The sequence below is a fragment of the Sphingomonas sp. genome, assembly GCF_965248875.1.
Taxonomy (GTDB): Bacteria; Pseudomonadota; Alphaproteobacteria; order Sphingomonadales; family Sphingomonadaceae; genus Sphingomonas.
The window spans coordinates 450,282-562,169 of the sequence record NZ_CBDFKR010000011.1 but is presented as its reverse complement, the minus strand read 5'-3'; the positions used below and the strand labels follow the sequence as shown (position 1 = coordinate 562,169).

General features: G+C 68.7%; 106 protein-coding genes and 1 tRNA gene (2 of these 107 running past the window's edge). 62 read left to right on the top strand and 45 right to left on the bottom strand.

Annotation, left to right across the window (positions count from 1 at the left end):
* From nuoF to ACP2AD_RS09545, 15 genes are all read left to right on the top strand, one after another.
* A protein-coding gene (nuoF, locus tag ACP2AD_RS09615; RefSeq protein WP_425229846.1) for an NADH-quinone oxidoreductase subunit NuoF crosses the window boundary here: on the top strand, positions 1–181 show its final stretch. It extends 1,133 nt beyond the left edge of the window; only the last 181 of its 1,314 coding nucleotides appear in the window; the start codon falls outside the window, past its left edge; it ends in the stop codon at positions 179–181.
* A 60-nt stretch (positions 182–241) separates the two neighbouring features.
* Complete coding sequence (locus tag ACP2AD_RS09610) at positions 242–892, top strand: hypothetical protein (protein ID WP_425229845.1); 651 nt, start codon at positions 242–244, stop codon at positions 890–892.
* 95 nt (positions 893–987) lie between these two features.
* Positions 988–2,982 carry an NADH-quinone oxidoreductase subunit NuoG gene (gene nuoG / locus ACP2AD_RS09605; protein ID WP_425229844.1) on the top strand — a complete coding sequence of 665 codons (1,995 nt, stop codon included), beginning with the start codon at positions 988–990 and terminating at the stop codon, positions 2,980–2,982.
* Positions 2,983–3,123: 141 nt separating this feature from the next.
* Entirely contained in the window at positions 3,124–4,143 is a 1,020-nt protein-coding gene (gene nuoH, locus ACP2AD_RS09600) for an NADH-quinone oxidoreductase subunit NuoH (RefSeq protein WP_425231143.1), read from the top strand.
* 5 nt (positions 4,144–4,148) lie between these two features.
* On the top strand, positions 4,149–4,961 hold the full coding sequence (locus ACP2AD_RS09595; RefSeq protein WP_425229843.1) for a hypothetical protein: 813 nt from the start codon (positions 4,149–4,151) through the stop codon (positions 4,959–4,961).
* On the top strand, positions 4,958–5,443 hold the full coding sequence (gene nuoI, locus ACP2AD_RS09590) for an NADH-quinone oxidoreductase subunit NuoI (RefSeq protein ID WP_425229842.1): 486 nt from the start codon (positions 4,958–4,960) through the stop codon (positions 5,441–5,443). Before ACP2AD_RS09595 ends, nuoI begins: the two co-directional genes overlap by 4 nt.
* Before the next feature lie 12 nt (positions 5,444–5,455).
* Positions 5,456–6,070, top strand: a complete 615-nt coding sequence (locus ACP2AD_RS09585) for an NADH-quinone oxidoreductase subunit J (protein ID WP_425229841.1) — start codon at positions 5,456–5,458, stop codon at positions 6,068–6,070.
* Positions 6,071–6,170: 100 nt separating this feature from the next.
* Positions 6,171–6,476, top strand: coding sequence for an NADH-quinone oxidoreductase subunit NuoK (gene nuoK / locus ACP2AD_RS09580; protein WP_425229840.1), 306 nt, complete (start codon positions 6,171–6,173; stop codon positions 6,474–6,476).
* 1 nt (position 6,477) lies between these two features.
* A complete protein-coding gene (nuoL, locus tag ACP2AD_RS09575) occupies positions 6,478–8,547 on the top strand; it encodes an NADH-quinone oxidoreductase subunit L (protein ID WP_425229839.1) in 2,070 nt (689 codons plus the stop codon).
* Positions 8,544–10,109: an NADH-quinone oxidoreductase subunit M gene (locus ACP2AD_RS09570; RefSeq protein WP_425229838.1), complete on the top strand. Its 1,566-nt coding sequence runs from the start codon at positions 8,544–8,546 to the stop codon at positions 10,107–10,109. Before nuoL ends, ACP2AD_RS09570 begins: the two co-directional genes overlap by 4 nt.
* A gap of 14 nt (positions 10,110–10,123) precedes the next feature.
* A complete protein-coding gene (gene nuoN / locus ACP2AD_RS09565; RefSeq protein WP_425231142.1) occupies positions 10,124–11,560 on the top strand; it encodes an NADH-quinone oxidoreductase subunit NuoN in 1,437 nt (478 codons plus the stop codon).
* A 19-nt stretch (positions 11,561–11,579) separates the two neighbouring features.
* Positions 11,580–12,275, top strand: a complete 696-nt coding sequence (locus ACP2AD_RS09560; protein ID WP_425231141.1) for a biotin--[acetyl-CoA-carboxylase] ligase — start codon at positions 11,580–11,582, stop codon at positions 12,273–12,275.
* 6 nt (positions 12,276–12,281) lie between these two features.
* Complete coding sequence (locus tag ACP2AD_RS09555; RefSeq protein WP_425229837.1) at positions 12,282–13,064, top strand: type III pantothenate kinase; 783 nt, start codon at positions 12,282–12,284, stop codon at positions 13,062–13,064.
* 60 nt (positions 13,065–13,124) lie between these two features.
* Entirely contained in the window at positions 13,125–14,774 is a 1,650-nt protein-coding gene (locus ACP2AD_RS09550; RefSeq protein WP_425229836.1) for a ribonuclease J, read from the top strand.
* A 13-nt stretch (positions 14,775–14,787) separates the two neighbouring features.
* Positions 14,788–15,066 (top strand): DUF1467 family protein, encoded by a 279-nt coding sequence (locus ACP2AD_RS09545; protein WP_425229835.1) that lies wholly within the window; start codon positions 14,788–14,790, stop codon positions 15,064–15,066.
* A 6-nt stretch (positions 15,067–15,072) separates the two neighbouring features.
* Here the strand turns inward: ACP2AD_RS09545 and ACP2AD_RS09540 are convergent, their stop codons facing one another.
* Positions 15,073–17,367: a hypothetical protein gene (locus tag ACP2AD_RS09540; protein ID WP_425229834.1), complete on the bottom strand. Its 2,295-nt coding sequence runs from the start codon at positions 17,365–17,367 to the stop codon at positions 15,073–15,075.
* 82 nt (positions 17,368–17,449) lie between these two features.
* On the opposite strand from ACP2AD_RS09540, the gene ACP2AD_RS09535 reads away from it, so the two are divergent.
* From ACP2AD_RS09535 to ACP2AD_RS09520, 4 genes are read left to right on the top strand one after another with little or no spacing between them, the layout of a single operon-like run.
* A complete protein-coding gene (locus ACP2AD_RS09535; RefSeq protein WP_425229833.1) occupies positions 17,450–17,743 on the top strand; it encodes an Hpt domain-containing protein in 294 nt (97 codons plus the stop codon).
* A 32-nt stretch (positions 17,744–17,775) separates the two neighbouring features.
* Complete coding sequence (locus ACP2AD_RS09530; protein ID WP_425229832.1) at positions 17,776–18,951, top strand: hypothetical protein; 1,176 nt, start codon at positions 17,776–17,778, stop codon at positions 18,949–18,951.
* 59 nt (positions 18,952–19,010) lie between these two features.
* Entirely contained in the window at positions 19,011–20,045 is a 1,035-nt protein-coding gene (locus ACP2AD_RS09525; protein WP_425229831.1) for a hypothetical protein, read from the top strand.
* A gap of 17 nt (positions 20,046–20,062) precedes the next feature.
* Positions 20,063–21,385 (top strand): sensor histidine kinase, encoded by a 1,323-nt coding sequence (locus ACP2AD_RS09520; RefSeq protein WP_425229830.1) that lies wholly within the window; start codon positions 20,063–20,065, stop codon positions 21,383–21,385.
* On the opposite strand, the gene ACP2AD_RS09515 is transcribed toward ACP2AD_RS09520, so the two are convergent.
* The 3 genes from ACP2AD_RS09515 to gltX are packed head-to-tail and all read right to left on the bottom strand — an operon-like array spanning position 21,374 to position 24,284.
* Positions 21,374–21,592 carry a hypothetical protein gene (locus ACP2AD_RS09515; protein WP_425229829.1) on the bottom strand — a complete coding sequence of 73 codons (219 nt, stop codon included), beginning with the start codon at positions 21,590–21,592 and terminating at the stop codon, positions 21,374–21,376. The two genes, ACP2AD_RS09520 and ACP2AD_RS09515, sit on opposite strands and share 12 nt — an antisense overlap.
* Complete coding sequence (locus ACP2AD_RS09510; protein ID WP_425229828.1) at positions 21,592–22,863, bottom strand: citrate synthase; 1,272 nt, start codon at positions 22,861–22,863, stop codon at positions 21,592–21,594. The genes ACP2AD_RS09515 and ACP2AD_RS09510 overlap by 1 nt, the downstream gene beginning before the upstream one ends.
* On the bottom strand, positions 22,860–24,284 hold the full coding sequence (gltX, locus tag ACP2AD_RS09505) for a glutamate--tRNA ligase (protein ID WP_425229827.1): 1,425 nt from the start codon (positions 24,282–24,284) through the stop codon (positions 22,860–22,862). Before gltX ends, ACP2AD_RS09510 begins: the two co-directional genes overlap by 4 nt.
* A 57-nt stretch (positions 24,285–24,341) precedes the next feature.
* Here gltX and ACP2AD_RS09500 point away from each other — a divergent pair, with 57 nt between their 5' ends.
* On the top strand, positions 24,342–26,558 hold the full coding sequence (locus tag ACP2AD_RS09500) for a ComEC/Rec2 family competence protein (RefSeq protein WP_425231140.1): 2,217 nt from the start codon (positions 24,342–24,344) through the stop codon (positions 26,556–26,558).
* Between the two features lie 63 nt (positions 26,559–26,621).
* Here the strand turns inward: ACP2AD_RS09500 and lexA are convergent, their stop codons facing one another.
* Positions 26,622–27,287: a transcriptional repressor LexA gene (gene lexA, locus ACP2AD_RS09495; protein WP_425229826.1), complete on the bottom strand. Its 666-nt coding sequence runs from the start codon at positions 27,285–27,287 to the stop codon at positions 26,622–26,624.
* A 70-nt stretch (positions 27,288–27,357) separates the two neighbouring features.
* A complete protein-coding gene (gene glp / locus ACP2AD_RS09490) occupies positions 27,358–28,566 on the bottom strand; it encodes a gephyrin-like molybdotransferase Glp (RefSeq protein WP_425231139.1) in 1,209 nt (402 codons plus the stop codon).
* Between the two features lie 86 nt (positions 28,567–28,652).
* On the opposite strand from glp, the gene ACP2AD_RS09485 reads away from it, so the two are divergent.
* Entirely contained in the window at positions 28,653–29,063 is a 411-nt protein-coding gene (locus tag ACP2AD_RS09485; protein ID WP_425229825.1) for a hypothetical protein, read from the top strand.
* On the opposite strand, the gene moaC is transcribed toward ACP2AD_RS09485, so the two are convergent.
* The 4 genes from moaC to ACP2AD_RS09465 are packed head-to-tail and all read right to left on the bottom strand — an operon-like array spanning position 29,060 to position 31,866.
* Positions 29,060–29,530 carry a cyclic pyranopterin monophosphate synthase MoaC gene (moaC, locus tag ACP2AD_RS09480; protein ID WP_425229824.1) on the bottom strand — a complete coding sequence of 157 codons (471 nt, stop codon included), beginning with the start codon at positions 29,528–29,530 and terminating at the stop codon, positions 29,060–29,062. The genes ACP2AD_RS09485 and moaC overlap by 4 nt on opposite strands.
* Positions 29,523–30,296, bottom strand: coding sequence for an indole-3-glycerol phosphate synthase TrpC (gene trpC, locus ACP2AD_RS09475; RefSeq protein WP_425229823.1), 774 nt, complete (start codon positions 30,294–30,296; stop codon positions 29,523–29,525). The genes moaC and trpC overlap by 8 nt, the downstream gene beginning before the upstream one ends.
* Positions 30,293–31,285, bottom strand: a complete 993-nt coding sequence (trpD, locus tag ACP2AD_RS09470) for an anthranilate phosphoribosyltransferase (protein ID WP_425229822.1) — start codon at positions 31,283–31,285, stop codon at positions 30,293–30,295. The genes trpC and trpD overlap by 4 nt, the downstream gene beginning before the upstream one ends.
* The gene (locus tag ACP2AD_RS09465; RefSeq protein WP_425229821.1) at positions 31,282–31,866 is read right to left on the bottom strand and encodes an anthranilate synthase component II; all 585 of its coding nucleotides are present in this window, start codon (positions 31,864–31,866) and stop codon (positions 31,282–31,284) included. The genes trpD and ACP2AD_RS09465 overlap by 4 nt, the downstream gene beginning before the upstream one ends.
* A gap of 68 nt (positions 31,867–31,934) precedes the next feature.
* Here ACP2AD_RS09465 and ACP2AD_RS09460 point away from each other — a divergent pair, with 68 nt between their 5' ends.
* Both ACP2AD_RS09460 and ACP2AD_RS09455 read left to right on the top strand, forming a co-directional pair.
* Complete coding sequence (locus tag ACP2AD_RS09460) at positions 31,935–32,408, top strand: vgr related protein (RefSeq protein WP_425229820.1); 474 nt, start codon at positions 31,935–31,937, stop codon at positions 32,406–32,408.
* Positions 32,409–32,463: 55 nt separating this feature from the next.
* Positions 32,464–32,868 (top strand): hypothetical protein, encoded by a 405-nt coding sequence (locus tag ACP2AD_RS09455; RefSeq protein ID WP_425229819.1) that lies wholly within the window; start codon positions 32,464–32,466, stop codon positions 32,866–32,868.
* Positions 32,869–32,893: 25 nt separating this feature from the next.
* Here the strand turns inward: ACP2AD_RS09455 and ACP2AD_RS09450 are convergent, their stop codons facing one another.
* Together ACP2AD_RS09450 and ACP2AD_RS09445 are read right to left on the bottom strand one after the other, a co-directional pair.
* Complete coding sequence (locus ACP2AD_RS09450; RefSeq protein ID WP_425229818.1) at positions 32,894–34,411, bottom strand: anthranilate synthase component I family protein; 1,518 nt, start codon at positions 34,409–34,411, stop codon at positions 32,894–32,896.
* 4 nt (positions 34,412–34,415) lie between these two features.
* Positions 34,416–36,380: a SurA N-terminal domain-containing protein gene (locus ACP2AD_RS09445; RefSeq protein WP_425229817.1), complete on the bottom strand. Its 1,965-nt coding sequence runs from the start codon at positions 36,378–36,380 to the stop codon at positions 34,416–34,418.
* A gap of 113 nt (positions 36,381–36,493) precedes the next feature.
* Between ACP2AD_RS09445 and tpiA the strand changes: the two genes are divergently transcribed.
* Positions 36,494–37,231 (top strand): triose-phosphate isomerase, encoded by a 738-nt coding sequence (gene tpiA, locus ACP2AD_RS09440; RefSeq protein ID WP_425229816.1) that lies wholly within the window; start codon positions 36,494–36,496, stop codon positions 37,229–37,231.
* A 22-nt stretch (positions 37,232–37,253) separates the two neighbouring features.
* Here tpiA and ACP2AD_RS09435 read toward each other — a convergent pair whose 3' ends face one another.
* The 5 genes from ACP2AD_RS09435 to ACP2AD_RS09415 form a co-directional block, all read right to left on the bottom strand.
* Entirely contained in the window at positions 37,254–38,426 is a 1,173-nt protein-coding gene (locus ACP2AD_RS09435; protein ID WP_425229815.1) for a hypothetical protein, read from the bottom strand.
* Between the two features lie 90 nt (positions 38,427–38,516).
* A complete protein-coding gene (locus ACP2AD_RS09430) occupies positions 38,517–39,899 on the bottom strand; it encodes a leucyl aminopeptidase family protein (RefSeq protein ID WP_425229814.1) in 1,383 nt (460 codons plus the stop codon).
* Positions 39,896–41,290: a serine hydrolase domain-containing protein gene (locus ACP2AD_RS09425; protein ID WP_425229813.1), complete on the bottom strand. Its 1,395-nt coding sequence runs from the start codon at positions 41,288–41,290 to the stop codon at positions 39,896–39,898. The genes ACP2AD_RS09430 and ACP2AD_RS09425 overlap by 4 nt, the downstream gene beginning before the upstream one ends.
* Positions 41,291–41,367: 77 nt before the next feature.
* Positions 41,368–42,711 carry a 30S ribosomal protein S12 methylthiotransferase RimO gene (rimO, locus tag ACP2AD_RS09420; RefSeq protein ID WP_425229812.1) on the bottom strand — a complete coding sequence of 448 codons (1,344 nt, stop codon included), beginning with the start codon at positions 42,709–42,711 and terminating at the stop codon, positions 41,368–41,370.
* 55 nt (positions 42,712–42,766) lie between these two features.
* Positions 42,767–43,726: a hypothetical protein gene (locus ACP2AD_RS09415; RefSeq protein WP_425229811.1), complete on the bottom strand. Its 960-nt coding sequence runs from the start codon at positions 43,724–43,726 to the stop codon at positions 42,767–42,769.
* A 143-nt stretch (positions 43,727–43,869) separates the two neighbouring features.
* Between ACP2AD_RS09415 and ACP2AD_RS09410 the strand changes: the two genes are divergently transcribed.
* Both ACP2AD_RS09410 and ACP2AD_RS09405 read left to right on the top strand, forming a co-directional pair.
* Entirely contained in the window at positions 43,870–44,397 is a 528-nt protein-coding gene (locus ACP2AD_RS09410) for a DOMON-like domain-containing protein (protein WP_425229810.1), read from the top strand.
* Complete coding sequence (locus tag ACP2AD_RS09405) at positions 44,394–45,590, top strand: exo-beta-N-acetylmuramidase NamZ family protein (RefSeq protein WP_425229809.1); 1,197 nt, start codon at positions 44,394–44,396, stop codon at positions 45,588–45,590. Before ACP2AD_RS09410 ends, ACP2AD_RS09405 begins: the two co-directional genes overlap by 4 nt.
* Positions 45,591–45,633: 43 nt before the next feature.
* Here ACP2AD_RS09405 and ACP2AD_RS09400 read toward each other — a convergent pair whose 3' ends face one another.
* Entirely contained in the window at positions 45,634–45,951 is a 318-nt protein-coding gene (locus tag ACP2AD_RS09400) for a hypothetical protein (protein WP_425229808.1), read from the bottom strand.
* A gap of 50 nt (positions 45,952–46,001) precedes the next feature.
* Positions 46,002–47,180 (bottom strand): vWA domain-containing protein, encoded by a 1,179-nt coding sequence (locus tag ACP2AD_RS09395; protein ID WP_425229807.1) that lies wholly within the window; start codon positions 47,178–47,180, stop codon positions 46,002–46,004.
* A 77-nt stretch (positions 47,181–47,257) separates the two neighbouring features.
* On the opposite strand from ACP2AD_RS09395, the gene ACP2AD_RS09390 reads away from it, so the two are divergent.
* Positions 47,258–48,646, top strand: coding sequence for a methyl-accepting chemotaxis protein (locus tag ACP2AD_RS09390; protein WP_425229806.1), 1,389 nt, complete (start codon positions 47,258–47,260; stop codon positions 48,644–48,646).
* 21 nt (positions 48,647–48,667) lie between these two features.
* Here the strand turns inward: ACP2AD_RS09390 and ACP2AD_RS09385 are convergent, their stop codons facing one another.
* Entirely contained in the window at positions 48,668–49,207 is a 540-nt protein-coding gene (locus ACP2AD_RS09385; protein ID WP_425229805.1) for a CHAP domain-containing protein, read from the bottom strand.
* A gap of 201 nt (positions 49,208–49,408) precedes the next feature.
* Between ACP2AD_RS09385 and ACP2AD_RS09380 the strand changes: the two genes are divergently transcribed.
* Entirely contained in the window at positions 49,409–49,768 is a 360-nt protein-coding gene (locus ACP2AD_RS09380; RefSeq protein ID WP_425229804.1) for a hypothetical protein, read from the top strand.
* A gap of 159 nt (positions 49,769–49,927) precedes the next feature.
* Positions 49,928–50,305 (top strand): hypothetical protein, encoded by a 378-nt coding sequence (locus ACP2AD_RS09375; RefSeq protein WP_425229803.1) that lies wholly within the window; start codon positions 49,928–49,930, stop codon positions 50,303–50,305.
* 24 nt (positions 50,306–50,329) lie between these two features.
* Here ACP2AD_RS09375 and ACP2AD_RS09370 read toward each other — a convergent pair whose 3' ends face one another.
* Both ACP2AD_RS09370 and ACP2AD_RS09365 read right to left on the bottom strand, forming a co-directional pair.
* Positions 50,330–51,184 carry an AAA family ATPase gene (locus ACP2AD_RS09370; protein ID WP_425229802.1) on the bottom strand — a complete coding sequence of 285 codons (855 nt, stop codon included), beginning with the start codon at positions 51,182–51,184 and terminating at the stop codon, positions 50,330–50,332.
* Positions 51,185–51,261: 77 nt separating this feature from the next.
* Positions 51,262–51,897: a DUF6975 family protein gene (locus ACP2AD_RS09365; protein ID WP_425229801.1), complete on the bottom strand. Its 636-nt coding sequence runs from the start codon at positions 51,895–51,897 to the stop codon at positions 51,262–51,264.
* A gap of 145 nt (positions 51,898–52,042) precedes the next feature.
* Between ACP2AD_RS09365 and ACP2AD_RS09360 the strand changes: the two genes are divergently transcribed.
* The 3 genes from ACP2AD_RS09360 to ACP2AD_RS09350 all read left to right on the top strand — a co-directional run bounded on the left by ACP2AD_RS09360 (position 52,043) and on the right by ACP2AD_RS09350 (position 55,900).
* On the top strand, positions 52,043–54,316 hold the full coding sequence (locus tag ACP2AD_RS09360) for a DPP IV N-terminal domain-containing protein (protein WP_425229800.1): 2,274 nt from the start codon (positions 52,043–52,045) through the stop codon (positions 54,314–54,316).
* Positions 54,316–55,344, top strand: coding sequence for an aspartate-semialdehyde dehydrogenase (locus tag ACP2AD_RS09355; protein ID WP_425229799.1), 1,029 nt, complete (start codon positions 54,316–54,318; stop codon positions 55,342–55,344). The genes ACP2AD_RS09360 and ACP2AD_RS09355 overlap by 1 nt, the downstream gene beginning before the upstream one ends.
* A gap of 109 nt (positions 55,345–55,453) precedes the next feature.
* Positions 55,454–55,900 carry a GFA family protein gene (locus ACP2AD_RS09350; RefSeq protein ID WP_425229798.1) on the top strand — a complete coding sequence of 149 codons (447 nt, stop codon included), beginning with the start codon at positions 55,454–55,456 and terminating at the stop codon, positions 55,898–55,900.
* On the opposite strand, the gene ACP2AD_RS09345 is transcribed toward ACP2AD_RS09350, so the two are convergent.
* From ACP2AD_RS09345 to ACP2AD_RS09335, 3 genes are read right to left on the bottom strand one after another with little or no spacing between them, the layout of a single operon-like run.
* The gene (locus ACP2AD_RS09345; protein ID WP_425229797.1) at positions 55,897–57,471 is read right to left on the bottom strand and encodes a DHA2 family efflux MFS transporter permease subunit; all 1,575 of its coding nucleotides are present in this window, start codon (positions 57,469–57,471) and stop codon (positions 55,897–55,899) included. The two genes, ACP2AD_RS09350 and ACP2AD_RS09345, sit on opposite strands and share 4 nt — an antisense overlap.
* Complete coding sequence (locus ACP2AD_RS09340; protein WP_425229796.1) at positions 57,458–58,525, bottom strand: HlyD family secretion protein; 1,068 nt, start codon at positions 58,523–58,525, stop codon at positions 57,458–57,460. The genes ACP2AD_RS09345 and ACP2AD_RS09340 overlap by 14 nt, the downstream gene beginning before the upstream one ends.
* Positions 58,518–58,964 (bottom strand): MarR family winged helix-turn-helix transcriptional regulator, encoded by a 447-nt coding sequence (locus tag ACP2AD_RS09335; protein WP_425229795.1) that lies wholly within the window; start codon positions 58,962–58,964, stop codon positions 58,518–58,520. Before ACP2AD_RS09335 ends, ACP2AD_RS09340 begins: the two co-directional genes overlap by 8 nt.
* Before the next feature lie 18 nt (positions 58,965–58,982).
* On the opposite strand from ACP2AD_RS09335, the gene ACP2AD_RS09330 reads away from it, so the two are divergent.
* From ACP2AD_RS09330 to ACP2AD_RS09310, 5 genes are all read left to right on the top strand, one after another.
* Positions 58,983–59,687 carry a 2-hydroxychromene-2-carboxylate isomerase gene (locus ACP2AD_RS09330; protein ID WP_425229794.1) on the top strand — a complete coding sequence of 235 codons (705 nt, stop codon included), beginning with the start codon at positions 58,983–58,985 and terminating at the stop codon, positions 59,685–59,687.
* Complete coding sequence (locus tag ACP2AD_RS09325; RefSeq protein WP_425229793.1) at positions 59,684–60,121, top strand: GFA family protein; 438 nt, start codon at positions 59,684–59,686, stop codon at positions 60,119–60,121. The genes ACP2AD_RS09330 and ACP2AD_RS09325 overlap by 4 nt, the downstream gene beginning before the upstream one ends.
* Complete coding sequence (locus ACP2AD_RS09320; RefSeq protein ID WP_425229792.1) at positions 60,102–60,863, top strand: alpha/beta fold hydrolase; 762 nt, start codon at positions 60,102–60,104, stop codon at positions 60,861–60,863. Before ACP2AD_RS09325 ends, ACP2AD_RS09320 begins: the two co-directional genes overlap by 20 nt.
* Before the next feature lie 55 nt (positions 60,864–60,918).
* The gene (locus tag ACP2AD_RS09315; protein WP_425229791.1) at positions 60,919–62,748 is read left to right on the top strand and encodes a M2 family metallopeptidase; all 1,830 of its coding nucleotides are present in this window, start codon (positions 60,919–60,921) and stop codon (positions 62,746–62,748) included.
* Between the two features lie 235 nt (positions 62,749–62,983).
* Positions 62,984–63,871, top strand: coding sequence for an SDR family NAD(P)-dependent oxidoreductase (locus ACP2AD_RS09310; RefSeq protein ID WP_425229790.1), 888 nt, complete (start codon positions 62,984–62,986; stop codon positions 63,869–63,871).
* Here ACP2AD_RS09310 and ACP2AD_RS09305 read toward each other — a convergent pair.
* The 3 genes from ACP2AD_RS09305 to ACP2AD_RS09295 all read right to left on the bottom strand — a co-directional run bounded on the left by ACP2AD_RS09305 (position 63,868) and on the right by ACP2AD_RS09295 (position 66,806).
* Complete coding sequence (locus tag ACP2AD_RS09305) at positions 63,868–64,563, bottom strand: hypothetical protein (RefSeq protein ID WP_425229789.1); 696 nt, start codon at positions 64,561–64,563, stop codon at positions 63,868–63,870. The genes ACP2AD_RS09310 and ACP2AD_RS09305 overlap by 4 nt on opposite strands.
* Before the next feature lie 64 nt (positions 64,564–64,627).
* Positions 64,628–66,091 carry an AMP nucleosidase gene (locus ACP2AD_RS09300; RefSeq protein WP_425229788.1) on the bottom strand — a complete coding sequence of 488 codons (1,464 nt, stop codon included), beginning with the start codon at positions 66,089–66,091 and terminating at the stop codon, positions 64,628–64,630.
* A 235-nt stretch (positions 66,092–66,326) separates the two neighbouring features.
* The gene (locus ACP2AD_RS09295) at positions 66,327–66,806 is read right to left on the bottom strand and encodes a peroxiredoxin (RefSeq protein ID WP_425229787.1); all 480 of its coding nucleotides are present in this window, start codon (positions 66,804–66,806) and stop codon (positions 66,327–66,329) included.
* A 91-nt stretch (positions 66,807–66,897) separates the two neighbouring features.
* Here ACP2AD_RS09295 and ACP2AD_RS09290 point away from each other — a divergent pair, with 91 nt between their 5' ends.
* From ACP2AD_RS09290 to trxA, 9 genes are all read left to right on the top strand, one after another.
* A complete protein-coding gene (locus ACP2AD_RS09290; RefSeq protein WP_425229786.1) occupies positions 66,898–67,458 on the top strand; it encodes a YqgE/AlgH family protein in 561 nt (186 codons plus the stop codon).
* A gap of 202 nt (positions 67,459–67,660) precedes the next feature.
* Entirely contained in the window at positions 67,661–69,097 is a 1,437-nt protein-coding gene (ahcY, locus tag ACP2AD_RS09285; protein WP_425229785.1) for an adenosylhomocysteinase, read from the top strand.
* 180 nt (positions 69,098–69,277) lie between these two features.
* Complete coding sequence (locus tag ACP2AD_RS09280) at positions 69,278–71,629, top strand: PAS-domain containing protein (RefSeq protein ID WP_425229784.1); 2,352 nt, start codon at positions 69,278–69,280, stop codon at positions 71,627–71,629.
* Positions 71,626–72,060: a tRNA (adenosine(37)-N6)-threonylcarbamoyltransferase complex ATPase subunit type 1 TsaE gene (tsaE, locus tag ACP2AD_RS09275; RefSeq protein WP_425229783.1), complete on the top strand. Its 435-nt coding sequence runs from the start codon at positions 71,626–71,628 to the stop codon at positions 72,058–72,060. The genes ACP2AD_RS09280 and tsaE overlap by 4 nt, the downstream gene beginning before the upstream one ends.
* A gap of 23 nt (positions 72,061–72,083) precedes the next feature.
* The gene (locus ACP2AD_RS09270) at positions 72,084–73,055 is read left to right on the top strand and encodes an aminoglycoside phosphotransferase family protein (protein ID WP_425231138.1); all 972 of its coding nucleotides are present in this window, start codon (positions 72,084–72,086) and stop codon (positions 73,053–73,055) included.
* Positions 73,056–73,073: 18 nt separating this feature from the next.
* On the top strand, positions 73,074–73,829 hold the full coding sequence (locus tag ACP2AD_RS09265) for a nucleotidyltransferase family protein (RefSeq protein ID WP_425229782.1): 756 nt from the start codon (positions 73,074–73,076) through the stop codon (positions 73,827–73,829).
* Entirely contained in the window at positions 73,822–76,803 is a 2,982-nt protein-coding gene (locus ACP2AD_RS09260) for a PD-(D/E)XK nuclease family protein (protein ID WP_425229781.1), read from the top strand. Before ACP2AD_RS09265 ends, ACP2AD_RS09260 begins: the two co-directional genes overlap by 8 nt.
* The gene (addA, locus tag ACP2AD_RS09255; protein WP_425229780.1) at positions 76,800–80,198 is read left to right on the top strand and encodes a double-strand break repair helicase AddA; all 3,399 of its coding nucleotides are present in this window, start codon (positions 76,800–76,802) and stop codon (positions 80,196–80,198) included. Before ACP2AD_RS09260 ends, addA begins: the two co-directional genes overlap by 4 nt.
* Before the next feature lie 59 nt (positions 80,199–80,257).
* A complete protein-coding gene (gene trxA, locus ACP2AD_RS09250; RefSeq protein WP_425229779.1) occupies positions 80,258–80,581 on the top strand; it encodes a thioredoxin in 324 nt (107 codons plus the stop codon).
* Here trxA and ACP2AD_RS09245 read toward each other — a convergent pair.
* Positions 80,550–80,759: an SEC-C metal-binding domain-containing protein gene (locus ACP2AD_RS09245; protein WP_425231137.1), complete on the bottom strand. Its 210-nt coding sequence runs from the start codon at positions 80,757–80,759 to the stop codon at positions 80,550–80,552. The two genes, trxA and ACP2AD_RS09245, sit on opposite strands and share 32 nt — an antisense overlap.
* Before the next feature lie 177 nt (positions 80,760–80,936).
* A complete protein-coding gene (gene argJ / locus ACP2AD_RS09240) occupies positions 80,937–82,163 on the bottom strand; it encodes a bifunctional glutamate N-acetyltransferase/amino-acid acetyltransferase ArgJ (protein ID WP_425229778.1) in 1,227 nt (408 codons plus the stop codon).
* A gap of 75 nt (positions 82,164–82,238) precedes the next feature.
* Between argJ and ACP2AD_RS09235 the strand changes: the two genes are divergently transcribed.
* The 5 genes from ACP2AD_RS09235 to secA all read left to right on the top strand — a co-directional run bounded on the left by ACP2AD_RS09235 (position 82,239) and on the right by secA (position 86,969).
* The gene (locus tag ACP2AD_RS09235) at positions 82,239–82,847 is read left to right on the top strand and encodes an energy transducer TonB (RefSeq protein ID WP_425229777.1); all 609 of its coding nucleotides are present in this window, start codon (positions 82,239–82,241) and stop codon (positions 82,845–82,847) included.
* Positions 82,844–83,299, top strand: a complete 456-nt coding sequence (locus ACP2AD_RS09230; RefSeq protein ID WP_425229776.1) for a hypothetical protein — start codon at positions 82,844–82,846, stop codon at positions 83,297–83,299. The genes ACP2AD_RS09235 and ACP2AD_RS09230 overlap by 4 nt, the downstream gene beginning before the upstream one ends.
* Positions 83,300–83,319: 20 nt before the next feature.
* Positions 83,320–83,814, top strand: a complete 495-nt coding sequence (locus ACP2AD_RS09225; protein WP_425229775.1) for a TonB family protein — start codon at positions 83,320–83,322, stop codon at positions 83,812–83,814.
* A gap of 69 nt (positions 83,815–83,883) precedes the next feature.
* Complete coding sequence (locus ACP2AD_RS09220) at positions 83,884–84,138, top strand: hypothetical protein (RefSeq protein ID WP_425229774.1); 255 nt, start codon at positions 83,884–83,886, stop codon at positions 84,136–84,138.
* 80 nt (positions 84,139–84,218) lie between these two features.
* Positions 84,219–86,969, top strand: a complete 2,751-nt coding sequence (gene secA, locus ACP2AD_RS09215) for a preprotein translocase subunit SecA (protein WP_425229773.1) — start codon at positions 84,219–84,221, stop codon at positions 86,967–86,969.
* Between the two features lie 265 nt (positions 86,970–87,234).
* Here the strand turns inward: secA and ACP2AD_RS09210 are convergent, their stop codons facing one another.
* The 6 genes from ACP2AD_RS09210 to moaA all read right to left on the bottom strand — a co-directional run bounded on the left by ACP2AD_RS09210 (position 87,235) and on the right by moaA (position 91,922).
* The gene (locus ACP2AD_RS09210) at positions 87,235–87,870 is read right to left on the bottom strand and encodes a CC0125/CC1285 family lipoprotein (protein WP_425229772.1); all 636 of its coding nucleotides are present in this window, start codon (positions 87,868–87,870) and stop codon (positions 87,235–87,237) included.
* Between the two features lie 108 nt (positions 87,871–87,978).
* The gene (locus ACP2AD_RS09205) at positions 87,979–89,403 is read right to left on the bottom strand and encodes an MFS transporter (RefSeq protein ID WP_425229771.1); all 1,425 of its coding nucleotides are present in this window, start codon (positions 89,401–89,403) and stop codon (positions 87,979–87,981) included.
* Positions 89,400–89,837, bottom strand: a complete 438-nt coding sequence (locus ACP2AD_RS09200) for a secondary thiamine-phosphate synthase enzyme YjbQ (RefSeq protein WP_425229770.1) — start codon at positions 89,835–89,837, stop codon at positions 89,400–89,402. The genes ACP2AD_RS09205 and ACP2AD_RS09200 overlap by 4 nt, the downstream gene beginning before the upstream one ends.
* A 19-nt stretch (positions 89,838–89,856) precedes the next feature.
* A tRNA-Asn gene (locus ACP2AD_RS09195) sits at positions 89,857–89,931 on the bottom strand.
* Positions 89,932–90,123: 192 nt separating this feature from the next.
* Entirely contained in the window at positions 90,124–90,903 is a 780-nt protein-coding gene (locus ACP2AD_RS09190; RefSeq protein ID WP_425229769.1) for an NAD kinase, read from the bottom strand.
* The gene (moaA, locus tag ACP2AD_RS09185; protein ID WP_425229768.1) at positions 90,900–91,922 is read right to left on the bottom strand and encodes a GTP 3',8-cyclase MoaA; all 1,023 of its coding nucleotides are present in this window, start codon (positions 91,920–91,922) and stop codon (positions 90,900–90,902) included. The genes ACP2AD_RS09190 and moaA overlap by 4 nt, the downstream gene beginning before the upstream one ends.
* An 82-nt stretch (positions 91,923–92,004) precedes the next feature.
* Between moaA and ACP2AD_RS09180 the strand changes: the two genes are divergently transcribed.
* On the top strand, positions 92,005–92,802 hold the full coding sequence (locus ACP2AD_RS09180) for an EAL domain-containing protein (protein WP_425229767.1): 798 nt from the start codon (positions 92,005–92,007) through the stop codon (positions 92,800–92,802).
* A gap of 3 nt (positions 92,803–92,805) precedes the next feature.
* On the opposite strand, the gene mfd is transcribed toward ACP2AD_RS09180, so the two are convergent.
* Together mfd and ACP2AD_RS09170 are read right to left on the bottom strand one after the other, a co-directional pair.
* On the bottom strand, positions 92,806–96,261 hold the full coding sequence (gene mfd / locus ACP2AD_RS09175) for a transcription-repair coupling factor (protein ID WP_425229766.1): 3,456 nt from the start codon (positions 96,259–96,261) through the stop codon (positions 92,806–92,808).
* A 110-nt stretch (positions 96,262–96,371) separates the two neighbouring features.
* A complete protein-coding gene (locus ACP2AD_RS09170) occupies positions 96,372–96,635 on the bottom strand; it encodes a succinate dehydrogenase assembly factor 2 (RefSeq protein WP_425229765.1) in 264 nt (87 codons plus the stop codon).
* A gap of 95 nt (positions 96,636–96,730) precedes the next feature.
* On the opposite strand from ACP2AD_RS09170, the gene recG reads away from it, so the two are divergent.
* The gene (gene recG, locus ACP2AD_RS09165) at positions 96,731–98,782 is read left to right on the top strand and encodes an ATP-dependent DNA helicase RecG (protein WP_425229764.1); all 2,052 of its coding nucleotides are present in this window, start codon (positions 96,731–96,733) and stop codon (positions 98,780–98,782) included.
* 248 nt (positions 98,783–99,030) lie between these two features.
* Here the strand turns inward: recG and ACP2AD_RS09160 are convergent, their stop codons facing one another.
* The 4 genes from ACP2AD_RS09160 to serS all read right to left on the bottom strand — a co-directional run bounded on the left by ACP2AD_RS09160 (position 99,031) and on the right by serS (position 103,178).
* Complete coding sequence (locus ACP2AD_RS09160) at positions 99,031–99,345, bottom strand: PilZ domain-containing protein (RefSeq protein ID WP_425229763.1); 315 nt, start codon at positions 99,343–99,345, stop codon at positions 99,031–99,033.
* Between the two features lie 80 nt (positions 99,346–99,425).
* The gene (gene tyrS / locus ACP2AD_RS09155; protein WP_425229762.1) at positions 99,426–100,655 is read right to left on the bottom strand and encodes a tyrosine--tRNA ligase; all 1,230 of its coding nucleotides are present in this window, start codon (positions 100,653–100,655) and stop codon (positions 99,426–99,428) included.
* Positions 100,656–100,695: 40 nt separating this feature from the next.
* Positions 100,696–101,823 carry a peptidoglycan DD-metalloendopeptidase family protein gene (locus ACP2AD_RS09150; RefSeq protein ID WP_425229761.1) on the bottom strand — a complete coding sequence of 376 codons (1,128 nt, stop codon included), beginning with the start codon at positions 101,821–101,823 and terminating at the stop codon, positions 100,696–100,698.
* 50 nt (positions 101,824–101,873) lie between these two features.
* Positions 101,874–103,178 (bottom strand): serine--tRNA ligase, encoded by a 1,305-nt coding sequence (gene serS / locus ACP2AD_RS09145; protein ID WP_425229760.1) that lies wholly within the window; start codon positions 103,176–103,178, stop codon positions 101,874–101,876.
* A 93-nt stretch (positions 103,179–103,271) separates the two neighbouring features.
* Between serS and ACP2AD_RS09140 the strand changes: the two genes are divergently transcribed.
* From ACP2AD_RS09140 to ACP2AD_RS09115, 6 genes are all read left to right on the top strand, one after another.
* Positions 103,272–103,730: a host attachment family protein gene (locus tag ACP2AD_RS09140; protein ID WP_425229759.1), complete on the top strand. Its 459-nt coding sequence runs from the start codon at positions 103,272–103,274 to the stop codon at positions 103,728–103,730.
* Between the two features lie 101 nt (positions 103,731–103,831).
* Positions 103,832–104,116 (top strand): hypothetical protein, encoded by a 285-nt coding sequence (locus ACP2AD_RS09135; RefSeq protein ID WP_425229758.1) that lies wholly within the window; start codon positions 103,832–103,834, stop codon positions 104,114–104,116.
* A gap of 105 nt (positions 104,117–104,221) precedes the next feature.
* Positions 104,222–104,698 (top strand): hypothetical protein, encoded by a 477-nt coding sequence (locus ACP2AD_RS09130; RefSeq protein WP_425229757.1) that lies wholly within the window; start codon positions 104,222–104,224, stop codon positions 104,696–104,698.
* Positions 104,698–104,934, top strand: coding sequence for a hypothetical protein (locus ACP2AD_RS09125; RefSeq protein ID WP_425229756.1), 237 nt, complete (start codon positions 104,698–104,700; stop codon positions 104,932–104,934). Before ACP2AD_RS09130 ends, ACP2AD_RS09125 begins: the two co-directional genes overlap by 1 nt.
* A 276-nt stretch (positions 104,935–105,210) precedes the next feature.
* Positions 105,211–105,672 carry an RNA polymerase-binding protein DksA gene (gene dksA / locus ACP2AD_RS09120; protein ID WP_425231136.1) on the top strand — a complete coding sequence of 154 codons (462 nt, stop codon included), beginning with the start codon at positions 105,211–105,213 and terminating at the stop codon, positions 105,670–105,672.
* 155 nt (positions 105,673–105,827) lie between these two features.
* Positions 105,828–106,223, top strand: a complete 396-nt coding sequence (locus ACP2AD_RS09115; RefSeq protein ID WP_425229755.1) for a PilZ domain-containing protein — start codon at positions 105,828–105,830, stop codon at positions 106,221–106,223.
* Between the two features lie 76 nt (positions 106,224–106,299).
* On the opposite strand, the gene ACP2AD_RS09110 is transcribed toward ACP2AD_RS09115, so the two are convergent.
* The gene (locus tag ACP2AD_RS09110) at positions 106,300–106,452 is read right to left on the bottom strand and encodes a YdcH family protein (protein WP_425229754.1); all 153 of its coding nucleotides are present in this window, start codon (positions 106,450–106,452) and stop codon (positions 106,300–106,302) included.
* A 161-nt stretch (positions 106,453–106,613) separates the two neighbouring features.
* Here ACP2AD_RS09110 and ACP2AD_RS09105 point away from each other — a divergent pair, with 161 nt between their 5' ends.
* Positions 106,614–106,811 (top strand): DUF465 domain-containing protein, encoded by a 198-nt coding sequence (locus ACP2AD_RS09105; protein WP_425229753.1) that lies wholly within the window; start codon positions 106,614–106,616, stop codon positions 106,809–106,811.
* A 76-nt stretch (positions 106,812–106,887) separates the two neighbouring features.
* The gene (locus ACP2AD_RS09100; protein WP_425229752.1) at positions 106,888–107,343 is read left to right on the top strand and encodes a DUF1465 family protein; all 456 of its coding nucleotides are present in this window, start codon (positions 106,888–106,890) and stop codon (positions 107,341–107,343) included.
* A 21-nt stretch (positions 107,344–107,364) separates the two neighbouring features.
* On the opposite strand, the gene ACP2AD_RS09095 is transcribed toward ACP2AD_RS09100, so the two are convergent.
* On the bottom strand, positions 107,365–108,324 hold the full coding sequence (locus ACP2AD_RS09095; RefSeq protein WP_425229751.1) for an NAD(P)H-dependent flavin oxidoreductase: 960 nt from the start codon (positions 108,322–108,324) through the stop codon (positions 107,365–107,367).
* 60 nt (positions 108,325–108,384) lie between these two features.
* On the opposite strand from ACP2AD_RS09095, the gene ACP2AD_RS09090 reads away from it, so the two are divergent.
* Positions 108,385–110,976, top strand: coding sequence for a M1 family metallopeptidase (locus tag ACP2AD_RS09090; RefSeq protein ID WP_425229750.1), 2,592 nt, complete (start codon positions 108,385–108,387; stop codon positions 110,974–110,976).
* 30 nt (positions 110,977–111,006) lie between these two features.
* Here the strand turns inward: ACP2AD_RS09090 and acs are convergent, their stop codons facing one another.
* Positions 111,007–111,888, bottom strand: partial view of an acetate--CoA ligase gene (acs, locus tag ACP2AD_RS09085; RefSeq protein ID WP_425229749.1) — the 3' portion only. The gene runs 1,050 nt beyond the window's last position; only the last 882 of its 1,932 coding nucleotides appear in the window; its start codon lies beyond the right edge, outside the window; the stop codon is at positions 111,007–111,009.

The following is a 111,888-nucleotide window of genomic DNA, read 5'->3' as shown; positions in this document are numbered from 1 at the left end:
CATGCTGCAACAGGTGACCAAGCAGGTCGAGGGCCATTCGATCTGCGCGCTCGGCGATGCGGCGGCGTGGCCGGTTCAGGGGCTGATCCGCCACTTCCGCCCGGAGCTGGAGCGGCGGATCAAAGAGCGCTCGGGGTTGCTGGGCGGTGACCTGGCGCCGATGATGGAGGCGGCGGAATGACAGCGGCGTGGCTGGCGGCCCAGTCCCCCCGACGCTGATCTTTGATTGGAGCAGATGCGGATGTTCAGATCGCTACTGGCCGCCGCCGGGGCCTTATCGCTGGCGGGCGCGGCCGCGAGCGCCCAGGACAACCGCAACGACCGTGCGCGCGACGAAGCGCGCACCGTGATGCGCGCGTTCGGCGCGTGCCTGGTCGATCACGCATCGATGACCGGGCCGCACGGCCGGTTGGTGGTGTTCCTCAACACGCCGCCGACGGGTCGCGATGGCGCGCGTACCGGGACGGCCGTGAGCGATCCCGAATGCCTGACGCGCGCGTCGTCCTACGTGTCCGGCGTGCGGATGCGGTTTCGCGCCGACCTGTTGCGGGGCGCGGTGTTCCGGGCCCTCTATCTTCAGCGCGGGCGCACGCCGATTGCGCGTGCGGAGATCGAACCCGGCTTTGCGCAGCCCGAGACCGCGGTGATCACCGCGCTCCAGCATTTCGGCGATTGTGTGGTGGCGGGCGATGCGACTAACGCCGATCTCGCGATCCGCGGCGCGGCGGGGACGGCGGCGGAAAGCGGGGCCTATCAGGCACTGGCCCCGGTAATGGGCGCCTGCCTGCCGCGCGGGCGGCAGTGGCGGTTCACGCGCGAGGTCCTCGAGGGCGTGCTGGCCGAAGGACTGTACCGCCGGACGACCGCGCCGGCGCCCGCGCCTCACCCCTGAAAAGGGCAATCCGGCCTTCCAATCCCCCTCACGGCCGCTAAAGGATTGCGACAGCGGGCATCGAACCGCTTCGAGACCATATAACCGGACGGTTCATGCCCAAGCTGAAGGTCGACGGCGTTGAAGTTGAGGTGCCGGTCGGCGCGACGGTGCTGCAGGCATGTGAAGCCGCGGGCCGCGAGATCCCGCGCTTCTGCTATCACGAGCGGCTGTCGATCGCGGGCAATTGCCGTATGTGCCTGGTCGAGGTGAAGCCCGGGCCACCCAAGCCGCAGGCGTCGTGCGCGCTTCCCGCCGCCGACAATCAGGAGGTCTTCACCACCACGCCGATGGTGAAGCATGCCCGCGAGGGCATCATGGAGTTCTTGCTCATCAACCACCCGCTCGACTGTCCGATCTGCGATCAGGGCGGCGAGTGCGACCTGCAGGATCAGAGCTTGGCCTATGGTCGCGGCCATTCGCGCTACGACGAGAACAAGCGCGCGGTGACCGAGAAATATATGGGGCCGATCGTCAAGACGATCATGACGCGGTGCATCCAGTGCACCCGCTGCGTCCGTTTTGCCGAGGAGATCGCGGGCGTCGAGGAGATCGGCGCGATCGGCCGCGGCGAGGACATGCAGATCACCTCCTATCTGGAGCGTGCGGTCAGTAGCGAGCTGTCGGGCAACGTCGTTGATCTCTGTCCGGTCGGCGCCCTGACGTCGAAGCCGTATCAGTATGAAGCTAGGCCGTGGGAGCTGCGCAAGACGCTGACTATCGACGTGCAGGACGCGGTCGGCACCAACATCCGCCTCGACAGCCGCGGGCGCCAGGTGCTGCGCTGTGTGCCGCGCATCAACGAGGACGTCAACGAGGAATGGGCGCACGACAAGACTCGCCACCATGTCGACGGCCTGGTGCGGCGGCGGCTGGATCGGCCGTACGTCCGGAGCGGCGGCAAGCTGCACGAGGCGACCTGGGACGAGGCGTTCGCTGCGATCGGTGCGGTGGAGCATGGCGGCAGCGTCGCGGCGGTCGCGGGCGATCTGGTCGATTGCGAGACGATGTTCGCGGCCAAGCGGCTGGTGCAGGCGCTGGGCGGCTCGTTGTTCGAGGGCCGGCAGACCGGCATGGACTATGACACGTCCAGCCTAGCGGCGGTCAATTTCAACACGACGATCGCAGGCGCCGAGCGGGCGGATGCGATCCTGCTGATCGGCACCAACCTGCGCTGGGAAGCGCCACTGGTGAACACGCGCGTGAAGAAGGCGGTCAAGCGCGGCGCGAAGGTGTGGGCGATCGGGCCGGAGACCGAGCTGACCTATAAAGTCGATTGGCTGGGCGACGACGTGGCGATGCTGGGGAGCCTTCCCGAGGCAGTGACCGATGCGTTCGGCAAGGCCGAGCGGCCAATGGTGATTGTCGGCGGCGCGGCGATGAAGGGCGCGCATGGGGCGACGCTGGCGCTGGCCGAGCCGCTGAAGCTCGTTCGGGAGGGATGGAACGGGTTCAACGTCGTCCACATGGTGGCGAGCCGGATGGGCGGGCTGATGCTCGGCTATGCGGCGAAAGGCGGCATCGCCGAGCTGGCGGACGCGAAGCTCGCCTTCTGCCTCGGCGCTGACGAGGTGGACTACAGCCGTTTTAACGGGTTCAAGGTCTATGTCGGTCATCACGGCGACCGCGGCGCGGGCGCGGCGGACGTGGTGCTGCCGGGTGCTGCGTACAGCGAGAAGGGCGGCACCTGGGTCAATCTGGAGGGCCGTGTCCAGCGTGGCGAACGCGCGGTGTTCCCGCCGGGCGATGCGCGCGAGGACTGGTCCATCTTCCGCGCGCTGTCGGAGCGGCTGGGCGTCACGCTGCCGTTCGACAGCCTCGCCGGGCTGCGCGACGCGATGTACGCAGATGTTCCGGCGCTGCGCGATCTTGGGCTGGCGCGGTTCGATTGGAGCCCGCCCGCGCTCGACACCGCCGCGCAGGGTCGCATCGAAGGCTATCCGGTCAAGGACTTCTACCTCACCAACGCCATCTGCCGCGCCAGCCCGACGATGCAGCGCTGCTCGCAGGAGCTGATCCACGGCGAAGCCTTTGCGGAGGCGGCGGAGTGACTTTGACAGCATGGTTCGTCATTCCCGCGGACGTGGGGATCGCGCTTCTACTTGACCGTGACAGCAGCAGCACGATGCCCGCTTTCGCGGGGATGACGGAGGCAGGGCTCCGTGACTGACTTCTTCAATCATACCGTCGGCATGCGCTACAACGCGGCGTGGTTTGCGGCGACGCTGTCGGGCATCCTCCTGATCGCAGTGCCGCTGATGCTGGCCGTCGCGATGGTGATCTATGCCGAGCGCAAGATCTGGGCGGCGATGGCGTTGCGGCGCGGGCCTAACGTGGTCGGGCCGTTCGGCCTGCTGCAGAGCTTTGCCGACGGGCTGAAGGTCTTCTTGCAGGAGACGATCGTGCCGTCGGCGGCGAACCGCGTCCTGTTCCTGCTCGCGCCGATCATCACCTTCACTGTCGCGCTGATCGTGTGGGCGGTGGTGCCGTTCCAGGCGGGTGTCGTGCTCGCCGACATCAATGTCGGGCTGCTCTACATTCTCGCCGCGTCGTCGCTGGGCGTCTACGGCATCATCCTGTCGGGCTGGGCGTCGAATTCCAAATACCCTTTCTACTCGGCGCTGCGGGCGGCGGCGCAGATGGTGAGCTATGAGGTATCGATCGGCTTCGTGCTGGTGACGGTGGTGCTGTGGTCGGGCAGCTTCAACCTGTCGCAGATCGTGATCGCGCAGGCGCAGATGTACGGCCTGCCGATCAACGGCTTGGTTCTCAATCCGCTGCTGTTCCCGATGTGGGTAGTTTTCCTGATCTCCGGCATGGCGGAGTGCCAGCGCGCACCGTTCGACCTGACCGAAGCGGAATCGGAACTCGTCGCGGGGTATCAGACCGAATACAGCTCGATGAGCTTCGCGCTGTTCTGGCTTGGCGAGTATGCCAATGTCCTGCTGATGTGCGCGCTCAACGCGACGCTGTTCTGGGGCGGCTGGCTGCCGATCTTCAATTTTGCGCCGTTCACCTGGGTGCCCGGCATCCTCAACCTGTTCTTCAAGATCGCGTTCTTCTTCTTCATCTTCGGCTGGGTGAAGGCGACCGTGCCGCGCTATCGCTACGACCAGCTGATGCGGCTGGGCTGGAAGGTTTTCCTGCCGCTATCGCTCGTCTGGGTGTTCTTGGTGTCGGGGGTTCTCATGTGGATGCGGGTGCCGCTATGATCGCGATGTTGCTTCTTCTGCCCACCGCACAGCCGCCGGTGGTGACGCTGGCCGACCGTGCGGCGCTCGGCTGCACGTTGGTCGGGCCGGGCGAGGCCGCACCGGTTACGGTGGAGATCGACAACCGGTCGAAGCGCGACGCCAACGCGGTGATCGCTTTCGCGCCCGCCAGCCAATATGCCCGCATCAGCGCCAGCAGCCCGGCGACGTCCCGCGCCGACGGCAGCATCGTCATCGCCTTTGCGACCGGCAGCGGCCAGTACCGGCTGGAGATCACACCCGGCGCGGGCGCGGCGCGGATCAGGATGGTGACGCTGGCATCGCCGTCGCTGACCGTCGCGCAGGGCTTCTGCACCGCGCGGCCGGGGCGACGCTCATCGCTGCCGCCGACGCAGCCGCTGACGGTCGATCCCGTCATGTTCGGACGACCGTGGCGGCTACAGCCGCTTGCCGGCCGCCTGGCCGATGCGACCTGCCGCCTGGTCGCGCGTGACCGGCGGGTGTTTCAGATGAGCTATCACGTGACCGCCGCGGAGGCGAACGAGCTGTCGGTCGCCTACCGCTTCCTCACCACCGACCTGCTTGGCGCGACCGACCGGACGGGGACCGGCACGCAGTTCTTTCTGGTCGCGCCGGCCGAGCGGATGGTCGCGACCACCGTAAACCTGGGCGACACGCCAACCACCTATGTCCACACCACCTATGAGCGGATGGGCAGCTTCGTCGATTTGAGCCGTGCCGGCCAGCAGTTCGCCGTCGGCGACTGCGGCGCGTCGCCGGGCTGGATTGCGACGGCGCCTGCCGGAGCGCCGCGATGAGCCCAGCCCAGTTCGTCAAGGCCTTCACGCTGTGGGAGTTCCTGAAGGCGCACGTGAAAACACTGCATTATTTCTTCAAGCCCAAGGCGACGATCAACTACCCGCACGAGAAGATGCCGCTCAGCCCGCGCTTTCGCGGCGAGCACGCGCTGCGGCGCTATCCGAACGGCGAGGAGCGCTGCATCGCGTGCAAGCTGTGCGAGGCGATCTGTCCCGCGCAGGCGATCACGATCGAGGCGGAGCCGCGCGATGACGGCAGCCGGCGCACGACGCGCTACGACATCGACATGACCAAGTGCATCTATTGCGGACTGTGCCAGGAGGCGTGCCCGGTCGATGCGATCGTCGAGGGGCCGAATTACGAGTTCTCGACCGAAACGCGCGAGGAGCTGATCTACGACAAGGCGAAGCTGCTCGACAATGGCGACCGCTGGGAGAGCGTGCTCGCCGCCAACCTTGCCGCCGATGCGCCGTACCGGTAGGCGGCGCCGGAGATGATTCAGGCAATCGCCTTTTACCTGTTCGCCACGGTGGTGATCGTTGCCGGTGCGCTGACGGTGTCGTCGCGCAACCCGGTAAATGCGGTGATGTGGCTGATCCTGGCGTTCTTCAATGCGGCGGGATTGATGGTGCTGTGCGGCGCCGAGTTCATCGCGATGCTGCTGGTGATCGTCTATGTCGGCGCGGTCGCGGTACTGTTCCTGTTCGTGGTGATGATGCTCGACATCGACGTGGCGGAAATGCGTGCCGGGTTCGCGCGCTACTGGCCGTTGGGGCTGGGGCTTGCGCTCATCCTCGCCGCTGAGCTGGTGATCTACGGGGTCGGCGCGGTGAGCATCGGCAATGCGCAGCTGGCGCACCGGGTGGGCGCGATCCCGGCCGCCACGCCCAATATCGAGGCGCTCGGCGACCTGCTCTACACCCGCTATCTGTTCGTGTTTGAGGGGGCGGGGCTGGTGCTGCTGGTCGCGATGATCGGCGCGATCGTGCTGACCCATCGCGAGCGCAAGGGCACGCGCTATCAGAACGTCTCGCGCCAGGTGGCGCGGCGGCCGCAGGACGCGACCCGCAATGTCGATCAGCCGGTCGGTGTGGGGCTGGAGCTGTGATAGGTGGGTTCAGCGTCATTCACCTGCTCGTGCTGTTGCTGATCCTGGCTGTTCCGGTAGCGATCGGGGCGATCGTCTTCCCGACGACGAGAAAGTCGCGATGATCGGCCTCATCCATTATCTCGTCGTCGCCGCAATCCTGTTCGCGCTCGGCGTGCTCGGGCTGGTCGCCAACCGCAAGAACCTCATCGTCATGCTGATGGCCATCGAGCTGATCCTGCTCGCGGTGAACATCAACCTGGTCGCGTTCTCGGCGTACCTGCACGATCTGGTCGGCCAGGTGTTCGCGATGTTTGTGCTCACTGTCGCGGCGGGCGAGGCGGCGATCGGGCTCGCGATCCTGGTGATCTATTTCCGCAGCCGCGGGACGATCGCGGTCGACGACGTCAACCGGATGAAGGGCTGAGATGATCCTCTTCATCGTCTTCCTGCCGCTGCTCGCTGCAGCCGTGGCCGGGCTCGGCAACAAGCAATTGGGCGCGCTGCCGGCGAAGATAATCACGACGGGCGCGCTGTTCACGGCCGCGGTGCTGTCTTGGATCGTCTTTGCCGGCTTCCTCAGCGGCACCGCGACGCCCGGTGCGACGACAATCTTTACTTGGATCAACTCGGGCACGATGCAGGCGGCGTGGCGGCTCAACGTCGATGCGCTGACCGCGGTGATGCTCGTCGTCATCACCAGCGTCTCCGCGCTCGTCCACCTCTACAGCTGGGGGTACATGGCGGAGGACCCGGACCAGCCGCGTTTCTTCGCATACCTGTCGCTGTTCACCTTCGCGATGCTGATGCTGGTGACCGCCGACACGCTGGTGCAGATGTTCTTCGGCTGGGAGGGCGTGGGGCTCGCCAGCTACCTGCTGATCGGGTTCTGGTTCAGGAAGCCGAGCGCCAACGCCGCGGCGATCAAGGCGTTCGTCGTCAATCGCGTCGGCGATCTGGGCTTCATGCTCGGCATCTTCGGCACGTATCTGGTGTTCGGCACCGTCTCGATCCCCGCGATCCTGCACGCTGCGCCCCACATGGCGGGGTCGACGATCGGCTTCCTGTGGTTCCGCGCCGACACGATGACGGTGCTCTGCCTGCTCCTCTTCGTCGGCGCTATGGGAAAGTCGGCGCAGCTCGGCCTCCACACCTGGCTGCCCGACGCTATGGAGGGGCCGACGCCGGTCTCCGCGCTGATCCACGCCGCGACGATGGTGACCGCGGGCGTGTTCATGGTGTGCCGCCTGTCGCCCATGTTCGAGACGTCTCCGGACGCGCTCGGCGTCGTTCGCTTCGTCGGCGCGGCGACCTGCCTGTTTGCGGCCACCGTCGGCATGGTCCAGACCGACATCAAGCGCGTGATCGCCTATTCGACCTGTTCGCAGCTCGGCTACATGTTCTTCGCAGCCGGGATCGGCGCGTACGGCGCGGCGATGTTCCACCTATTCACCCATGCCTTCTTCAAGGCGCTCCTGTTCCTGGGCGCGGGCAGCGTGATCCATGCAATGCATCACGAGCAGGACATGCGCTATTACGGGGCCTTGCGGAAAAGCATCCCGCTGACCTTCTGGGCGATGATGCTGGGCACGCTGGCGATCACCGGCGTCGGCTTGCCGTTCGTCGACATCGGCTTTGCAGGGTTCCATTCCAAGGACGCGATCATCGAGGCGGGCTGGGCCTCGGGCTGGACCGGAACTTGGTTCGTGGGCACGCTCGTGGCGCTTATCACCAGCTTCTATTCGTGGCGGCTGATGTTCCTGACCTTCTGGGGGGCGCCGCGCTGGGCGAACTCGGAGCATATCCAGCACGCTGTGCACGATGCGCATGGCGGCCACGATCACGGCGAGAGCGAAGAGGCGACGCAGCAGACCACCGCGCATCCGCACCAGCACCAGCCCGGGGCGGCCGAACTGCACGACGGCACCGGCGGCTATCATCCGCATGAGAGCCCGGCCTCCATGCTGATCCCGCTCGCGCTGCTGTCGCTGGGCGCGGTGGTGGCGGGCTACCTGTTCAACGGCTTCTTCATCGCGCCCGAGGCGGGCGAGCGATACTGGCACGGCACCGTCGCGTTCCGCACCGCGCTGATGGAGGCGACCGAGCACGTGCCGTGGCCGATTGCGCTGTCGGCGACGAGTGCGATGCTACTCGGGCTGTTTGGCGCCTGGTACGCCTACATCCGTGCCCCGGACACACCCGCGGCGGCGAGCGAGCAGTTCGCGCCGGTTTACCGCCTTTTCCTCCACAAATGGTATTTCGACGAGCTGTACGACCTGCTGTTCGTGCGCCCCGCCTTCGCGATCGGCCGGCTGCTCTGGCATCGCGGTGACGAGAGTACGATCGACCGCTTCGGCCCCAACGGCATGGCGGCGCTCGCCAGTCTCGGTGGCCGTGTCGCGGGGCGGGTGCAGTCGGGCTATCTCTACACCTATGCCTTCGTGATGCTGCTCGGACTGACGGGCGTCGTCACCTGGGCCATCGCGGTGACGCGATGAGCGGGGTGCCGATCCTCTCGCTGCTGCTGGCGGTTCCCGGCGTGGCGGCGGTCCTGTGTCTGTTCCTGTCGGCGGACAATGCCCGGCGGCTGGCGCTGCTGGCGACGCTGACGGACCTGGTGCTCGGCATCGTGATGTGGTCGCAGTACCAGATCGGCGGTCCGCAATGGCAGTTCGTCGAGCATGGCTCCAGCCTCGGCTTCTTCGCCTGGAACTTGGGCGTCGACGGCTTCGCGTTGCTGCTGATCATGCTGAGCGTCTTTCTGATGCCGATCTGTATCGGCGCGAGCTGGCGCGCGATCACCGAGCGCGTTCCCGAATATATGGCCGCCTTCCTGCTGACCGAGGTGCTGATGATCGGCACCTTCGCGGCGCAGGACCTGTTCCTGTTCTACATCTTCTTCGAGGCCGGGTTGATTCCGATGTACCTCATCATCGGCGTCTGGGGCGGCGCGAACCGCATATACGCCAGCTACAAGTTCTTCCTCTATACGCTGCTCGGCTCGGTCGTGATGCTGATCGCGATGCTGTACATGGCGCATGCCGCGGGCACGTCGTTTATCCCGCAGCTGATGGCGTATAATTTCGATCCGCAGGTGCAGACCTGGCTTTGGCTTGCCTTCTTCGCCAGCTTCGCGGTCAAGATGCCGATGTGGCCGGTCCATACCTGGCTTCCCGACGCGCACGTCCAGGCGCCGACGGCGGGATCGGTGATCTTGGCCGGCGTGCTCCTCAAGCTTGGCGGTTACGGTTTCCTGCGCTTCAGCCTGCCGATGTTTCCGGAGGCGAGCGCGCAGCTTGCCTGGCTGATCTGGCTGCTGTCGGCGGTGGCGGTGGTCTATACCAGCCTCGTCGCGCTGGTGCAGGCCGACATGAAGAAGCTGATCGCCTATTCCTCGGTCGCGCACATGGCGATCGTGACAATCGGCCTCTACGCGTTCAACCGCCAGGGCGTCGAGGGCGCGATGGTGATGATGCTCAGCCACGGCCTCGTCTCGGGCGCGTTGTTCCTGTGCGTGGGCGTAATCTACGACCGGCTGCACACGCGCGAGATCAGCCGCTACGGCGGCTTGAGCATCAACATGCCGCGCTACGCGCTGTTCTTCATGCTGTTCACGATGGCGTCGATCGGCCTGCCGGGCACTAGCGGCTTCGTGGCCGAGTTCCTGAGCCTGATGGGGCTTTATCAGCTGTCGACCTGGACGACGCTGATCTGCACCACCAGCATCATTCTGGGCGCGGCGTACATGCTCTACCTTTATCGCCGCGTCGCGTTCGGCGACATCAAGGCGGCGGATGTGGCCGAAATGCGCGACCTGTCGGGGCGCGAACTGTGGCTGCTCGCCCCGATCGCGGCGGTGGTGCTGTGGATGGGCGTGTACCCGGAGAGCTTCATGGCGCCGATGCGCAAGGATGTCGGCGTCCTGCTCGCGCGCATTGGCCGTACCGCGCCGGCAGGCGACGCGCGGCCGACGAGGGTTCCTGCACATCTTGCTGAAGTACCGGCGGACTTCTCACATTTTCCGGCCGCCGAAGAGCGCGTCGCGGAGGCGCGGCCGTGACCGCCAACCTGCTGATGACGCTGCCCGAGGAGGTGCTGTCGCTCGGCGCCATCCTGTTGATGCTGGTTGCGGCATGGGGCGGCAGTGCGTCGACACGGGCGGTCAGCTGGGCGGCCGTGGCGGTGCTGACCGGTGCGGGGATCGCCCTGGCCGGGCCGGCGACAGCGGGCGGCGTGGCCTATGATGGGCTGTACCGCGCGGACGCGTTCGCCGGGTTCGCCAAGGTGCTGATCTATGCCGCGACGGCAGTGTCGATCGTGATCGCGCCCGGTTTCTTCGCCCGAATGGCGGGCGACGACCTTCGCCCCGAATACCCCGTACTGATGCTGCTGGCCGCGGCGGGGATGGGGATGATGGTGTCCGCGGGTGACATGCTGACGCTGTATGTCGGGCTGGAGCTGCAGAGCCTCGCCTCCTATGTGCTGGCGAGCTTCATGCGCCGCGACACGCGCTCGGCGGAGGCGGGGCTGAAATATTTCGTGCTTGGTGCGCTGGCGAGCGGGATCCTCCTGTACGGTATCAGCCTCGTCTATGGCTTCACCGGCACCACCCTGTTCGGCGGTATCGCCAGCGCCTATGCGGGGACTGTGCCCGGCTCGGCAGGCTTCGTCGGACTGATCTTCGGCCTGGTGTTCGTCTTCGCCGGGATCGCTTTCAAGATGGCGGTGGTGCCGTTCCATATGTGGACCCCCGACGTGTACGAGGGTGCGCCGACGCCGGTGACAGCGTTCTTCGCCAGCGCCTCCAAGGTGTCGGCGGTGGCGCTGGCGGTTCGCGTCGCGATGGGAGCGATGGGCCCGGCGCTGCACCAGTGGCAGCAGATCGTGATCTTCGCCGCGCTCGCCTCGATCATTCTGGGCGCCTTGGCGGGGCTCAACCAGCGCAACATCAAGCGGCTGCTCGCCTATTCGTCGATCAACAATGTCGGCTTCATCCTGGTCGGCCTCGCTGCGGGCACCGCACAGGGCGCGGCGTCGGTGCTGTTCTACCTCGCCGTCTATATCGCAATGACCGTGGGCGCGTTCGTCGTGGTGCTGCAGATGCGTTCGCCTGAAGGCGAGCCGCTGGAGGCGATCGCCAGCCTGTCGGGCCTGTCGCGGACGCGGCCAGGGCTGGCGGCGGCGATGGCGATCTTCATGTTCTCGCTTGCCGGTATCCCGCCGCTGCTCGGCTTCAACGCCAAGCTGGCGGTGATCAACGCTGCGGTGTCGGCGGGGCTGTACCCGCTGGCGGTCGCGGCGATCGTCGGCTCGGTGATTGGCGCCTATTATTACCTGCGCATCGTCAAGGTGATGTATTTCGACGATCCGGCTCCCGCCTTTGCGCAGGGCGGCGACGCCGTCGAGGGCGGTCTGATCGCGGCGGCGGCGGTGGCGGTCTCGCCGGTCGGCTGGCTGCTGCTCGCGCCGCTGTCCGCCTGGACCGCGCACGCGGCGCAGTCGCTGCTCTAGGCGCGCAGCCCTGCCGGCGATCCGCACCGTCGTTGAGACGGGCTCGACCAACGCCGACCTGCTCGCGCTCGCGCGCACCGGCGTCGAGGAAGGATTGTGGCTCCGGGCCGAGCGTCAGACCGCGGGGCGGGGGCGGCAGGGCAGGGCCTGGGCCTCTCCGCACGGCAACCTCTATGCCTCGACCCTGGTGCGCCTGCGCGCCGAAGACCCCGCGGCGGCGACGCTGGGGTTCGTCGCGGCGGTAACGCTGGCGGAGACGGTCGCGCCGCTGCTTCCCCGCCGCGCGCAGTTGAAATGGCCGAACGACGTGCTGATCGACGGGGCGAAGCTATCCGGCATCCTGCTCGAGCGCGCCGACGATGCGGTCGTCGTCGGGATCGGCGTCAACCTCGCGCATCACCCCGACCTGCCTGACCGCCCGGCGACCAGCCTTGCGGCGCAGGGGGTAGCGGTGGGTGCGGAAGCCTTTGCCGAGATGCTCGCCGACGCCTTCGCCCGCTGGCTGGCGCGCTGGCGGGGCGATGGGTTCATGCCGATCCGGGCGCGATGGCTGCAGCTGGCGCATCCGCGCGGGACGGCGCTGACCGCGCAACTGCCCGACGGCGGCCGGGAAACCGGGCTGTTCGACGGGCTCGGCCCGGATGGCGCGCTCATCCTACGCTTGGCGGAGGGGCCGCCGCGTGCCATCCACGCCGCCGATGTCTTTCTGGTCTGAAGCCTGATGCTGCTCGCGATTGATGCCGGCAACTCGAATGTCGTGTTCGCCGTTCTGGACGGGCGCAGGATTGTCGCCCGCTGGCGGATCGCGACCGATCCGCGCCGCACCGCCGACGAATATGCCGTCTGGCTGAGCCAGCTGCTCCACCTGGAGGGAATGGCCCGCGACCAGATCGAGGCAGTGATCATCGCCACCGTTGTGCCGCGCGCGCTGCACAATCTGGAGGTGCTTGCCGACAAATATTTCGGTACGGCGGCGCTGGTCGCGGGGCGTGCACCGGTGGAATGGGGTATCGCGCTCGACGTTGACGAGCCGCAGTCGCTCGGCGCCGACCGCGCGGTGAACACGATCGCGGCGCACGCGCTCCATCCGGGCGACCTGATCGTGATCGACTTCGGCACCGCGACGACCTTCGACGTCAGCGATTACAGCGGCGCGTACAAGGGCGGGATCATCTCCCCCGGCCTCAACCTGTCGCTCGACGCGCTGGTCACCGCGGCCGCCAAACTGCCACGCGTCGCGATCGAGGCGCCGTCGCGCAACAGCGTGATCGGACTCAACACGGTCGATCAGATGCAAATCGGTATCTTCTGGGGCTATATCGCACTGGTCGAGGGGCTGGTCGCGCGGCTGAAGCAGGAGGTCGGCCGCCCGACAAAGGTGATTGCCACGGGCGGCCTCGCGTCGCTGCTGACTGGACACACGGCGGTGTTCGACGTGATCGAGCCCGACCTGACCATCCAGGGACTGGCGATCATGTACGGGCGTGCCCATATGAGTGTGTAAATTCGGCTGGTCCATCCGGCACCGCGCGCCGCCGGCGCGCACATCTGAACAGGAAATTGAGTGACTCCCAAGAACAACGAACTGCTCTTCTGCGCCCTTGGCGGCTCGGGAGAGATCGGCATGAACGTGACGCTGTACGGCACGGCCGGCAAATGGCTGATGGTCGATTGCGGCGTGACCTTCGCCGATGCGGGCTATCCGGGTATCGACCTGATCCTACCCGACCTGCAATTCATCGAGGATCGGGTTGACGATCTGGTCGGCATCGTCCTGACGCACGGGCACGAGGATCATATCGGCGCGCTGCCATACCTGGCCGAGGATTTGGGCGTGCCGCTCTATGCGACCGCCTTCACTGCCGGGCTGGTGCGCGGCAAGCTGGAAGAGGAGGGCAACGCCACCCGCGTCAAGCTTCACGTCGTCGATGCGGACAAACGCGTCGACCTCGGGCCGTTCGGCGTCACCTTCGTGCCGCTGTCGCACTCAATTCCGGAGGCGAACGCGCTGCTGATCGAGACGGATGGTGCCCGTGTCTTCCACACCGGCGACTGGAAGCTCGATCAGCAGCCGCTGATTGACAAGCCTTCCACCCCGGAACAGCTGACCGCGATTGGGGACAAGGGCATCGACGTCCTTGTCTGCGATTCGACCAACGTCTTCAACGCGGACGCGTCGGGGTCGGAGGCTAGCGTGCGCCAGGGGCTGATCGACGTGGTCGTCGCGGCGAAAGGCCGGGTGCTGGTCACCACCTTCGCCTCGAACGCCGCGCGGCTGCACACGCTGGGGCAGGTGGCGCGTGAGACGGGACGGCAGCTATGCGTCACCGGGCGCTCGCTCGACCGCATCCTGCGCGTCGCCAAGGCGACCGGCTACCTCCGCGACTTCCCCGACACGATCGATGCGGATGCGGCGATGAAGCTGCCCGCGAACAAGGTGATGGTCGTCGCCACCGGCGGCCAGGGCGAGCCGCGTGCCGCGCTGGCGCGGGTTGCGGAGGGCACGCACCCGATCAGCCTGGCGAAAGGCGATACGGTGATCTTCTCGTCCAAGCAGATCCCCGGCAACGAGGTCGCGATCGGCCGCATTCAGAACATCCTCGCCGGCAAGGGCGTCGAGATGGTCACCGAGCGGCAGGCGCACGTCCACGTTTCCGGCCATCCCGGCCGCCCCGAACTGGCGCAGATGTACCGATGGATGCGCCCTCAATTGCTCATCCCCGTTCACGGCGAAATGCGCCACCTGCAGGAACAGGCGCGCTTCGCCAGGGCTGAGGGGGTGCCTGCGGCGACGGTGCAGACCGATGGCGATGTCCTGCGGCTGCTGCCCGGCCCGGTGGCCAAGATCGGCAACGCCACGGTCGGCCGGCTGGTGCTCGACGGCGACATCATCCTGCCCGCCGATGGTGCCACAATCAACGAACGCCGCAAGATTGCCGTTAATGGCCAGGTGTCGGTGGCGGTCGCGGTGCGTGACGGCCGGTTGCTCGGGCGTCCGGAAGTGCGGGTCCAGGGCGTTCCGGTTGAGGAGGACCGCGCCGCCTTCATCAAGGATACGGGTGAGGCGGTGGCGGCCGCGGTCAAGGGCGGCAAGCGACAGGGCGCGAATGGCAGTGATCGTCTGCGCGAGGATGTGCGCCTCGCCGTCCGCCGGATCGCGACGCGCTGGACGGGCAAGAAGCCGATCGTGGACGTGCTGCTGATCGAGGTCTGACGGAGTTTCGGCGATGCAATGGACCTCGCTGGTCGCGATCTACACCCTGTTCTGGGCGTTCTCCGTCTTCCTCGTGCTGCCATGGGGCGTGAAGACGACCCATGAGGCCGGGGGTGAGCACATCCCCGGCACGGCGGAGAGCGCGCCGCATGAGTTCCGGCCCGGGCGTATTGCGCTGCGGGTGACGATCGTCGCGACCGTGTTGTTCGCGCTGTTCGTCCTCAATTACGAATATGACTGGATCTCGCCGGGGGCGCTCGACCTCTACAACTGGGCGCCTGCCTCCAACTGATCGGCGTCAGCGCAGCCGCTCGATCGCCTGGGCGAGAGCGACATAGAGCTTGCCCATGTCGCTCGACAGCAGGGTGACGCCCAACGGCGAGCCGTCACGTTGCGACAGAACCGCGCGCAGCATCGCCTCGAAATCGTGGATGTAGCGATTGACCTGTTCGCGAAACCCGGTGTCCGCGTCGTAGAGCTGCGCGATGCCGCGTGCTTCGCCAGCGTCGAGCAGCCGCACCGCGCGGCGCGTAAAGACGCCGCGGTCGCCTTTCAGATAGGCACCCCAGGCGCTGTCCGACACCTCGGGCGCCAGTGTGCGGGTGATATCGATCGCCGCCGAGTTGAGCGATTCGATCAGCATGGACGCACGGCGCGCGAAGGTGTCGCGGTCATGCTCCTCGCGTTCGGCCCGCGCATCCTCGATCCTGGTTTCGACGATGGCGGTCTGGTCGGCGATCGCCTGGACCTGATGTGCCAGCCGCTCCGTCGCGCGCGTCGAGGCATCGACGGCGCGGGCGGTGGCGTCCTCGACCGCGGCGATCTGCCGTTCGACGGTGTCGCTGGTCGCACGGCGCAGCGCCTCGGCGCTAGCCTGCTCGAGCTTGGCCGCGGCCTCGGGAATGACCGATCCCAGTGTCTCGCGCGCGCGGTCCGCCGCGACCTGCGCCGTCTCGCGAACCCGCAGCAGCGCGTCGAGCAGGCGCGGCGCGGCCTCCTCGGTGAAGCGGTGCGACCGGCCGATCGTCTCGTCGACCATCACGCCAAGTGCGTCCGCCTTGGTCCGACCCTCGTTGAGCGTCTGGAGTAACTGGGCGGTGAGCTGATCGACGACGCGGCGCTGTTCGCCGATGACGCCCGCGATCGCTTCGATGGCGTCATGGGTACTTTCGGCCGCGGTGACCAGCGCCATCAGCTCCGGCTTTGCCGAGGCGACGACCGCCTTGCTGTTCGCCACCCGCGCGTCGAGCCGGCCAAGCGCATCGGGCAGCGTCTCGTCAATCTCGCGCGCGGCGGAGTCCAGCGCGATCAGCAGCGTTTCCGTCGTGCCGATGGTGCGTGTCGCCATCGTTTCGCCCGCACGCAGCGCCTCCGTCATCGAATCGGCCGAGCCGCCGAGCGCGCTGATCGACGCGGCGAGCAGCTGCGAACGCTCGACGCCGTGATGATGGAGCGTCGCCAGACGGCCGTCGACGCGGTCGAGCCCGTCCTCAAGCCCCGCCACAACTGCATCCCCGGCGACGCGCTGTTCGTCGAGCCGCGTGGCGATCCGGCTGATCGCGGCCTCGACCGACGCGATCCGCATACCCAGCGCTTCTGCCGACTCGCGGGCGGCGGTGTCGAGCGTCGCCTGGTGCGCGCCGACCATCGCCAGCATCGCAGCACCCTGCGCCTCGATCCCCTGGCGGGAGCTCTCGACGGCGTCCGCGGTGCGCCCGAGCAGGGCGTCGACCGAGGTCGACATGGCCGAGGTGACCATCTCCAGCCGCGCCGCCGCCGCTTCGCTGGTGCCCTCCATCCGTGCGAGATGGTCGGCCAGCGCGTGCGCCGCGCCGCCGGCGATGCGGTCAGCGTCGTGACCCTGTTCGGCAAGCGACGCGAGCTGGGCATGTAGCGCGGAGGTCTGATCCAGCGCCGTTGCCGCCGTCCGGTCGAGCAGCGTCGCTGCCGCCTCCGTTTCACCGCGCGCCCGCGGCAAGGCGGCGAGCAGTGCGCCAACGCTGCTCTCGGCCGTCTGCGCCGCGGCGCCAAGGCCCGTCGCATGACGATTGGCAAGCGCGATCTCCCCTGCCAGATCGCGGCCAATCGCTGCGAGCCGCGCGCCCGCGGCATCACTGCGCGTCAGCAGGTCGTCGGTCTGCGCAGCCAGCTGCTGCCGATGGCCCGCGATCGATCCGCCCATCCGCGCCACCGCGCGCTCCAACGCGGCGGCCTCTGCGCGCATTGCCGCCGCGGTCGCACCGAACCGCTGCGCCTCGGCGTGGCTCGTGCGCAGTCCGACCAGCCAGAGAATGCCAATCAGCGCCGGCACCACCGCCAGCGCCGCGCCAAATTGCGCTAACGCCAACGGGGAGAGCGTCGGCAGCGTTGCGCGCGCCGCCCACAGCAATCCGCCGATCCATGCGAGCGCCGCCACGATGGCGAGCGCGGCCAGAGCGCGTCGCAGGCCGTGACGCAGCGGTAGTACGTCCTCGTCGTCTGGCTCGATCCATTCGGGTACGAGGTCCAGATCGTCGATGATATGCGGGCCGATTTCTGCCGGTACGCGGCTGGTGTCGGCCCTAATATCGACCTGCAGGGAACCCCCGTTCATCATGTCAGGTTACCATCTTTCGTGCCGACGAGAAGAGGCGTTCGCAACGCTTCGGTAAGCTTCACCAGCGTAAGGCGGTGGGATGGCATTCGACCCCGGGGCGATCGACTCGACACTGGCGGCAGCGATCGGCGATGATCCGGTGCTGATAGCGGAACTGCGCGTCGCTTTTCTGGACAGCGTCGAAACCACGCTGGTTGCGCTGGTTCAGGCGACGACGGCGGAAAGCTGGTGTGCGTCCGCATGGCGGCTGAAAGGCCTGGCCGCGAGCTTCGGTGCGGTGCGATTGACGACGCTGGCGGGCGAGGCGGTCGCGGCCGGGAAGCCGGACGCGGTGCTCCTCGGCCGAATCAAGCGGATGGCCGCCCGCCTCTAGCCGCGGACTGACGCGGGCCGTAACAGCGGCCCATGCTCGCCGGGCTTCTCTTCGCTGTTCAGGAAACCAATGACCGGCCGGAGCGGCTGACCGCGACGCTGCCGTTCGGCGGCGTCACGCTGCTCGAATATCAGGCGCGATTGCTGATCGAGGCAGGCGCGGCGCAGATCGTCATCCTGGTGGCGCGGCTGACGCCGGAGCTGCTCGGCGCGGTGACGCGGATCGGACGTCGCGGCGTCGCCGTCGATGCGGTCCGACACGTCAGTGAGGCCGCCGCGAAGCTGCATCCCCTCGCCCGGCTGCTGGTGCTGGCGGATGGGTTGATCACGACCGAACGGGTGGTCGGCTCGCTGGCATCCGAAGGCGGTGACGCGCTGCTGGTGGTGCCGCAGGCGGATGCGGGCGCGGTGTTCGAGCGAGTCGGCGGCGGCCAGGCCTGGGCCGGCGTCGCGCGGCTCGATCCGCGGCGGTTGACCGAGGCGGCACGACTGCCGCGCGATTACGATGCGCAGTCGACGCTGCTCCGCGTCGCGGAACAGGCACGGGCGGTCCACGTCCTGCTTCCGGCTGAGGCACTGGCGCACGGCCACGGGATCGAACGCGATGCGGCAGCGCTCGACCGCCGCGGTCGTGCGGTGCTGGCGGCGATCGTCTCGGATCGGCGTGGCTGGTTCGACCGGCAGTTGGTCGCGCCGCTAGCGCGGGTCACGCTGCCGGCGATGGTGGAGCGCGGCTGGAGCGGGACGGCCACCGCCGCTGCGGGCTGCGTGCTAGGGCTGACGGGATTGGCGGCGATCGCGTTGGGCTGGAGCACGGCGGGGCTGTCCGCCGCGTTCATCGCCTGTCTGGTGCTGGCGCTCGGCACGACGCTGAGCGGTCTGCGCGACGAGCCGCGGATCGAGCAGACGCAGCGGGTTGCGGGGCTGACGCTGCCCGCGCTGGCGGCGCTGTTCCTCGGCGCGGCGGAGAGCGGGCGGGCGGGCAATCTGACCGCGTTGGCGGTCGCCGCCGCGCTGGTGACACTCGCGGCGCTGGCCCAGCGCGCCGGTACGGAGCGCATCCGCCGCTGGTGGTGGGGCAGCGCCCCCGCGGTGCTGCTGATCGTGACGCTGGCGACGGCAGCGCACTGGCCGCTGAGCGGCATGGCGGTTGCCGCCGCCTATGCTACCGCGACGCTGGCGGCGGCGATCGAGCGGCTGCGGCGATGAGCGCGGACCCGAGAGGCTTAGTCGCGCCTTAACCGCGACCGCGCTAGAGAGACGACCCGATGGCGGCCGACCCCACCCCCTCTGCGGCTGCCCGTGCGGCCGCTGCGCGTGCGCGCGCCGATGCGCGGCTGCGGGTCGCGATCGATGACCTGCTGCTGCCCGATGACGGCCGCCTGGACGAGCGGACGCGGCTGCGGCTGTTTCAGTTGCTGACAGAGACGATCGGCGGAATCGAAACCGCCTTGCGAGGACAGGCGGCGCGTCTGCTGACGGCGCGGGGGGCGGCGAGGTCCGCCGAGTCTGTGCTGCGCGGCGGCCAAGGGGCGGCGACGCGGCTGCTTGGGGCGGGATTGTTGCGCGACGAAGCCCTGGTGGAGGCGCTCGCGGCGGAAGTCCGTGCCCGTCTGCTGACCGAGGCGTTGCCTGCGGTAGCCGCCGGGATTGACGAGCCAAGCCTGCTGGTGCGGTTGGCGGCGGTGCCCGATCGCGTTGTCGCGGCGGCCGCACGGGCGCTGCTGGCGGTGGACGGGGCGGACGGCGTGACGCTCTCCGCCGAGCTGCAGCATCGGCTGGTGTGGTGGACGGCCGCCGCCATCCGGCCCGCCGACGACGTGGCGGAGGTGGATCGCGCGATCGCCGAGGCCGCGGTGCGATCGCTCGGCGCGCATGACGAGGGGCTGGGCAGTGGCGTCGCGGCGATGCGGCTGGCGCAAGCCATCGATGCCCGGCCGGACGAGCTGGCGCCGTTGCTGGTCGAAGCGCTGGGCGATCGACGGCTGACGCTGTTCACCGCGGTGCTGGCACACGCCATCGGGTTGTGCTTTGCCGAGACGCTAGCGCTGGTGCTGGAGTCGGAAGGCGAGCGGCTGTGGCTGGCGTTGCGGGCGGCGCAGCTTGACCGGGCGACGATCGCGCGCATCGCGCTGACGCTGAGCGATGCCGATCCGCGCCGCGACATCGAAGCCTTTGCGGACGACATCGACCGCATCGCCGCGGTCAAGCCGGCCGAGGCGCGGCTGGCGCTGGCACCGGAGACGCTAGAGCCTGACTTCCGCGCGGCGATCCGCGCGCTGGCGCGTTCTGGACGGCGATGAACGCGCCGGGACCCGGAATGGATCACGCGGTAGCGCATGCGGTGATCGATGCCGAGGGCAAGCTGCTTTCTGCCGATCCCGCGATCGCATCGCTCAACGCGCGCGCAGGCGGCGCGGCGGCGATGCCGCTTGCCGTACCGCAGCTGGCGACCGCGGCGCGGCTGGCGTGGCGGCTGGGCGTGGTGGTCTCGCGCGGGATCACGGTGGCGGACGAGGATGCCGACATCGAGCTGTGGGTGCGTGCGCAACCCGAAGGCAACAGCGTGCGGCTGGCGGTCAGCGGCTGGCGCGAGGTGCAGCCGTGGCGGCCCAAATCGCATGAGCCCGTCGCGCTTATCGGCGCGGGTGCAGACTGGCGCTGGGAAACGGATGCGGCGTTGCGGCTGACGTTCGTGTCGCTCGACGCGGCGGCGGGCGCGGGGTTAGACGCGATCGCGCTGCTCGGCCAGCCGCTGACGGCGCTGTTCGCGCTGGAGGGTGGAGATGACGGCGCATTACCGATCCTCGACGCGCTCGCGCGGCGCGCACCGTTCGACGTGCAGCCGGCGCGGGTGCGCGCGAACGGACGAATGGTGACCTTATCGGCGGCAGTGCGCCATGACGGCAGCGGTAACTTCGCCGGTCTGGCCGGCGCGGCTACGGCCGTGATCACGCCGGCATCGGCGGCGGCGTTGCCCACAAGCTTCACGGGCGGGCTGGATCGTGCGTTGCGAGCCCCGCTTGCGCGGATCGTCGCGAATGCCGACAGCATCAACGCCGAAACGGATGGGCCGATCGCGCCCGGCTATGCCGAGTATGCCGCCGACATCGCGAATGCCGGGCGGCATCTGTTGGGGCTGGTCGACGATCTGGTCGATCTGCAGGCGGTGGAGCGGCCCGATTTCGCGCTTGCGGTCGAGCAGATTGACCTTGCCGATGTGGCGCGACGGGCAGCGGGGCTGCTGTCCGTTCGCGCCGGCAATGGCCAAGTGACGATCGACCGACCCGTCGGCGACATGCATGCGCCCGCGCGAGGCGACTTCCGCCGGGCGTTGCAGATCGCGGTCAACCTGCTCGGCAACGCGGTCCGCTATTCGCCGCCGGGGTCGACCGTCGCGATCACCGCCGACGGGCAGGCCGGCTACGCGCGGTTGATGGTGACCGATCAGGGCAAGGGTATCGATGCCGCCGATCAGGCGCGCATTTTCGACAAGTTCGGGCGCGTCGACCCTGGCGAGACCGGCGGCAGTGGGCTCGGGCTGTACATCGCCCGGCGGCTGGCGCGCGCGATGGGCGGCGACTTGACGGTGAAGAGCGCGCCGGGTGAGGGCGCGTGCTTCAGCCTCACCTTATCGGCGTAGCCGCCGCCCGACCAGGATCAGCAGCAAGCCAATGACGGCCAGCACCGCGCCCCGATCAGCCCACGGACGCTGATCGAGCATGAAGCTGGACGCGGGCCAATGGACGTAGCCGAGACCCTGGCCGATCCACAGCAGCCCCATCAGCGTGGCGAGCACGCCGATGACGAGCAGGATCGTGCGCAACGGGCGCCTGCGATCCCCGGGCATCAGCGCTTGCCCACGGGCACATAGCTGCGCGCGGTCGGCCCCGTGTAGAGCTGGCGAGGGCGGCCGATCTTCTGGTCGGGATCGGTGATCATCTCGTTCCACTGCGCCACCCAGCCGACGGTGCGGGCGAGCGCGAACAGCGCGGTGAACATCGAGGTCGGGAATCCGATCGCCGACAGGATCACGCCGGAATAGAAGTCGACGTTCGGGAACAGCTTCTTCTCGGCGAAGTAATCGTCCTTGAGCGCCAGCTCCTCCAGCTGCAGCGCAACGTCGAACACCGGATCGCTGACGTTCATCGCCTTGAACACTTCGCGAACGGTCTTCTGCATGACGGTCGCGCGCGGGTCGTAATTCTTGTAAACCCGGTGGCCAAAGCCCATCAGGCGGAACGGATCGTTCTTGTCCTTGGCACGGGCGATGAATTCCGGAATACGCTCGGGCCGGCCGATCTCGCGCAGCATGTTGAGCGCCGCCTCGTTGGCGCCGCCATGCGCCGGTCCCCACAGGCATGCGATCCCCGCCGCAATGCAGGCAAAGGGGTTGGCGCCCGAGGAACCCGCGAGCCGCACGGTCGAGGTCGACGCGTTCTGCTCATGGTCGGCGTGGAGGATGAAGATCCGGTCCATCGCCCGTTCGATCACCGGGTCGACGACATAAGGCTCGGCAGGGACGCCGAAGGTCATGCGCAGGAAATTGCCGGTATAGCTCAGCGAGTTGTCGGGGTAGAGGAAGGGCTGGCCGACGCTGTACTTGTAGGCCATCGCCGCGATCGTCGGCATCTTCGCGATCAGCCGATGCGAGGCGATGACCCGCTGCGCCGGATCGTGAATGTCGGTCGAATCGTGATAAAAAGCGGACAGCGCGCCGACGACGCCGCACATTATCGCCATCGGATGCGCGTCGCGCCGGAAGCCGCGGAAGAAGGTTGCCAGCTGTTCGTGCACCATCGTGTGGCGGGTGATGGTGGTGGTGAACTGGTCCAGCTCCGCCTGTGTCGGCAGCTCGCCGTTAAGGAGCAGGTAGCTGACCTCCATAAAGCTCGACTGCTCGGCCAGCTCGCCGATCGTGTAGCCGCGATGGAGCAGCACCCCCTCGTCGCCGTCGATATAGGTCAGCGTCGACCGGCAACTCGCGGTCGAGGTGAAGCCGGGGTCGTAGGTGAACATTCCCGTGTCGCCGTACAGCTTGCGGATGTCCACGACCTCGGGCCCGACCGAGCCCTGCATCACCTTGTAGTCGTGGTCGGCGAAGGCGACGGAGTCGATCATGCGGCGGGTTCCTCTGCAAGAGCCTGATCGGCGATCCGCGCCAGGCTCTCGTCGCGGCCCAGGAGGGCGAGCACGTCGAAGATGCCGGGCGAGGCGCGCCGACCGGTGAGCGCAACGCGCAGGGGCTGGGCGACCTGACCGAGCTTAAGCCCGGCTGCATCCGCCACAACCCTGACCGCCGTCTCGGTCGTCTCCGTATCCCAGTGCTGTACCGCGTCAAGCGCGGCGTGTGCACGGGCGAGTGTGGCGCGCGCATCGCCGTCCAGCAGCGGCGCAGCGTCGGCGTCGACGTCGAGTGGGCGGGCGGCGAACAGGAAATGCGCGCTGTCCGCCAGCTCGTTGAGGTTCGCGGCGCGAGGCTTGAGCGCGGGCATGGCGCGGGTGAGCAGGTCGAGCGCTGGATCGTCGCTCATCCCAAGCCGCTCGCCGGCCAGCGCGGCCAAGCGGGCGTCCCCGGCTTCGCGGAGATAGTGGCCGTTGAGGCTATCCAGCTTCCTGAGGTCGAACCGCGACGGCGCCTTGCCGACCGCCCTCAGATCGAACCACTCGACCGCCTGCGCGCGGGTGATGATTTCGGCATCGCCATGCCCCCAGCCGAGGCGTAGAAGGTAGTTGTCGAGCGCCTCGGGCAGGATACCAAGCTCGTCGCGATACGCCTCGACACCGACCGCGCCGTGCCGCTTCGACAGCTTGCCGCCGTCGGCGCCGTGGATCATCGGCACATGCGCATAGGTGGGCTCGGGCCACCCCATCGCGCGGATGATCGGCAGCTGACGGAAAGCGTTGTTGAGGTGGTCGTCGCCGCGGATGACGTGCGTGACGCTCATGTCGTGATCGTCGACGACGACCGCGAGCATATAGGTCGGCGTGCCGTCGGAGCGGAGCAGGACGAGGTCGTCGAGTTCGGCATTCTGAACCGTGACAGCGCCCTGAACGCGGTCGTCGATCGTCGTCGCGCCCTCGCGTGGCGCCTTGAGGCGGACGACAAAGCGCCGGTCCGCGGGTCCGTCGGTCCGGTCGCGCCAGGGCGAACGGATGCGGAGCGGCTGTTTCGCAGCCTGGGCGGCGGCGCGTTGTGCGTCGATCTCCGCAGGCGTCATCCAGCAGCGATAGGCGTGGCCGCGCGCAACCAGCTCGTTCGCGACCTCGGCGTGGCGGGTGGCGCGGGCGAACTGGAACACAGCGTCGCCGTCCCAGTCGAGCCCGAGCCAGCGCATCCCATCCAGGATCGCGTCGATCGCCGCCTGGGTCGAGCGAACGCGGTCGGTGTCCTCGATCCTTAGCAGGAACTTGCCGCCATGGTGCTTCGCGAACAGCCAGTTGAACAGAGCAGTACGCGCGCCGCCGAGGTGCAGGAAGCCGGTCGGTGAGGGCGCGAAGCGGGTCACCACCGGCGCGGTCGTGTTGTCGGTTGCGCTCAAGCGCGGCTGCTCCCAAGCTGACGGGCGATGGCGAATACCGCCCTTCCGGCCGCTAGCATGGGGTTCGACCGGCCGCAAAGGGTCCGGCGCGTGGGCGATGCGATCGAGCGCTGGCTTGAAGCGGAGCGCGACCAGCTGGCCTTGTGGCTGCCCGTTGCGCTCGGCGGCGGGGTGACGTCGTGGTTCCTGCTCCCGGATGCGCGCAGCTGGACGGCGGCGGTGCTGGGCTGTCTTGCTGTTGGGCTGGCGGCGCTCGCCGTGGGCAGGCACGAGCGGTTGTGGCGTGCGGTCGGGATCGGCGCGCTGACGGCGGCGCTAGGGGTGACGCTGATCTGGTGGCGGGCGGAGCGGGTGGCGGCGCCGGTGCTGGCCGGGCCGACGATCGCGCAGTTCACCGCCCGCGTCGATGTGGTGGAACCGCTCGCTGCCCGCGGGCTGGTGCGGCTGACGCTGCGACCGCAGGCAGACGCGACCGACGGCGGAGGCGGTCCGGTCGCGTTACCGCCGCGTGTCCGCGTCAACCTGCAGGAGGCGGATGCCCCGGCGGGGTTGGGAGCGGGAGCGCTGGTGAGGTTGCGTGCCCGGCTGATGCCGCCACCGACCGCCGCGGTGCCTGGCGCTTACGATTACGGCGTGCAGGCCTGGTTCGACGGCATCGGCGCGACGGGCCGTGGCTTTGCGCCGGTGACGGTGGTGCGGCCCGGCCGGGCGGGCGGCGGGCTGCGGCCGGCGCTGACCCGGCACATCACCGACCAGCTGCCCGGCAGCGAGGGCGGCATTGCGGCGGCGCTGGTCACCGGCGACGTCGGTGCGATCGGACTGGCCGACTCCGACGCGATGCGTCGGGCCGGGCTCGCGCACCTGCTGTCGGTCAGCGGGTTGCACATCACCGCGGTAGTGGCGGCGACGATGTTCGTGGTGCTGCGGTTGCTCGCGCTCAGCCCCTGGCTGGCGCTGCGGACGCGGCTGCCGATGCTGGCGGCGCTGGCGGGCGCGGCGGCCGCGATCGGCTATACGGCGCTGACCGGATGGCAGGTGCCGACGATCCGCTCGTGCGTGGCGGGGTTGCTGGTGCTCGGCGCGCTGGCGCTGGGGCGCGAGGCGGTGACCCTGCGGCTGGTCGCGACGGGTGCGATCGCCGTGCTGCTGATCCTGCCCGAGGCTCTGGCGGGACCGAGTTTCCAGCTCTCCTTCGCCGCGATCACTGCGATCATCGCGCTCCACGAACAGCCGCAGGTCGCCGCCTTTTTCGGTCCGCACGAGGAAGGGCGCTGGCGACGCATGGGTCGCGAACTGCTGTCGCTCTTGCTGACCGGGCTGGTTGTCGAACTCGCGCTGATGCCGATCGCCGCGTACCATTTCCACCGGGCCGGGCTGTACGGCGCGGCGGCCAATATCGTCGCTATCCCGCTGACCACCTTCGTCATCATGCCGCTGGAGGCTGCGGCGCTGTTCCTCGACCTGATCGGTCTGGGCGCGCCGCTGTGGTGGCTGACGGGCAGGTCGATGGCGGTGCTGCTATGGCTGGCGCGAACCGTCGCGGCGGCGCCTGGGGCGGTGGCGGCGCTGCCGTCGATGCCGGAGGGGGCATTCGGCCTGATGGTCGTGGGCGGACTGTGGCTGGCCCTGTGGCGGACGCGGTGGCGGCGGCTGGGGGTCCTACCGCTGGTTGCGGGCGCGACGTGGGCGGTGGCGACGCCGGCGCCCGACCTGCTGGTGACCGGCGACGCGCGACACATGGCAGTGCGGCTGCCCGATGGCGGCATGGCGCTGCTGCGCGATCGGGCGGGAGATTATACCCAGTCGATGCTGGCGGAGAGCGGCGGTGTCGACGGTGCGCTGGCGCTGCTGCCTGACCAGCCGATGGCGCGGTGCAGCGACGACTTATGCCTGGCCGAGCTGACGCGGAACGGGCGGCGTTGGCGGGTGCTGGCGACGCGGAGTGGGTATCCCGTGCCGACCGTCGAGCTGATCACGGCATGCCGGCAGGCAGACATCGTGGTGAGCGAGCGGTGGCTGCCGCGCGGGTGCACGCCGCGCTGGCTACGGCTCGACAAGCCGGTGGTGGCGCGGATCGGCGGGGTGGCGATCACGCTGGGCGCCGAACCGCAGGTGACGACGGTCCTCGACCCGGGCGATGAGCATCCATGGCGGGCGCCGGTGCGGCTGGGACAGGCAGAAGATGGCGACAGGAGCCGGTTTCGTCGACGCCATGGTGGCCGCGACTCGCCAAATCATCACGACCGACTACGCCCAGCTGGCGTGCGACCGTGATCACCCGTTACATCGCCGCTCGGCCCAGTTTAGTGGTTCCGCTCCGGCAAGCGTGTAGCTGCGTCAATGATACCGCCGCAGGATCCCTGACAGCTTGCCCTGGATGCGGACCTGTGCGGGCAGATAGCGCTGCGGATCGTAGGCGCGGTTGGCGGGGTCGAGGCGGACCATCGCGCCTTCGCGGCGGAAATATTTGAGCGTCGCCTCCGCGTCGTCGATCAGCGCCACCACGATCTCGCCGTCACGCGCGACCTCCTGCCGCTTTACCAGCGCATAGTCGCCATCAAGAATGCCTGCCTCGACCATCGAGTCGCCGGCGACCTCCAGCGCATAGTGATCGCCCTGACCGAGCAGGGCGGCGGGCACGGCGAGGGTGGATACCCCCTCGAACGCCTCAATCGGTACGCCCGCGGCGATACGGCCATGGAGCGGGATCTCGATCACGTCGTTGGCGGGCGCCGGAAGTTGTCGAAGTTGCGGCGAAACGACTTTACTCGGCGCCTTTTTCTCCGGTCGCTCGGGCATGCGCAGCACCTCCAGCGCGCGGGCGCGGTTGGGCAGGCGGCGGATGAACTGGCGTTCCTCCAACGCCGATATCAGACGGTGGACGCCGGACTTCGACTTGAGGTCAAGCGCCTCCTTCATCTCCTCGAACGAGGGGGAGACGCCGGTCTGGGCCAGCCGGTCGTTGATGAAGCAGACCAGCTCGTGCTGCTTGCGGGTAAGCATCGCGGTTCTCCGTCCAGGAACGAACGCGGAACTCCTATGGAACAAATAAGCTGACGTCAACCCTGATCCCTCAGGCGATGTCGAGGACTTCCGCCGAGTCGCCTGCGCATGCCGACGGGGCGTCGGCGGCGCGGATGACGAGGCAAGTCGATCGCGCGAGGGTCAGCAGCATCGAGCTGTCCTGCACCGGGGCGGCGAACACCTGCCCGCCGCGCTCCACGCAGCGCAGGTAATCGGTGCGGCCGTTGTTGGCGGAGAGACCCTCGCCCAGCACCGCGCGCCGCGGACGGGGGAGCGGATCTGCCGCCCCGGCGAGATGTGCGATCAGCGGCCGGACAAACAGGATCGTCGTCACGAACGCCGACACGGGATTGCCGGGCAGGCCCAGCACCGCCGCGGCGCCCAATCGGCCGGCCAGCATCGGCTTGCCCGGCCGCAGCGCGACCCGCCAGAAGTCCAGCGTGCCCCCCGCCGCCTCCAGCGCCGGACGGATCAGATCGTGGTCGCCCACCGATGCGCCGCCCGAGGTGACGAGCAGGTCGGCATCCACCGCTGCAAAAGCGTTGCGCAACGTGGTCAGATTGTCGGGCAAAATGCCGAGGTCGATCGGCTCGACAGGTAGATCAGCGAGCAGCGCGGCGAGCATCGCGCGGTTCGACTCCGGCAGCATCGTGCCGATGACCGGCGTACCCGGTTCGACGAGCTCGTCGCCGGTCGCGGCGATCGCAACGCGGATGCGGCGGCGGACCGGCAGGGTGCCGTGACCGGCGGTGGCGGCGACGGCCAGCCGTGCGGGGGTGATCCGCTGGCCGGCTTCGATCAGGAGGTCGCCCTTGCCGAAATCGAGCCCGCGGCGGCGGGTGTTGCGTCCCAGCCCGGCAGGCCCCTCGCCGGTCAGGCGAAGACGGTCGCCGTCGCTCCCGGCTTCTTCCTGGATCAGCACGGTGTCGGCGCCGTCGGGCATCGCTGCGCCCGTAAAGATACGGGCGGACTGGCCGGGTCCGATCCGGCCACCATGGGGCCGCCCCGCTGCGCTCTCGCCCACTACCCGCCACGGCCCGGGCAGGTCGGCGAAACGGATCGCGTAACCGTCCATCGCCGACAGGTCGGCTGCGGGCTGGGTGCGAAGTGCGCGGATGTCGGCGGCGGCCCAGCGGCCCGCGGCGTGCGCAAGCGGCGCGTTCTCGATGCCGACCGGCTCCGCCAGCGCAAAGAGCCGAATCTGTGCCTCGGCGATCGGCAAGAGTGGGGGGGCGGTCACCGGCACCCCATGCCACATCGACCTCGCCGCGCGACAGGCTTTCATGCTATCCCCGTCCGGCGACTGCGCAGCGCGGGGAGCTGCCACGTCATTGGGGGTGGAGCATGCGCTTTTTGCGGTGGCTCTGGCGGCTGGCGGCGCTGATCTGGCCATTCGTGATCGACACGGGGCTGTGGTTCGCCGGGGCCGGCACGCTCTACGCCTTCCTGTTTCTACTCTTCTTCCTGCTGTTCGCCGTTGCGTGGCTGTTCGGCTTCTCGCCACCGGAGATCACCGCATGGCTGGACGATCATGCCGCCTTGTTCGACCGGATCGGCGACTGGCTGTGGCGGGTGTTCATGGGTTTCGTGCTGCTGATCTGCGCGCTCGGCCTGGTCGCGGTCTGGTCGCAATGGTTTGGCGAGAAAGATGAACCCGATAAGCCGCGCAACGTCGGCGGCGGGTGCTGCGGGCTGATTGCGATCCTGGTGTTCGGCTATGCTGCGTGGGTGGGCATGACGATGCCGATGGATTAGCGCTGATCCCAATCCCCCGACGTGCCGCCGCTTTTGGCGAGCAGCCGCACGCCCTCGATCGTCATGCCCCGGTCCAGCGCCTTGGCCATGTCGTAGATCGTCAGCAACGCAACGGAAACGGCGGTCAGCGCCTCCATTTCGACGCCGGTCTTGCCATCGGTCGCGCAGGTGGCGGTGGCGGTGACCTCGCGGTCGCCGAGCGCCAGGTCGAGGGCGACGCGGGTGAGGGGAAGGGGGTGGCAGAGGGGGATCAGGTCGCTGGCGCGCTTGGCGGCCATGATGCCGGCGACACGCGCGACGGCGAGAACGTCGCCTTTCTTGGCGCTGCCATCGCGGATCGCCTGCAGGGCCTCGGCGGATAGGGTGATGCGGCCGGTTGCCGTCGCTTCACGCCGGGTGATCTGCTTGGCGCCGACATCGATCATGTGGGCTGCGCCGGTCGCGTCGAGGTGGGTGAGGTCAGCCATCAAGCAGCGCGCGGGTGGCGGCCTCAACGTCGGACTGGCGCATCAGGCTCTCGCCGACGAGGACGCAGCGGATGCCGTGATCGGCGGCGGCCTGAAGGTCCGCGCGAGTGCCGATGCCGCTTTCGGAGACGATCGTGTAGCCGGCAGGAAAGCGGGCGGCGAGCTGCCACGCGCGGCGGGGGTCGACATCGAAGGTCCTGAGATCGCGGTTGTTGACGCCGATCAGGCGCGTGCGGAGGCGGAGCGCGCGGTAAAGTTCGGCTTCGTCATGAACTTCGATGAGCACATCCATACCGTCCTCGATGGCTGCGGCCTCGAACTCGACCAACTGCGTGTCGTCTAGCGCGGCGACGATCAGCAGGATCGCGTCGGCGCCGTGCGCGCGGGCTTCGGCGATCTGCCACGGGTCGACCAAGAAGTCCTTTCGGAGCACCGGCAGGTCGACCGCGGCGCGCACCTGGACAAGGTAGTCGAGGCTACCCTGAAAATAGGGTTGGTCGGTGAGCACCGACACGCATGCCGCGCCGCCCGCGGCATAGGCGCGGGCGTGGGCGGCGGGGTCGAAGTCGGCGCGGATCAGGCCCTTGGACGGGCTCGCCTTTTTGACCTCGGCGATAAGGCCGAAGCCGTGCTGCACCTTGGTCAGAAGGGCGGCATGGAAGCCGCGCGGCGGGGTCGGCGGCGGCAAATCGGGGAGCCCGGTGCGCCGGCGGCGGGCGACCTCCTCGCGGGTCGTCGCCAGGATTTCCCCGAGCCGGTCGGTCACCAAGCGATCCAGCGGTCGAGCAGATCGTTCGCCGCCCTGGAATCGATTGCTTCCGCCGCCAGCACCGCGCCCTCAGGCAGCGTCGCAGCGGTCCCGGCCAGAATCAGTGCGGCGGCGGCGTTTAGGAGGACGGCGTCGCGATACGCACCCGTCTCGCCGCGAAGCAGCCTGCGCAGCGCCAGCGCATTGTGGGCGGGGTCGCCGCCGCGGATCGCACTGAGCGGATGGCGCGGCAGGTCCGCATCTTCCGGCGCGATCCGGTCGGGGAAGGCGGCGCAACCGACCGATACGGCGACGCTCGGCCCAGCGCCCGAAAGCTCGTCCAGGCCTTCCTCGCCCGACACGATCAGCGCTGCCTCGGTACCGAGCAGCGCCAGCGCCTCGGCGTAGACCGGCGCGTAGTCGGGCCGGGCGATGCCGACAAGCTGGCGCTCGACGCGCGCGGGATTGGCGAGCGGGCCCATCAGGTTGAAGATGGTGCGGCGGCCCAGCCGCTGCCGGATCGGGGTGATCCGCTTCATCGCCGGATGGTGGTTGCCCGCGAACAGGAAGCAGATGCCGAGCGCGTGAAGCGTGTCTTCCGCCGCCGCGCCTGCACGAACCATGTCGAGGCCGAGCGCCTCCAGCGTGTCGGCCGCACCAGCCTTCGAGCTGGCGGCGCGGTTGCCGTGCTTGGCGACCGGCACCCCCGCCGCCGCGACCACCAGCGCGACCGCGGTCGAGACATTGAGCGTGTGGTGGCCATCGCCGCCGGTGCCGCAGACGTCGATCGCGCCCGACGGGGCGGTGATCGGCAGTAGGCGTTCGCGTAGCGCCCGCGCGGCCTCGGCGATCTCGATCGAGGTCTCGCCACGGTCAGACAGGTCACAGAGAAACCCTGCGATATCGTCTGCGGCGGCGTGGCCGTCCAGGATGTCGGCGAACGCGGCGCGTGCGGACTCGTGGCTGAGCGGCGTCGCGGGAGAGGGCAGGACCGCGAGCGTGGTCATGCGGGCTCGCGCGCCGGCATTCCCGCGAGGCGCAGGAAATTGGCGAGGATCGCGTGGCCGTGTTCGGTCGCGATCGACTCGGGGTGAAACTGGACGCCGTGGATCGGCAGATCGGCGTGGCGAAAACCCATGATCGCACCATCGCTGCTGTGTGCATTGACGACCAGCGGCGCGCGCACGTCGTTGACGATCAGCGAATGATAGCGGGTGGCGGTGAAGGGGCTGGGCACGTCTTCGAATACGCCGGTGCCGTCATGCAGCACCGGGCTGGTCTTGCCGTGCATCAGGTGGCCGCGCTCGACCCGGCCGCCGAAATGCTGGCCGATCGCCTGATGCCCCAGGCAGACACCGAGCAGCGGGCGGCGCTGGTCCGCGCAGGCGGCGACGAGATCGAGGGTGACGCCGGCATCGTCCGGCGTCTTCGGCCCCGGCGAGATGAGGAAAGCGTCCGCGCCCGACGACAGCGCCTGGCCGGCGGAGATGGCGTCGTTGCGCACCACCTCGACCTCGGCGCCGAGTTCCTGGCAATAATGCACCAGGTTCCAGGTGAAGCTGTCGTAATTGTCGATGACGAGGAGCATGCGCCCGGCGCTCTAGCGGGCGGGGGCGGGGTTGCAAGCGCGCCCGTCGCTCCATAGCGGCGGGCGTCATGGCTTCGTGGAACAGAACGCTGCCGCGCGGCCTTGCGCCCGGCGAGCTCGTCGCTGCGCGCGCGGTGTTCGGCGATGCGATCGACTGGGTGCGCGTGCGGGTCTTCGCGCGGCCGTTCGTGCCGATGCAGACGAAGCGGACCGCGGTGACGCCGTGGGGCGCGATCCACTTCCGGCCGGAGGACCATTTACCCGATTTTTCAATCAGCTGGGACAATATGGCCTGGCTGATCCACGAGCTGGTCCATGTCTGGCAGCATCAGACCGGGCAGTGGGTGATCCCGCGCGGGTTCTGGGAGCGGAACTATCAGTATGGCGCGCTTGATCCGCTCAAGCCGTTCGAACGCTACGGGATCGAGCAGCAGGCGGCGATCGTCGAGGACTGGTATCGCCTGACGCAGCATCGGGCGGCGTGGCGCGGCAGCGGGCGGGCGGCGGATTATCGCGCGGTGATCCCGTTTCTGCCAAGCTGAACTGCGGACCCGACACACCGTCCGCGCGTTGGGCGGGGCAAAGGAGCTTTTGCTTATGCTACGCCTCGCTGCCGCCATCCTGATCGTCGTGCCTGCGCTCGCGACCGCGCAGGGCTCGCCGACCCCGCAGCGCATCCGCAGCGTGACGATCCAGCGCGGTCAGGCCTGTCCCCGTTCGACGGTGGCCGGCGAGGTGGTGGTTTGTTCTTTCGCCGAAGAGCCTTACCGTATCCCGCGAGCGCTGCGCGACGACGGGCCGGTGACCGCCGCCAATCAGAGCTGGGCGGCCCGCGCGGCTGATGTGGATCAGGAAAGCCGGGTGGCGGCCGGGCTTCCCGACACCTGCTCGCCGATCGGCACGGGCGGGCAAAGCGGCTGTGCGCTGGCGGCCGCGCGGGCCTATGCGGCGGAGAAGCGCGCGGGGAACGTCACGGGTCGCGGACCGGCCACCGGGCAGTAGCTCGCCACCGTCGAGAGGGGCGGCCTTACTGGCCCCAGCCTGCTTCGCCCGCTCGCGCCACGGCGTCCCGCGCGGCCGCCAGGATCGCACCGGCCTTTGCTTCGCACTCCCGCTGTTCCGACGCAGGATCGCTGTCGGCCACGATCCCTGCCCCGGCCTGGGCATGGATGAAGCCGTCCTTCACCACCGCGGTCCTGAGCACGATGCACGAGTCGAGGGAGCCGTCGGGCGAGAAATAGCCGACGCCGCCAGCATAGGCGCCGCGCCGTTCGGGCTCCAGTTCGGCGATGATCTCGCAGGCGCGGACCTTGGGCGCGCCGCTGACCGTCCCCGCCGGAAAACCGGCGAACAGCGCGTCGAGCGCATCGCGGCCGGGCGCTAGCGCCGCCACCACGTTCGACACGATGTGCATGACGTGGCTGTAGAGCTCGACCGTGTAGCTTTCGGTCACGCGCACGCTGCCTGCCACCGCCGCCCGCCCCGCGTCGTTGCGGCCGAGGTCGAGCAGCATCAGATGCTCGGCGCGCTCTTTTGGGTCGGCGAGCAGTTCGGCGCGGTTGATCTCGTCTTCGCCGGCGGTGCGGCCGCGGGGGCGGGTGCCGGCGATCGGGCGCACGGTGATCTCGCCGTCGCGGACGCGGACCAGGATTTCGGGGCTGGAGCCGATCAGCGCGAAGCCGGGCAGGTCCAGATGATAGAGGAACGGTGACGGGTTGATCCGGCGGAGCGATCGGTAGAGTTCGAACGGGGGCAGCGCGAAGGGGGCGGCAAAGCGCTGGGCGAGGACGACCTGGAAGATGTCGCCCGCAGCGATGTAGCTCTTCGCCCGCGCGACCATCGTTGCGTAGTGCGCGGGCGGCATCGCCGGGACGTAGGCGGGCTCGGGCGCCTCGGCACGGACCGGGGCGGCGAGCGGCGTTCCTGCGAGTCGCGCAGCGGTGGCGTCGAGGCGCTCCTCGGCCTCGGCGACGATCGCGGCGGGGTCGCGCGCGGCGTCGGGCCAAGCGGGCGCGACAAGGAAAAGCGCATCGGCCAGGCGGTCGAACACCAGCAGCACCGTGGGGCGGACGAACAGCATATCGGGCAGGCCGAGCGGGTCGGCCTCGGGCTGCCGCAGCCGCTCGACCAAGCCGATCGTTTCGTATCCGAAATAACCGACCAAGCAGGCGAGCGCGCGGGGCAGCGCGGATGGGACGTGGGCACGGCATTCGGCGACCAACGTGCGCAGCGCCGCCAGCGTCGGTCCGGCGGCAACGAACGAGTCGCGGTCAGTAGCCCAGTGGCGGTTGATCTCGGCGGCATCGCCCTGCGCCCGGAAGACGAGGTCCGGCGCGAGCCCGAGCAGGCTGTGCCGTCCGCGGATCGCGCCGCCCTCTACCGATTCGAGCAGGAAGTCGCCGCGTCCGGGCTCGATCAGCCTGAGCGCCGCGGCGACCGGGGTTTCCGTGTCGGCGACCTGCCGCCGCCAGATCAGCGCTGGACGGCCAGCGGCGAGCGTCGCAGTGTGCGCCTGCGCTGCGATCGGCTCGGGGCACACGGTCATGCGTTTAGTTGCCGCCGGAGCCACCTTGACCGAGCAGCTGCGCCCTGACCCTCGCCACGACGGCAGGGTTGGTGGAGGTGCCGACCTCGCGTTGCGCCGCGCGGGCGAACTGTTCGGCATATTCGCGCCCGATCAGCCCGCCGAACGCCTGCCGCACGGCGTTGACCCGCGCGACGTCGTGCGACGCATCGCCGCGCTGGATCGCGTTGAGCCGGATCACTGCCCAGCCTGCGCCGCCGGGCGCTTCGAGCAGCTTGGTCGTGCCCGGCGCCATCGCGAACATCAGCGCCAGTGGCTGTTTGGTCGGCCCCTGGGCGCGATCGACATCGTCGCGGCTGGCGCTGATCGGCTTCGGCCCCGCCGCGGACAATCCGGTCGAGGTCCATGCCTGTTGCAGGGTCTGGCCGGCGTTGACGCGCTGCAGGATCTGCCCGGCCACCCGGCGGGCGGCCAGCACCGCGCGCTCGCCCGCGACATCCCGCTGAACGTCGTTGCGCACCGTCGCGAGCGGCCGCGCCGTCGCGGGCACCACCTGTCCCAGCGCAACCAGCGCGAAGCTGCCGTCGGCGCCGGTCGGCACCAGCAGCGGCTCGTCGCCAGCCTGCATCTGATAGACCGCCTGCACCAGCGGCGTCAGCGCAGGATCGGGCTGGCCCGGGTGATCGGGATCGGTGCCGTTGGGAAGCAACCCGGCGGTGACCTGCGCCTGCAGCCCCTTGTCGCGCGCCAGCTCGTCGAAGGTGCCGTGATCGGCCAGCGCGTCGTCCAGCTGCTCGTGCAGCGTGCCGAGCGCTTCCGCCGTTTTCTGCGCGCGCAGCGCGGCGGCGATCTCGCCATGCGCTTGCGCCAGCGTCTTGCCCGCGACCTGTGCGACGCGGTCGACATGCGCGACGGTGAAACCGATACCGCCGCGGATCGGGCCGACGACGGCGCCGTTCGCTGCGCCAAACACCGCGTCGGCGACCGCGGTTGAGGTCTGGGTTGCGAGCGCCGCCCGGGTCAGGCCGGCCTTGACCGAGGAGGACAGCCCCGCCGCGGCGGCGGCGGCGGCAAGCGACTGGCCGTTCTTCACCTTGGCGGCGAGCTGCGCGGCCCCGGCAGCGTCGAGCACCACCACGGTCGTCACCGTGCGCTGCTCGGTCGGCGCATATCTCAGCCGGTCGGCATTGTACGCCGCGGCGATTTCCGCCTCGCCCGGCGCTGCCTGCGCCTGCACGCGCTCGGGCGTGACGCGCGCATAGCGGATGACGCGCCGCTCGGGCACGGTGTAGCGCGCGATGTTCCGCGTGTAGAAGCTCTGCAGTTCCGCCTCGGTCGGCGGGGGACCTGCGGTCATCGCTTGGGTGGGCACAAAGGCGATCAACCCCTGCCGCCGCTCCAGCAGCAGATCGGCATAGGGAACCGCCAGCTGTTGCGGCACGGTCTGGATGCGGCTCAGCGGGATCGTCAGCGCCTGGGTCAGCAGATCGCGGCCGAGGTCGGCGCGGAAGTCGCGCTCGCTGATCTTCTGGTTCGCGAGCACCTGTCGAAAGATGGTCGGGTCGAACTCACCGTTTGGGCCCTGCAGGCCGGGAAAGGACGCGATCTGGCCATCAACCGCTCGTTTGGAAATGCGCATGCCCTGGCTGTGCCCGAACTGCTCCAGCGCCAATCCGCTAAGTTGCCGCTGGAGCGTGCCGTCGAGGCCGTTCCCCGCAATATACTGCGCCATTGTCAGCGTCGGTTGCTGCGCACGGAAATTGGCGAGATCCTGTTGCGCGCGCCGGGTCAGCTCGGCCGCGTCGATACGGACATTGCCGACCCGCGCGGCGTCGCTGCCGCTGCCGCTGCCGCCCAGCGCCGCCAGCCCCTGCGACCGCAGTGACGAGACGTCGCCACCGGCGAACGCCAGCGCGATCAGGACCAGCACCACGCCCGTGACGATCGCGCCCGCCTTGGAATAGATCAGGCGGCGGAAGGTGGAGAGCATGCGGGCGGAGCTTTCGGCCGGTGAGAACGGGATTGCCTTACGGGGGCGGGCGCGGTGCTTCAAGCTTGTGCGGCGGCGGTTGCGGGCTATCGACGGCGCGCGAGGAGACCGAGATGCGGCGCAAGCTGGTGGCGGGGAATTGGAAGATGAACGGCGTGCGCGCATCGCTCGGTGAGCTGGACGCGATCGCGGCGATGGTTGCCGAGGGGGTCGACGTCGCGGTGGCGGTGCCGTTCACGCTCATCGCCGCGGCGGCGGAGCGCGTCCCGGGACTCGGGATCGGGGCGCAGGACGTGCACCACGCCGATGCGGGCGCGCATACCGGCTGCGTCTCCGCCGCGCAGGCCGGGGATGCCGGCGCGCGATTCACGATCGTTGGCCATAGCGAGCGGCGCGCGGACTGCAACGAGACCGACACGATCGTCCGTGCCAAGGCGAAGGCGGCGCGGCGCCACGGGCTCGATGTCATCTTGTGCGTCGGCGAGACGCTGGCGGAGCGGGATGCGGGGCAGGCGGTGAGCGTCGTAACGGCGCAGCTCGCCGGGTCGCTGCCGGAAGGCGCGGCGGGCGACTGGCTGTCGGTCGCCTATGAGCCGGTCTGGGCGATCGGGACGGGGCGGACGCCGACGGTCGCCGACGTAGCGGCCATGCATGGCGCGGTGCGGGCCGAGCTGAGGCGGCTGAGCGGGGAGGAGGCGGCGCGGGTGCGGGTGCTGTACGGCGGGTCCGTGACGGCGGACAACGCCGCAGCCCTGATCGGCGCGAGCGATGTGGACGGCGCGCTGGTCGGCGGCGCGAGCCTGACAGCTGCGAAGTTCGTGCCGATCATCGCGGCGGCTGCGGCGCTCTAGCGGGAGCGCCGCACCGCGCTGGTCAGCAGCCGCGCCTGCGGCCGAGCATGCCGCCCATGATCCCGCCGACGCTCGGACGGCAGGGCTGCTGGCCGTTGTTCTGTCCGCCCGCCGCGCCGCCCATACCGGGCACTACCATCGTCGTCGACTTGTACCGGACTTTCGCCTCCCAATCGGGATGCCAAGGCACGCGCGGGTTGGCGGGGCGGGGCGGATAGGCGAAGTTCAGCTCCGGCCCGAACGCGGTCATGAAGGTGATGAGCTGTCCGCTGCCCTTCGCCTCGGCCGGGATCGCGCAGCTGGTGCGCGCGGCGGGCATCACCGTGCCACGCGCCGCCAGCCGTGCAACGACGGAAGGCGCGACATAGTCCCACAGCCCGCCGCCCATCTCGCGCGTCGACGACGACGCCCACCAGATCGCGTCGCCATTCTGGCCGCTGCCGAACGCCCAGGCGTAATAGCCGGTCGCGTTAGTGACGCTGTTCCAGCTGAGCAGCGACGACCCGTCGGGCTGCGCGGCGCTGGTGACGTTGAGCGCGGGCAGGAAATCCTGCTGGACGTTGAAGGCCATGGCGGGGCTATAATTGCCGGCGACGCGGTGATCGCCGATTAGCGATGATGTGTTGCGCGGCTTGGCGACGCGGCCGATGGGATATTGGCCGAAGGTGCGGCTGGTTGCGGCGCTGGGCGGATGGTCGACCGGAACGTTTGCGGTGAAGAGGTTGGGCGGCAGCTGGCCCTCGCCCAGATGCGCGAAGTCGATGATGACCGGCTGTCCCGGACCGGCATGCGCGCCGCAGCCCCAGAAGATCAGCAGGCGACCCTGCGGTCGGCGATACTGGCCCGGCTCGCTGTCGCCGGGCGTGGTCGGCTCGGACGTCGCGGCGGCGGTCGGGGTCGGCGAGATCAGCGGCACCGATGCGCCCATCTGCGCGCCGGCGGGCAGGAAATGGTCTGCATGCGGCGCACCGTCGCTCGCCGGCAGCGTCGAGCCGAGGCGGAGCGTCAGGCTGCGGCTCTCACCACCGCCGCGCATCATCGCGCGCAGGCCGCCGGCGAGCGGGCCCGACGCGGTACTGACGTCCATGTAATAGCGCACTTTTGGCGGGGTCACCGTCTGCGCGCCGCCCCCGGCGAGCATAAAGGCGGCGATCCCGGCCGCCGCGGCGCCGGTGAGAAGAATAGTCCTGCGCATGCGCACCCCCTGTTCGAGTTCGTGCGCGACCCTTTTGTTCTTTCCCGGTCAAACGAGATTGCGCCGGTTCGACGGCCATGTCGAGAGCCGTCAGCCGCGGCCGTAGCGGTCCTTCAGCACCTGAAACGCGGCGCGCAGGCCGAAGGCGTCGCCGCCCTTCGGCCGCCCTGCCCTTGCGGCCGGCCGCCAGGCGAAAACGTCCATGTGCGCCCAGGCGACGTCCTTCGGCACGAAACGGCGGAGGAAGAGCGCGGCGGTGATCGCGCCCGCCATGCCGCCTTCGGGCGCGTTGACCAGGTCGGCGACGTCGGATTTGAGGTCGGCGTCGTAGCCGTTCCATAGCGGCATCCGCCACAAAGGATCGCCAAGCGCGGCCCCCGCCGCGAGCAGCGCCTCGGCGAGAGCGTCGTCATTACTGAACAGCGGCGGCAGGTCTGGGCCGAGCGCAACGCGGGCGGCGCCGGTCAGCGTGGCGTAGTCGAGGATCAGCTCGGGCTTGTCCTCGCCTGCCTTGGTCAGCGCGTCGCCCAAAATGAGACGGCCCTCGGCGTCGGTGTTGGTGTTCTCGACCGTCAGCCCCAGCCTCGTGCGGAGCACGTCGCCCGGCCGGAAGGCGTTGCCGGCGATGCTGTTCTCCACCGCCGGGATGAGCAGGTGGAGCCGCACCGGCAGCTCCGCCGCCATCACCAGCCCGGCGAGTGCCAGCGCATGCGCCGCGCCGCCCATGTCCTTCTTCATCAGCTTCATGCCCGCCGCGGGCTTGATGTCGAGGCCGCCGGTGTCGAAGCTCACGCCCTTGCCGACGATCGCGACGCGCGCGTGGGCGGGGTCGCCCCACTCAAGCTCGATCAGGCGCGGGTGGCGGTCCTTCGCCGCGGCCATGCCGACCGCGTGGATCATCGGGTAGCCGATCGCGAGCGGGTCGCCGCGGGTCACGGTCAGCTGCGCGCCGTGGCGGTTGGCGAGCGTTTCCGCCTGCGCTTCGATGTCGGCAGGCCCCATGTCGGACGCGGGCGTGTTGACCAGGTCGCGGACCAGCGCGGTCGCCTCGGCGAGGCGGACCGTCTCCGCGATCCGCGCCGGGTCGGGGGTGAGGAGTATGCGGGGCCCCGCATCGCTGGCCGGCTTGTACCGGTTGAAGCGGTACTGACCCAGCAGCCAGCCGAGCACGCCCGCGCCGGGGTCGCCAGCGAGCCGATAATTGCCGGCGGGCAGAAACCCGCCCATCGAGGCGAACCGCCAGGGTGAGCTTGGCGGATCGTCGCAGACGAGCACCGCCGACCAGTCCTCCGTGCCGTCGCCGGGCAGCATCGCCTTGTCGCCGGGCTTGCCGGTCAGGCCGTGCGCAGCGACGGCGGCGCGGGCGCGCGCAGGCTGCGCCGTGAGCCAGCCGGTCCACTCGCCGGGCTTTACGACATGGATGCCGCGGGCGGGCTGGCCGCGGTCGGGCTGGAGCAGGTCGGCATATTTCATTGCGCTGACGCCACCAGGAATTGTTCGAACCGGCCGTGTGCGCCGGGCTCGGCATAGGTGCTGACCGCCAGCGTGCGACCAGGATAGGTGATGCGGAAGACCCGGTTGACAAAACCGCCGCGCAGCCGCGTCCTGCCGGTCTGTGTGAACGCGGTCGGCGCGCCCAGTGGGCGGAGGCTTGCGCGGTAATCGGCCAGAGTCGCAGGCGTGAAGTAGAAGTTCGCGTCCTCCGTCAGCGCCGTCCGATCGAGCGTGCCGTCACGCAGCTGGTCATAGATGCGTCGCGCCGCAGCCAGCGCGACGCTGTCCTCCGCCGCGACGGGCGCGGGCGGCAGTACGATCTGCGCCAGCCCCCGCGCGATGCGCATGAAACTGTCCGACGACCAGCTGTTGGTCAGCACCACGATCGCGGCGTGCTGGTCGGGGAAGACAATGTTCTCCGACAAGAAACCGACGGCCTCGCCCGAATGCTCGATATAGCGCCGCCCGTCGTTGCTGCCGGTCGACACGCCCATGCCATAGCCGTTGGTCGACCCGTCCGTCAGCCGCACCGGCGTCTCCTGCGCCTGCCAGTCGGCGGCGGGCAGCACCGCGCGGTTGAGCCGCGCGACATCCCATTTCGCAAGGTCCTCCGCCGACATGGCTAGTTCGCCCGCCGCGAACAGCCAGCCGCGTGCGGCGGGGGTGGCGGGGCGGACCGGGCCGAGCGCGTGACGGCCATAGCCCTGCGGGAAACCGAGGCCGACCGCCAAGTCCTGATCCACCGCCCGGATGCCGAGTGGTGCGAAGATACGATGCTGCAGGAACGACAGCAGCGGCTCGCCCGCCACCTGCTCGACAATCAGTCCCGCGACGACATAGCCGGTATTGGAATATTGCCATTGCGTGCCTGGCTCGAAATCGAGCGGCCGCTTCGCCCAGCGATCGACGATCTGCTGCGGCGTGACCGGCGTCGCCATCGCGCGGAAGCTGTAGTCCTGCGGCCAGTAATCCTGCAGCCCGGCGGTATGCGACAACAGCTGGCGCAGGGTGATGCGGTCGCCGCCGGTGATGCCGGGAAGGTAGCGCGACACCGTGTCGTCGAGGTGAAGCCTGCCCTCGTCCTGGAGGAGCAGCATCGCCGCGGCGGTGAACTGCTTCGAATTGGACGCGATCGGATACGGCAGATGCGGGTCGGGCGCGCCGCAGCCCTCGCACTGCTTGCCATAGGCGCGGGCAAGCACGATCCGCCCGCCTCGCACCACCGCGATGGACGCGGACGGGACGCCGGTGTCGCGCAAGGTCGTTCCGACCAGCCGGTCGATCCGCGCCTGCTCCGCGGGCGTGATCGCCTGGGCGAGAGCAGGGACGGGGAGGAGGGCGAGGAGGGCGGCTAGCAGTTTCAGAAGCATTGTCGCAGCGAAGCAGAAGCGGTGAGGAGGCGCAATCGTGGACGCACGGGGGTACTCCTTGCAGGAGTGTCCCACGCTCAGGCGGGCGCCGCGAACAGGTCGTGCTCGTCGGCGTCTTCGACGTGGACGTTGACGATGTCGCCCGGACGGAGGTGTCCCGCGTCACGGAGCAGCACCTGGCCATCGATCTCGGGCGCGTCGGCCTGCGATCGGCCGGTGGCGCCGCCCTCGTCGCCGACTTCGTCGATGATGACGGGGAGCGCGCGGCCGATCTTCGCCTGCAGCTTGGCGGCGCTGATCGCGGCGGTCTTCGCCATGATACGGGCATAGCGCTCTTCCTTCACCGTCTCGGGCACCTGGTCGGGCAGCGTGTTCGCTGCGGCGCCGGCGACCGGCTCGAAGCGGAACGCGCCGACGCGGTCGAGCTGCGCCTCATCGAGCCAGTCGAGCAAATACTGGAAATCGGCTTCGGTCTCGCCGGGAAAGCCGACGACGAAGGTCGAGCGGATCGCGATGTCCGGGCAGACCGCGCGCCACTTGCGGAGCCGTTCCAGCACCTTGGCGTCGTTGGCAGGGCGCTTCATCCGCTTCAGCACCGCCGGCGCCGCGTGCTGGAAGGGGATGTCGAGATAGGGCAGCACCAGCCCCTCCGCCATCAGCGGAATGACCGCATCGACGTGCGGGTAGGGATAGACATAGTGGAGCCGGACCCAAGGAGCGATCCGGCCCAGTTCGCGGGCGAGATCGGTCATCGCGGGTGCCACCTCGCGGCCCCTCCACGCGCGCGGCTCGCGGCGGATGTCGATGCCATAGGCGCTGGTATCCTGGCTGATGACCAGCAGCTCCTTCGTCCCCGCCGCGACCAGCTTTTCCGCCTCGCGCAGGATCGCGTCGGGGCGGCGGCTGACGAGGTCGCCGCGGAGCTGCGGGATAATGCAGAAGGCGCAGCGATGGTTGCAGCCCTCGCTGATCTTCAGATAGCTGTAATGGCGCGGCGTCAGCTTGAGGTCGGTGTCTTCGACGGCGGCGCCGGGCATTAGGTCGAGATAGGGCGACCGGCCAATCGGCGCGGCGGCGTGGACGGCGTCGACGACCTGTTCGTACTCGTGCGCGCCGGTGATCGCGAGGACGTTGGGGAAACGGTCCCGGATCGTCTTCGCCTCCTTGCCGAAACAGCCGGTGACGATGACGCGCCCGTTCTCCGCGATCGCCTCACCAATCGCCTCGAGGCTTTCCTCCTTGGCGGAGTCGAGAAAGCCGCAGGTGTTGACCAGCACCACGTCGGCGCCGGCGTAATCGGGCGACATGGCGTAGCCCTCCGCCCGCAGTCGGGTGAGGATACGCTCGCTGTCGACCAGGTTTTTGGGACAGCCGAGCGACACCATGCCGACGCGCGGCGGGGAGGGGAGGACGGTGGCCATGGCGGGGCCACGGACATAGGCGGGTGCGCCCAGCTTTGCCAGCGCCTCGCCCTTGTCAGAAATCCTTGAAGTCCACCCCGATCCGCTTCGCCTTCATCTTGACGCCCTTGGAGTCGGTTCCGTTCATCTGGAACGGCGGCTTGAGCGCGTTCCAGCACGCCCAGCTCTCATCGAGACTCTCTTCGGGCCAGCGAATCCTGAGATCGTACATATGCCGCGGCGGCCGTTCATAGGTGCCGGTCGTCATGTCGCCCGTCGGCTTCGCATTGCCGTGCGCCGGTCTGAGCGACGTATGCACGACCTTCCCGCCCGCGCCGAAATAATAGAAATTGTGGCTGGAACCGGGCTGGTCGATTTCCCACCAGCCGCCGAGCCACGGGTCGGTCTGCTTCCCCGCCGCGAGCAGCGCGCGCATGCTGACCCAGCCACTAACCGAGGCCGGCATCCCGCCAGGTCGCACCAGCATCTTGACGGAGTCATAGCCAGAGCTGGGGCCACCCTGACCCGCCTCGACGGTATGCCAGCCATCGGTGTCAGACCACAGGAACACGCCCATATGGAGCGTCGCGAGCCCGTTCGGGTCCTTAGCGTTGGCGGCGTAGACGCGGAACGGGTCGCCATATTCGGGCGTCGCGCCGCTCGACGCTGGCACCCAGCAATGCGCCAGCCCGAGCCTGGTCAGGATATCGGCGATGTCGAATCGTCCGACGCCGTATTTGTCCTTTCCCCCGACATCGAGGCCCGTGAACCCCATCGCGATCCCGCATTGGGTGACAAAGTCGTTGCAGGTCGTGGTCTTGTCGCTGATCCACTTTTCGAGAAGCTGGCGGTGCGTGCGTCCGGTCAGCTTTGCGAACAGCGGGTTGTCCACGATCGGATTGGCCTTGTCGGCGATGGCGGCGTCGGCGCTGGCGCGGGTGTAGGGCGGCTTGAACGCCGGGGTCCCCGATTTGACTTCCTGTCCCTGCGCCAACGGTTGGATAAAGACCATCAATTTGAGTTGATGTTCGAGCATGCGCCTCTCCAGACCGACGATCGCAGCAAAAGCCGGGAAGGCGGCCGCGGATAGGATGGAAGCGACGTGGCGGGCGGGTTGAGCGCACGGTTGTCGCGAAGCGGTACAGTGCTTGCCGGACGCCGTCCTGCTAAGGGTGGCTGGTGTCCGAGTTCCGTCTGCTGCCGCATCCTGACATCCCTGCTGCACGCGTCAAGGCCGTCGCCGCGACGTTACGGCGGACGCAGGATGTGCTGACCCTTGCATATCGGGTGGAGGGGGCGGCGGCCGTGCGTTGGCCGACCCCCGCCGCCCCCGACCGCACCGAGGGGTTGTGGCGGACGACCTGTTTCGAGCTGTTCCTCCGGTTCGACGATGGTGAGCGTTATGTCGAGTTCAACTTCTCGCCGTCGACACAATGGGCGGCCTATGCGTTCGACGGCTATCGAGAGGGCATGGCGGACCTGCCGCTCGCCGTGCCGCCGCAGGTCGCGCCGACGTCCGACGGGGTAGCGGTGGCGCTCGACCTGACGGGACTGCCGCGCGGCGATATGGCGATGGCGCTGAGCGCGGTGATCGAGGAGGCCGGCGGGACCAAATCCTATTGGAGCCTGGCCCACCCGCCCGGCGCGCCCGATTTCCACCACGCGGCTTGCTTCGCGGCGCGGCTGCCGCCACCGGACGTGTCATGAAGTTCGGCATCGACCGGCTCCTCGCTGAGCCCGACCTCCGCAACCCGTTGGAGGGCAAGCGCGTGGCACTGCTGGCGCATCCCGCGTCGGTTACCGTGGACCTCACCCATTCGCTCGACGCGCTGGTCGCGGCGGGGGTGAAGATCACCGCGATGTTCGGGCCGCAGCACGGCGTGCGCGGCGACCTCCAGGACAATATGATGGAGTCGCCCGACTACACCGACCCGGTCTATGGTGTCCCGGTCTTCAGCCTGTATGGCGAGGTCAGGCGGCCGCGCGGGCATTGGATGGGCACGTTCGACGTGCTGCTGGTCGATCTGCAGGATGTCGGCTGCCGCATCTACACCTTCGTGACGACATTGCTCTACGTGCTGGAAGCGTGCGCCGAGCACGGCAAGGCCGTGTGGGTGCTCGACCGGCCCAACCCGACAGGGCGGCCGGTGGAGGGGACGACGCTGCTGTCCGGGTGGGAGAGCTTCGTCGGCGCAGGGCCGATGCCGATGCGGCACGGGCTGACGCTGGGCGAGATGGCGCGTTGGTTCGCAGCGCGCTTGGGGCTCGACGTCGATCTGTGCGTGATCGCGATGGATGGCTGGCGGCCTGACGAGGCGCCGGGGTTCGGCTGGCCGCCCGAGCGCGTGTGGATCAACCCGTCGCCCAACGCCGCCACCGTCAACATGGCGCGCGCCTATGCCGGGACGGTGATGCTGGAGGGCACCACGCTATCGGAAGGCAGGGGGACGACGCGGCCGCTGGAGCTGTTCGGCGCGCCCGATCTTGATGCGGGCGAGCTGTTGGCGGCGATGCGGCGGATCGCGCCGGACTGGCTGGCGGGATGCACGCTGCGGCCGATCTGGTTCCAGCCGACCTTCCACAAGCACGCAAGCGCGCTCTGCGCCGGGTTGTTCATCCACGCCGAGGGCGGCGGGTACAACCATGCCGCGTTTCGCCCGTGGCGGCTGCAGGCGGCGGCGTTCAAGGCGATCCGGACGCTGCGGCCGGATTATCCCCTGTGGCGCGATTTCGCTTACGAATATGAGTTCGGCAGGCTGGCGATCGACGTTATCAACGGCGGTCCGGGTCTGCGGACATGGGTTGACGATCCTGCAGCGGGGGCGGGCGATCTCGAGGCGCTGGCTGCGGCGGACGAGAGTGCCTGGTTCGAGGAGCGGAGAGGCGCGCTGCTGTACTGACGGTCATAGTTGCGGCCTCGCGTAGGCGCGCACTGCAGGCCGTTCAGTCCTTCTTCGTCTTCTTGGGCGGCTTTTTTGCAGACGGCTTTTTGTCCTCGCCCTTGAACGCGCCGGTCGCGGCGCCGACCAGCGCGGCGGCGCCGGCAACGAGGCCCGCGCCGATCGCCGCGGCAGTCTTCGGCCGCGCCTTGACCGCGTCGACCGCCTCCTCGGCCAGATCCTGCGCGCGCTCACCCAGACCTTTGGCGCGATCGCTCAGCGACGCACCCTTTTTCTCCTTTACGGCCTTAGGCGCGGGGCGTGCCTGATCCGCGTCGGGGACATGCGCGTGCTTCATCTTGGCGTTGGGAATGCTGGACATGAAGAACTCCGTTCCTTCCCATCACAACTCAAAGCCCATCCCGGATGTTCCTAGCGCTTGCGCGTCAGCTCGCGCATCGCATCGTCCAGGCCGTTGAGCGAGAGGGGGTACATGCGGTTGGTCATCAGTTCGCGGACGATCTTGACCGACTGCGAATAGCCCCATTGCTGTTCGGGCACCGGGTTGAGCCACACCGCGGCGGGGTAGGTGGTGGTGAGGCGGTGCATCCACACCGCGCCCGCTTCCTCGTTGAAATGTTCGACCGAGCCGCCCGGGTGGGTGATCTCATAGGGGCTCATGCTGGCGTCGCCGACCAGCACCAGCTTGTAGTCGTGCCCGTATTTGTGGAGCACGTCCCACAGCGGCGTTCGCTCGGTGAAGCGGCGGCGGTTATCCTTCCACACGCCCTCGTACGGGCAGTTGTGGAAGTAGAAGAACTCCAAGTTCTTGAACTCGCTTGTCGCCGCCGAAAACAGCTCCTCGCAGAGCTTGACAAAGGGATCCATCGACCCGCCGATGTCTAGGAAGAGCAGCAGCTTGACGGCGTTGTGTCGCTCCGGGCGCATGTGGATGTCGAGCCAGCCCTGCCTCGCAGTGCCCTCGATTGTTGCGTCGAGGTCAAGCTCGTCGGCCGCGCCCTCGCGCGCGAAGCGCCGCAGGCGGCGGAGCGCGATCTTGATATTGCGGGTACCCAGTTCGCGGGTGGAGTCGAGGTTCTTGAACGTGCGCTGGTCCCAGACCTTGAGCGCTCGCTTGTGCTTGCTCTCGCCGCCGATGCGGACGCCTTCCGGGTTGTAGCCGCTGTTGCCATAGGGCGAGGTGCCCCCGGTGCCGACCCATTTGTTGCCACCCTGATGCCGGCCCTGCTGTTCCTCAAGCCGCTTTTTAAGCGTCTCCATGATCTCGTCCCAAGAGCCCAGCGACTTGATCTCCTCCATCTCTTCGGGCGTCAGGAACTTCTCGGCGACCGCCTTCAGCCAGTCGGCGGGAATTTCCGATTCGGTTTGCCCGAAGGTGGTGGCGATGCCCCGAAAAACCTTAGCGAAGACCTGGTCGAAGCGGTCCAGCAGCCCCTCGTCCTTCACATAGGTCGCGCGCGCGAGGTAATAGAACTCCTCGGGCGTCCGCTCGATGACATCGCTTTCCAGCGCCTCCAGCAGGATCAGATGTTCCTTGAGGCTCGCCGGGATACCGGCGCCGCGCAGTTCGTCGAGGAAGTTGAGGAACAAGGGTGCGCTCCAGGCTTAACGCGGTGCTAACCAGGGGGCGGCTAGCGCGATCGTGAATGTCGGACCCCGCATCTAGCATGGCGATCGGCGCGGACGCGAGGGCGATCGACGACATGGCGCGCCAGTGCGGCGCAGTCGCGATCGGTGCGACCGAGGCGCACGGCCACATGACTCGCGTGTCCGAAACCATTCGCGATCAGCTGGCCAAGCTTGCGACCCTGCAGGAGGTGACAGAGCAGGTCTCGGCCGAGCAGGTGCAGACCGCCGCCTCCGTGCTCGACGCACGCGCGGTCGCCGACCAGTCCAGCGCCAATGTTCGTGCCGGCACTGCGATGATCGCCGACGCGATGGAGGATTTCGGCTCCTTGACCGGGCTGGTTGTCAGGCTGGGCGAGCACGTCCAGCGTTTTGCGATCGCCATGGAGGACGTTCGCCGCGTCACCGCCGATATTGATGTGCTGGCGCGGACGACCAACGTCCTGGCGCTGAACGCCACGATCGAGGCGGCCCGGGCCGGGGATACCGGGCGCGGCTTCGCCGTCGTCGCCGATGAGGTGAAGCGACTCGCGGCCTCCACCCGTATCGCCAATGACGCAATCGGCACGCGGATCGCCTCGCTGCATCAGGAGGCGAATGGAATTGCCGCCGACCTGGGCGCCGGCGTCGATCAGGCACGCGCGGCGCAGGACCGCTTCGGCGCGGTCGACGGCGTGTTGGGCGAAGTGTCGCGACTGGCGGAACTGGTGACGCAGCAGTCGCACGACATGGTTCGCTCGACCGGCCGGGTGCAGGCGGGCGTCACTCGCGTGCGCGACGGGCTGGACGGGTTCGTCCGCGACGCTCGCGCCAACGGCGAGCAGCTGGGGGAGGCCGAGCGTAACATCACCGAGCTGGAAGTGCTGTCGAACCGCATGTTCGACCGGTTGGTGGTCGGCGGCTTCGCGCGGGACGACCAGCGGTTCGTCGAGATCGCGATCGCCGGGCGCGACGCAGTGCAGGAGATCGTCGACGCGGCGATCGCGCGTGGCGAGATCGATCGCGCCAGCGTGTTCGACACCGCCTACCGGCTGATCCGCGGCTCGGACCCCGAGCGGTTCGACACACGATTCGCCGACTTCGCCGATGCGCAGGTCCGCGCAATCATCGACCAGGTCGCGAAATCCGACGCGCGGATCGAGGGATCGGTAATCTCCGACGTCAACGGCTATCTGCCGACGCATGTATCCGAGCGCTCGCTGCCGCCGCGGCCGGGAGACGCCGCCTGGAACGACATGCATTGCCGCAACCGGCGAATCTTCATGGATCCCGCAACGCAACGCGCAATCGATTCGACCGACTCGTTCAGCATGTCGGTGTACCAGCTGGAGCGATCGTCGCAGCGGACGATGGTCAAGAGCGTGTTCGTACCGCTGTTCTTTGACGGACGGCGATGGGGCAATTTCGAGATCGCTTACCGGGATGCCTGACCGATCCCGGGCGAAGAGATATCAGCGCCCGTAAGCGTCGATCAGCGCTCCAACATAATCGGGGCTGCGCCCCGTCAGCTCACTCGCCGCCGCCCCCCCCCCGTAGATGAAGCCGTCGACCGGATAGACCGAGTTCCCCAGTCCGTCCGAGTCGCGAAACCAGACACGGACCTCGCTCCAGTCGTTGCGAGGCGATACGTCGAACAATGTCACGTCCTGCTCGGCATGACCCCGCGCACCGTTAAAACGCGACCAGTTGGCGTGGGTCAACAGCACCACACGCGTCTCGACGACCCGGCTTACCACCGCGACATGACCGAGCGGCAACCGTTCGTTGCGGGCGAACACCACCACCGCGCCCGGCCGCGGCCGATGACCCCGGTCATAGCGGCCGTCAGCTTGATCCCACCAGGTCCAGGCATCACCGTAGATCTGGATGCCCGACGCCGCGCGGGCGAAGGGCACGCACTGGCCGACATAGTCCAGCAGCGACGCAGCCGCCGCCGGCGCCGCGATCGAGCCGGCGATCATCAAGGCTAGAGCGGGCAAAACGCTACGCATACCGATCATTTACCATGCTGCCAGATCACCCCTCTTACTGATCGCGGTAAAATAAAGATGAATGCGGGCCGGGTGCCGTTCCCCTGACCGCAAATGTAACTTGCTGAAGCGCGCAATTGGCGCAAGATTGGCTTACGTCTCCGGGGGTATGCGGAGGCCAACAGGGAGTCTCATATGTTCAACCACATCGCCGGGGCGGCCGTGTCCGCCGCGCTGCTCGCCACCGCCGCCGTCGTGCCGCTACCGACGCTGGCCATTGCCCATGCCGCACCCGCGCCTTCGCTTACGTGCAACGACGGCAAGGACCGCCGGGTACGGATGATCAACGCATCCGGCCAGACCATCCAGAACCTTTACGGCTCGAACGTCAATCGCCGCAGCTGGGAGGAGGATGTGCTGGGCGACCAGGTGCTCCGGCCCGGCGCGGCGATCACCATCAACTGGGATGACGGCAGCTGCGCCTGCGCGTTCGATTTCAAGGCTGTTTATTCGGGCGGTGACAGCAACGAACGGCGCGGCATCGATGTCTGCCGAATCACCGAGTACACCTTCGGCGAATAATCGTCGCACGTGGTGGGGGTGGAGGGCGACCGGCGATGGGAAACCGTCGGTCGCTCCTTTCGTCGATCCGGGGCCTCGCCCTTGCCTGATCCGCCATCCGGGTTCAGCTTGTCGATCCCTTTTCAAAGGGGTCCGGGAGTCAACAGGGAGTTCGTCGTTATGAAGCATCTGGTCGCGGCCGCCGCGTGTGCCGCCCTGCTATCCACCGCCGCCGTCGTGCCGCTGCCTACCCTCAATCAGGCGCATGCGACGCCGCCCAGCGGGTGCCGCGACGGCAAGGACCGCCGCGTGCGGATGATCAACGCCACGCGTTATACTATCGAGCGCCTGTTCGGGTCGAACACCAGCCGCCGCACCTGGGAAGAAGATGTGCTCGGCGAGCGCGTGCTGCGCCCGGGCGACGCGGTGATGGTCAATTGGGATGACGGCACCTGCGCGTGCATGTTCGATTTCAAGGCGAACTTCTCCGACGGCGACAACAGCATCAAGCACGGCGTCAACGTCTGCCGGATTTCGCGTTTCCGCTTCGTTGAGTAGCTGAAGGGCGGCAGGCTCCGGGGATCAGCCCCGGTTCGCCTGCCGCTTGGCCATGAAGGCGAGCCGCTCGAACAGCATCACGTCCTGCTCGTTCTTGAGCAGAGCGCCGTGGAGCGGTGGGATCGCCTTGGTGGGATCGCGGTTCTGGAGCACCTCTAGCGGCATGTCCTCGTGGAGCAGCAGCTTGAGCCAGTCGAGCAGCTCGCTGGTAGACGGCTTCTTCTTGAGGCCGGGCACCTCCCGCACGTCGTAGAAGATGTCCATCGCCTTGGCGACGAGCAGCCGCTGGATGCCCGGGAAGTGGACGTCGACGATCGCCTGCATCGTCTCGCGGTTGGGGAACTTGATGTAGTGGAAGAAGCAGCGGCGCAGGAAGGCGTCGGGTAGCTCCTTCTCGTTGTTGCTGGTGATGACCACGATCGGGCGCTCGGCCGCGCGCACCGTCTCCTTCGTCTCGTAGACGTGGAACTCCATCCGATCGAGTTCCTGCAACAAGTCGTTGGGAAACTCGATATCGGCCTTGTCGATCTCGTCGATCAGCAGCACCGGCGCGGCGGGGCGGGTGAACGCCTCCCACAGCTTGCCGCGACGGATGTAGTTGGAAATGTCGTGGACGCGCTCGTCGCCGAGCTGGCCGTCGCGCAGCCGGGCGACCGCGTCATATTCGTACAATCCCTGCTGCGCCTTGGTGGTTGACTTGACGTTCCACTCGATCAGCTCGGCGCCGACCGCCTTGGCGATCTCGTGCGCCAGCACGGTCTTGCCGGTACCGGGCTCGCCCTTGACCAGCAGCGGCCTGCGGAGCGCTACGGCGGCGTTGACCGCGACCTTCAGGTCGTCGGTCGCGACATAATCCTGCGTACCTTCGAAGCGCTTCATCTCGGCCTACCCGTTTGGATCAACGGGGACGCGCTTGGCCTAAGGGGTTGCCGGGTGCAACCCGTTGAATGCCCGGTTCACTGGCTGCGGGCGCTGCTGCGCGCTTCGAGCAGGCTCCACAATCCGCGATGCTGGGCGAGCAGCTGTTGTGCGCCGAACGCGGCGGCGCGCTCCGGGACCCGGGCGAGCACCGCATCGACGGGCGGCAGCATCGTCGCCGGCAAGGTGATGCCGAACCGCTCGGCCGCCCGGGCGAGAACGGCGCGCACCGGCTGCCAGTCGCCGACCAGCGCAGCGGCGGCGCCAAGCGCGACGCCCACACGCTCGGACCGGGCAAGCATCTCCATCGCGTGCCGCTCGGCGGTGAGTGCCGCGGATGTCTCCGCCTGGCCGGGCGTCGAGGGCAGCGGTCCCGCCGCCGCGACCAGCTGCGCGAGTACGGCACGCTCCGCGGTAAAGCCTGCGGCCGCCTCCGCTAGCCATGAATGTGCGTCCCCCGTGTCGCCCAGTGCCGCGGCGACGGCGAGCAGATCCGGATGGTGCCCGTGCACCGTGCACAGCGCGTGGATTGCATCGCCGAGGTCGCGGGCAGGGGCACGCGGCGCTGCTAGGGCGGCGGCATAGGCATGCGCGGCGGTGCCGTCGGCAGCGAGCAGCCGGCGCAGCGTTGCCCCTGCACCGCCGTCGGATGATAGTGCATGAGCGTGCGACATCGGCTCGGTGCTTCCTCACGGAGATGCCGATCTGGTCCGGCAGCATCCCTGTCCGCCCGCTATCTATACCGAAGCGCGTAAAGACGCGGTTGACCCCGGCTTAACCGTCGCGCAACCCGCGCGGCGAGCCCGGTGGAGAGAATGGATGCGCGCATGGCTGATCGGGATGGGAGTGGCGGGATCGGCGCTGGTCGGGCTGGGGAGCGTCGCCGTGGCGTCTGACGCGCCCGCGCAATCCCAAGTGCATCCGGGCGACCTGACGCTGGCGCGCGTGTTCGGCAGTCCGGACCTGTCCGGCCAGCAGCCGCAGTCGCTCAAGCTCTCTCCCGACGGCACGCTGCTCACCTCCGTCCGTCCGCGCGCCGACGAGCGCAACCGCTATGACCTGTGGGCGCTCGACACCCGTACCGGGCAGGAGCGGATGCTGGTCGATTCGAAGCGGGTCGGCAGCGGCGCGGAGTTGTCCGAGGCCGAGAAGATGCAGCGCGAGCGTGATCGTTCGCTGACCGGCAAGGTTGGAGTGGTGAGCTATAGCTGGGCGCCCGACAGCCGCTCGCTGCTGGTGCCGCTCGACGGTGAGCTGTACCTGGCGACGCTCGACGGGCGGGCGCGACGGCTGGCGGGGACGCGCGATGCGCTTAACCCGGCGGTCTCCCCTCGCGGCGGATCGATCAGCTTCGTCCGCGGCCAGAACCTGTGGGTGCAGCCGCTCGCCGGCGGCGCGGCGCGGCAGGTCACAGCCAGCGGCGCGGGCACGATACATTGGGGCGAGGCCGAGTTCGTCGCCCAAGAGGAGATGGACCGCCGCACCGGCTATTGGTGGTCGCCCGACGACAGCTACATCGCGGTGGAGCGCTTCGACGAAGCGTCCGTCCACACCTCGATCCGCGCGTCGATCGGCGCGTCGGGGACGCGGACCTATGAACAGCGCTATCCATCGGCGGGCACCCCCAACGTGATGGTCGAGCTGTGGGTGATGCGCCCCGACGGCTCGGGTCAGGTCAAGGTCGACCTCGGTCCCAACCCCGACATCTACCTCGCGCGCGTCGACTGGACGCGCGATGGCCGGCATCTGATGGTTCAGCGCGAGAGCCGCGACCAGAAGACGCTCGACATGCTGGAGGTCGATCCCGCCACCGGCCATGCGATCGTGCTGTTCACCGAACGCAGCGGCGCGCGAAGCTGGCTCAATCTTTCCGACAGCTACCACTTCATGCGTGACGGCAGCCTGATCTGGCGGTCGGAGCGCGACGGCTTCGGTCATCTCTATCGCTTCGCCGACGGCCGTTGGACGCAGCTGACGCATGGATCGTGGGTGGTGACGGCGCTGGTCGGGGTCGATGAGGCGCATGGGCGGCTGTACCTGACCGGCAACAAGGACGATATGCTGGAGCAGCACCTCTATTCGCTCGACCTTGCTCATCCGGGCACGCTGACGCGGCTTACCGAGCCGGGCTGGTGGAACGCGGCGGCGATGGATCGTGCGGCGACGCGGCTGATCGTGACGCGCTCCAATCCCGCACAGCCGCCCCAGGTCTATCTTGCCGATACCGGCGGGCATCGCCTGTCGTGGGTCAACGAGAATGCCGTGCGCGCCGGGCATCCCTATTTTCCCTTCGTGCAGAGCCACCAGGCGACGCGGTTCGGGACCATCCCGGCCGCCGACGGCTCGACGCTCTATTGGGAGATGATCACGCCGCCACTGGAGCCCGGCCGGCGCTATCCCGTGTTCTTCGAACATTATGGCGGCCCCGGTACCGGTCAGCAGGTGACCCGCGGCTGGCAGGGGGCGTTGCCGCAATATCTGGTCGATCAGGGCTGGATCTATTTCAAGATCGACAATCGCGGCTCGTACAACCGCGGCAAGGCGTTCGAGGACCAGATCTACCACGCGATGGGCACCGTGGAGGTCGCCGATCAGCTGGCGGGCGCGACCTATCTGAAGACGTTACCCTTCGTCGACGGGCGGCGGATCGCGACCTATGGTTGGTCTTATGGCGGCTATATGTCGTTGAAGATGCTTGAGAAGACACCCGGCGTCTATGCTGCGGCGGTGGCGGGGGCGCCGGTCACCGACTGGCAGCTCTACGACACCCATTATACCGAGCGCTATCTGGGCGACCCGGGGCACGACCCGCACAGCTATGCCGGGTCGAGTGCGGTGGTCGAAGCCAACCATATCCGCGATCCGCTGCTGCTCCTGCACGGCATGGCCGATGACAACGTCTTCCTGACCAACTCAACGCTGGTCGCGGCCGAGATGCAGAAGACGCGGACGCCGTTCGAGATGATGTTCTATCCGGGCTATACTCACCGCGTCGGCGGCGAGGGTGTCAGCGAGCATCTGTGGGGCACCATCCTGGCGTTCCTTGACCGCAACGTGAAGAACCGGCCAGCCGCGCCGGCGGAGAACAGATGATGGGCTATCGGGTCGCCATCGCCGGCGCGACGGGGAGTGTGGGACGCGAGATGGTCAACATCCTCGCGGAACGCGAATTTCCGGCCGACGAGATCGCCGTGCTGGCTTCCGCCCGTTCGCAGGGTGACGAGATCGAGTTCGGTGAGACCGGGCGGATGCTCAAGGTCCGCAACATCGAGCATTTCGATCCCGCCGGCTGGGATATGGCGCTGTTCGCGATCGGCTCCGCCGCGACCAAGCAGTACGCGCCGGCCTTCGCGCAGGCCGGGTGCACGGTGATCGACAATTCGTCGCTCTATCGCATGGACCCCGACGTGCCGCTGATCGTGCCGGAGGTGAACCCCGAGGCGATCTCGGGCTATACGCGCCGCAACATCATCGCCAACCCGAACTGCTCGACCGCGCAGATGGTCGTGGCGCTGAAGCCGCTCCACGACCGCGCCCGGATCAAGCGGGTGGTGGTCGCCACCTATCAGTCGGTGTCGGGCGCGGGGAAGGAGGGGATGGACGAGCTGTTCAGCCAGTCGCGCGACATCTTCGTCGGCGACCAGCCAACGCCCGCCAAGTTCACCAAGCAGATCGCCTTCAACGTCATTCCGCACATCGACAGCTTCCTCGACGACGGTTCGACCAAGGAGGAGTGGAAGATGGTGGTAGAGACCAAGAAGATCCTCGATCCGAAGATCAAGGTGCACGCCACATGCGTCCGCGTGCCCGTGTTTGTGGGGCATTCCGAAGCGATCAATATCGAGTTCGAGGAGGAGATTTCGGCGGCGGAGGCGCAGGCGATCCTGCGTGAGGCGCCGGGCGTCATGCTGGTTGATAAGCGTGAGGACGGCGGCTACGTCACCCCGATCGAGTGCGTCGGTGAGTTTGCGACGTATGTGAGCCGCGTGCGCGAGGACCCGACCGTCGAGAACGGCCTGTCTCTTTGGTGCGTTAGCGACAACCTCCGCAAGGGTGCGGCGCTGAATGCAGTGCAGATCGCGGAGCTGCTTGGACGGCGGCATTTGCAGAAGGCGGCTTGAAGGTGTGCAGGCGATCACCGAACGTGCGAAAGTGCCTGGTGTTGTTCGCCGGCATCAGGTTCCTCTCTAAGGTCAAGGCATCCGACATGTCCGATCTGGGCCGCCCGCTATGACAATCACCGGCCGCTGCCGCTGCGGGGCTTGTAACTATGCGATCGACGTGCCGGCGCTGCCGCCGGTTTATGCCTGCCATTGCCACATCTGCCAACGCGCAAGCGGGAGCGCGTTCAGCGTCCAAGCGCTGGTGCGTGAGGAGCAGCTGACCGTCACCGGGCCGGTGATCGTGCGCGAGATCGTGACGCAGGACAGTTCCGGGCCACGTACCTCCGCTCAGCGCTTCTGCGGCGAGTGCCTGGCGCGGATCTACAACACCAACACGCGTCGGCCGGGGATTGTGGTGGTGCGGGCGGGGACGCTCGAACGGTCGGAAGAACTGGCGTGCCGGGCGCACATCTTCACCAACTACAAGCAAACGTGGGTGACGCTGGACCCCGCCGTGCCGCAATGGGGCGAGGCTGCCCCGCCGGATGCGTTCGTGGCCGCGCTGCTCGCCTAATGCCCCATCGCGTCGGCGGCCGATGTCGCCGGCGCTCCGCCCAGCTTTGGGCGGCGCAATACCAGCACCAGCGGGATGGCGCAGGCGGTCAGCGCCATCATCACCGCGAAATCGTTGAGATAGGCGATCATCGCCGCCTGCTGATTGACGATGCCGTTCGCCACGGCGAGCACCTGATCGGTGGTGGTGCCGGTAATCGCCGCGACGATCGGATCGCTTCCGGTGACACCGAGGTCGGGCAAACGTGCGCCCAGCTCCTCATGATTGCGCTGGATGCCCGCCCCGAGCAAGGCGGTGACAACGGAGATGCCGACCGACGCGCCGATATTGCGCGACAGGTTCATCAGACTCGATCCCTCCGTCCGCGACCGTTGCGACAAGGTGGCGAACGCCATGATGTTCAGCGGGATGAAGACCAGGCCCAGCCCGAGCCCTTGGACGAAGCCGACGATGACGAACTCGCGTGCGCCCATCTGCAGCGTCCATCCGGTCATCTGCCACAGCGTGATGGTGGCGATCACGAGGCCTACCGCAACCATGATGCGCGGGTCCGTGCCGCGCGCGATCAGGCGGCCCGCGACCCACATCGTCACGACGATGCCGACGCCGCGCGGCACCAGCAACAGGCCGGTATCCATCACCGGGTAACCGAATAGGTTTTGCAACATCGGCGGCAACAGCGCCATGCTGGCCATCATGATGACGCCGACGACCAGCATGAAGAACAACCCGGTTACGAGGTTGCGATTGGCGAACAGCGCACGATCGAACATCGGCTCGCGCGCAGTCACCAGATGCGCGCCGAACATCCACGCGGCGCTGACCGCGACCGCCAGCTCGATCCAGATTTCGGTCGAATGAAACCAGTCGGCGTTGGTGCCGCGGTCGAGCATCACCTGCAGGGCGGAGATCGCCAGCGCCAGCATGGAAAAGCCGAACAGGTCAAACCGTCGTCGCGCCAGCGGACGCGAGGGCAGCAACCACCAGAGCACCGCAAAGCAGGCGACGCCGATCGGTACGTTGACATAAAAACACCAGCGCCACTCGTAATTCTCGGTCAGCCAGCCGCCGATCACGGGCCCCAGGATCGGGCCGACCATGACACCCATCCCCCATACCGCCATCGCGCTCGCCTGTTTTGACGGCGGGCTGATGTCCATCATCACCGTCTGGCTGAGCGGGTTCATGAAGGCGGCGGCGACGCCCTGAAGAACGCGAAACGCCACCATTTCGGGCAGGTTGGTTGCGAGCCCGCACAGCATCGACGCCGCAACGAAGCCGGCGATGCTGGTCAGAAACAGCTTGCGGCTGCCGATCGCGTCCGCCAGCCAGCCAGTGAGCGGGATCGCGACGGCTGACGCCACGATGTAACTGGTCAGCACCCAGGTGATAGAGTCATCGGTCGCACCCAGATCGGGCTTGATGTGAGGCAGCGCGACATTGGCGATCGTCGAGTCGAGGATCTGCATGATTGTCGCCGCCATGACGCCGATCGTCAGCAGGGCACGGTTGGAGGTTTGCAGCAGAGGCAGGTCTGCAACGGGCAAGCTCTTCAGCTCAGTGGACGCCACGCACGTCCACCCGCACCTTGGCTGACTGTCCAGCGATCATCTGGCGCGGCGAGTCCTCGTCGATCGCGATCCGGACTGGGATGCGCTGCGTAACCTTGACCCAGTTGCCCGTCGCGTTCTGCGCCGGCAGCACCGAGAACTCGGAGCCGGTACCGGCGCCGATCGATTGAACATGGCCGCGCAGCCGTAAGCCCGGATAGGCGTCGAACGTCAGCTCTGCAGCCTGGCCGACCCGCATCTTGTTGAGGTCGGTTTCCTTGAAATTGGCCTCTATCCACGAGCGGCCGTTGGCGACGATGGTGACGGCGGGCAGACCAGTGATCATCATGTTGCCCACCTGAAGCCGTCCTGCCTGACTGATCGTCCCCGCGACCGGCGCGCGTACCGCAGTGCGGCCGAGGTCGAGGCTGGCGCGGCTGCGCTGGACCTCGGCAGCGGCGATGGCCGGGTTCTCGCCTGGCGCGGCGGCCCCGAAAGCCAGCTTGGATCGCGCCTCTTCGGCTGCGGACTGCGCGTTGGCGAGCTGCGCGCGCGCCTGGCTCAACGCCAGTTCCGCCTGCTGCAATCGCGCACGTGTGGTGAAGCCCTGACCCAGCAGCGCCTGCTGACGGCCATAATCCTGCTGCGCATTGGCGACCGCGGCGCGTGCGCCCTGAATGTCGGCGGCCGTCCCGGCGTAGCTGGCGCGCAGCGAGGTGAGCTGGACCTGTGCATTGGCGATCGCTGCGTTCGCCTGGTCGACCGCGATCCGATAGGGTGCGGGATCAATGCGGAACAGCAGATCGCCAGAGGCGACGTGCTGATTTTCCTGCACCGCCACTTCGACGATGCGTCCGGCGACATCGGAGGATACGGACACCTTGTCCTGCCGCACATAGGCGTTGTCGGTCGACACGAACTGGCCGCCGGTCAGCCAGAACCAGGCGCCGATCGCGGCGATCACGAGCGGCACTACCAGGATCAGCCCGGTGCGCAGCCAGCGGCGGGGTGGCTTTGCGGTGACCGGCGTATCCACCGCCATGGCCGGCATCCGCTGCGGGTCGGCATCAGCCATGGGCGACACGGTCCTTGGTATCGGGCGCGGACAGGTTCGCGCGAAGTTGGTCGAGGGACTGGGTAAGCAACGTCCGACCGGCCAAATCGAGCCCGCCGAGCGCATCGGCGAGCACGGCGTCGCCGATCGCGCGGAGCTGATCGAGCAACGGTCGTGACCGATCGGTCAGATAAATGTTCCATGCCCGCCGGTCGGCCGGGTCGCGGCGGCGCTCGACATGGCCCGCCTCCGCGAGGCGGTCGATCATCCGGCACAGCGTGATCGGCTCCACCTCCAGCATATCGGCCAGCGCACCCTGGTTCGCGCCTTCATGCCGCGACAGCAGCGTCAAGACCCGCCACTGCGCACGGGTGACGCCGATCGCGCGCGCGCGCTCGTCGAACCTGCGGCGGAGCAACCGCGCGACGTCGCTCAACAGGAAGCCGATGCCGTCGGTCATACACCGCATATAGTAAGGATGCTTAGCAATGAAAGGGTTGCGCCGATCGCGGCGAGCGGAAACAACGTCGTGGTGGACGCGCAGCTCTTTTTCTCGTTTCGCAGCCCATACAGCTATCTGGCGCTGGTCAGGTGGCGCGCGGTGCTGCGCGAATTGACGCTGAAGCTCGATGCGCGGCCAGTCTATCCACTGGCGATCCGGCAGCCGGATTTCTTCGAACGAAATCATCCGAACTGGCTGCGCTACACCAGGCTGGACGTACTGCGCCTCGCTGCCTTTCACGGCATCGCGATGGGACGGCCGGACCCAGACCCGATCATACAGGACTTGGCAACGCGGTCGATCGCGGCGGAGCAGCCGCAGATCTTCCGGCTGGTAAGGATGGGCCAGGCCGCGGCGCGGCAGGGTGCCGGCTTCGCCTTTGCTGACGCGGTCATGCCGTTGATTTGGGACGGCGAGGGCAGCTGGACAGCGGCGGGGCGACTGGAACAGGCGGTCACGGCCGCCGGGCTCGATTGGACGATGCTGGCGGCGGCGGCCGAGTCCGAAGCCCAGATCTTAGATGAAGAGGTCGCGGCGAACCAGGCGGCGCTGGAGGCGGCGGGGCATTGGGGCGTGCCCACGCTCGTCTTCGCCGGCGAGCCGTTCTTCGGCCAGGACAGGATCGAGTTGGCGTTATGGCGGATGCGACAGGCGGGGCTGCAGCGGCGGGAGGCGGTATGATCCTAGCCGGCGGCTGCCAATGCGGGCGCATCCGCTACCGGGTCGAGGTCGACGAACTCGACGCCTATCTCTGCCATTGCCGGATGTGCCAGCGCGCCACCGGCGGCTTCGCGGCGGCGCTGAAGCAGGTGAAGCGCGGGGCGATCACCTGGGCGCGCGAGCCGGACCGATACCGCTCGTCGCCAATTGCGCAGCGGGGCTTCTGCGCCGCGTGCGGGACGCCGCTGACCTATGAGGGCGACGGGTCGGAGGGACTGGACCTGACCGTCGGCAGCTTCGATGAGGCCGGGCGGTTGACGCCGGTAGAGCATAGCGGCGTGGAGAGTATTCACGAGGCGTGGCTGCATACCGCCAGCCTGCCGCGCAGCCGCACCGACGCAAACCCACGAATTGTGCAGAAGTGGAAGGATGCCGGTGCCGACCTCCCCGATTGAGCCGCATTTCTTCGCTGGCTGGGACGGTGCGCGGCTTGCGTGGCGCGAGCTGGGCGAGGGGCGACCCGCGGTCCTGCTCCACGGCTTCTTCTCCGACGCCTGGACCAACTGGATCCGCTACGGCCATGCCGCAGCGCTCGTGGCCGAGGGCTTCCGCGTCATAATGCCCGACCTGCGCGCGCACGGGTCGAGCGACAAGCCGCGCGATCCGGCCGCTTATCCGCCCGATGCGCTGACCCGAGATGGGCATGCGCTCGTCGCGCATCTCGGGCTCGGCGAGTACGACCTGGTCGGCTATTCGCTCGGCGCGCGCACCGCGTCGCGGATGCTGGCCACCGGCGCGGCCCCGCGCCGCGTCGTGTTCTCGGGGATGGGACTGGAGGGGCTGACCGACACCGGGCGGCGCGCCGGGCATTTCCGGAACATTCTGATCAATCTCGGCCTGCACGAACGCGGGAGCGGGGCGTGGATGGCCGAGCAGTTTCTGCGGACGACAGGTGGCGATGCGCAAGCGCTGCTGGGCGTGATCGACACCTTCGCCGACACGCCGGACGCCGTGATCCGCACCTTTGACCTGCCGGTGGGCGTGGTCTGCGGCGCGGAGGATCAGGACAACGGCTCGGCGGCCGCGCTGGCCGAGGCGTTGCCGCAGGGACGCTATATCGAGGTGCCCGGCGGGCACATGAGCGCGGTCGTCAAACCCGAGCTGGGACAGGCGATCGCCGCGTTCTTGGCCGCTTGACCGGGGCGGAGCGGGGCCGCACTCTGGCGGGTATATCGTCGCTCCCGAGGTGCCCATGCTCCGACTGACCGCCTCCTGCGCCGCGCTGGCGCTGATGCTCGCCGTAGCCGCGCCATCGCCGACCGCGCTCCCAGCAGCGGCGGCGCGCCCGACGGCGGTGGAGGCCGACGCCTTTGTCGCGGAGGCGGAGCGGACCTTCGCGGCGCGGGCAACCGACTGGAACCGCGCAGCCTGGGTCAACGCGACCTTCATCACCGACGACACCGACGCGCTTGCCGCGCGGGCGGCGGCGGATCAGACCGAGCTGCAGGTCCGCTATGCGCTGGGCGCGGCGCGGTTCAACAGCGTCCCAGGCCTGTCGGCAGACACGCGCCGCAAGCTCGACCTGATGCGCAATGGCATCACCCTGCCGGCGCCGACCCGCGATGGCGCGGCGACCGAACTGGCGACGATATCAACCCGCATGTCGTCGGCCTATGGGCGCGGGCAGGGCACACTCGACGGGCGGCCAGTCAACGGCTCGGACATCGAGGCGGCGATGGGGACGGTGCGCGACCCGGCGCGGCTGCAGGAGATGTGGACGAGCTGGCACGACCATGTCGGTGCACCGATGCGGACCGATTACCAGCGCATGGCGGCAATCGCCAACGAGGGCGCACGCCAGCTCGGCTACGCCGATACTGGCGCGCTATGGCGGTCGGGCTATGACATGTCGCCCGACCAGTTTGCGGCCGAGGTTGATCGCATCTGGCTGCAGGTCGAGCCGCTGTACAAGGCGCTCCACACCTATGTCCGCTGGAAGCTCAATCAGAAATACGGCGACGCGGTCCAGCCCGCGGCCGGCCCGATCCGCGCCGACCTGCTTGGCAACATGTGGGCGCAGGAATGGGGCAACATTTATGACATCGTCGCGCCGCCCGGCGCGGGCGACGTCGGCTACGATACCGAGGCGCTGCTGCGAGCGCAGAATTACGACGCGGTGCGGATGGTGCGGCAGGGGGAGGCGTTCTATTCGTCGCTGGGCTTCGCGCCGCTGCCGCAGACCTTCTGGCAACGCTCGCAATTCGTGAAGCCCGCCGATCGCGACGTGATCTGCCATGCGTCGGCCTGGGATATCGACAACGCCAACGACATCCGCGTCAAGATGTGCATCAAGGTCAACGGCGACGACTTCGTCACGGTGCATCACGAACTGGGGCACAACTACTATCAGCGCGCCTATATGGGCCAGTCCAACCTGTATCAGAATGGCGCTAACGACGGGTTCCACGAGGCAATCGGCGACTTCGTGGCGCTGTCGATCACGCCCGATTACTTGGTGCGGATCGGGCTGCTCGACCGGGCGCACGTGCCGGCGGCGGACAAGGACATCGGCCTATTGCTACGCCAGGCGATGGACAAGGTCGCGTTCCTGCCGTTCGGGTTGCTGGTCGACAAATGGCGCTGGGGCGTCTTTTCCGGGCAGATCACGCCGGATCACTATCAATCGGCATGGGATGCGCTGCGGCTCCGCTATCAGGGTGTGCGGCCGCCGGTCGCGCGCGACGAGACGCGGTTCGATCCGGGCGCGAAATATCATATCCCGGCATCGACGCCTTATGCGCGCTATTTCTTGGCGCGGGTGCTGCAGTTCCAGTTCTACAAGGCGGCGTGCCAGCAGGCGGGGTGGACGGGGCCGCTCCACCGCTGCTCGTTCTATGGCAACCGCGCGGTTGGACAGCGGCTGAACGCGATGCTCAGCATGGGCCAGTCGCGGCCCTGGCCCGACGCGCTCCAGACCTTCACCGGCAGCCGTGAGATGTCGGGCGCGGCGCTGGTCGAATATTTCGCGCCGTTGAAGGCGTGGCTGGACCAGCAGAACCGGGGGCATGCGACCGGGTGGTAGGTCTGGCCACGGCTGGCGAAGGGTCGACGCGCGATCGACTGATCGATGCCGCTTTCCGAGCGGTGACACAGGACGGGCTGGAGCGGCGAGCGTCAAGGCAACCACCGACCCGGCCTTTCCAGTCGCCCAAACTGCGACGTCGCCGGAGCGCGCGATCGTCGAGGCGATCGTGGTCGATTTGCGACCATAGCCAACAGGGTTACGGGTTGGTCGACCAATCAACGGAGCGGTAGTCGTGCACATTGTGATGACCGGGGCGACAAGCGGGATCGGGCGGGAGGCCGCCTTGCGGCTGGCGGCGATGCCGGACGTGCGACTGACGATCGGCGCGCGCTCGCCGGACGCTGTTCCACCGTTGCTCGCCGACAAGGCGACGGTGTTACCGCTTGATCTTGCCGATCTCGACAGTGCGCGCGCCTTTGCCGACGAGCTGGCCGGACCGGTCGATGCATTGATCGGCAATGCGGGCATTCAACTGACGCGGCCGATGCAGAGCGTGCAAGGATACGAACTGACCTTCGCCACCAACCACTTGGCGCACTACCTGCTGCTCCGCTTGCTGGAGCCGGTGCTGGCGCCTGACGCGCGGGTGGTGCTGACCGCTAGCGGCGTCCACGATCCGGCAATGAAGACCGGCATGCCCGCTCCCCGTCATGCACGCGCCGAATGGCTGGCGCATCCCGAACGCGATTTGCAGCGCGATCCGTCGCCGGGGACTGCGGGGCGGCGGGCCTATGCGTCGTCCAAACTGTGCAACCTGATGACGGTGCTGGAGGCGGCCAGGCGGTGGGCCGATCGGCCGGGTCTGAGCCTGATGGCGTTCGATCCGGGCTTCGTGCCTGGCACCGGGCTGGCGCGCGCCTATCCTGCGCCGCTCGCGTGGATGTTCAGACGCGTGCTGCCGCTGGTGGTGCGGGGCAGGGGCGTCAGCCGAGCCCCGATTTCGGGAGCGGCCCTGGCGGCGCTGGCGACCGCGCCGCAATATGGGAGCGGACGCGGGGTTTATTGGTCGATGGACAACCGCGTGCCGATCGACCGCACGCCCTCTTCGCTCGCGCAGGATCGAGCCGCCGCAGCAGCGCTGTGGGACGACAGCGCCACCATGGTCGGGCTGGCGGCCTAGCGCTTGTTCGGTACCGTCCCCTCGTCCGCGATCCCTGCTCGGAACGAGGCTGAGGAGTCGCTCCCGTCCGCCTGATGCGCGCCGCCGGAATGGACGGTCTGCGGGTGCATCTTCTCCTTGTCGCCGCTGCCGGAAACGTCGATCGGTTTCCTCGCCGTGCCGAGGCCCTTGCCGCTCGACCCGCGCAGCGTCAGCACCGCGGCGGCGGTCGCGCCGGCCGCGGCGACGCCCGCGAGTGCTGCGGCCGCCCATTTGCCGCCGACCCGGTCGGTCGCCTTCGCCAGCGTCGACTTGCTGTTGGCGGAGCGGCCGCCCGACGCCGTTGTCGACGATTTCTTGTCGGCGTTGGTGCGCGTTTTCCGGTTGCCGCCGCCCCCATCGGACGCCGCGGCTGCGCGCGTCGTCCGGGCCGGGGTCGGGGTCGCGCGCTTCGTCGAACGGGGCTTTACCGCGCGCACCACGCGCTGTTCCGCGTCGACGACGGCGTCCCGGGCGCTGGTCGCGGCGCGGGTCACCGCACCCTCGGCCCGCGCCACGACGCTGCGGGCAGACGAGCGGCCCGGCTTGGGCGTTGCGGCGCCGTCAGCCTTGGGCTTGCGGATCGCTGCCTTGCGCGGGGCGGCGCGGCGGCGCGGAGTGGGCGGCGTGTCGCCGGCGGGGGCGCCGGGCGTATCGGGGGTGTCGTCGGCCATTCAAAGCTTCCCTGTCTAAATCGGTACGGCTGCGTAACGCGCAGCGAGCGGTTGGTTTCCGCGATCAGCGGAAAGGCGGCTCGTCGAACGCGCGCAGCTTGCGTGAATGAAGGCGGTCGCCCTCGCGGCGAAGTTGTTCGCAGGTCTCGATGCCGATCCGCATATGCTCGCTGATCGCGCGTTCGTAGAAGCGGTTGGCCTGACCGGGGAGCTTCAGTTCGCCGTGGAGCGGCTTGTCCGACACGCAGAGCAAAGTGCCGTAGGGCACACGGAAGCGGTAGCCTTGGGCGGCGATGGTGGCGGATTCCATGTCGACGCCGACCGCGCGGCTCAATGAGAAGCGCAGCGCCGAACGGCTGTAGCGCAGCTCCCAGTTGCGGTCGTCGGTAGTGACGATGGTGCCGGTTCGCAGCCGGCGTTTCAGGTCCTCGCCCGACTGGCCGGACACAATCTCGGCGGCGCGGGCGAGTGCGACCTGCACTTCTGCGATCGCAGGCACGGGGATCTCGGGCGGGAGCACGTCGTCCATGATGTGATCGTCGCGAAGGTAAGCGTGGGCGAGGACATAGTCGCCGATCCGCTGCGACGGGCGTAGGCCGCCGCAATGGCCGATCATCAGCCACGCCTCCGGCCGCATCACGGCGAGGTGGTCGCAGATCGTCTTCGCGTTCGACGGCCCGACGCCGATATTGACCAGGGTTATGCCGGTGCCGTCCGCCGCCATCAGGTGATAGGCGGGCATCTGATGCCGCCGCCACGCGCTGTCGGAGATGATGTTCTCGACGTCCTCGGGCCGATCGATCAGCACGCCGCCCGCACCCGACAGCGCGGTGAAGCGGCTGGGGCTCCCATCGGGATTCGGGGCGAGTTGCGACGCGCCCCAGCGGACGAACTCGTCGACATAGCGATGATAATTGGTGAACAGCACGAAGCGCTGCGTGTGCTCGGACGGCGTGCCGGTGTAGTGGCGGAGCCGCGCGAGGCTGAAGTCGGTTCGCAGCGCGTCGAACAGCGCCAGCGGCCGCGTGGCGTCCTGCGGAATCCACAGGCCATCTGCAACTTCGTCGCCGATCTGCTGCAGCTCGGTGGCGGGGAACCAGCGCGCCAATTCCGCGGCAGACACCGCGTCCAGGCTGAGCGCGTGGCCGGGGTCGAGCACATAGGGAAAGGGGATTTCCTGGCGGCCGGGCGCGGCCTCCACCTCGACGCCGTAATCCTCGATCAGGAAGGTCAACTGTTCGGTCAGATAATCGGCGAACAACGCGGGCTTGGTGACGCTGATCCGGTAGTCGCCGGGCGTTACGAGGCGGCCGAACGACCGCAGCGGCGTCATCGATCCGTGCGGCCGATCATCGTCGCCGCGATAGCGGACGCGTATCTCGGGGTAGGCGAACAGCCCTTCGCGCCGGGCTTGCGGATCGGGGCGAGTGCCGTCGGCGAGATAAGCGGTAAGCGCGTATTGGAGGCGCTCGACGGCGGCGCGATACAGCTGGTCCAGCTCGGCGACGATCTGCGATGCGGTTGTCATCGGAAGCCGCTACGCGTGTCGACAATCAGGGGCAAGCCGGGGACAACACCGCCGGCATGTTGTCCATGTTGTCCGCTAGACCACGTTGCGCGGCGCCCGCCCGCGACCATGATCGGCAGGTCGGAAGAGTTCGCTTCGCACGTCATGACGTGGTCCTGCACCGGCCATCGGCGTGTAGGACAGCGAAAAATGACCAGCGGAGCGCAACTCGGGTCCGGCCCGCGGGCCGGACCTCTTAAAGCGACTCGAGCAGATAGTCGGCGCTGCTGACCTTGAACTCGCCGGGCGCCTCGACGTTGAGCTGCTCGACCGCGCCGTCGTTGACGATCATCGAGTAACGCTTGCTGCGCATGCCCATGCCGAACTTGGAACTGTCGGCGCTCAAACCCAGCGCGTCCGCGAAGCTGCCGTTGCCGTCGGCGAGCATGGTGATGCCCTGCGCGTCCGCAGACTTCGCCCAAGCGCCCATCACGAACGCATCATTGACTGCGGTGCAGGCGATCTCGTCGACACCCTTCGCCGCCAGCTCGTCGCGTTTTTCGACGAAGCCGGGGAGGTGCTTGGCTGAACAGGTCGGGGTGAACGCGCCCGGCACCGCGAACAACGCGACACGGCGGCCCTTGAAATAGTCGGCGGTGGTGACGGGCTCGACCCCGTCGGCGGTCACCTTGATGAGGGTCGCTTCGGGCAGGCGGTCGCCGACGGCGATGGTCATGGTCTTTCTCCTGTGGTCACCGCGCGTTCCACGAATGCGCGCGCGATTTCAAGCGCGACGGTGCGCCGGCGCCGGGCTATGGTGCCAAGTCATGGACGACCCAGTCTATCTTTCCGGGAAATTCCTGCTCGCCATGCCCGCAATGCCCGATCCGCGCTTCGCCCATGCGGTGGTGGCGATGTGCGCGCACGGCAAGGAGGGTGCCGTCGGGGTCGGGATCGGACAGACCTATGACGGGCTCGGCTTTCATGACCTGCTGGAAGAGTTCTCCATCGATCCGGGCGAGAGCGAGAATGCGCCCGTCCATATCGGCGGTCCGGTCGAACCGCGCCGCGGGTTCGTGATCCATTCGCGCGACTGGGGCGGGCAGGATACGCTGGACGTCGCCGGATGCTGGTCGCTGTCGAGCACGGTCGATGTGCTGCGCGCGATCGCCGGGTCGCGCGGGCCGAGCCGCTGGCTGGTGGCGCTCGGCTATGCCGGCTGGGGCGAGGGGCAGCTGGAAGGCGAGCTGACGCGGCCAGGCTGGGTAACCGTCAAGGGCGACGAGGCGCTGCTGTTCGACACAGCGGCCGCCCAACGCTGGGAGCGCGGGTTCGCGGGCGCGGGCATCGATCCGCGGCTGTTGGTGGGGTCCGTGGGACGGGCCTGAATGCGGCGCGTGTCGTGCCGGAATTGTCCCGGCATCCGTCGAGCCGAAAATGTTGCGGCCCGAGGCGCTGTTGACCCCGGCTCAAGGCCGGTCGACGACGAGATATAAAGAAAGCTTTATGTCCGGATCGCGATCGGCTACACGCCCTCCATTCGGCACGGGCGCCCGGCCCGCCGACCACGATCATCCAGGAGTAGCCCACGTGGCCACCGCGCTTGCCCCGGAACAGACCGGCACGACCGCCAACGATTACGTCGTCAAGGACATCGACCTCGCCGATTTCGGCCGCGCCGAGATCAGGATCGCCGAGACCGAGATGCCCGGGCTAATGGCGCTGCGCGACGAGTTCGGCGCGAGCCAGCCGCTGAAGGGCGCGCGGATCACCGGTTCGCTGCACATGACGATCCAGACCGCGGTGCTGATCGAGACGCTGACCGCGCTTGGCGCGGACGTGCGCTGGGCGACGTGCAACATCTTCTCGACCCAGGACCATGCCGCCGCGGCGATCGCCGCGACCGGCGTTCCGGTGTTCGCGGTCAAGGGCGAGAGCCTGGCCGATTACTGGGACTATGTCGGCGATATCTTTTCGTGGGACGGCGAAACGGAAGGCCAGACTGCCAACATCATCCTCGACGACGGCGGCGACGCGACGATGTTCGCGCTGTGGGGCGCGAAGCTGGAGGCCGGTCACACGCTCGGCGAGCCCGAGAACGAGGAAGAGGTCGAGTTCCAGCGCGCGCTGAAGGCGTTCGTCAAGCGCAAGCCCGGCTATCTGACGCAGACGGTCAGGAACCTGAAGGGCGTGTCGGAAGAGACGACGACCGGCGTGCACCGCCTGTACGAGATCGCCAAGAAAGGCGAGCTGCCGTTCCCCGCGATCAACGTCAACGACAGCGTGACGAAGTCGAAGTTCGACAACCTCTATGGCTGCAAAGAGTCGCTGGTCGATGCGATCCGCCGTGCGACCGACGTGATGCTGGCCGGCAAGGTCGCCTGCGTCGCCGGCTTCGGCGACGTCGGCAAGGGATCGGCCCAGTCGCTCCGCAACGGCGGCGCGCGGGTGATGGTGACCGAGATCGACCCGATCTGCGCGCTGCAGGCGGCGATGGAGGGGTTCGAGGTCGTGACGATGGACGAGGCAGTGACCCGCGCCGACATCTTCTGCACCGCGACCGGCAACGCCGACGTCATCACCGCCGATCACATGAAGGCGATGAAGCCGATGGCGATCGTGTGCAACATCGGCCACTTCGACTCGGAGATCCAGATCGCGGCCTTGTCCAACTACAAGTGGACCGAGGTGAAGCCCGGCACCGATCTGGTCGAGTTTCCGGACGGGAAGCAGATCATCGTGCTCGCCAGGGGGCGTCTGGTGAACCTGGGCTGCGCGACGGGGCATCCGTCCTTCGTCATGTCGGCCAGCTTCACCAACCAGACGCTGGCGCAGATCGAGCTGTGGACGGCGGGCGAGAAGTACGGGAACGAGGTCTATGTTCTGCCCAAGCACCTCGACGAAAAGGTCGCGGCGCTGCATCTGGAAAAGCTGGGCGTCCATCTGTCGACGCTGACGCCCAAGCAGGCGGGCTATATCGGCGTGCCGGTGGAAGGACCCTTCAAGCCGGACCATTACCGGTACTGAGCCGCCAGCCGGTCGCGGACTGCGCAAGCAATCCGCGCACCCGGCAGGGGCGGGCGGCACTCATCGCCTGAAGAGTCCCTCGCGTCGCCCCCGCGTTCGTGCGGGGTGACGTAACCCGCCGCCATCCGCTAACACCCGCGCGATGACCTCGCGCCGTTCGTCCCGTCGAGCCCGGCTCGCATGATTCAGGTCACCCCGCTGGCGGCGTTTCTCGGCGGCGCGGCGCTGTTGCTGATTGTGCTCGGCGGTGCGCTGATGCTGTTCTGGGGCGCCCGTGCGCGGCGCGCGGCGGGGGCGTCGGTGGCGGAGGCGGCGCGGCTGACGGCGCTGCTGCGCGGCGCGCCGGCGCTGGCGATGACGGTGGAAAGCGACGGCCGGGTCGAGATGCCGCGGCGGCTGGCCGACTGGCTGGGGCTGGCTGAGCCGGTACGCTTCCTGGGCGAGATGGCGGCCGATGACCGCGGATTGACCCGCGAGGATGCCGACCGGCTCGCCACCGACATCGCGGGCGCGGCGCGCGCGGGCAAGGCGTTCGAGCGCGCGGTGCGCCCGGTCGGTTCGACCCGGACTTTGACGGTGCGCGGGCTGCGCGCACCCGGCGATGCCGGAGCGGCGGGCGAGACGGTGGTATGGTTCTTCGACGCCAGCGACCGCGAGGCGGAGATCGCGCGGCTGGGCGGCGAGACGGCGCGGCTCCAGGCGGCGTTCGAGGCGCTGACCGCGCTGATCGAGGTGGCGCCGCTGCCGATGTGGTACCGCGGTGCCGACCTCAAGATGCAGATGGTCAATTCGGCCTATGTCGCCGCGGTGGAGGGCAGGGACGCCGCCGACGTGATCGCGCGCGGACTGGAGCTGGTCGAGGGCGCCGGCCATGGCGGGCCGCTGGCGGGCGCGGAGGCGGCGCGGGCGAAGGGGCGGCCGAACGAACAGATACTTCCCGCGACGATCGACGGCGAGCGGCGTTCGCAGCGGGTCTATGACGTCCCGCTGGCGGACGGCGGCGTCGCCGGGTTCGCGGTCGACGTCGAGGAGCTGGAGCAAGCGCGCAGCGGGCAGAAGCGCTTCGCCGAGGCGCAGCGCGCCATGCTCGACCGGCTGAGCGCCGGGGTGGCGCAGTTCAACGCCGACCGCACGCTGGTCTTTTCCAACCAGCCGTTCCGGCGGATGTTCGCGATGCGCAGCGAATGGCTGGCCGACCGGCCCGAGTTCGATCGCGTGCTGGAACGGATGCGCGAGGCGGAACGGCTGCCCGAAGTGCGCGATTTTCCCGGCTGGAAGGCGGAACGGCGCGAATGGTTCTTCCAGACCGATGACGCCGCGGAGGAGCATTGGCACCTGAGCGGCGGCACGCATCTGCGCGTCGTGGCGCAGCCATTGCCCGACGGCGGGCTGCTGCTCATCTTCGAGGACCGGACGGAGCAGGTGCAGCTGGCAAGCGCGCGCGATACGCTGCTCCGGGTGCGGACCGCGACCTTCGACAATCTGTTCGAGGCGCTGGGCGTGTTCGCCGCCGATGGCCGGCTGCAGTTGTGGAACAACCGTTTCCGCGCCCTGTGGGGGCTGGAGGAGGAGTTCCTGACCGCGCATCCGCGGGTCGACGTCTTCGCGCAGGCGGCGGCGCCGCTGCTGGCGATCCCGGGCCGCGCGACGCTGATCCCCGAGCTGGTGCGTGCGGCGACCAGCGAGCGTCAGCAGCGCGGCGGGCGGGTGGCGTTTGCGGACGGGCGGCATTTCGAATTTGCCGCGGTACCGCTGCCCGACGGCAACGCGCTGTTCACCATGCTGGACGTCACCGACAGCCGCCGTGCGGAGACGGCGCTGCGCGACCGCAACCAGGCGCTGGAAGAGGCGGACCGGGTCAAGACGCGGTTTGTGGCGAACATGAGCTACGAACTGCGCACGCCGCTGACGTCGATCGGCGGCTTCGCGGAGATGCTGCACGGCGGCTATGCGGGGGCGCTGGCGCCGGAGGCGGGCGGTTACGTGGCGGCGATCCTTGAATCGGTCGAACGGCTGGGGCTGCTGATCGACGACGTGCTCGACCTCACGCAGGGGCCGGCCGAGGGCGAAGCGCCGCGCGAGGACGTCGATCTGGCGGCGGTGGCGCGGGCGGCGGCGGCGACGGTGAAGCCCGCGGCGGACCGCAAGCACGTCGATTTCGCCGTCGAGGTGCAGCGCTCGGTCGGCCGGGCGACGGGCGACCCGCGGCGACTGCGCGAGGCAATTGAGCATCTGCTGCGCCACGCGATCGGCGCGGTGGCTGACGGCGGCCGCGTGCTGCTCCATGCCGACGGCAACGCCAAGGCAGCGCGCGTGGTCGTGTCGGACGACGGACCGGGGATGGATGCGGCCGCACAGGCGCATGCGTTCGACCGCTTCGCGATGCCGGGCATCCAGCCGAGCGGCGAGCGCGCGCTGGGCCTGGGGCTGCCGCTCGCCCGGCAATTCATCGAGGCGCATGGCGGCACCGTCACCCTGGTGAGTGAGGTCGGGGAGGGGACGCTGGTCACCCTGGAGCTGCCGCGGCGGTGATCCTACCCGATGCTGCAGCGACCGAAGCATTCGGCGCGTCGCTCGCGCCGCTGGTCCGGGCGGGCGATGTCATCGCGCTGTCCGGCGAGCTGGGCGCGGGCAAGACCTCGCTGGCGCGCGGGCTGCTGGCGGCGCTGGGGCTGGCGAGCGAGGCGCCGTCACCGTCCTTCGCGATTGTTCAGCCCTACGCGCTGCCGGACGTGCGGCTGCCGGTGCTGCATGTCGATCTGTACCGGATCGACGATGCTGCCGAAATCGAGGAGCTGGGGCTGGACGAGGCGCTGGGCGACGCCGTGCTACTGGTCGAATGGCCGGAGCGGGCGGGCGGGCGCTGGCCAGACGCGCTGCGGCTGACGATTGCGGCCGACGGCGCCGGGCGTCGCTTGACAGCGACGGTCCCGGCGGCATGGGAGGGGCGATGGCCGACCTGACCGAACCGGCGCAGGCCGGCCTCATGCAAATACCGGCCGGCGCCGCCGGTTTTCTGGCGGCAAATGGCTGGGCCGGGGCGGCGGTGACACCGCTGGCGGGCGACGCCTCGTTCCGTCGCTATTTCCGTGTCGTCGATGGGACGCGGCGCGCGATCCTGATGGATGCGCCGCCGCCGCATGAGGACCCGCGGCCGTTCCTCACGGTGGCTGCGTGGCTGATGGATCGCGGGTTTGAGGCGCCACTGATCCTCGGCGCGGCAGCGGACGAGGGGCTGGTCCTGTTGGAGGATTTCGGCGACGCCCGGATGCGTGAGGCGGTCGACGCCGCGCCCGCGGATGGGCTCCGGCATTACGAGGCGGCGGTCGACCTGCTGGTCGCGCTGGCGCGGCATCCGGCAGGGCCGTTCTCGCCCTATGACCAGAGCGCGCTGCAGCGTGAGGCGGCGTTGCTGGTCGACTGGTACTGCCCGGCGGTCGGGCTCGACGTCGACGTCGAGGGGTATCGCGCGGCGTGGGAGGCGGTGCTGGGGCATGCGCTGACCGACGCGCCCGTGACCGTGCTGCGCGACTTCCATGCCGAGAACCTTATGCTGGTGGGCGAGGAGCAGCGGCTGGGGCTGCTCGACTTCCAGGATGCGCTGGCGGGGCACCCGGCCTATGATCTGGTGTCGTTGCTGCAGGATGCACGACGTGAGGTCGACCCGAGTGTCGAGGCGGCGATGCTGGCGCGCTACCGGGCGGCGACCGGCGCAGGCGACGACTTCATGCGCGCCTATCATGTGCTCGGCTGTCAGCGGAATGCGAAGATTGTCGGTATCTTCACGCGGCTGTGGCGGCGCGACGGCAAGGATCGTTACCCGGCGCTCTGCCCGCGGGTCTGGGCGTATCTGGAGCGCGACCTGTCGCAGCCGGTGCTGGAGCCGGTGGCGGCGTGGTTCGATGCCAACATCCCGCCCGAACGCCGCGGCGATCCGAAGGTGATTGCGGGTGAGTGAGCCTGTGGACGGACGGCGATGAGCCGTCTCAAGGCGCTGCGTCCCGAGCCGGGCGGGCGCGTCCCCGAAACGGCGATGGTGATGGCGGCGGGGCTGGGCACCCGCATGCGGCCGCTCACCGCGACGCAGCCAAAGCCGCTGATCGAGATCGCCGGGACGACGCTGATGGACCATGTGCTCGATCATCTCCGCGCGGCCGGGGTGAAGCGTGTCGTCGTCAACGTGCACTATCTGGCCGACGCGATGGAGGCGCATCTGCAGCGCGTGGCGGGTTCGCTGGAGGTCGTCGTCTCCGACGAGCGTGCGCGGTTGATGGAGACGGGCGGCGGCCTGGCCCAGGCGCTGCCGCTGATCGGCGACCAGCCGTTCGTCTGCGTCAACAGCGACAATTACTGGGTCGACGGTCCCGTGGACGCGATCAAGCTGCTGGCGTCGCATTGGGACGACACGATCATGGACGCGCTGCTGCTGATGGTGCCGCTGGCGCGGGCGCATCATCATGGCGGCAAGGGCGATTTTCACCTCGGCCCCGACGGACGCATCGTGTCGCGGCGGCGTCCCGGGCGAATGGCGCCGATGGTGTGGACGGGCATCCAGATCCTCCACCCGCGGCTGATCGCCGACTGGCCCGATGGTCCGTTCTCGACCAATCTGTTCTGGACACGCGCCATCGAAGCGGGCCGTGCCTATGGCCAGGTGCATCAGGGATTGTGGTTCGACGTGGGCACACCGGGAGCGATCGGACGGACGGAAGCGATGCTGCTGGATGGCTGATAGCCGGGACGCGGCCCCTCGGCGGCTGAGCCTGTGGACGATCCCGTCGCATCGCGCCTTTTCCGACGCGCTGGTCGCGGGATTGAGAAAGCGCGCCGGGACGGACCCGCTGGCTTTGGCGCGCGCGACCGTGCTGTTGCCGAACAACCGCGCGGTGCGGGCGGTGACCGATGCGTTCGTGCGTGCGAGCGACGGCGGATTGCTGCTGCCGCGGCTGGTGGCGCTGGGCGATCCGGCGGCGGGCGAGGCGCTGGGGGCAGCGCTCGATCCCGCTGACGGCGACCCGATCCTTCCTGCGGTCGATCCATACCGGCGGCGACTGGTGCTGGCGCGGCTGGTGCAGGAGGAGCGGCGCAGCGCCGGACAGCCGGTCGATGGCGCGGAGGCGGTGCGGCTGGCGGGTGAACTGGCGCGGACGCTCGATCAGCTGCTGGCGGAGGACGTCGCGCCCGCGAAGCTACGCGGCATCGAGCTGGCGGAAAATCTGTCGGAACATTGGGCGCGGGCGCTGCAGACCTTCTCTGTGGTGCTCGATCGCTGGCCCGCCGAGCTGGCCGCGATGGGGTGCATCGACGGCGCGGACCGGCGCAACCGGCTACTCGACCGGACGACGGCGCGGTGGCGGGCGCTGCCTGCTGCAGGCATGGTCTGTGCCGCCGGGGTGACCGACGTGGCGCCGGCGGTGGCGCGGCTGTTGCGGCGCGTTGCGGCATTGCCGCAAGGACTGGTGGTGTTCGCCGGGCTCGATCTGGCGATGCCCGAGGAGGAATGGACCGCGCTTGGTCCGCATGCGCCGGAGCCGGTGACGGGGCTCGTTCGGCGGTCGATCGAGGCGCATCCGCAGTTCCACCTGAAGCAGTTGCTCCACCGCATCGGCGCGGACCGCAACGAGGTGGAGGAATGGCGCGACCGGGCGAAGGGCGATGCAGGCGGACGTGACGCCGATGCGGCGCGGGCGCGGGCGATCGCGAACGCGTTGGCGCCCGCTGCATTCACCGGCAAATGGACGCGGCTGTCCGCGGCTGACCGGCGGCTGACCGGAGTTGAGCGCGCGGAACTCGCCACCCCGGCGGAAGAGGCGCAGGCGATCGCGCTGGCGTTGCGGGGCGTGCTGGAAGAGCCGGGCGCGACGGCGGCGCTGGTCACCCCCGACCGCGCGCTGGCGCGGCGGGTGGCGGCGCATTGCGCGCGCTGGGGCATCCGTGTCGACGATACCGCCGGACGGCCACTATCGATCGCGCCGCCGGGCGTGCTGTTGCTGCTACTGGCGGAGGCGGCGGCGCAACGCTGGGCGCCGCTGCCGCTGCTGGCGCTGCTCAAGCATCCGCTGGTTCGGCAGGGCGAGCGGCGGCTCGCCTGGCTCGACGGCGTGCGGGCGATCGACCGCCGCCTGCGTGGGCCGCGCCCGGCGACGGGGCTCGACGGCATCGGCGGCGTGCTGCGGGGCTCGGCGAGCGAGCTGTGGGCGGAGGCGCAGGCATGCCTGGCGCCGCTGGAGCGGGCCTGTGGTGACGGGCCGCAGGCGCTCGGCATGCTGCTCGCCTGCCTGCGCGAGACGGCGCAGGCGTTGTGTGGCGATGCGCTGTGGGCTGGCCCGGCCGGACGTGCGGCGGCGGAATTCCTCACCGCGCTGGAGGCGCAGGCGGTGGCGGGGCCGCCGAGCGTCGATCCGGCCGAGATGGCACCGTTGCTGCGGACACTGCTCGACGAGGTCGCGGTGCGGCCCGCGCCGGGGCAGGGACATCCGCGGCTGGCGATTTATGGCTTGATCGAGGCGCGGCTGCAGGCGGCGGACCTGTTCGTGCTCGGTGGACTGAACGAGGGCGTGTGGCCGGGCCGTCCCGCGCCGGACCCGTGGCTGGCGCCGCCGATCCGGCAAGCGCTGGCGCTGCCCGGGCTTGAACGGCGCGTCGGCGTGGCGGCGCATGATTTCGCGCAGGGGCTGGGCACGCCGCGCGTGCTGGTCACCCGATCGCGGCGTGATGGCGGTGCGCCGGCGCTCGCGTCGCGACTGTGGCTGCGGCTGGAGGCGATGGCGGGCGACGGGTTCGTGCGCGCCGGGGCGCTGGAGCGGTGGGCGGTCGCGCTGGACGCGGCGGCGGCGCACAAGCCTGCCGAACGGCCCGCGCCGATGCCGCCAGCCGCGCTGCGGCCGCTGGTGATCCGCGTGACCGAGGTCGACCGGCTCAAGGCGGACCCCTATGCCTTTTACGCGCGCCGCGTGCTGCGGCTGGGCGCGATGGAGCCGGTCGACGCCGATGCTGGACCGGCGTGGCGGGGTACGGAGGTGCACCGAATCCTGGAGGAATGGGCGCGCGAGGACGGCTGCGCGCCCGACCGGCTGGTCGCGCGCGCAGAGCGGTTCCTGGCCGACGCGCGCACGCATCCGCTGACCCGGGCGCTGTGGCAGCCGCGGCTGATGGAGGCGGTGCGCTGGATCGCCGAGCGGGTGACGGCGCACGCGGCGGACGGGCGGCAGGTGATCGGGGTCGAGGGCGAGGGCGAGATCGCGCTCGCCGGCGTGACGCTGATGGGACGCTATGACCGGATCGACCGGTTGCCTGACGGCGGCCTGGCGATCGTCGACTACAAGACGGGTAAGGCGCCGAGCACGCGGGCGGTCAACGAGGGCTATTCCCAGCAGCTGGGGCTGCTCGGCATGATGGCCGAGCGCGGCGCGTTCGCGGGCGTGGGGGGAGCGGCCGCCGCGTTTGAATACTGGTCGCTCGCCAAAAGCGCGCGCAGCGGCTTTGGCGAAGTGCGTTCGCCCTGCGACCCGGCGGGCAAGGGCGGGCGGATCGTCACCGAGTCATTCGTCAGCATCGCCGAGCGCAATTTTCGTGCGGCGGTGGAGGCATGGCTGACGGGCGACGCGCCATTCACGGCCAAGCTGAAGCCGGAATATGCGCCCTATGCCGAGTACGACCAGCTGATGCGGCGGGACGAGTGGTATGGGCGGGAGCAGGGAGCGTGAGCGCCGCCTCGCTGAAGCCGCTGCCGCCGCTCAAGGGCGAGCAGGAGCGGGCGTCCGATCCAGGCGCGCATGTCTGGCTGTCGGCGTCGGCGGGCACGGGCAAGACGCAGGTGCTCGCCGCGCGCGTGTTCCGGCTGCTGCTGCGCGGCGTCGATCCGGCGGCGATCCTGTGCCTGACCTTCACCAAGGCGGGCGCGGCGGAGATGGCTGGGCGGATCAGTGAGCGGCTGGCGCGCTGGGTGCGGATGGAGCCGACCGCGCTCGACGACGATCTTCGCGCACTGGGGGAGAAGGGCGGCCCAACGCAGCGCGAGGTCGCGCGGACGCTGTTCGCCAAAGTGCTCGACGCGCCCGGCGGCGGGTTGCGCATCCAGACCATCCACAGCTTCTGCCAGGGATTGCTCGCGGCGTTCCCGGTCGAGGCGGGACTGACCCCGGGCTTTCGGCCGCTGGAGGCGCGCGAGGAGGCGGTACTGCAGCGCGAGGCGCTGGCAGGAATGCTCGCGGAGGCCGAGGCCGAGGGGCGGCGGCGGCCGGAAGCGGTGATCGGTGCGTTGAGCCTCAGGCTGGGCGAGGGGAGCGCGGAGACCTTCCTGGTCGCCTGCGCGCGCGCGGCCCCCGCCCTCGAAGCGTTGCCGAGCGGTGTTCAACCATGGTTGCGGCGGACGCTCGACCTGCCTGCAGGTGACGTGGCGGCGCACGTCGCCGAACGCTGCGCCGCGTTCGATTGCGACGCCTTGGCCGAGATTGTCGCGCTCAACCGCGCCTGGGGCGCTGCGCGCGGGGTGACGCGCGCCGACGCGATCGAGCGCTGGGTCGCGCTGGACGGGGCGGGGAGGGCGGCCGAGCTCGACGCGTTCGGCAAGCAATGGTCGATCGCCAAGGGATGGGCGCCGCAGGACGAAGGCTATGCCGACCAGGCCGCCGGGCTGCGCGACGAGTGTGCGGAGCTGGCGGCGCTGCTGCGGCGCGCGCTCTACGCCGACCTGCTCGCCGACGGGCTGGAGGTCGGGCGCGACTATGCCCGCACCTATGCGGGGGCGAAGCGGCGGGCCGGGGCGGTCGATTTCGACGACCTTATCGGCACGGTGGTGCGGCTGTTCCAGCAGCCGGGCATCGGCGACTGGGTACGCTACAAGCTGGACCTGGAAACGGAACATATCCTGATCGACGAGGCGCAGGACACCAATCTGCACCAATGGGAGATCGTCACGGCGCTCGCGCGCGAGTTCTTCGTCGGCAGGGGCACCTATGCGCCGCGAACGCGGACGCTGTTCACCGTCGGCGATTACAAACAGGCGATCTTCGGCTTCCAAGGCACCGACCCGGTCTATTTCCAGGCGGCGCAGGCGCGTTTCTCGACCTATGCGCGCGAGGCGGAGGGCGGCGAGGACTGGCCGATCGCCGAGCGCGGCCTGCCGATGAACGAGCTGTCGCTGGTGCAGTCGTTCCGGTCGACCGCGCCCGTGCTCGCTTTCGTCGATGCGGCGCTGCGCCTGCTGCCGGCGCCCGGACTTGGTATCGAGGACTGGTCGGAACGGCACGTCAGCCAAGTGCCCGGCGTCGGCAAGGTGACGCTGTGGCCGCCGGTGATCGAGGGTGGCGATCCCGATGACGAGGAGAACTGGGTCGACGAGCCGGTCCGCAAGCTCGCCGCCAACGTCGCGAAGGCGGTGCGCGGCTGGCTGCGCGATCCGGCGATGTGCAAGCGCGATGGGTCGCGGCTGGAAGCGCAGGACGTGATGATCCTGGTCAAGCGGCGCGGCGAGCTGGCGTCGCTGCTGGTCGCGCGGCTGCATGCGGAGGGGGTGCCCGTCGCGGGGGTCGACCGGCTCCGCCTCAACACGCCGCTGGCGGTGCAGGATTTGCTGGCGGCGGTGCGCTTCGTGCTGCAGCCCGAGGACGACCTCAGCCTCGCGTCGCTGCTGGTGTCGCCGCTGATCGGCTGGACGCAGGACGAGCTGATGGCGCGCGCGCCGCGCCCGGAGCGCGTACCGCTATGGCGTCATTTGCAGCAGACCCAGCCGGTCGAGCGGCTCCAGCCGCTGCTCGACATGCTCAACCGCGCCGATTTCGCCACGCCGTACCAGCTGCTGGAGGAGCTGTTGTCGGGTCCGCTTGACGGGCGGCGGCGGCTGCTTGAGCGGCTGGGGCATGAGGCACGCGATCCGATCGAGGAGCTGCTCAACGCCGCGCTTGCCTTTGAGAGCACGACGACGCCTTCGCTGCAGCGCTTCCTCGACTGGTTCGATCGCGGCGAGGTCGAGATCGTCCGCGATCCGTCGGCGCCGCTTGACGCCGTGCGGGTGATGACCGCGCATGGGGCGAAGGGCTTGCAGGCGCCGCTGGTCGTGCTAGCGGACGCGTGCGTCGACCCGACCCAGTCGCCGCGGTCGGTGATGGGCTGGCGTTACGACGAGGCTGCGCCGCCGGTGCCGATCTTCCGCCCGCGCAAGGAAGAGCGCGGCGGGCCGCTCGACGAGGCGATCGCAACGGTCGAGCGCAAGGAGCTCGAGGAGCATTGGCGGCTATTCTACGTCGCCGCGACGCGCGCGGAGGAGCAGCTGGTCATCGCAGGCTCGCTCGGGCCGCGCGCGAAGGGCGTGCCCTATCCGCAGAGCTGGTACGCGATCGCAGGCCAAGCACTGACCGATCTGGGCGTTGCAGCGGGCGACGGCGAGCGCGTCTATGTCGGGGGCGACGCGACGCCCGCCGCGACGCCGGGCGCGCCCGCGGCGGAGATCGACGGCGTGGCGCTACCCGACTGGGTGCGGCGGCCTGCCCCGGTCGAGGCGCGGCCGCCGCGGCCGCTGACCCCGTCGACGCTGGGCGACGATGCAGTCGCCGATCCGCCGCCATCGGCCGCGATGCGTGCGGCGGCGGAGCGGGGGCGGCTGCTGCATGCGCTTTTCGAGCGGCTACCGGGGGTTGCGGCCGATGCGCGGATGGCGGCGGCGGACCGCTGGCTGCGCGATAGCGGCCGCGTCGCCGATGCGAGCGAGCGCGCAGCGATCGCGCACAGCGTCTGCGGCATCATCGGCGACCTGCGGTTTGCGCCCCTGTTCGGGCCCGACTCGCTCGCCGAAGCGCCCGTGACGGCGGTGCTCGCCGATGGACTGGTGGTGGCGGGGACGATCGACCGGCTGCTGGTCGGCGGCGGCCGCGTGCAGGTGGTCGACTTCAAGACCGGGCGGCGCGTGCCGGCATCGCTCGACGAAGTGCCCCCCTATCACCTCCGCCAGATGGCGGCGTATGCCGCGGCGTTGCGCGTGATCTTTCCGGACAAGGCGGTGGAGGCGGCGCTGCTCTATACCGGCGGGCCCGTTCTGTTCGTGCTGCCGGACGCGGTGCTCGACGCGCACAAGCCGCACTTGACGGCGGCGGAGCAAAGCTAGCCGATCGGCGGTTGGACGGCCGCATCCGCGCGCCTACATTGGGGACAAGGAGATACGACATGGCCACCAAGCAGATCACCGACGCCAGCTTTGCGCACGACGTCCTCAACGCCGACAAGCCGGTGCTGGTCGATTTCTGGGCGGAGTGGTGCGGGCCGTGCAAGATGATCGGGCCGAGCCTGGAGGAGCTGTCCGATGAGCTGGGCGAGCAGGTCAGCATCGTCAAGCTCAACATCGACGACAACCCCGAGGCGCCGGGCAATTACGGCGTCCGCGGCATCCCGACGATGATCCTGTTCAAGGGCGGCGCGCCTGCCGCGACCAAGGTCGGTGCGGAGCCGAAGGGGCGGATCAAGGCGTGGCTGGAGGGGGCGTTGGGGTGATCGATGTTGGCCCGCAATATGGTTGCGGACCTAGTCGTTCAGCGGTGGTAGTCATGCCGCTCCACGCCATCGAAACCGGCCGTTGTGCAGACAGCATCGTTTGAAACCGATGACCTGATCCGCACGGGCAAGGATCGTTGCGGCCGAGCTTCTCGATGAGTTCCTTGTCGCCACGCACGAAGCGCAGGCCGCGCTTCACATGCGTCTCAGATGGGAACCCCTTACGCCGCTTCGAGGTGATCTCGAAAGCAGGGCAGGTCGGCGAAGTGATCGATGCGTGGTATGACGGCCTCCTGTCGCGGTGCCGCCAGTCGCGGCAGTGGACGCGTTAGGTGATCGCGAAAGCTCTGTCCATTCAGCTCCGGTAATCGGCGTTGATGCTGATGTAGCCGTGGGTCAGGTCGCACGTCCACACGGTGGCGCTGCCCCCGTCCAAACCCAGGTCGACGCCGATCTCGACCTCCTGCCCCTTCAGGTGCGCCGCCACCGGCGCCTCGTCGTAGCCCTCCACCGCCAGCCCGTCGCGCGCCACCTGAGTGTTGCCGAAGCGGATTGCGAGGCGGTCGCGGTCGGCGGGTTCGCCGGCCTTGCCGACCGCCATCACGACGCGGCCCCAGTTCGCGTCCCCGCCGGCGATCGCAGTCTTCACCAGCGGCGAGTTGGCGATGCTCATTGCGATGCGGTGGGCGGAGCGGTCGCTTTCGGCGCCGGTGACCTGCACCTCGATCAGCTTCGACGCGCCTTCGCCGTCGCGAATCACCAGCAGCGCAAGCTGTCGACAGAGGTCGTCGAGCGCCGCCCGGAAGGCGTCCGCGCCGGAGCTGTCGTCGTCCGCCAGCACCGCATTCCCCGCCGCGCCGGTCGCGAAGGCGAGCACCGTATCGCTGGTCGAGGTGTCGCCGTCGACGGTGATGCACGCAAAGCTCGGCGCGTTCGCCGCCACCAGCGCCGCCTGCAGATAGCCCGCATCCACCGTCGCGTCGGTGAAGATGAAGCCGAGCATCGTCGCCATGTCGGGCGCGATCATGCCCGAGCCCTTGATGATCCCGGCGAGCGTCACCGTGCGCCCGTCGACCACCGCCTGCGTCACGGCGCCCTTGGCGAAGGTATCGGTGGTGCCGATCGTCTCGGCCGCCGCCTGCCAGCCGCAAGGCTGCGCGACGAAGGCGGCGTCTAGGCCGGCTTCGGCCTTGTCGATCGGCAGCGGCACGCCGATCACGCCGGTCGACGCGACGAACACATCCGACGGCTTGCAGCCGAGACGCTGCGCCGCCCGCGCCGCGATCGTCTCCACCGCCGCGCGACCGCGATGGCCGGTAAAGGCGTTGGCATTGCCCGCATTGACCACCAGCGCCCGCGCCTGCCCGAGCACCAGTGCCTGGCGGCACCACTCCACCTCCGGCGATGGACAACGGCTCTGCGTCAGCACGCCTGCGACGACGGTGCCCGGCGCGAGTTCGACATAGGTCAGGTCGCAGCGGTCCCACGCCTTGTACCGCGCCCGGGCGACCCGCAACGTGACACCCCCGATCATCGGAATCGCCGGAAAGGGCTTGGCAAGCGGCGAGATGGTGGACGACATACGCGAACTCGATGACGTTGGGCAGGGATGAGGGTTGATAGCGTGACACGGCGTCCAACAATAGCGACGTGGCCGTTGCTGGCGCTGATAGCGACGGCGCAGGCGGCGACGGGCGCCCCCGCGCGCCAGGCACCAAACATGCGGCCGGTGCCGATCGGCAATCCCGGCGACTGGTTCTCTCCCGACGACTATCCTCCCGAAGCGCAGCGGAGCAGCCGTCAGGGGCGGGTCGTCGTCGAGGTCGGCGTCGATTCGATCGGCAATGTCGAGACGTGCAACATCGTTCAATCGAGCGGCACGGCGGTGCTCGATACCCGCACCTGCGCTCTGGCGGTGCAGCATGGCCGGTTCGACCCGGCGACCGATCGTCGCGGACGGCCAGTCGGCGCGAGCTACCTTTTGCCGGTGCGATGGGTGTTGCCCGAAGGATCGCCGCCAACCCTGGATGCCGCGCATGCTGCCGACTATGACGGCGACCTGACGATCGAATATGTCGTGGTTGGCGAAGGCAAGCTGGCCAGCTGTCGTGTGCTGGCCGGCCGGCGGGCGCCCGCCGTCACGGCCGATCCATGTCCGGCGCGACGGATCGGCCAACCATTCAGCGCGCCTTGGCAGCGGGACGGCCATCCGGTCCGGGTCAGGATCGTCCGGCGCGAGACTCAGACAGTGAGCGTTGCGCCATGAACACCGGCGCTTCATCGGGTCCGACGCCCGAACAGCGGGCCCGTGACGGGCGGCTCGCGTGGATCATCGTCGGCATCTGCGGCGCTGTCACGCTATCGCTGGTCATCGGGATGATCCTCCTGTTGCGCGGGCAGGTCACCCGCTGGGCGGCGCAGCACCCGCCGACCGCATCGCGGACGCCGACGAGCATGGGTGAAGCGAACGAGCAGGCCGAGGCGGACGACGATGCGCCGGCGGCAAGTGCGACGCCGCGCGCCCCTGCCTCTCAGGAAACAGGGCCGCGCCGTCACGGCGATGTGGATGCGAGCGGCGATGACGGCGCTGAGCTGCGGAAGCAGGATGCACGGCCGGACGCCGAGATCCATAAATCGTCGGGCGGCGACGATGGGGACGACGCCGAGCCGCCGCGGCCCGAACCGGACGACGACGCTCCTCAACCGCATCGGATCTGACGGCGGTGCGGCATGCCCCGATGACGGCGGAACAGCGGACGCGCGACGGGCGGCTGGCGTGGATCATCGTCACGGGCTGTGCGCTGGTCACCGCCACGCTGCTGACGCTGCTGGTGGCGGCGGCGGTGCGGCGCATCCCGCCGTCGTTCGACCGGGCGCCGTTTGAAGCCGACGTCGCCGCCAGGCGTCGGCGCGTCCTGGCGATCCCGGCGAACACGGCGACGCCGGTCGGCGACCCCGCCGGCTGGCCCGCCAAGGCAGGCAGGCCGGCAGAGCCGATGGCGCGGGGCGAGGACGGTGCGGTGCGGGTGACGCTGACCGTGAACGTCGATGGCGTGCCGACGGGCTGCGCGGTTGCACAGAGCAGCGGCTATGACGACCTGGACAGCGCGACCTGCAACGCGATGCTGTGGGCGGCCGACTTTCGGCCCGTCCGGCACGGCGCCGCCGGCCCCGGCTCGCCAGGCGTCCGGTACTGGACGTCGCCGCCGATCGACTGGAATCGGATCAGATAGCCAGCGCATTCCGGACCAACGGCGTTTGCGGTTGGCCCGACGGGCGGAACACCCTATGTGCGCAGCGCCGTGAAGCTGCTGTTGCTCTTGTCCGCTCTGCTGTCCGCGCTGACCGGCGCCGGCGGTCCGGCGCGTGCGATGCAGACGCCCGTGGCGGTCAGCCGGGTCGCGGAGAAAGCCGCCGTTCAGCGTATCACCGGGCTGGCGGCGCACGGCCGGCCGATTCAAGCGCTGCCCGTGCTGCGCCGCGACGACGGTGGTGCGGCCGCAGCCTGGGTGTTCGCGCCCGCGACGCCGCTCTATGCGAGCCGCCGCCGCGAATAGCGGCCGCGCCTGACCGCCTTCGCCTGTCTTGTGCCGCGCCCGGAGCGCCGCACCCCATGCTTCATATCAGGAACACGCCCATGCTCGGCGGCCTCGCAAAATCGCTTTTTGGTTCTTCCAACGACCGCTACGTCAAATCGCTCAATCCGCTGGTGGCCAAGATCGCGGGACATGAGCCCGCGCTCGAAGCCATGCCGGATGAGGAACTGGCCGATCAGACGGCCAAGTTCCGCGCCCGGCTGGCGGACGGGACGAAGCTGGACGACCTGATCCCGGAGGCCTTCGCCACGGTGCGCGAGGCGGCGCGGCGCGTGCTCGGCCAGCGGCATTACGACGTGCAGATGGTCGGCGGTATCGTCCTCCACCGTGGCGAGATCGCCGAAATGAGGACCGGCGAGGGCAAGACGCTGGTGGCGACGCTGGCGGTTTACCTAAACGCGCTGCCGGGCGAGGGCGTCCATGTCATCACCGTCAACGATTACCTCGCCGCGCGCGACGCGGAGTGGATGGGACAGGTCTATAAGTTCCTGGGCATGACGGTCGGCGTGATCGTACCCAACCTGACCGACGAACAGCGCCGGACCGCGTACAACAGCGACATCACCTATGGCACGAACAACGAGTTCGGATTCGATTACCTGCGCGATAACATGAAGTACGACCGCGCGTCGATGGTGCAGCGGCCGTTCGCGATGGCGATTGTCGACGAGGTCGATTCGGTCCTGATCGACGAGGCGCGCACGCCGCTGATCATTTCGGGCCCGACCGACGACAAGAGCGAGCTGTACATGCAGGTCGACGCGGTCGTGAAACAGCTACACCCCGACGATTACGAGAAGGACGAAAAGCAGAAGACGATCATCCTGACCGAGGACGGAACGGAGAAGGTCGAACGCATGCTGGAAGCCGCCGGCCATCTGCAGGGCGACAACCTGTATGACTTCGAGAACACGCAGGTGGTGCACCACCTCAACCAGGCGCTGCGTGCGAACGTGATGTTCAAGCGCGACACCGACTATATCGTCAAGGATGGCAAGGTCATCATCATCGACGAGTTCACCGGCCGCATGATGGACGGCCGCCGCTGGTCCGACGGGCTGCACCAGGCGGTCGAGGCGAAGGAGGGCGTGACGATCGAGCCCGAGAATCAGACGATGGCCTCGATCACCTTCCAGAACTATTTCCGCATGTACCCCAAGCTGTCGGGGATGACCGGCACCGCGGCGACCGAAGCGGCGGAGTTCTACGACATCTACAAGATGAATGTCGTCTCGATCCCGACCAACGTGCCCGTCCGGCGCGAGGACGAGGAGGACGAGTTCTACAAGGACACCAAGGACAAGTTCGCGGCGATCGCCAAGAAGATCAAGGTTCATGCCGACCGCGGCCAGCCGGTGCTGGTCGGCACCGTCTCGATCGAGAAGTCCGAGCTGCTGAGCGAGTTCCTGCAACAGGAGCGCGTCGAGCATCGCGTGCTCAACGCCCGCCACCACGAGATGGAGGCGCATATCGTCGCGCAGGCCGGGCGCAAGTCGGCGGTGACGATCGCCACCAACATGGCCGGGCGCGGCACCGACATCCAGCTCGGCGGCAATCTGGAGTTCCGGATCAACGACGAGCTGACCGCGCTTGCCGGCGGACCGGAGCGCGAGGCGGCGATCGAGCGGATCAAGACAGAGATCGCGGCCGAGAAGGAGGAGGTGCTCGGCGCGGGCGGGCTGTTCGTGCTCGGCACCGAGCGGCACGAATCCCGGCGCATCGACAACCAGCTGCGCGGGCGTTCGGGGCGTCAGGGCGATCCGGGGCTGAGCCGCTTCTACCTGTCGCTCGACGACGACCTGCTCCGCATCTTCGGGCCGGACACGCTGTTCGCGAAGATGATGCGCAACAACATCGAGGATGGCGAGGCGATCGGCAGCAAGTGGCTGACCAAGGCGATCGAGACCGCGCAGAAGAAGGTCGAGGCGCGCAACTACGACATCCGCAAGCAGGTCGTCGAATATGACGACGTGATGAATGACCAGCGCAAGGTCATCTACGAACAGCGCGCCGACATCATGGATGCCGATGCGGTCGACGAGATCGTCGCCGACATGCGCCAGGAAACCGTCAACGTCATCGTCGGCGAGGCGTGCCCGCCCAATTCCTATCCCGAACAATGGGATGTCGGCGGAATGAAGGAGCGCATCCAGACGGTGCTTGGCGTCGAGCCGCCGGTCGACGACTGGCTGGGCGAAGAAGCGATGGACCCCGAGGTCGTCGAGGAGCGCGTCCGCACCGCCGCCGACGAGTCGGTCGCGGCAAAATCGAAGGAACTCGATCCGGAGACATGGGTGCAGGTCGAGAAGTCCATCCTGCTCCAGAACCTGGACCATCACTGGAAGGAGCATCTGTCGACGCTGGATGCGCTGCGCCAGGTGGTGCACCTTCGTGCCTATGCGCAGAAGACTCCGATCAACGAGTACAAGCAGGAGGCGTTCGCGCTGTTTCAGCGGATGCTCGACGCGATCCGCGAGGACGTGACGCGCACGATTGCGCACGCGCAGTTCCAGCTGCAGCCGCCGCCGTCGCTGCCCGACCTGCCCGATTTCATCACCACGCACTTCGATCCGTTCACGGGCGAAGACGACAGCCTGGCGTCGGGGGGCCCGATCGGGGGTTTCGGCGGGCTGGTGCAAACGCAGCTGCCGCCGTTGCAGATCGTGCGGCCGGAAGCGGGCGACCTGGGCGACAACCCCGAGCATTGGGAAGGCAAGGTCAGCCGCAACGCGCCGTGCCCTTGTGGGTCGGGGCGGAAATATAAGCAGTGCCACGGGTCGGTGACGGCGTGAGTGACGCGAGCGGAGAGCCTCGACGGCTTTACGCTTCTCTGCACATCGGTATCTTGTGCGTTCCGGCGGTGTTCGGGTGGATTACGCTTAGGCGCGGATACTCACGCGATCTCAGGATTGCGGTGTTGAGCTATGCCGCAACGACTTTGGCCATCGGCGTGATTGGCCGCTTGTAACACGATTATAAGTAGGGCCGACCACCGTGCTGATCGGCCCCGCTCTGCCTCAGTTACAGCCATCGCGGCGAAGCCGCGTCGCCGAGAACCTAGCGCCGCCGCTCCTGGCCAGGCAGCACCACCGTCGGGCCGATGCGCTCGGCGACCTGATGCGCGTTGAAGGCGCGGACATTGTCGCGCGGCACCGGGCCGTGGCCGACGACGATCTCGGCGGTCGCCTCATAACGCTGCACCGTCTCGACGTCGAAGTCGTTGAACGCGCCGAAGCCGCCCCCGTACCAAGGGCTCCAGCCAAACCCGCCGAACCCGCGGCGATAACCATAGCCGCCGAACCCGCGTCCGTAATAACGCCACGACGGGCCCCAATAGCCGCCGCCAAATCCGCCATAGCCCCAGCCCGGGCCGAACCCGGGCGTGGCGTAGGTGCGCGACTGCAGGTCGGTGTCACGATTGGCCATGACGAAATAGTCGCCGCCCGCCTGCAACGTCACCTCCGCGGCGCGGAACAGCAGGTACCGTTCGACCGTGTCGCGCGGCGTCGAGCTGTTGCCGGCGAAGCTGACCAGGAAGCGGTTCTGCTCGACCTGCCGCTCGCTGAATCCTTCGCTGTTGAACCCGCGGCCGGTGGCGGGGTGATAGGTCGTCTCGGTCACGCACCCGCCAACCAGCAGGGCGCCTGAGGCGACGGTGGCAAGCATCAGCTTGCGTCCCAGGGACATGGACATGCGCTTCACTCCATCCGCGGCCCAATGCCGCGACCGCATCGGCTTACCGAGCAACAGTGGAACGTGCGATGAACAGTTTTATATCCGCGACGAGATTTGTCATAACAATCAGCGACTTCGCTTTGCGGTGGAATGTTCGCTGAGGGTCGACCAGGCGATCAGCGCCGCCAGCAGGCAGGTCGCGCCCGCGATCAACGCCGCCAGATGATAGGCGGACACCAGCGCCGCGCCGCTTGCCCCGATCACCGCGCCCGTGGCGGCGGTCGCGATCAGGCCGCCGGTTCGGGCGAGCGCGCTGTTGAGTCCGGACGCCGTGCCCGTATGCTCCTTGTCCACCGAGCCGAGCACGGCGGTGGTGAGAGGTGCCACCGCTCCCGCCATCCCCGCCGCGATGATCAGCAACGGCGGCAGCACGCTGGTCCAATAGCTCGCCTGCGGATCGAGGCGCAGCATCAGCGCGAAGCCGCCCGCGACGATCAGCGGCCCGATCGAGAGCGGCAGCCGCGGCCCGAGCTTCTCCGCCAGCCTGCCCACCGCCCGCGAGGCGCCGCCGATCAGCGCCGGAAACGGCAGCAGCGCCAGCCCCGCCTGCAACGGCGTGTACCCGCCCGCCTCGATCAGCAGATAGGGAAGCAGCACCAGCAGACCGCCTAGTGCGCCGTAGAGCAGGAAGGTGAGCAGGCTGAGACCGACGAACGCCCGGCTGCCGAACAAGGCCAGCGGCATCATCGCGCGCTCGCCGCGGCGGCGCTCGTACCAGACGAACAGCACCAGCGCGACGATCCCGGCCGCAAGGCTTGCCGATGCCATTGCATCGATCGCGCGGGCGTTGCTCCACCACGTCAGCCCCCAGGCGAGTGCGCCGAGCGCCACGGTCGCCAGCGCCGCGCCAGGCAGATCGAGCGGCAGCTTGCCCTCAGCACTTTCCGCCACGCGTGCCCACGCCGCCACGATCGCGCCGAACGCCAATGGCAGGTTCAGGTAGAAAATCGCGCGCCAGCCGACGCTGTCGACCAGCCAGCCGCCGAGCGGCGGCCCGACTGCCCCCGCGATCGCGCCCGCCGCAGCCCAGGTCCCGATCGCCCGGCCACGCGCCTCGCCGCTGAAGGCGTTGCCGAGGATCGCCAGGCTGTTGGGCATCAGCATCGCCGCGCCGATCCCCTGCGCCGCGCGCGCGGCGAGCAGGACGGCGCGGCTGGGCGCCACGGCGCAGGCGACGGAGGCGACCGCGAACAGCGCCACCCCTGCGATCAGCAATCGCCGTCGCCCGAATCGGTCGCCCGCCGCCCCGCCCAACAGCAGCAGCGCCGAGAGCGGCAGGAGATAGGCGTTGATCGTCCATTGCAGGTCGGCGGCGCCGGCATGGAGATCGCGTCCGATCGCGGGCAGCGCGACATTGATCACCGAACCGTCGATGAAGGCGAGGCTGGAGGCCAGGATGCAGGTCGCCAGCGTCCAACCGGAATAGGGGGTGCGGCCGCCGTCGCCCGCAGCGGCGCCGGTGCGATCGCAGTCGGGATGCGCCGCGCTCATGCGCCCAGCAGGTGAAGGGCGATCTCGCGCCGGTGCGGCGCGCGGCGGTGTTCGAAGAGGTACACGCCCTGCCACGTCCCGAGCGCGAGGCTGCCCCCCAGAAGCGGGATCGACAGCTGCACACCGGTCAGCACGGTGCGCAGATGTGCGGGCATGTCGTCCGGCCCCTCGTCATCATGCTCATAGCCGTCGCGCTCGGGCGCCAGCCGTTCGACCCAGCGCTGCAGGTCGCGCTGCACGGCGGGGGCGGCGTTCTCCTGGATCAGCAGCGATGCGCTGGTGTGGCGGCAGAAGAGGGTCAGCAACCCCTCGGTCATGTGCTGGTCTGCGGTCCAGCGGGCGACCCGATCGCCGATGTCGTGAAGGCCGGGGCCGGGCGTGCCGATGCGCAGGATGCCGGTGGACTGACGCAGCATCGGCGGGTCAGTCTCCATCAATGGCATGGCCCGCGAATGGCTCCCTGAGTTGGATTCGAACCAACGACCAAGTGATTAACAGTCACCTACTCTACCGCTGAGCTATCAGGGACCGTTCGCAGAAGCGCGCTCTATACGCGGGTGTGAAGGGGATTCAAGGGGGTTGGGTGGTGATGCCAGGCTGGGCTATGTAAGGCTCAGGCAGCGCCGCGGCCGAGCCGCGTCGTGACGTCGAACGGGTTTGCTGGCGCGATCCGCCGGCGGGGTCTGCGCTTATGGTCTGCTGTTTCGCTGCAGGCGCGCGCTACGCCGCGAACTGTTCCATCGTGATCCGGTCATCCAGCGCATGCTCCGGGTCGAACAGCAGCGTCAGCTCGCGCGCCCGGTCGAGCGCGACGTCGACGCGCGCCACGTCGCGCACCTCGCGTTGGTCAGCCACTGCGGATACCGGGCGTTTGGCCGGTTCCAGCACCTTCAGGCTGACCCGCGTCCTGTCGGGCAGGATCGCGCCGCGCCACCGTCGGGGGCGAAAGGGACTGATCGGGGTCAGCGCCACCAGCGCCGACCCGAGCGGCAGGATCGGGCCCTGCGCCGATAGATTATACGCCGTCGAGCCGGCCGGGGTCGCCACCAGAATGCCGTCGCAGGCCAGTTCCGCCATGACGATCCGGTCGTTGATCGTCACCTCCAGCTTCGCCGTCTGCCGTGTCTCCCGCAGCAGCGACACTTCGTTGATCGCGGGCAATGTGTGGACGCGGCCATCGACGCCGGTTGCGGTCATCTGCAGCGGCGCGACGCGGAACGGACGCGCGCGCGCCAGCCGGTCGTCCAGACCATGCGGCCGCCACTCGTTCATGAGGAAGCCGACCGTACCCAAGTTCATGCCGAAGACCGGCACGGCGAGCTGGCGCCGGTGCAGCATCGCGTGCAGCGTCTGCAGCATGAAGCCGTCGCCCCCGAGCGCGATCACGACATCCGCCTCGTCGGGCTGCACCCAGTCCCAGGCGTCGGCCAGCTTCGCCGCCGCCTCGCGCGCCGGCGCGGTGGGCGAGGCGACCAGCGCCCGCCGCGCATAGTCCGTCATCCGCCCGTCACGCTCATGTGCCGCGCGACGGCGGGCGCAGCGCCCTGATCGATACGGAAGTCGTGGCGGCGCGGCTTGATCCGCAATGCCTGGTCGATCGCGACGTCGAGCGCGGTCAGGCCACCGCTGCGGAGCGCGGCCTTTAGGTCGACCTGATCGTCATGGCCCAGACACGCGTACAGCTTGCCCTCCGTCGTCAGCCGCACCCGGTTGCAGCCGTCGCAGAAATTGGCGGTCAGCGGCGAGATGAGGCCCAACCGCGTGTCCGTCCCGGCGATCCGCCAGTAGCGGGCCGGGCCCCCCGTACGATGGGCATCGCGGACGAGGTCGAAGTTGGCGGCCAGCCGCTCGAACACGCGCGTCAGCGGCACGAAGCGATCGGCGCGGTCCTCGTCTATCGCGCCAAGCGGCATGGTCTCGATCAACGACAGGTCATGCCCCTGCGCAGCGCACCAGCCCAGGATCGCGGGTATCTCCTCCTCGTTCAGCCCGGCCAGCGCCACCGTGTTGATCTTGACGCGCAGCCCCGCGGTGGCGGCGGCGGCGATGCCGCCGAGCACCTGAGCCAGGTCGCCGTGGCGGGTGATGTAGCGGAAGCGCGCGGGATCGAGACTGTCGAGACTGACATTCACCCGCCGCACCCCGGCCGCGATCAGTGCACCGGCATGGCCGGCGAGCCGGGTGGCGTTGGTGGTCAGCGTCAGCTCGTCAAGGCCATGCCCGACATGAGCCCCCAGCCGCTTCACCAGCTCACCGACATCGCGCCGGACGAGCGGCTCACCGCCGGTCAGCCTGATCTTGGTCACGCCGCGTGCGATGAAGCGCTCGGCGATGATCGCGATCTCCTCCAGGCTGAGCAGCGCCGATCGCGGCAAGAAGGTCATCGCCTCCGCCATGCAGTAGCGGCAGCGCAGGTCGCAGCGGTCGGTCACGGAAATACGCAGGTAGCGGATGACGCGGCCCCAGGAGTCCGTCATCGGCGCGTCGACACGCGACGACTGGGGGAGGACGGGCGCCATCGGCATGAGCTAGGCGCTTCGCCGTGGCGGAACAAGGTGTTGACGTGGCGCGATGAGCCTGGCTCGGCTAAGCTTGCCGGGCATGACCGCCATCGACCCCCTGATCGCCGCGGCGCCCAAGCGCCGCCTCTCCGACGACCTGCGTGGCGCGATCGGCGCGGGAGAAATCGAGCTCCGCTACCAGCCGCAGGTGGCGATGGCGGACGGCAGGATCATCGGCGTCGAGGCGCTGGCGCGATGGCAGCATCCGACGCTTGGCGAGCTGGGCGCCGACCGGCTGTTCGCCGCGGCGACACGCGCGGCACTGTTGCCCGAGCTGTCGCAGCATATCCAGAGGAAGGCGATCGGATCGATCCCGCTCTGGCCGGCGTCGCTGCAGCACCTGACCGTGGCGATCAACGTGACTGCGTCCGACCTGGCGTCTCCCGGCTTTGCCGAAGACCTGCTCCGGCGCGCACCGTCGGTCGGCGTCGCCCCGGCGCGGCTTACCGTGGAGGTCACCGAACACGACCTGATCGCCGACCTGTCCGCCGCCGCGGCGGTGCTGGGCGGCCTGCGCGCGGCGGGGGTCAAGGTCGCGCTTGACGATTTCGGCACCGGCTATTCGAGCCTCGCCTGGTTGAAGGCGCTGCCGCTCGACTATCTGAAGATCGACGGCGCCCTGTCGCGCGACCTGCTGGGATCGCGGCACGATCAGGTCGTGGTGCGGCACGTCATCGCGATCGGGCGAGAGCTCGGGCTGGGCGTGATCGCCGAGGGGGTCGAGACGGAGGCGCACCGGGCGCTGCTCGCCGAAGCGGGGGCGACGCACTATCAAGGCTTCCTGTGTGCCGGACCGTTGGCCGCGGCGGCGTTGGCGGCGCTGGTCGAGGCGCGCTGACTTCTACCCCGCTGTCTTGGCCAACCCCTTCGCCAGCTGCAGCGCGCCGTGAAGCCGCGCCTTGGCGTCGGGCCAGGCGCGAGACAGGACGAACTTCGCGTCCGGCCTGATCTTCGCGATCGCGCCCAGCCGCTGGACATAGGCGAACAGCGCGTCGACGTTGGGCGGCTTGTTGTCGTGGAAGGTCACGACCACGCCCTTTGCGCCGACATCCATCTTGCTGATGCAGGCGCGCTTGGCGTTCAGCTTGATATCGATGACGCGGATCAGGTTGTCGGTCGCGTCGGGCAGCGGGCCGAAGCGGTCGATCAGCTCGGCCGCGAACGCCTCGACGTCGCTGCTCTGGTCGATGTCGTTGAGGCGGCGGTAGAGGCCCATGCGCAGGTCGAGGTCGGGGACATAGTCCTCCGGGATCAGGATCGGCGCGTCGACGGTGATCTGTGGGCTGAAGTCGCGCGCGCGATCGCGCAAGCCACCCGCCTTGGCTTCCATGATCGCCTCCTCCAGCATCGACTGATAGAGTTCGTAGCCGACCTCCTTGATGTGACCCGATTGCTCGTCGCCCAGCAGATTGCCGGCGCCGCGGATGTCGAGGTCGTGGCTGGCGAGCTGGAACCCCGCGCCCAGCGAGTCGAGATCGCTCAGCACCTTCAACCGCTTTTCCGCCGTATCGGTCATCTGCCGCTCGGGCGGCGTCACCATGTACGCATAGGCGCGCGTCTTCGACCGGCCGACGCGGCCGCGCAGCTGGTACAACTGGGCGAGGCCGAAGCGGTCGGCGCGGTTGACGATCATCGTGTTGGCGCTGGGTATGTCGAGCCCGCTCTCGACGATGGTGGTCGACACCAGCACCTCGAACTTGCGGTCGTAGAAGGCGCTCATCCGCTCCTCGACCTCCGTCGGGCTCATCTGGCCATGGGCGATGACATAGCGGACCTCGGGCACCTCGCGGCGGAGGAACTCCTCGACATCGGGCAGGTCGGCGATGCGCGGCGTGACGAAGAAGCTCTGGCCGCCACGATAGTGTTCGCGCAGCAGCGCTTCGCGCAGCACCACCGGATCCCACGGCATGACATAGGTCCGCACCGCCAGCCGGTCGACCGGCGGCGTCTGGATCACGCTGAGCTCGCGGATGCCGCTCATCGCCATCTGCAGCGTGCGCGGGATCGGCGTCGCGGTCAGCGTCAGCATGTGGACGTCGGCCCTGAGCGCCTTCAGCCGCTCCTTGTGGGTGACGCCGAAGCGCTGTTCCTCATCGACGACAACCAGGCCCAGCCGTTTGAACTCGACCGCCTTGGCAAGGATGGCATGGGTACCAACGACGACGTCGATCGTGCCCTCCGCGAGGCCCGCACGGGTAGCGGCGGCCTCCTTGGCCGTGACGAGACGCGACAGACGGCCGATCTGGATAGGGAAGCCCTCGAACCGCGCTTTGAAGTTGGTGAAATGCTGGCGCGCAAGAAGCGTCGTGGGGCAGACGATGGCGACCTGTTTGCCGGCCAGCGCAGCGACGAACGCGGCGCGCAACGCCACCTCCGTCTTGCCGAAGCCGACGTCGCCGACCACCAGCCGGTCCATCGGCTTGCCCGCGCCCAGATCGTCGATGACGTCGCCGATCGCGCGGTCCTGGTCGTCGGTTTCCTCGTAGGGAAAGCGGTCGACGAAGCTGTTGTAGCCGCCCTCGTCGGGCTCCAGCACATCGCCCGGCTGAAGCGCGCGTTGTGCCGCTGTCGCGATCAGCTCGCCCGCGATCTCGCGGATCCGCTCCTTCATCCGGCTCTTTCGCCGTTGCCAGGCCTCGCCGCCCAGCCGGTCGAGCGCGGCGCCGTCCTCGCCCGACCCGTAGCGGGACAGCACCTCCAGGTTCTCGACCGGTACATAGAGCTTGTCGCCGCCGGCATATTCGAGCGCGACGCAGTCGTGGGGCGACTGGCCGACCGGGATCGAGGTCAGCCCGACATAGCGGCCGATGCCGTGATCGGCGTGGACGACCAGGTCGCCGGGCGACAGCGTCGCCAGCTCGGCGAGGAAGGCGTCGGCCGACTTCCTGCGCTTCTGCCGCCGGATCAGCCGGTCGCCGAGCATGTCCTGCTCGGTCAGCACCGCAACGTCGGGCGCGGTGAAGCCGTGGTCGAGCGGCAGGACAACCAGCGCCGCTCCCGCGCCGCCGAGCGCCGCTTGCCAGCCATCGGCCAGCCGCCCGGCCAGGCCGTGGTCCTTGAGCAGCCCGTGCAGCCGCTCGCGCGCACCCGTCGAATAGCTCGCCAGAATCACTTTGCGCCCGGCGCGCTGCTCCTTGGCGGCATGAGCCGCGACGGCCTCGTAGACATTGGCCCCGCTGCCGCGCTCGGCTGCAAAGTCGCGCGGGCCGTCGACACCGAAATCGTGCACCGTGGCACTCTCGGGCTCGTGGAACGGCGTGGCGGTGTGGACCTTCGCGGTTGCGCCCGCCGCGGCAAACTCGTCCGCGCCGAGGTACAGCGCCTCCTTCGGCAGCGGACGGTAGCTGCCCGGCTCGGCCGCCTCGGCGCGGCGGCGGTTTTCCCAGTAATCGGCGATGCTCTCGAACCGCTGCTCGGCGGCGGGGATCACGCCGGTGTCGCGGACGATGACCCCGTCACCGAGGTGATCGAACAGCGTGCTCAGCTTCTCCTCGAACAGCGGCAGCCAATGCTCCATGCCGGCCAGCCGCCGCCCGTCGCTGACCGCCTGATAGAGCGGGTCGCCGGTGGCGGTGGCCCCGAACCGCTCGCGGTAGCGGCTGCGGAAGCGCTTGACCGATTCTTCCTCGAGCAGCGCCTCGGACGCGGGCAGCAGCGTGAAGCGCTCGACCCGGCCGGTAGTGCGCTGGTCGGCGGCGTCAAAGGTACGTACCGTCTCGATCTCGTCGCCGAAGAAATCGAGTCGCAGCGCCTGTTCTTCGCCCGAAGGGAACAGGTCGACGATGCCGCCACGCACGGCGTACTCGCCCTGGTCGTGCACGGTGTCGGTGCGGACATAGCCGTTCGCCTGGAGCAGGGCGGCGAGCTTGTCGCGCCCGATCCGCTCGCCGGGCGCAAGCGTCGCGACGAGCTGGCGGATACGGAACGGCGTGAGCACGCGCTGGGTGACGGCGTTGGCGGTTGTCAGGACGAGCTGCGGTTTGTCCCGTTTGGCCTGCAGGCGGTGCAGCGCGGCGATGCGCTCGGCCATGACGCGCAGGGACGGCGAGGCGCGGTCATAGGGCAGACAGTCCCAGGCCGGGAAGGTGACGACCTCAAGTTCGGGCGCGAAGAACGGCGCCGTCGCCGCGATCGCGCGCATCGCCGCGTCGTCGGGCGCGATGAACACGGCGCGGCCAGCCTGCTTTTGCGCGGCCGCCCGCGCGAGGTCGGCGAGCAACGCAGACTGGAAGCCCGCCGGGATGCCGGCGAGGGTGAGGGGCCGGGGGGCGGCGAGGATCGTATCGAGGGCGGGCATTCTGGTCCTTCGTCACCCCGGCTTCGTGCCGGGGTCCATCGAGCCCCACATAAGGCGGCCGATGGTCTAGCGGATGGCTGGATGCCGGGACGCGCCCGGCATGACTCCGGCTACGGCAGTGGCACGAAATCCATCGCGCGCATCCGCGCCATCACCACGCCGACCCAGCGATCGGGGCAGGGCTGCACCCCCATCGCCCACGCCATGATGTCGACATCCTGTTCCTCCAGCAGCGCCTCAAACAGGTCGAGTTCGGCCGCATCGAACGCGACCGCATGCGCGTCGAAGAAGCCGCCGATCATCAGGTCGGCTTCGCGCGTGCCGCGATGCCAGGCGCGGAAGCGCAGGCGCTTGAGGCGGGTGTCGTGATCCATGCGCTCTTTCAACATGCCCCTGCGGGCTTTGGGCCAACGGCGAATGGCCGGCCTGCTTTCGCAAGTCGGCTCGAACGGTCTAGGGCCAGATAGCGATGCGTCCCGACATCCTCAATCCGCTGTTTGCCGAAGCCACCGCGCTCAAGGGCGTTGGGCCGACACTGGCGAAGCCGCTGGAGCGGCTGGGGCTGCGCCGCGTGGTCGACGTCGCCTTCCACCTGCCGACGGGGTGGATCGACCGCGTGGTACGGACGAAGCTGATGCAGGCCGATGTCGGCCGCGTCGTGTCGATCGTGGTGACGCCGGTGGAGCATCGCATCAGCCGCTCACCCCGCGGCCCCTCGCGTGTGCTCGCGACCGATCCACAGGGCAACTATGTCAGCCTGACGTATTTCGGCGGCTCATCGGGCTATGTGAAGAAGCTGCTGCCGCTCGACGAGCCGCGGCAGGTGTCGGGCCGGCTCGACCAATATGGCCAGGAGCTGCAGATCGTTCATCCCGACCTGAGCGAGCCGGGCGAGGAGGTGCGCGAACGCGAGGCGATCTATGCGCTGTCGGAGGGACTGACGTCGCGGCGGATGGCGCAGCTGGCGGCGCAGGCGGTCGAGCGCGCGCCGGTGCTGCCCGAGTGGATCGACGCCGGGCTGAAGGAGCGCCGCGGCTGGCCGGGATGGCGCGAGGCGCTGGCGCGGGTCCACGCCGACCCGGCAGACGCGGTGGCACGGGCGCGGCTCGGCTATGACGAGCTGTTCGCCAATCAGGTCGCGACCGCGCTGGTCCGGGCATCGACCCGCGCGCGCAAGGGGCGGCCGCTGGTGGGGGACGGGCGGTTGCGCGACCTGCTCGCGCTGCCCTATGCACTGACGGGGGCGCAGGCGCGGACGGTGCGCGAGATCGAGGGCGATCTGGCGCAGGCGTCGCCGATGCTGCGGCTGTTGCAGGGCGATGTCGGATCGGGCAAGACGCTGGTCGCGGCAATGGCGTTGCTGATCGCGGTCGAGGCGGGGGCCCAGGGCGCGCTGCTGGCGCCAACCGAGATCCTGGCGCGCCAGCATGGCGAGACGCTGAAGCGCCAGCTCGCCGGACTACCGGTCCAGGTCGCGGTGCTGACCGGGCGCGACAAGGGTCGCGCGCGCGAGGCGACACTGATGGGGCTGGCGGACGGCTCGATCGATATTCTGATCGGCACCCACGCGATCTTCCAGGAGGCGGTGAGCTATCGCGACCTGGGGCTGGTGGTGGTCGACGAGCAGCATCGTTTCGGCGTCGCGGAGCGGCTGCTGCTCCAAGCGAAGGGTCGCTCGCCGCACCTGCTGGCGATGACCGCGACGCCGATCCCGCGCACGCTGACGCTGGCGCAATATGGCGAGATGGATGTCAGCCGCCTCGACGAGATGCCACCGGGCCGCCAGCCGATCGAGACTCGGGTGATGTCGGACGGGCGGCTGGACGAGGTGGTCAACGCGCTCGGCCGGCACTTGGCGGAGGACAGGCAGGCCTATTGGGTCTGCCCGCTGGTCGAGGAGAGCGAAAAGAGCGACCTCGCCGCCGCCGAGGCGCGGGCGGAGGCGCTGCGGCGGCGGTTCGGTGACCGGGTGGGGCTAGTGCACGGGCGCATGAAGCCGGAGGTAAAGGATGCCGGGATGGCCGCTTTCGCCGCGGGGCGGACGGCGGTGCTGGTGGCGACTACGGTAATCGAGGTCGGCGTCGACGTGCCCAATGCGACGCTGATCGTCATCGAGCATGCTGACCGCTTCGGGCTGGCGCAGCTGCACCAGTTGCGCGGGCGGGTGGGGCGGGGCGGCGGCAATTCGGTGTGCCTGCTGCTGCGCGGTCCGGCGCTGAGCGAGACGTCGCGCGCACGGCTGGCGTTGATGCGAGAGAGCAACGACGGTTTTCTCATTGCCGAGCGGGACCTGGAACTGCGCGGCGGCGGCGAGTGGCTTGGCACGCGGCAATCGGGGGAGGCGGGCTTTCGGCTGGCGCCGCCGGACCAACTGGCGGACCTCCTCTCCTGCGCCCACGACGATGCGCGGCTGCTGATCGAACGCGACGGCGGGATAGAGGGCGCACGCGGCGAGGCGGCGCGGGTGGCGCTGTATCTGTTCGAGCGCGACGCGGGGGTGCAACTGCTGCGTGGCGGGTGACGATCGGATGCACCCCTGTCATCGACCCGGGATGGCGACCCTTCCTGACGAACCGTCCCCTGACCTCCGGGAAGAACTCGCTCGTATCGGCAGAGTGCGCGCAGAGACACAAAAGCTGCTTGTCGGGCATAACAAGGCGATGGCGGAGACAAAATGCGAAGCTCGCGCCGTGGACAGTCGGTTTTGCCGGTGTCGGCACAGACGCTGCGTTGCGCCGCCGTTGCGGGGCTGGCAGGACTACTGATCGGCTAACGCCGCATCCCGCTTAGCAGCGCGTAATAGTCGCTCAATCCCAGCGGCGTCGGCAGACGGCAACCGATCCGTCCGCCTAGCGACCAGCGCACCTCGACCGTGATCAAGCCGACGTTCGGCAGGTCCACGCGCAACCGGTCACCCTGCTCGCACGGCGCATCGCACCGCGCCATCAGCCCGCCAGACGAGACATTGACGACCACCAGCGGCAACAGGCGCCCATCGGCATGGTGCGCGCGGGTGCGATGATGCACCGCGTCGCGCGGCTCGCTGCGGTCATCGCCCACCCAATTCAGCGCGCTTGCCGCCACTCCAAGCTCCTGCCTCTGGTTGAGACCGGGCTAACCGCCAAGGCTTTGCCGGGAGGCGAAGGAAAGTGGTTGCGGCACAGTTAGCTACGCCACAGCAATGCGTGGCGTTTCTTGCCGAGGCTGACCTTTACCGGAGCGCCGCGGACCAGCGCGATGATGTGGTCGTCGGCGACGACGCTGTCGTCCACCCGAACCGCCCCCTCTGCGATCTTGCGCCGTCCCTCACCTTTCGATGCCGCCAGGCCGAGCAATGTCAGTGCGTCGACGATGCCGATTGCGTCGACGTCGGCGGCATGGGCCGGCAAGGACGCGCCCGCGCCACCCTGCTCAAAGGTCTGCCGTGCCGTCTCGCCAGCGTCGGCCGCGGCCTGCTCCCCGCGGCAGAGCGCCGTCGCCGCGTCGGCCAGCGCCTTTTTGGCGGCATTGATCTCGACTCCCTGCAGCGCCTCCAGCCGCGCGATGTCCGCAAGCGGCAGATCGGTGAACAGGCGCAGAAAGCGCCCGACGTCGCGATCGTCGGTGTTCCGCCAGAACTGCCAATAGTCGTAGGCGCTGAGCTGATCCCCGTTGAGCCACACCGCGCCCGCCGCAGTCTTGCCCATCTTCGCGCCATCGGCGGTGGTGATGAGCGGCGTCGTCAGCCCGTACAGCTCGGTACCGTCGATCCGCCGCGTCAGCTCGATGCCGTTGACGATATTGCCCCATTGATCCGACCCGCCCATTTGCAGCCGGCATCCGACGCGCCGCGACAGCTCCAGAAAATCATAGGCCTGGAGGATCATGTAGTTGAATTCGAGGAAGGTCAGCGGCTGCTCGCGGTCGAGGCGGAGCCTGACCGAGTCGAAGCTCAGCATGCGGTTGATCGTGAAGTGCCGGCCGACGTCGCGCAGGAACGGCACATATTCCAGCCGGTCGAGCCAGTCGGCATTGTCGACGATCACCGCATCGGTCGGCCCCTCACCAAAGGTCAGGAAGCGTTCGAAGACCCGCCGGATCGAGGCGATGTTGGCCTGAATGTCGGCGGTGGTGAGCAGCTTGCGGCTCTCGTCCTTGCCCGACGGATCGCCGACCTTGGTGGTGCCGCCACCCATCACGACGATCGGCTTGTGCCCCGATTGCTGCAGCCGGCGGAGCATCATGATCTGGACCATCGAACCGACATGGAGCGACGGGGCGGTGGCGTCGAAGCCGATATAGGCGGGCACCACCAGTCGCGTCGCCAGCGCGTCGAGCGCAGCCGCGTCGGTCATCTGATGGATGTAGCCGCGTGCGGCCAGCGTGCGGAGGAGGTCGGACTGATAGTCGATCATGCGCGCGCGGTGTAGCGGGGCGGGTGCGGCTTGACGAGGCTCACCGCCGCGGCAGCTGGTCCTCGGGATTGACCGGCGTGCGGCCGCGGCGGAGCTCGAAGTGGACGGCCGGGCGTTCGACGCTCCCGGTCTCACCGGACAATGCGATGGTCTGGCCGCGACGCACCGCCTGCCCGCGCTGGACGAGAAGGCGGCTGTTATAGCCGTAGACGGTGGTCCAGGTGCTGCCGTGCTTCACGATCACCAGCCCGCCCAGCGACGGGATCGCGCTGCCGACATAAGCGACGACGCCGTCCGCCGATGCACGCACCGGTGTGCCGACCGGCGCGGCGATGGTGACGCCGTCCTGTCGCTCGCCGGGCTGGCCGGGGCCGAAATGGCTGAGCAGACGCCCCTCGACCGGCCAGCTGAAGCCGCCGCCGGCGAAGCGCGCGGGCGGCGCCACTGCGGCGGTGACGGGCAGCACGCGCGTCGGGCCGGGGGCAGGACGCGATGGCTGCGCATTGGCCGCCAGCGCAGGTTCGCCGCCGGTCAGGATATCGTCGATATCGAGGTGAAAGGCGGCGGCACGCTGGGCGGCGATGCTCGGCTGCGACGAAGACGGTCCGGGCGTGACGGCAGCGCTGGCACCCGGGATCAGCACGCGCTGGCCGGTGCGCAGGATGAAGGGCTCGATCAAACCGTTGGCTTCGACCACCCGGCTCCACGGCACGCCATAGGCGCGTGCAATGGCGATGCCGCTCTCGCCGGTCCTGACGAGGTGATAGCGGCCGCCGGGGATATCCAGCCGATCGCCCTCACGGACCGCATAGGGCTTATCCAGACCGTTTGCGCGCGCGATCGCGTCGACACCCGCACCGGTGCGGGCGGCAATGCGGGTGAGCGTGTCGCCGGGGACGACGGTGTAGCGTTGCTGCGGCACCTCCGGCGCGTCCGCCACCACCGGACGCGCTTCCCACGAAGGGCGCGGGGCGGGCAGGGCGGTGACCTCCTCATCGCCACGCTGCGATGTGTGGTCGGGCTCGCGCGGTGCCGCACCGTCCTGTCGCGGCGGCTCGGGATAGCCGGGCTGGCCCGGTGGCGGCGGGTAGTCGCGCGCGCCGTCATCCAGGCTGGGGATGCAGCCGGAGAGGAGGGCCGCACCCGCGATCGCCACTATCAGCCGCATCTCGATCCTCCGTCGCCGGAGGCAACTATGCCGGGACGCGGTCCGCTTGCCTAGCGCGGCTCCAGCCGATTGAGCCCGCCCAGATAGGGCTGCAGCACCGCGGGCACTGCGACCGCGCCGTCCGCCTGCTGATAATTCTCCAGGATCGCGACCATGATCCGCCCGACCACCAGTCCCGAGCCGTTGAGCGTGTGGACAAACCGCGTGGGCCCCTTTTGATTGCCGGTGGCACCGGCGGGCTCGCCCTCCGGCCGGTAACGCGCATTCATGCGCCGCGCCTGGAAATCGGTGCAGGTGGAGCAGCTCGACACCTCGCGGTAGCGGTCCTGTCCGGGGAGCCACACCTCCAGATCATAGGTCCGGGCCGCCGCGAACCCCATGTCGCCCGCGCACAGCTTCATCCGGCGAAACGGCAGCTCCAGGCGCGTCAGCACATCCTCCGCCGCCGCGGTCATCCGCTCATGCTCGGCCTCCGACCGGTCGGGCTCGACGATCGACACCATCTCCGCCTTGTCGAATTGATGCTGGCGGATGAAGCCGCGCGTGTCGCGCCCCGCCGCGCCCGCCTCCGACCGGAAGCAGGGCGTCAGCGCGGTGAAGCGCAGCGGCAGCTCGTCGGCGCGCAGAATCTTCTCGCGCACGATGTTGGTCAGGCTGACTTCCGAGGTCGAGATCAGGTAGCGGCCGTCGGTGGTCTTGAAGAGGTCTTCCTCGAACTTGGGCAGTTGACCGACGCCGTAGACCGCGTCCTGCCGGACCAGCAGCGGCGGCATCACTTCTTCATAGCCGTGGTCGCGCGTCAGCACGTCCAGCCCGAACTGCCCGAGCGCGCGGCCCAGCCGGGCGGCGTGGCCGCGGACCAGCGTGAACCGCGCGCCCGCAATCGCCGCGCCGGTCTCGAAGTCGAGGCCGAGCGGAGGGCCGATATCGGCATGTTCGCGCACCGCGAAGTCGAACACCGGCTTGCGCCCGCGTTCGTGGACCAGCTGGTTGTCAGCCTCGTCGACGCCATCGGGCACGTCGGCGAGCGGCAGGTTAGGGAGCGCCGCCAGCGCGGTCTCAAACTTGCTGCCGAGCCGCTGTTCCTCGCTCGCCAGCGCGGGCAACCGCTCCTTCAGCGCCGCGACATCGCGCATCAGCGCCTCGGCCGTCGCACCGTCGCCCTTCGCCTTCGCCTGGCCGATCGCTTTCGACAGCTCGTTACGCCGTGCTTGCGCCGCCTGCGCCGCCGCGATCGTCTGCCGCCGCTGTTCGTCGAGCGCCAGCAGCGCCGTCGCCGACGCCGACGCGCCGCGGCGCGCCAGCGCGGCGTCGAAGGCGGCGGGGTCTTCCCGGACGAGACGGACATCGTGCATGGCGCGCGGCTATGGCGGCGCACCCCCGCCCGCGCAACCCGCGCCGCCGCGCGGGCGTTATCCTTCCAACATTGACCCCGAGGAGAATAGCCCATGCAGGTCCCGCACAACGCACGCGTGCTGGTCGCCGATGGACGCAAGCTTTTGTTCCTGCGCAACGAGGGCGACGCGCAGGCGATCAACCTGCAGGTCGACGCGGCGGAGGAGCATGCCAATCCCGCCACGCGAGATCAGGCGACCGATGCCGCCGGGCGTGCGTCGAACACCAGCCCAGGCGGGCGTAATGGTCAATCCGGCAGCTCGGTCGGGCCGACCGACTTTCATCAGCTGGAAGAGGATCGCTTCGCCGCGGAAGCCGCCGAAATGCTCAGAAAGAGAGCGCTGGCCAATGATTTCGAGCAGTTGATCATCGTCGCCCCGCCCAAGACGCTGGGGGAGCTGCGCAAGCACTATCACAAGGAGGTGGAGCAGCGGCTCGCCGGCGAGCTGGCGAAGGATCTGACAGGCCATCCCATTCCCGAAATCGAAAAGGCGCTGCTCGCCGCGGCGTAGATCGGCGCTGACGCCGTTCGTAACCGAGACCAACAAGAAGGCCCGCCGTTCCCTCCGAACGACGGGCCTTCCTGCTGCGGGTTGCGAGCGCTTACGCTAGGGTGGGCTTCGCCAGCCGCTTGCGCGCCACCAGCGCCGCAGCTGCCGCGCCGAACAGCAGCACCATCGGCGGCGCCGGAACCGGGGCGGGCGGGCCGCCGCTCGAACCGGTGCTGCCGGAACTGCCCGAGGACGAGCTGGACGAGGAAGAAGACGAGCTGGAAGACGAGCTGCCCGACGATCCGCTGGACCCGTTGCTGCCGCTGCCGCCGGTCGAGCTGGTGCTCGACGAGCCGTTGGACGACCAGCCGCCGGTCGAGGACCAACCTTGGCTCGACGAACCATAGCCGCTCGACGAACCGTTCTGATTTTGGTTCTGATTTTGGTTTTGGTTTTGGTTTTGGTTCTGATTTTGGTTCTGATTCTGACCCTGGCTCTGTGAATTCGAATTGGTGTTCGAGTTGTTCGAGCTGTTGTTGCTCGAGTTCGAGTTGTTGATGTCGACATTGGCGCCGCCGGTCGAGCTGGAGCTCGACACGTTACCCGATGAGGAGACATTGCCGCTCGACGATACCGACACGTTGCCGCTCGATGACGAGACGCTGCCGCCCGACGATGACGAGACGTTGCCCGACGAGCTGGACGATCCGCCGCTCGAGGTCGACGAGATGACGATGCTGCCGCTCGACCCGCTGCTGCCGCCGCCGAAGAAGCCGCCGCCGAACCCGCCGCCGCCGCCGAAGAACCCGCCGCCGCCGACAACGACGGGCACCCCGCCGAAGCCGCCGCCGGTGAAGCCCTCCGCCACGGGTCCGGGTCCGGGCACCGGCGTGCTCGCCACCGTGACCACAGCGGGCGCGCAGCTTGTCGTCGTGGTCGTGATGACCCGCCGGCGCCCCCCGGCGCGCACGGTCTGCGTCGCGACCTGATGCCGGACGACGCGATGGGTTGTGACCCGCTGCGCCGCAACCCGGTGCGGCCGCTCGACCGCGTGAACGGCGCCGCCGCCGATGATCGCCCCGCCGCATGCGCAGGCACAAAGTTTCGCCAGAGCCATTCGGACGGACATACGCTCATCTCTTCCCAGTTGGCGCCTGGGCCGACCACAGACCGGATCGGCCGCAACGCGGGGCTGCTAGGTCAACAAGCCGAAACGAAACGTTAAGTTCAACCTTGTTAACCATGATACCGGCCGAGCCGAGCGAATACTTGGCGTCGTTATCCGCAATACTTGCCTTAACGTACCAAGTCGGGACGGTCTGCCGGTGCCACGCTTGGCCGTGTCAGCGGTGATGCCCGGAAGTGACACCTCCATCCATTTCGCTTGATCGAAATCAGCGAACTTGAAGGGCTTGGCGCTCGTCCCTATAGGCGCGCCGCATGGGGGCGGCCCGACCGGCGCGGCGTGATCGCGGCTGGCGGGCCGCAAGGGAGAGTGGTCATGGCAACTGTTCTGCAACGTACCGATCCGAATACCGATTTTACCGCCGCCAACGATGCCGCCCCGGGCTACCGGCCCACGGGCGATGAGCCGTTCATGAGCCTGAAGCAGCAGGCTTATTTCCGTACCAAGCTCGTGGGCTGGAAGGACGCCATCCTGCGCGAATCATCGGGTACGCTGTCGCAGCTGCAGATCGATTCGCTGCGCGAGGCCGACCTGACCGACCGCGCATCGAGCGAGACCGACTGGTCGATCGAGCTGCGGACCCGCGACCGGCAGCGCAAGCTGATCTGCAAGATCGACTCGGCGCTGCGGCGGATCGACGAAGGTGAATATGGCTATTGCGAGGTCACCGGCGAGCAGATCAGTCTAGCCCGTCTCGAAGCGCGTCCGATCGCGACCATGACGGTCGAGGCGCAGGAGCGCCACGAGCGCCACGAAAAAGTCAGCCGCGAGGATTAAGGACAGTGATTCCGGGCGTACTGACAACCCCAGATCTGCTGCGCGGCTCGTGGACAATGTGCTCCGATACGGGACAGAACGCTACAGCAGCTTAGCCTTTCGCTAAACCTTTTCCGGCCAAAGACCCGAACGGCAAGAGTAACAGGCTGGTGAGAATGGACGGCGTCGGTCGCATTCGGTTCGGTTCGATGACAGGGGGAGAGGCGGCGGCGGAGGATGGTCAGCGCGCCAAGAAGCGCGACAGCCTTTTTCTTTCGGCGCGGTTGCGCATCGCGGACAATCCCACCGTGCACGATGTGAGGGTGCGCAACCTATCGGCGGGCGGGCTGATGGCCGAGCTGGCGCGCGCGGTCGAGACCGACACGCCCGTGACGCTGGAGCTGCGCGGGCTGGGCGAGCTGACCGGCAAGATCGCGTGGTCGACCCACGGCCGCATCGGCATCGCGCTCGATCATCCGATCGATCCGGCGCGCGCACGCAAGCCGGTCGGCAAGGGCCGAACGACCCCTGCCTTCGCCAAACCGCTGATCGTCAATCTGCGCCCGCGATAGGACGCCGCGCGCCGGCCGCGACGTGGTGAAGCAGCATCGTCGGATGGATGCGTGACCCGTCCGGCCGTCCTGCCTGTTACAGGCCGGCCAGCTCTTCCTTCAGCCTGAGCTTCTGCTTCTTCAATCCCGCGATGAGATGGGCATCGGGCAGCGGGCGGTGGCTCTCCTCTGCAATGCGGCGGTCAAGACCGGCATGCTTGGTTTCCAGGGCTGCCTGGTGCGTCGTCATCGCTGACACCTCGTTGCATATGGGGAGCTGAGTAAATCATCGGCAGCGCTTAAAGTCGCGTTACATTTTCATGGCTGCGGCGAACCGATGCTTGATCCGCGACGACCCGTTGCACCGGCTCCACCCGTCGCTATGGCAGCAGCGGGGCGGGGGAGCGGAGCGTGGACGAGGCGCAGGTCAGGATGCGGCTGGAGGCGGCGCGGAGTGAGCATCGCGACCTCGACGCCGCGATTGCGGCGCTGGCCGGTCAGTCGCTGCCCGATCAGCTTCAGATCGCACGGCTGAAGAAGCGCAAGCTTCGTCTCAAGGACGAGATCGCCATGCTGGAGGATCAGCTCATCCCCGATATCATCGCCTGACGCCCCGCGCTGGGACGCCGGGGCGTCCCGCAGGCGGTTGGCGGCGGCGAGGCGGCGTGGCAATTCCGGGACGATGATGATCGCCCACGACTCGCGCCTTCATCGCCGGCTGGTCGACTCGCTGCACGTCGAGGCGATGCTGCTCGCGGACGAGGCGCGCTCCTATTTCGACGAGGCAGGCCGCGCCGAGCGCGAGGCGCTCGACCCGCTCGACCGGGTCTGTTTCTCGTGCGAGTCGCTGAAGGTCACTACGCGGCTGATGCATGTCATCGCCTGGCTGCTGACCCAGCGTGCGGTGGATGCCGGCGAGCTGCGGGCGCGGGACGCGCTGCACCCGTCGCGGCGGCTGGGCGAGGCGCCGATGTCCGATCCGGCCGCGATCGCGGTGCTGCCGCTGCGCGCGCAGCTGTTGATCGACACCAGTACCGATCTTCACCGCCGGGTCGGACGTCTGGATGTGGCGCAGGAGGACGCGCCCGCGGTGGCAAGCCCTGCCCGGGCGATGCAGGACAGGCTGGCGGCGGTTTTCTAACCCGCGCCCCTGGGCGAAGGTTCAGGCCGCGATCCGCAGGCGCGCCGCCTCATATTCGCTCTTCATCCGCTCGATCCGGACCGCGACCGGCTCGACCACGCTGACCGCGCCGATCCCCTGACCCGAGCCCCAGATGTCGCGCCACGCTTTCGGCTTGGCCGAGTTGCCGCCGCCAAAATCCATCGTCTTGAGATCGCCTTCGGGCAGGTTGTCGGGATCGAGCCCTGCGCGGCTGATCGAGCCGCGCAGATAATTGCCATGCACGCCGGTGAAGAGGTTTGAGTAGACGATGTCGCTCGCCCGGCCTTCGACAATCCCCTGCTTATACTCGGCGTCCGCGTTCGCTTCGTTCGTCGCGATGAAAGGCGAGCCGATATAGGCGAAATCAGCACCCATCGCCAGCGCCGCCAGCACCGCATCGCCGGTCGCGATCGAGCCGGACAGCGCCAGCGGACCATCGAACCACTGCCTGATCTCGCCGATCAGCGCGAAGGGCGACAGCCGCCCGGCGTGACCGCCGGCACCCGCCGCCACCGCGATCAGCCCGTCCGCACCCTTTTCAATCGCCTTGTGAGCGAAGCGATCGTCGATCACGTCGTGCATCGTGATTCCGCCCCAGCCATGCACCGCCTGGTTGAGCTCCTCACGCGCGCCAAGCGAGGTGATGGTGATCGGCACCTGCCACTTGGCGCAGGTCGCCAGGTCCGCGTCGAGCCGGTCGTTCGACTTGTGGACGATCTGGTTGACCGCATAGGGCGCGGCCGGCCGGTCCGGGTGGTCGCGGTTGTGCGCCGCCAGTTCTTCGGTGATGCGGTGCAGCCATTCGTCGAGCAGCGCCTGCGGCCGGGCGTTGAGCGCTGGAAACGCGCCGACGATCCCCGCCTTGCATTGCGCGATCACCAGCTCCGGGCCGGAGATGATGAACAGCGGCGACCCGATGACGGGCAGCGCGAGGCGATCGAAAATGGCGGGAAGGGTCATGAGACCGGTTGTGTAGCGCAACCTGTTTCGCTGTCCAGCGGCGCTGGCTATGGGACGGGCATGCAGATCCTCTCCAAGCTCGCCGCCCTGGCCATCCTTCCTCTCGCCATCGGTGCTGCCGATACCGGGGCCGGCCGCCTGCCGCGCGGGGCCGTGCCGGTAAGCTATGACATCAGCGTCACCCCCGATGCCCGTGCGATGACCTTTACCGGACACGAAACGGTCGTGGTCGACGTCCGCGAGCCGATGCGCAGCCTGACGCTCAACGCCGCCGAGCTGACGGTGACAGCCGCAGGCTTCGATGGCCGAGCCGCGACGACGAGGGTCGATGCGGATGCGCAGACCCTGACGGTAACGCTGCCCGCAGCGGCGCATCCTGGGCAGCACCGGCTGACGCTCGCCTGGACGGGGAAGATCAACCGGTCGGCTGCCGGGCTGTTCGCGATCGACTATAGCAACGGCGACGGCACGGCCGCGCGCATGCTCGCGACGCAGTTCGAGGCGCCCGACGCACGGCGGTTCGCGCCGTTGTGGGACGAGCCCGACTTCAAGGCGCGGTTCACGCTCACCGCCGTTGCGCCCGCCGGGCAGCTGGCCTTCTCCAATATGCCGGCTGCCGTGACGCCGCAGGCCGACGGCACGCAGCTGTACCGCTTCGCCCAGACTCCGGTGATGTCGAGCTATCTGCTCTTCCTCGGCATGGGCGACCTGGAGCGGCGGACGGTGATGGCCGGACGGACCGAGATCGGCGTCATCACCCGCAAGGGGGTGTCGCAGCAGGGTGACTACGCACTCGCCCAGGCGCAGCGGCTGCTGGCCTATTACAACGAGTATTTCGGCCAGCCCTATCCGCTACCCAAGCTCGACATGATCGCCGGGCCGGGATCGTCGCAATTCTTCGGCGCGATGGAGAATTGGGGGGCGATCTTCTATTTCGAGAACGAGCTGCTGCTCGATCCGGCGCGAACCAGCGAAAGCGGGCGCCAGCGCATCTTCACCGTCGTCGCGCACGAGATGGCGCACCAGTGGTTCGGCGATCTCGTGACGATGGCCTGGTGGGACGATTTGTGGCTCAACGAGGGCTTCGCATCCTGGATGGAAAGCAAGACCGCGCGCGATCTGCATCCTGACTGGAGTGCCGATGCAGAGGCGCTGGCCGGCGCTCGCGAGGGTGCGATGGGTCTGGACGCGACGGCGGGCACCCACCCGATTGTCCGTCATGTCGAAACGCCCGACCAGATCAGCGAGGCGTTCGACAACATCACCTATGCCAAGGGCCAGTCGGTGATCGGCATGCTGGAGGCGACGCTGGGTCCCGACCGCTTTCGCGCCGGCATCCGCCGCTACATGGCGCGTTACAAGTTCGCCAACACCGCCACCGATCAGCTGTGGACCGAGCTGGCGGCGGCTGCGACGGGGCAGCCGGTGGCGGGCATCGCGCACGACTTTACGCTGCAGGCCGGGGTGCCGCTGGTGACGGTGAGCGGCGTGCGATGCGCGGGCGAACGAACGATGGCGACGGTGGCGCAGGGGCGGTTCGGGCTCGATCAGGCGTCGCAGGCGCCGCAAAGCTGGCACGTGCCGCTGGTGGTACGCACGATCGGCGGCACGCCTGCCCGTGCGGTGGTGAGCGGGCCCGCGACGCCCGTCACGGCAGCAGGCTGCGGACCGCTGGTCGTCAACAGCGGGCAGGCGAGCTACACGCGCATCTCCTACGACGATGCCACGCACGCCCAGCTAATCGCTGCTTATCAGCGATTGCCGGTGGTCGACCGTCTGGGCCTGATCGCCGACGATTACGCGCTGGCCGCAGGCGGTTATCGCGACCTCTCCCGCTGGTTCGCGGCGGTCGAGGCAATAGCGCCGGATGCCAATCCCGATGAATGGGGCTTTGCCGCCCAACGGTTCGGCAATCTCATCGATCTGTATGACGGAACCCCGCTTGCCGCGCCGCTGCGCAGCAAGGCGGTGGCGCGCCTGTCACCGGTGCTTGCACGGCTGGGCTATGCGCCGCGACCCGGCGAACCGGCGTTGGAATCGGTGCTGCGCGAGGAGCTGATCAGTTTCGCCGGCGAAAATGGCGATCCGGGCGTGGCTGCGCGCGCACGGCAGTATGTCGCGACGCTGCGGTCGAACCCCGCGGCCATCCCGGCGGCGATCCGTCAGCCGATCCTGCAGGCGTTCGCGCGCAACGCGACCGCGCCGGAATGGGCGCAGCTGCTGGCACTGGCGCAGGCGGAGACCAGCCCGGTGGGCAAGAACAGGCTGGTCGCCCTGCTCGGCACGCCCGCCGATGCAGCGGTCGCGCGCCGCGGGTTCGACCTGCTGGTGACCGACGCCATCACGGCGCCGCAAAAGGCGTCGCTGCTGCGCGGCATGGCGGGGGTACATCCCGATCTCGCCTTTGACTGGGCAGTCGCGCATCACGATTTGGTCGAGAGCTGGGTTGAGGAAAGCTCGCGCGCGCAGTTCGTCGTCAGCCTTGCCGCCGGATCGAGCGATCGGGCGATGGCGGGGAAGGTCCGAAGCTATGCGGAGCGTTACATTCCGGCGGGGTCGCGCGGCCCGGCGATGAAGGTGATCGCCGGGCTGGACGTCCGGCGCGCGACGGCGGAGCGGATGCGTGCAGCGGTTGCGGCCTGGGCTGGATAGCGTGCGGTCTGCCCGCTGCCGTCCGGGCAACTAGCCGACGCGGTTCGCGACCAGCTCCTCCACCACCGTCGGGTCCGCGAGCGTGCTGGTGTCGCCCAGGTTCGACACGTCGCCTTCCGCAATCTTGCGCAAAATGCGGCGCATGATCTTGCCGGAGCGGGTCTTGGGCAGCGCGGGCGCGAATTGCAGCACGTCGGGAGTGGCGATCGCCCCGATCTGCTGGCGCACCCACGCCTTCAGCTCGGCCGCCAGTGCGGCGGTCTGCTCGACGCCGGCGTTGGCGGTCACATAGGCGTAGATGCCCTGGCCCTTGATGTCGTGCGGCATCCCGACCACCGCTGCCTCGGCGACCTGCGGATGGAGGACCAGTGCCGATTCGACCTCGGCGGTGCCCATCCGGTGCCCCGAGACGTTGATGACGTCGTCGACCCTGCCCGTGATCCAGTAATAGCCGTCGGCGTCGCGGCGGCAGCCGTCGCCGGTAGTGTATTTGCCCTCAAAGGTTGTGAAATAGGTCTGGAAGAAACGCTCCGGGTCGCCCCAGACGCCGCGCATCTGGCCCGGCCAGCTCTGGCTGATGACGAGGTTGCCCTCCGCCGCCTTGGTCAGCACCACGCCGTCCGCGTCGACGATCTGTGGCACGACCCCGAACAGCGGCTTGGTCGCCGAGCCGGGCTTCAGCGGCGTCGCGCCCGGCAGCGGCGCTATCATCGCGGCGCCGGTTTCGGTCTGCCACCAGGTGTCGACGATCGGGCAGCGGCCCTCGCCCACGACATCGTGATACCAGCGCCACGCCTCCGGGTTGATCGGCTCGCCAACGGTGCCGAGCAGCTTCAGCGACGCGCGGCTGGTCGCCTGCACCGGCGCAGCGCCCTCCTTCATCAACGCACGAAGCGCGGTGGGCGCGGTGAA

Bases quoted from the DNA above. Each gene is read 5' to 3' on its own strand.
- rimO (WP_425229812.1), bottom strand. From the start codon at position 42,711: ATGGCCACCGTCCTCCCCTCCCCGCCGCGCGTCGGCATGGTGTCGCTC.
- tpiA (WP_425229816.1), top strand. From the start codon at position 36,494: ATGCGGCGCAAGCTGGTGGCGGGGAATTGGAAGATGAACGGCGTGCGC.
- ACP2AD_RS09520 (WP_425229830.1), top strand. From the start codon at position 20,063: ATGGATCACGCGGTAGCGCATGCGGTGATCGATGCCGAGGGCAAGCTG.
- ACP2AD_RS09335 (WP_425229795.1), bottom strand. From the start codon at position 58,964: ATGACCGACGGCATCGGCTTCCTGTTGAGCGACGTCGCGCGGTTGCTC.
- ACP2AD_RS09350 (WP_425229798.1), top strand. From the start codon at position 55,454: ATGACAATCACCGGCCGCTGCCGCTGCGGGGCTTGTAACTATGCGATC.
- ACP2AD_RS09425 (WP_425229813.1), bottom strand. From the start codon at position 41,290: ATGCTTCTGAAACTGCTAGCCGCCCTCCTCGCCCTCCTCCCCGTCCCT.
- ACP2AD_RS09450 (WP_425229818.1), bottom strand. From the start codon at position 34,411: ATGACCGTGTGCCCCGAGCCGATCGCAGCGCAGGCGCACACTGCGACG.
- ACP2AD_RS09535 (WP_425229833.1), top strand. From the start codon at position 17,450: ATGGCATTCGACCCCGGGGCGATCGACTCGACACTGGCGGCAGCGATC.
- ACP2AD_RS09170 (WP_425229765.1), bottom strand. From the start codon at position 96,635: ATGGATCACGACACCCGCCTCAAGCGCCTGCGCTTCCGCGCCTGGCAT.
- nuoN (WP_425231142.1), top strand. From the start codon at position 10,124: ATGACGCTGCCCGAGGAGGTGCTGTCGCTCGGCGCCATCCTGTTGATG.
- nuoL (WP_425229839.1), top strand. From the start codon at position 6,478: ATGATCCTCTTCATCGTCTTCCTGCCGCTGCTCGCTGCAGCCGTGGCC.
- ACP2AD_RS09415 (WP_425229811.1), bottom strand. From the start codon at position 43,726: ATGCTCGAACATCAACTCAAATTGATGGTCTTTATCCAACCGTTGGCG.
- ACP2AD_RS09100 (WP_425229752.1), top strand. From the start codon at position 106,888: ATGATCGCCCACGACTCGCGCCTTCATCGCCGGCTGGTCGACTCGCTG.
- ACP2AD_RS09375 (WP_425229803.1), top strand. From the start codon at position 49,928: ATGAAGCATCTGGTCGCGGCCGCCGCGTGTGCCGCCCTGCTATCCACC.
- ACP2AD_RS09280 (WP_425229784.1), top strand. From the start codon at position 69,278: ATGATTCAGGTCACCCCGCTGGCGGCGTTTCTCGGCGGCGCGGCGCTG.
- ACP2AD_RS09370 (WP_425229802.1), bottom strand. From the start codon at position 51,184: ATGAAGCGCTTCGAAGGTACGCAGGATTATGTCGCGACCGACGACCTG.
- nuoK (WP_425229840.1), top strand. From the start codon at position 6,171: ATGATCGGCCTCATCCATTATCTCGTCGTCGCCGCAATCCTGTTCGCG.
- secA (WP_425229773.1), top strand. From the start codon at position 84,219: ATGCTCGGCGGCCTCGCAAAATCGCTTTTTGGTTCTTCCAACGACCGC.
- ACP2AD_RS09595 (WP_425229843.1), top strand. From the start codon at position 4,149: ATGTTGCTTCTTCTGCCCACCGCACAGCCGCCGGTGGTGACGCTGGCC.
- ACP2AD_RS09090 (WP_425229750.1), top strand. From the start codon at position 108,385: ATGCAGATCCTCTCCAAGCTCGCCGCCCTGGCCATCCTTCCTCTCGCC.
- ACP2AD_RS09315 (WP_425229791.1), top strand. From the start codon at position 60,919: ATGCTCCGACTGACCGCCTCCTGCGCCGCGCTGGCGCTGATGCTCGCC.
- recG (WP_425229764.1), top strand. From the start codon at position 96,731: ATGCGTCCCGACATCCTCAATCCGCTGTTTGCCGAAGCCACCGCGCTC.
- mfd (WP_425229766.1), bottom strand. From the start codon at position 96,261: ATGCCCGCCCTCGATACGATCCTCGCCGCCCCCCGGCCCCTCACCCTC.
- ACP2AD_RS09115 (WP_425229755.1), top strand. From the start codon at position 105,828: ATGGACGGCGTCGGTCGCATTCGGTTCGGTTCGATGACAGGGGGAGAG.
- ACP2AD_RS09500 (WP_425231140.1), top strand. From the start codon at position 24,342: ATGGGGTTCGACCGGCCGCAAAGGGTCCGGCGCGTGGGCGATGCGATC.
- ACP2AD_RS09585 (WP_425229841.1), top strand. From the start codon at position 5,456: ATGATTCAGGCAATCGCCTTTTACCTGTTCGCCACGGTGGTGATCGTT.
- ACP2AD_RS09180 (WP_425229767.1), top strand. From the start codon at position 92,005: ATGACCGCCATCGACCCCCTGATCGCCGCGGCGCCCAAGCGCCGCCTC.
- ACP2AD_RS09405 (WP_425229809.1), top strand. From the start codon at position 44,394: ATGAAGTTCGGCATCGACCGGCTCCTCGCTGAGCCCGACCTCCGCAAC.
- ACP2AD_RS09305 (WP_425229789.1), bottom strand. From the start codon at position 64,563: ATGGCCGACGACACCCCCGATACGCCCGGCGCCCCCGCCGGCGACACG.
- ACP2AD_RS09190 (WP_425229769.1), bottom strand. From the start codon at position 90,903: ATGACGGACTATGCGCGGCGGGCGCTGGTCGCCTCGCCCACCGCGCCG.
- ACP2AD_RS09095 (WP_425229751.1), bottom strand. From the start codon at position 108,324: ATGACCCTTCCCGCCATTTTCGATCGCCTCGCGCTGCCCGTCATCGGG.
- ACP2AD_RS09290 (WP_425229786.1), top strand. From the start codon at position 66,898: ATGGACGACCCAGTCTATCTTTCCGGGAAATTCCTGCTCGCCATGCCC.
- ACP2AD_RS09225 (WP_425229775.1), top strand. From the start codon at position 83,320: ATGACGGCGGAACAGCGGACGCGCGACGGGCGGCTGGCGTGGATCATC.
- ACP2AD_RS09515 (WP_425229829.1), bottom strand. From the start codon at position 21,592: ATGCCCGGGGATCGCAGGCGCCCGTTGCGCACGATCCTGCTCGTCATC.
- ACP2AD_RS09355 (WP_425229799.1), top strand. From the start codon at position 54,316: ATGGGCTATCGGGTCGCCATCGCCGGCGCGACGGGGAGTGTGGGACGC.
- ACP2AD_RS09200 (WP_425229770.1), bottom strand. From the start codon at position 89,837: ATGGAGACTGACCCGCCGATGCTGCGTCAGTCCACCGGCATCCTGCGC.
- ACP2AD_RS09210 (WP_425229772.1), bottom strand. From the start codon at position 87,870: ATGTCCATGTCCCTGGGACGCAAGCTGATGCTTGCCACCGTCGCCTCA.
- ACP2AD_RS09385 (WP_425229805.1), bottom strand. From the start codon at position 49,207: ATGCGTAGCGTTTTGCCCGCTCTAGCCTTGATGATCGCCGGCTCGATC.
- trxA (WP_425229779.1), top strand. From the start codon at position 80,258: ATGGCCACCAAGCAGATCACCGACGCCAGCTTTGCGCACGACGTCCTC.
- serS (WP_425229760.1), bottom strand. From the start codon at position 103,178: ATGCACGATGTCCGTCTCGTCCGGGAAGACCCCGCCGCCTTCGACGCC.
- nuoH (WP_425231143.1), top strand. From the start codon at position 3,124: ATGCGCTACAACGCGGCGTGGTTTGCGGCGACGCTGTCGGGCATCCTC.
- argJ (WP_425229778.1), bottom strand. From the start codon at position 82,163: ATGTCGTCCACCATCTCGCCGCTTGCCAAGCCCTTTCCGGCGATTCCG.
- ACP2AD_RS09435 (WP_425229815.1), bottom strand. From the start codon at position 38,426: ATGCGCAGGACTATTCTTCTCACCGGCGCCGCGGCGGCCGGGATCGCC.
- ACP2AD_RS09205 (WP_425229771.1), bottom strand. From the start codon at position 89,403: ATGAGCGCGGCGCATCCCGACTGCGATCGCACCGGCGCCGCTGCGGGC.
- ACP2AD_RS09295 (WP_425229787.1), bottom strand. From the start codon at position 66,806: ATGACCATCGCCGTCGGCGACCGCCTGCCCGAAGCGACCCTCATCAAG.
- ACP2AD_RS09400 (WP_425229808.1), bottom strand. From the start codon at position 45,951: ATGTCCAGCATTCCCAACGCCAAGATGAAGCACGCGCATGTCCCCGAC.
- nuoG (WP_425229844.1), top strand. From the start codon at position 988: ATGCCCAAGCTGAAGGTCGACGGCGTTGAAGTTGAGGTGCCGGTCGGC.
- nuoI (WP_425229842.1), top strand. From the start codon at position 4,958: ATGAGCCCAGCCCAGTTCGTCAAGGCCTTCACGCTGTGGGAGTTCCTG.
- ACP2AD_RS09525 (WP_425229831.1), top strand. From the start codon at position 19,011: ATGGCGGCCGACCCCACCCCCTCTGCGGCTGCCCGTGCGGCCGCTGCG.
- ACP2AD_RS09465 (WP_425229821.1), bottom strand. From the start codon at position 31,866: ATGCTCCTCGTCATCGACAATTACGACAGCTTCACCTGGAACCTGGTG.
- ACP2AD_RS09340 (WP_425229796.1), bottom strand. From the start codon at position 58,525: ATGGCTGATGCCGACCCGCAGCGGATGCCGGCCATGGCGGTGGATACG.
- ACP2AD_RS09330 (WP_425229794.1), top strand. From the start codon at position 58,983: ATGCTTAGCAATGAAAGGGTTGCGCCGATCGCGGCGAGCGGAAACAAC.
- ACP2AD_RS09265 (WP_425229782.1), top strand. From the start codon at position 73,074: ATGAGCCGTCTCAAGGCGCTGCGTCCCGAGCCGGGCGGGCGCGTCCCC.
- ACP2AD_RS09365 (WP_425229801.1), bottom strand. From the start codon at position 51,897: ATGTCGCACGCTCATGCACTATCATCCGACGGCGGTGCAGGGGCAACG.
- tyrS (WP_425229762.1), bottom strand. From the start codon at position 100,655: ATGATCGACTATCAGTCCGACCTCCTCCGCACGCTGGCCGCACGCGGC.
- ACP2AD_RS09260 (WP_425229781.1), top strand. From the start codon at position 73,822: ATGGCTGATAGCCGGGACGCGGCCCCTCGGCGGCTGAGCCTGTGGACG.
- ACP2AD_RS09455 (WP_425229819.1), top strand. From the start codon at position 32,464: ATGCTACGCCTCGCTGCCGCCATCCTGATCGTCGTGCCTGCGCTCGCG.
- moaC (WP_425229824.1), bottom strand. From the start codon at position 29,530: ATGGCTGACCTCACCCACCTCGACGCGACCGGCGCAGCCCACATGATC.
- ACP2AD_RS09300 (WP_425229788.1), bottom strand. From the start codon at position 66,091: ATGACAACCGCATCGCAGATCGTCGCCGAGCTGGACCAGCTGTATCGC.
- ACP2AD_RS09485 (WP_425229825.1), top strand. From the start codon at position 28,653: ATGCGCTTTTTGCGGTGGCTCTGGCGGCTGGCGGCGCTGATCTGGCCA.
- ACP2AD_RS09390 (WP_425229806.1), top strand. From the start codon at position 47,258: ATGGCGATCGGCGCGGACGCGAGGGCGATCGACGACATGGCGCGCCAG.
- ACP2AD_RS09545 (WP_425229835.1), top strand. From the start codon at position 14,788: ATGCAATGGACCTCGCTGGTCGCGATCTACACCCTGTTCTGGGCGTTC.
- ACP2AD_RS09570 (WP_425229838.1), top strand. From the start codon at position 8,544: ATGAGCGGGGTGCCGATCCTCTCGCTGCTGCTGGCGGTTCCCGGCGTG.
- ACP2AD_RS09325 (WP_425229793.1), top strand. From the start codon at position 59,684: ATGATCCTAGCCGGCGGCTGCCAATGCGGGCGCATCCGCTACCGGGTC.
- ACP2AD_RS09140 (WP_425229759.1), top strand. From the start codon at position 103,272: ATGCAGGTCCCGCACAACGCACGCGTGCTGGTCGCCGATGGACGCAAG.
- glp (WP_425231139.1), bottom strand. From the start codon at position 28,566: ATGTGGCATGGGGTGCCGGTGACCGCCCCCCCACTCTTGCCGATCGCC.
- ACP2AD_RS09360 (WP_425229800.1), top strand. From the start codon at position 52,043: ATGCGCGCATGGCTGATCGGGATGGGAGTGGCGGGATCGGCGCTGGTC.
- ACP2AD_RS09110 (WP_425229754.1), bottom strand. From the start codon at position 106,452: ATGACGACGCACCAGGCAGCCCTGGAAACCAAGCATGCCGGTCTTGAC.
- ACP2AD_RS09150 (WP_425229761.1), bottom strand. From the start codon at position 101,823: ATGCGGCTGATAGTGGCGATCGCGGGTGCGGCCCTCCTCTCCGGCTGC.
- ACP2AD_RS09610 (WP_425229845.1), top strand. From the start codon at position 242: ATGTTCAGATCGCTACTGGCCGCCGCCGGGGCCTTATCGCTGGCGGGC.
- lexA (WP_425229826.1), bottom strand. From the start codon at position 27,287: ATGCTTACCCGCAAGCAGCACGAGCTGGTCTGCTTCATCAACGACCGG.
- ACP2AD_RS09510 (WP_425229828.1), bottom strand. From the start codon at position 22,863: ATGATCGACTCCGTCGCCTTCGCCGACCACGACTACAAGGTGATGCAG.
- ACP2AD_RS09230 (WP_425229776.1), top strand. From the start codon at position 82,844: ATGAACACCGGCGCTTCATCGGGTCCGACGCCCGAACAGCGGGCCCGT.
- ACP2AD_RS09270 (WP_425231138.1), top strand. From the start codon at position 72,084: ATGCAAATACCGGCCGGCGCCGCCGGTTTTCTGGCGGCAAATGGCTGG.
- moaA (WP_425229768.1), bottom strand. From the start codon at position 91,922: ATGGCGCCCGTCCTCCCCCAGTCGTCGCGTGTCGACGCGCCGATGACG.
- ACP2AD_RS09445 (WP_425229817.1), bottom strand. From the start codon at position 36,380: ATGCTCTCCACCTTCCGCCGCCTGATCTATTCCAAGGCGGGCGCGATC.
- ACP2AD_RS09125 (WP_425229756.1), top strand. From the start codon at position 104,698: ATGCCGGACGACGCGATGGGTTGTGACCCGCTGCGCCGCAACCCGGTG.
- trpD (WP_425229822.1), bottom strand. From the start codon at position 31,285: ATGACCACGCTCGCGGTCCTGCCCTCTCCCGCGACGCCGCTCAGCCAC.
- ACP2AD_RS09430 (WP_425229814.1), bottom strand. From the start codon at position 39,899: ATGAAATATGCCGACCTGCTCCAGCCCGACCGCGGCCAGCCCGCCCGC.
- dksA (WP_425231136.1), top strand. From the start codon at position 105,211: ATGGCAACTGTTCTGCAACGTACCGATCCGAATACCGATTTTACCGCC.
- ACP2AD_RS09555 (WP_425229837.1), top strand. From the start codon at position 12,282: ATGCTGCTCGCGATTGATGCCGGCAACTCGAATGTCGTGTTCGCCGTT.
- ACP2AD_RS09540 (WP_425229834.1), bottom strand. From the start codon at position 17,367: ATGAACGGGGGTTCCCTGCAGGTCGATATTAGGGCCGACACCAGCCGC.
- ACP2AD_RS09460 (WP_425229820.1), top strand. From the start codon at position 31,935: ATGGCTTCGTGGAACAGAACGCTGCCGCGCGGCCTTGCGCCCGGCGAG.
- ACP2AD_RS09530 (WP_425229832.1), top strand. From the start codon at position 17,776: ATGCTCGCCGGGCTTCTCTTCGCTGTTCAGGAAACCAATGACCGGCCG.